The organism is Pseudomonas syringae group sp. J248-6 (assembly GCF_032586995.1).
In the GTDB taxonomy this organism is placed as follows: domain Bacteria; phylum Pseudomonadota; class Gammaproteobacteria; order Pseudomonadales; family Pseudomonadaceae; genus Aquipseudomonas; species Aquipseudomonas amygdali.
Genome location: NZ_JAWHOP010000010.1, coordinates 1 through 111,881, shown reverse-complemented (window position 1 = coordinate 111,881; position 111,881 = coordinate 1). Strand labels below are relative to the sequence as shown.

The window sequence follows — 111,881 nt, the reverse complement described above, 5'->3', positions numbered from 1 at the left end:
CGAGGAAATCTTCACTGCGCTGCGCGGTGTGGGTTATGACGGGCAGGATCGCTCTATCGATGTGCGTATCTCGCGTATCCGCCCGAAAATCGGCGACGACCCCATCCACCCGCGTCTGATCAAGACCGTGCGCAGCAAGGGCTATCTGTTTGTGCCCGAAGCGGCGCAGGACATGAGCGGCCACGTGTTCAGCGGCTGACCTTATGAACTCGATCTTTCTGCGGATCTACGGCGGCATGCTCGGCGTACTGGTGCTGGTCGCGCTACTTGGCGTGTTCGCCCTGCATGTGCTCAATCAGTCGCGCGGCGAGCAATACCGCGAACGTCTGGCCCACGGCACCTTTACGGTGATGGCCGATAACCTTGTGCCGCTCAACGACATCGAGCGCCGCCGCGCTCTGGCGATCTGGGAGCGCTTGCTGGGCATTCCCCTCAGCCTGCAAAGCATCGAGCAGGCTGGACTGGACAGCGGCGCGCGCGGTCGTCTGGCGCGTGGGCAGGTGGTGGTCGAGCAGATCGGCCCGCACGCCGCCAGGGTCTATCGTCAGTTGAGTGACAAGGAACCGCTGCTGCTGAGTGGCGAGGTGCAGCAGATCACCGAGCAACTGGCGCGAGCCACTATTTACCTGCTGATCGACGAGCTGGTGCGTTTTCCGGTCGATGAGCAACCGGCGCGCCTGCAAGCTCTGCGCATCGACAAGGGCTTTGGTTTCGACTTGCATCTGTTGGCGCTGGACCAGGCTGACCTGGACGATGACCAGCGCCGCCGCATCTATGAAGGCGACACGGTGATGGCGCTGGGCAAGGGCGGTGACTCGATCCGCGTGCTGGCCGGAATCGTCGACACCAACTGGGTGCTGGAAATCGGCCCGCTGTATCAGATGAACCCTTATCCGCTGCACTGGCTACTGGTGATCGCCTTGATGGGCCTGTGTTTCATCGGTCTGGTGGTGTACTTGCTGGTGCGGCGTCTGGAGCGGCGCGTGCTGGAACTGGAAGCTGCGGCGACGCAGATTGCTCAAGGCAGCCTGCAAACCCGCGTGCCGACCGAGGGCTCCGACTCGGTGGGGCGTGTGGCGGCGGCGTTCAACAGCATGGCCGAGCATCTGCAGCGCTCGCTGATGATCCAGCGCGAGCTGGTGCGCGCGGTGTCTCACGAACTACGCACGCCGGTTGCACGCTTGCGTTTCGGCCTGGAGATGGTCAGCGACGCCACCACTCCCGAGGCGCGGCGCAAATACATGCGCGGCATGGACAGCGATATTCAGGACCTCGACAAGCTGGTCGATGAAATGCTCACTTACGCGCGCCTTGAGCAGGGCGCGCCGACCCTGAATTTCCAGCGTGTCGATCTGGATGCGCTGATCGATCAGGTGATCGCCGAACTGGCACCCTTGCGCGCCGATGTGCGGGTGTCCCGAGGCGAATGTTTGATCTTTGAAAAGAGCGAGGTCGCCTGGGTCGAGGCAGAGCCGCGTTATCTGCATCGTGCGGTACAGAATCTGGTGAGCAATGCGATGCGCCATGCAGAAAACGAGGTGCGCATCAGTTACCGACTGGAGGCGCAGCAGTGCCGTATCGATGTGGACGATGACGGTCCCGGCGTTCCGGAAGAAGCCTGGGAGCAGATTTTCACGCCGTTCATGCGCATCGATGACAGCCGCACCCGAGCGTCAGGCGGGCATGGGCTGGGCCTGTCTATTGTGCGGCGGATCATCCATTGGCACGAAGGTCGCGCGCTGATTGGCCGTAGTGCGAGCCTGAGTGGCGCGTGTTTCAGCCTGTCCTGGCCACGTACTCAGGTGCCGCGTTGAGTGCTCAGCTGTTCAGTGGTCCGCTTGAGCGCTTCGGGCAGACGTTGCTGGCGGCAGATGATTCGCGCCCTGATTCGCGCCCTGTTGTGGCGTTGCCTGATCTGCTGCGCCCCGAACGGCTTGATCAGTTACTGCTGACTATCTACGGGCCGCAGTTGATGCCCAGCCAATTGCCGGTGCTGGTGTCGCAGTGGGCCAAGTTTTACTTCATGCAGCTTGTTCCGCCGGTGCTGGTTGCCAGTCTGGTGCATGGCTGGCATTGGCCGTTGGCGCTTGAGCAGGTCGCACTGGCACTGGATGAACGTGGCCTGCCGAATGGTGTTCGGTTGGCGGGGGAGGGAGAAGCCTGGCGGGGCATTCCGGCTGATCCGTTTCAACGGTTTGCCGGGTTGCTGGATGACAATCTGCAACCCTTTATTGCCGCATTGAGCGCCTATGGCGGGCTACCCTGCGCGGTGTTGTGGAGCAGCGCCGGGGATTATCTGGAAGGCTGTCTTGTGCAACTGGCCACGTGCAGCAGTGTGTCATTGGCGCCAGGGCTGGCGCTGTTGAGCGAGAGGGAAAGGCCGGATGGGCGGGCCAATCCGCTGTTTCAGGCGGTGCGTTACGTTCCGCAGGCGCAGGGTGGTGAACCGCGCAGGCAACGGCGTGTGTGCTGCCTGAGTCATCGTGTGGAGTGGGTCGGGCGTTGCGAACATTGTCCGCTGCCCGGCTGATCAGCCTTCGACTGCGACCAGACTCAACAGATGATCACCCAGCACACTGAACTGGCCGTCGAGTTCCTTGCCTGCGTGCCACTCGCTGGACAGATCGATGAGCAGGCGCAAGCGGGCGCTGCCGTCGGCGGACCATTCAAGCAGTTGCGCGTCTTCAAAATAGAAGCGCTTTTGCACGATGGGATAGAGCGCCTTGAACAGCGCTTCCTTGATCGAAAAGGTCAGGGTCACGCGCAACGCGATCTGATCCTGCGGGCCTGCTGCCATGTCGGCCAACTCGGCAGCCGTCAGAATTTCCCCGGCCAGTCGCGAGGCACGGTCATGGCTCAGCAGGTTTTCCGTGTCCAGCCCCAGCCCGCGCCATTGCCGCTTGTTCGCCACCACCGCGGCGGCCCAGCCGGTGCTGTGGGTGATCGAGCCACAGACATCAGCGGGCCAGACCGGCGCGCGGTCTTCACCCACAGCAGGAACATGCAGGCGGCCATCCAGTTGGCGCATGGCTTCGCGGGCACAGAGCCGGCCAGCGAGAAATTCGGCCTGACGCTTGGCGACCGAGCGCTGAATGCTCGCAGGCATCTGCACCGCACCGCGCTGAAAGTCGCCGTCGACCAGCTTGAGCGGATCGAACCGCCCACTGACCAGCACCGCGCCCGGCAGCGCATGCGGCAACGGCCAGTGCTGAACGAGTTCGGGACAGCAGACGGGAAGGTCGGGTAATTGAGTCATGGGCGGCATTTTGCCGGGGGAACGGGTTTGAGGGAAGGGCACTGGTAACATCTGCGTCCTTCTTGGCGACGCAGAGCGTCGAGAACTGCATTCCCACGCTGGAGCGTGCGGAACGATAATCTCAACTATCGTGCGTCGCTCTGCGTCGCATGCCTTTCTGGACGCTCCGCGTCCTCTTGACGACGCAGAGCGTCGAGAACTGCATTCCCACGCTGGAGCGTGCGGAACGATAATCTCAACTATCGTGCGACGCTCCGCGTCGCATGCCTTTCCGGACGCTCCGCGTCCTCTTTGTCAGGTAGAGCAAAAAACTGGTCACACTTTCATCATTCCCACCCACTCAGTCGGGATGTACCGTTCGGGCCTCTGATGATTCAAGGATGAACTCATGGGCCGAAGCCGGTACACCATCACCGAACCTGAAAAGCCTCACTTCCTGACCTGCACAGTGGTGGAGTGGTTGCCGCTTTTTACCCGGCCTGTTCTGGTGGACATTCTGTTGAATGCCTGGCGCTATCAACAGGCTCATCAGGGACTGCAGCTCTTCGGGTATGTCGTCCTGGAAAACCATTTGCACTTCGTGGCCCAAGCGCCCGCTCTGGACAAATGTGTGAGTAGTTTCAAGTCGTTTACGGCTCGACAGATAATCGAAGCACTTGAGAACGCCAACGCCGAGAGCACGCTGGAGCGTCTGCGGTTCGTCAAGCGTCTGCACAAGAGTGACAGGGTTTATCAGGTCTGGCAGGAAGGGGCTCATGCGGAGCTGGTGTGGAATGAAGCGGTGATGCGTCAGAAGCTCGATTACATTCACCATAACCCGGTAAAGAGGGGTTATGTGGATGTCGGTGAGCACTGGAGATACTCCAGCGCTCGCGATTATGAGGGGCAGCGCGGTTTGATCGATATTCAGCGCTGGTATTGACGCATAACGTGCGGAACGAGATCTCAACTATCGTGCGCCGCTCCGCGTCGCATGCCTTTCCGGACGCTCCGCGTCCTCTTGACGACGCAGAGCGTCGAGACCTGCATTCCCACGCTGGAGCGTGCGGAACGAGAATCCAACTATCGTGCGACGCTCCGCGTCGCATGCCTTTCTGGACGCTCCGCGTCCTCTTGACGACGCAGAGCGTCGAGACCTGCATTCCCACGCTGGAGCGTGCGGAACGATAATCTCAACTATCGTGCGACGCTCCGCGTCGCATGCCTTTCCGGACGCTCTGCGTCCTCTTACAACCCAGGACGCGATTATCTCTGCTACTCAACCAAATATCTTCTTGAAGAACACCTGCATGTCTGACCAAGAGCGCTCATCGGCAGCCTTGTCGTAGCCGATGTCCGGGCCGCCGTGTTCGCCGTGGCTCAGGCGGTCGGCGTCGGGGTTGGTGAAGCCGTGCTTGGCGCCGTCGATGCTGACGAATTTGTAGTCGGCCTTGGCGTCGTCCATTTCTTTTTTGAACGCAGCAACGTTTTCAGGGGTGACCATGCTGTCCTTGGCACCGTGCTCGACCAGCATCGGCACTTTGATGCCCGGTTTGGCCGGGGTATTGGTGACCAGTGCGCCGTGGAAGCTCACTACGCCCAGCAACGGTTCGCCGCGCCGCGCCGCATCCAGCACGATCTTGCCGCCGAAGCAGTAACCGATTGCCGCAATCTTTTTCGGGTCGGTCTGAGGTTGCTTCTTCAATTGCTCCAGCCCGGCATCAAAGCGCTTGTCGGCCGCATCACTGTCCTTGAGCGCAGCCTGCATGAACGCCATCGCGTCCTTAGGGTGCTCGGTATTCTTGCCTTCGCCGTACATGTCGATAGCCATGGCGCTGTAGCCCAGTGCAGCCAGGTCGCGGGCGCGGCGCTTTGCGTAGTCGTTCAGGCCCCACCACTCGTGAACCACCAGAACACCGGGGCGCGGACCTTTTACCGCGTCGTCGTAAGCGTAGTAACCCACCAGCTTTGTTCCGTCGGCACTCTTGTAATCGATCTGCTCGGTCTTGATAGCTGCCTGAGCGAGTCCGGTCAGGCCCATCATGATCATTGCAATCCACACACGCATGGTCAGCTCCTTTTGATAGTTTGAGGTCGCAAACAACCATAGCCGATTCCGCAGCATCCGGTGTAGATGACTGTTCAGCGCCGGTTCATGGCGTGTTCAGTCGGGGTTCAGCCCGGCGCGATTACTGTTGGGCCGTACCTTGACAGCGTCCCCGAGCGCAAAAGGAGTCGATATGTTGAATCTCAACAAGTTTTTCCTGGCCTTGGCTTTTCTGGGTGGCAGCGCTGCGGCACAGGCGGGCGATGGTCGGCTTGACGTGGCTCGTATCGAGTTCGGCAAGACCAGCGAAAGGCTTGATGACGCCAACAGCTGGGGGCATGCGCTCGGGGAACAGGCACATACCAATGTTTCTGTGGGCACACTTTATTCACCGCCGGTTTACGGCACCCTGACAGGGACTCACAATGGTGTGCCTGTCAGCCGCGAAATCCTGCTGGGCAGCTATGATGTGACACAACACGTGCCCGTCAGCGCCCGCCTGTTGAGTACTGATGCGACGATGTCGTTTCATTCTTTGTCTTGAGGCTGCGATTGTGCCTGGGAGAGCTGCATGAAGTTGTTGGTAGTTGAGGATGAAGCGCTGCTGCGCCACCACCTGCGAACCCGTCTGACCGAAGCGGGACATGTGGTGGAAGCGGTGGCCAACGCTGAGGAAGCGTTGTATCAGGTCACGCAATTCAATCACGACCTGGCCGTGATCGATCTGGGCTTGCCGGGCATCGGTGGGCTGGACCTGATTCGGCAGTTGCGCACGGTGGGCAAGGCGTTTCCGATTCTGATCCTGACCGCGCGCGGCAATTGGCAGGACAAGGTCGAAGGGCTGGCGGCCGGCGCTGACGACTACGTGGTCAAACCCTTCCAGTTCGAAGAACTGGAAGCGCGGCTCAACGCCCTGTTGCGGCGTTCCAGCGGCTTCATTCAGTCCACCATCACGGCTGGCCCGCTGCTGCTGGACCTCAATCGCAAGCACGCCGCGCTGGCTGAACAACCGCTGGCGCTGACCGCCTACGAATACCGCATCCTCGAATACCTGATGCTCCATCACCAGCAAGTAGTGCCCAAAGAGCGCCTGATGGAGCAGCTGTACCCTGATGACGACGAGCGCGACCCAAACGTGATCGAAGTGCTGGTCGGCCGCCTTCGTCGCAAGCTGGACAGCAACGTGGCGTTCAAACCTATCGAAACCGTGCGCGGCATGGGCTATCTGTTCAATGAGCGCTGTACGTGATTCGTTCGCTTCGCCTGCGCCTGATGCTGGGTGCCGCCACTCTGGCGGTGATCTTCATGCTGCTGATGCTGCCTGCTTTGCAGGGGGCGTTCAGCCTGGCGCTGCGCGGGGCGATAGAGCAACGCCTGGCTTCCGACGTGACCACCATGATTTCGGCGGCGCGCGTCGAAGACGGTCATCTATTGATGCCGTCCGTGCTGCCGGGCGAACAGTTCAACCTGCCGGGCAGCCGTCTGCTGGGCTACATCTATAACCGCCAGGGGCAGATGGTCTGGCGCTCACTGTCAACCGAAGGCGAGAACATCGACTACCGCCCGCAATATGACGGGCAGGGCAGCGAGTTCACCAAGATCAAGGAAATCAATGGCGATGAGTATTTCGTCTATGACGTCGAGATCCGGTTACTCGGCGGGCGCAATGCCGCGTTCAGTATCGTTGCCGTGCAGCCCTTGCGCGGCTATCAGGAAACCATCGACGGTTTGCGCCGCAAGCTCTATCTGGGCTTTGGCGCAGCACTCGCGGTGCTGCTCGGGTTGCTGTGGATGGGCCTGACCTGGGGGCTGCGTGCCTTGCGCGGCTTGAGCCAGGAACTGGATCAGGTGGAAGCCGGTGTGCGCGACAGCCTCAGCGAAGAACACCCCAGCGAACTGCTGCGCCTGACCGACTCGCTCAACCGCCTGCTGCGCAGCGAACGTGAGCAGCGGATTCGTTACCGCGATTCGCTGGATGACCTGGCCCACAGCCTGAAAACACCGCTAGCGGTCTTGCAAGGGGTGAGCGAAAACATCGCCAAGCGCCCCGAAGATGTCGAGCAGGCGTGGGTGCTGCAATCGCAGATCGAGCGCATGAGCCAACAGATCGGCTATCAACTGCAACGGGCCAGCCTGCGCAAGAGCGGTCTGGTGCGCCACCACGTAATGCTGCGGCCCGTGGTCGAAAGCCTGTGCAACACGCTCGACAAGGTGTATCGCGACAAACAGGTCAAGGCCACGCTGGACCTGCCGGAGCATTGTCAGGTGCACATGGAAGAGGGCGCGTTGCTGGAAATGCTCGGCAACCTGCTGGAAAACGCCTATCGGCTATGCCTGAGCGAAGTACGCGTGAGCTTTACCCGCTCAGCGGACGGCGATGAACTGTGCGTCGAAGACGACGGCCCCGGCGTTCCGCAGAGCCAGCGCGCGCGCATTCTCGAGCGTGGCGAACGCCTGGACCGCCAGAACCCCGGCCAGGGCATTGGTCTGGCGGTGGTCAAGGACATCATCGAAAGCTACGGCGCACAACTGACGCTGGGCGATTCTCCGCTGGGTGGCGCGGCGTTCAGGATTCATTTTCTGGCGCAGTGAGGGTGTGTTCGTCCAGTTTCAAGAGCGGACGCAGAGCGTCCAGAACGGCATGCCGACGCGGAGCATTGGCACGATAGTGTTATCACACCTGTCGTTCCTCACGCTCCAGCGTGGCAATGCCGTGCGTGACGCTCTGCGTCACACCTCTGCGCGTCACCGAGCACTCCTGTCACCACATAAAGACGGCGGATACCCGCCACTGTGTGCCCATTTTTCCCACCATACGGCGGAAAACCGCCACGTCTTTTTCGGTTTGCGTCTACCGTTACCCGTCTGCGCCTTGTAATGCGGGGTTTTGATGGCTATTTGATTCTATGGCACGTCTATTGCTATCTACATGGCAGAGGCCTGCCTTGCGCAGCTCGACAAAACAAATCCCTCCAGTGCAGGAGGGTTAGCGCTTTATAGGCTCGCGTGCATCAGGTGAAGATGCCGACGACGCCCTTGAGGAAAACTGCAATGACGACTCGTCAGCCCATCTACAAATCCCTCTATTTTCAGGTAATCGTTGCGATTGTCATCGGTATCCTGATCGGTCACTTCTACCCGGACACCGGCAAGGCTCTAAAGCCGCTGGGTGACGGGTTCATCAAACTGATCAAGATGGTTATCGCGCCGATCATCTTCTGTACCGTCGTCAGCGGCATCGCCGGCATGCAGAACATGAAGTCGGTCGGCAAGACCGGCGGTTATGCGCTGCTGTACTTCGAGATCGTTTCGACCATCGCTCTGTTGATCGGTCTGATCGTCGTCAACGTGGTTCAGCCGGGTGCCGGCATGAACATCGACGTCAGCACGCTCGACGCATCCAAGATCGCGGCTTACGTCACTGCCGGTCAGGATCAGAGCATTGTCGGCTTCATCCTCAACGTGATTCCGAACACCATCGTCGGCGCGTTTGCCAACGGCGATATCCTGCAAGTCCTGATGTTCTCGGTGATCTTCGGCTTCGCCCTGCATCGTCTGGGTTCGTACGGCAAGCCGGTTCTGGACTTCATCGATCGCTTCGCCCACGTGATGTTCAACATCATCAACATGATCATGAAGCTGGCGCCCATCGGTGCGTTCGGTGCCATGGCCTTCACCATCGGTGCCTACGGCGTAAGCTCGCTGGTGCAGCTGGGTCAGTTGATGATCTGCTTCTACATCACTTGCGCGCTGTTCGTGGTGCTGGTGCTGGGTGCAATCTGCCGCGCTCACGGTTTCAGCGTCTTCAAGCTGATTCGTTACATCCGTGAAGAGCTGTTGATCGTACTGGGTACTTCCTCGTCGGAATCGGCCCTGCCACGCATGCTGATCAAGATGGAGCGTCTGGGCGCCAAGAAATCTGTCGTGGGTCTGGTTATCCCGACGGGTTACTCGTTCAACCTCGACGGTACGTCTATCTACCTGACCATGGCTGCCGTGTTCATCGCCCAGGCGACCAACACCCACATGGACATCACTCACCAGATCACTCTGTTGCTGGTGTTGCTGCTGTCGTCCAAGGGTGCTGCAGGCGTAACCGGTAGCGGCTTCATCGTTCTGGCTGCAACCCTGTCGGCTGTCGGCCACCTGCCGGTTGCCGGTCTGGCGCTGATTCTGGGTATCGACCGCTTCATGTCCGAAGCCCGCGCCCTGACCAACCTGGTAGGTAACGCTGTTGCTACCGTTGTGGTTGCCAAGTGGGTCGGCGAGCTGGACACCGACAAGCTGCAGTCCGAGCTGACTTCCGGTGGCTCTGCCATCCTGGAAACCCGTCCTGAAGACGACCTCGGCGTTGCCGAAGGCCCGACTCCAGCCGGTGCGGTGAATACCACCAAAACCGTCTGATAACCGTCAGGCGATAAAAAACCCATCTTCGGATGGGTTTTTTTATGCCTGTCGTTTGTCTGGGGAGTTATTCCGTGCGCGTCTCGCCGCTGAACACCAATGGCTCGCGGCAGCGGCGGCACAGGTAGCGCCGGCCCTTGCGAACCATGCTGTGGCGCTGGGCCGTGAACGGAAAGTCGCTGTCCGGGCAAGGGCAGCGGTAGATGTAACGGATCACGCTGCGTCGCTTGACAGCGTAGGTGTGGCAGCGGTTGGGCGGCAGTTCATAAACGCCGCGCATGATCAGCTGCCATTCCTCGCCATGCGGCTGGATGCTGCCGCCAAACAGCTGGTGGGCGATCAGGTGCGCGACTTCATGCGGCACGGTCTGGCGCAGGAAGTCTTCGGCGTTTTCCTTGTAGAGCTGCGGATTGAAGCGCAGCAGGTTTTCGTGCAGGTGAGCGACACCAGCCTTCTGGCCGCGCAACTGGAAACTGACCACCGGGCGTTTGAAGGTGCGCTTGAAGAAGGTTTCTGCTTGTTGGTAACAGGTTTCAACGCGTGAATTGAGTTGGTCGGGCATGCTTTAGGATTCTCCAGTGCGCCAAGTATGCCGCAATGTGGCTACGCTCTGAAAATGCTGGCCGCCCGGTGGTCGTTTTTGATCAAAGGCGATTGCCAGCCTGAACAGCACGCGCGCAGCATATTTAACCAAAGGTCGGTTGTAGGTAAAATGCCCGGCTTTTCTCAAGCTATCGTCAGCGGATATTTCCATAAATGGGCACCCTTTCAGTCAATCAGAACAAACTGCAGAAACGTCTGCGTCGGCTGGCCGGCGAGGCGGTTGCCGACTTCAACATGATCGAAGAGGGTGACAAGGTCATGGTCTGCCTGTCCGGCGGCAAGGACAGTTACACCATGCTCGATGTGCTGATGCACTTGCAGAAAGTCGCGCCGATCAAATTCGACATCGTGGCCGTCAACATGGACCAGAAGCAGCCCGGCTTTCCTGAGCACGTGCTGCCTGCGTATCTGAAAGAGCTGGGTATCGAGTACCACATCGTCGAGAAAGACACCTATTCAGTGGTCAAGGAATTGATTCCTGAAGGCAAGACGACCTGCTCGCTGTGTTCACGGCTGCGTCGTGGCACGCTGTATACCTTCGCTGATGAAATAGGTGCTACCAAGATGGCTCTGGGGCACCATCGCGACGATATCGTCGAGACGTTCTTCCTCAACATGTTTTTCAACGGCTCGCTCAAGGCCATGCCACCCAAGCTGCGGGCCGACGATGGCCGTAACGTGGTGATTCGTCCGTTGGCGTATTGCCATGAAAAGGACATTCAGGCCTATTCGGACCTGAAACAATTTCCGATCATCCCGTGCAACCTCTGCGGCTCTCAGGAGAACCTGCAACGTCAGGTGGTCAAGGACATGCTGACCGACTGGGAGCGCAAGACCCCGGGTCGCACGGAAAGCATCTTCCGCGCCCTGCAGAACGTACAGCCCTCACAACTGGCTGACCGCAACCTGTTCGACTTCAGTAACCTGCGCATCGACGAAACCGCTGCATCGCGGTTCGTCAATGTGGTGAATATCTGACAGCTGTCAGTGGTTGACCGTGAACGCCAGCATGGCTGACAGCTGGCACATCGGCCGACCGCTTTCTGCGTGCCACTGGTTGAAGACGTCCTGCACAATGGCCTGATCGCGTTTGCTGGTGGGCACGCGGTCGACAATATCCTGCGCATTTAGCGCGGCCACCACGTCCCAGGTCGGAATGAAGGTGTCCTTGCCAATCATGCGCAGAAAGCGTGGTGCTGACAGGCCGCCCATCTGGTTGCCGTGTTTGGCCAGGTACTGCCACAAGCCTGTAATGTTATCGACCGGCCACTCGGCGATGAATTTGCCGAAACTGCCGTGCTCCTGTTCGATGTCCAGAACCAGCTGCGCATTGCGCGGCACGCTCTTGAGTTTGCCCAGGTGGCGGATGATGCGCGCATCCTGCATCAGCCGTTCCAGGTGATCAGCACCCATCAGCACGACTTTTTCCGGGTCGAAGCGGAAGAAGACTTCCTCGAACGCCGGCCATTTAGAGTCCACCAGGCTGTGTTTCAGGCCTGCGCGAAAAACGCGCAGGGCCATGGTCGACAGATAGCGGTCGGCGCTGATGGCTTGCAGTTGTTTCGGTGTCTTCGGGGTGGGCAGGTGGGCTTCCAGTGCTTTGGCGGAGCCGAATCGATTCAGGCAATACTCGTTCAGCCATTTGTAGTCTTGCATCGGTTCTCCAAAGAAATTCAACAGGCAGGTCAAGGGTTCAGACCGACCCTTGCGCTGCAAGTTTGCGATTTAACTGAAAGCGTCAGACCACGCCGTGCCGATTCAGCTGCGGGCTGTGTCCAGTTGCAAGGCGGTTTTGGCCAGACGCTGGCCCAGTGCACGGCACAGGTCGGTTTCATGACGGTCCAGCGCGCGCTTGCCGTCGGCTCCGGCGTGATGGCTGGCACCATAAGGCGTGCCACCCCCGGTGGTTTCCAGCAGCGCCGATTCGCTGTAGGGCAGGCCCATGATCAGCATGCCGTGGTGCAGCAGCGGCAGCAGCATCGACATCAACGTGGTTTCTTGGCCACCGTGCAGGCTGGCGGTGGAGGTAAAGACGCCAGCGGGTTTGCCGACCAGTGCGCCGGTCAGCCACAGGTTGCTGGTGCCGTCGAGGAAGTATTTCAGCGGCGCGGCCATGTTGCCGAAGCGCGTCGGGCTGCCCAGCGCCAGACCTGAGCAGTTTTTCAGGTCGTCGAGGGTCGCGTACAGCGCGCCGTTTTCCGGGATCTCGGGGGCGGTCGCTTCGCAGTCGGCGGAAACAGCGGGAACGGTGCGCAGTCGTGCTTCCATGCCGCCCAGTTCGATACCGCGGGCAATCTGCCGGGCCATTTCGCTGGTGGAGCCGTTGCGGCTGTAATAGAGGACCAGAATGTAAGGTGTGCTCACGGCAGCAGCTCCAGGATGTTCTCGGGTGGGCGGCCAATCACAGCCTTGTCGCCAGCGACCAGAATCGGCCGCTCGATCAGTTTGGGGTGCGCGGCCATGGCGGCGATCAGTTGCTCGTCGCTCAGGCTCGGGTCGGCCAGGTTGAGTTGCTTGTAATCATCTTCGCCGGTACGCAGCAGTTGCCGGGCAGTGATGTCCAGCTTGCCGAGCAGGTCACGCAAACGCTCTGCGTCTGGCGGGGTTTCCAGGTACAGGACGATATCGGGCGTCAGGCCGCGGGCCTGAAGCAGTTCCAGCGCGCCGCGGGATTTGCTGCAGCGCGGGTTGTGATACAGCGTCAGATCGGTCATTTGCACGTCGCATCTTGTGTGGGGTGGCGTATTCTAACCAGCGGTGGCACTGTCCGACATATCGAATGGTCAATAGTCGTAGCCTGGATATAAGTGATTGCAGGTTGAACGGGGCGAGGAAGGAAGCAAATGGCAAGGCGATTAACAGCAGCGGTGATACTTTTCGGCAGCTTGCTGCTCAGCGGATGTGGCGTGGACCTGGGCAATGACCAGAACGGCCAGAAGGTGGCCAGTGAGCGAATCAAGGGGCATTGGCTGGTGGTGAACTACTGGGCCGAATGGTGTGGCCCATGCCGTACCGAGGTGCCGGAATTCAACGCATTGTCCGAACAGCTCAAGGACAAGAAGGTCACGGTGCTGGGTGTCAACTTTGACAACCTGCAGGGCGATGAGTTGAAAAGCGCTGCCAACGCACTGGGCATCAAATTCACCGTGCTGGCTCAGGACCCTGCCGAGCAGTACAGCCTGCCGCCCTCCGAGGCGCTGCCGGTGACCTACATCATCGACGACAAGGGCAAGATGCGCGAGCAACTGCTCGGCGAGCAGTCCGCTGCGACCGTGATCCAGAAGCTCAAGACGTTGCGCGGCGAGGGGTGATCGGATCGGTTCTGGACGCTCTGCGCCGCAACGAGGACGCGGAGCGTCCAGAACGGCATGCGACGCGGAGCGCCGCACGATAGTGCAATGCGCGAGCAGTCGGCTGCGGTCCAGGCGTTGCGTAGAACATCGCGCTCTGCGTCGCAAGAGGACGCGGAGCGTCCAGAACGGCATGCGACGCGGAGCGTCGCACGATAGTGCAATGCGCGAGCAGTCGGCTGCGGTCCAGGCGTTGCGCAGAACATCACACGATAGTCGGGATTATCGTTCCCTACGCTCCAGCGTGGGAATGCAGGTCGCGACGCTCTGCGTCGCAAGAGGACGCGGAGCGTCCAGAACGGCATGCGACGCGGAGCGTCGCACGATAGTGAAATGCGAGCAGTCGGCTGCGGTCCAGGCGTTGCGCGGGGCGTCGCAGGATAGTGATCGTTCCCTACGCTCCAGCGTGGGAATGCAGTTCTAGACGCTCTGCGTCGCAAGTTACGCGGAGCTTCGGCACGATAGTTACAATCAGCTATCTTCCAGCCAGAAGCGCAGTGGCTTGCCTTGGGCTGGCCACAGGCGCAGTTGCTCGATGGGCGAGATGTCCCAGCGTTGCACGCTGCTGATGGCTTTGATGAAGCGTTGTTCCTGCTCCATCAGCGCGGGGGCGCACATTTTGCGGGTTTTGCCCACCGGGCCGAAGCTGATGCTGTGGTCGTTCAGCGTATAGGGCGCGAACCAGTGGTTGCAGCCTGCATTGCCATACGCGCGGCCATCGGCACCCAGGGTCATGGTCAGGCGGCTGTTGTCGATCAGCGGACGTTCGCCAATCCATTCCATCACGTAGCTGTGGTCCTGACGGATCGGCAGCGGGTCAGCGGTACAACCGGCCAGCAGCGCGCCGCCGATCAGGCTCAGGAGCGCAAACTGTTTCATGCCGCTTTCTCCTGGCACTTCTTGCAGAGGTGCTTCTCGCCTTCGGTTTTCCAGCCCAGCTCCGCGATGCGCGCGATGGCGGCAGGTTTCTGCGCCTTGACGCCCAGCTTGCTCTCTACCATGAACTCGAAGTTCAGTTCGGCGGCGCAGCTGTCGCAATTCACTTTCCACTGATGAATCGCCAACTCGTCGAACACCGGACCTTTGGCCACTGCAATCCATTGGCCCGGCGGGTTGATCAGGTGCCGGACTTTTTCGACGGTCAGGCGCATGTGCAGGCTTTTGCTGCCTTTGATCGTCACCAGCAACTGGTCGTTGTCATGAATCGAGCCGCCGTTACCGGTGACTTGATAGCGACCGGGTGCCAAAGTGCGGCATTCGGTCAATGTGTGCTGCGGGTTGAGCATGCTGTAGCGAAAATCGTGTTCGACCATGGGTCCTCCAAAATTGCGCGCATCCTATCATGCTCCACGCCTTCAGGATCGGACGCCGGGCACCCGCACCGGCATTGCTGCGCTGGAGTGTGAGGAGCGAGCGGTGCCATCACGCGGTCACCCGTGCCTCGGCTTCCAGACGAATGATGGCTTTGTCCAGATCGTCCAGAGCCGCTTCGGGGTGCGCGGCGTTCTGCTTGAGCAGGGTCTCGGCGCGTTGACAGGCGGTGCGCAGTTGCGGGACGCCGCAGTAGCGCGTTGCGCCGTGCAGACGGTGAATGCGCTCGATCAACGCCTGTACATCCTGGTTGGCCCGCGCCACACGGATGGCCTCGCGATCGGCGGCCAGCGAGGCCAGCAGCATGGCCAGCATGTCGGCGGCGAGGTCCGCCTTGCCCGCAGCCAGGCGCAGCCCTTCCTCATGATCAAGCACCAGCGGCCCGACGTGCCCTTCAGGTGCTTCGTTCTGGCGTTCCGGCGCCGGGTTGCGCAGTGCCAGCCCCGTCCACTTGAGCACCACCTGCGCCAGCTGTCGCTCGCTGATCGGTTTGGTCAGGTAGTCATCCATGCCACTTTGCAGCAGCGAACGTTTTTCATTGGCCATCGCATGGGCGGTAAGCGCCACGATCGGCAGAGAGCTCTGGTTGCGTTCGGCTTCCCAGGCACGAATCGCCTCGGTGGCCTGACGCCCGTCCATACCGGGCATCTGCACGTCCATCAACACCAGATCGAACGCTTCCTGCTGCACCGCATTGACCGCTGCATAGCCGCCCTCGACGGCCACGACTTCTGCGCCCATGTCTTCGAGCAGGGTCTGCACCAGCAGCAGGTTGGCTGGGTTGTCATCCACGCACAGTACCCGCGGCGCGCGGCTCGACAGCGGCGGACCAATGTCGGCGCGGATCGCCCGCGGCGCGATCAGTTCGGACAGCGCTTTTTGCAGTTTTCGGGTGCAGGCGGGTTTGGCTTGTAACTGGGTATAGACATCGTGGACCGCCAACTGGAACAGCGCGTGCTCGGTGGTTGGGCACAGCACCATGACTTTGCAGTTGAGGTTTTCCAGGTCCCAGATGTGCTGGCGCAGCCGTTCCGGGGATATTTCCAGCGCGGTCACGCCGAGTACCGCCAGATCGATAGCCAGCGGGGTCTCGTGCGCCGCCGTCACCCCGTTGAGCAGGTTTTCCAGGTTGTTGAACACGATGGTTTGCAGGCCGCAGTCTTCCAGCTGATGCTCCAGCGCCTGCCGCGCCAGGTCATGGTGTTCAAGCACTGCTGCGCGTAGCCCTCCCAGCGGGATATTGAACGACTCTTCCTTGTCTTCGCGGGCCTTGGGCAGTTTCAGGCTGATCCAGAATTCCGAACCTTCGCCTGGCGTGCTGTCGACACCGATTTCGCCGCCCATCTGTTCGATCAGGCGCTTGGAAATCACCAGGCCCAGACCCGTGCCGCCCGGCTGGCGGGAGAGCGAGTTGTCGGCCTGGCTGAAGGCCTGGAACAGCGCCCGAACATCCTGACTGGACAGGCCGATGCCGGTGTCCTGCACGCTGATGCGCAATTGCGCGTGCTCTTCGGTTTCGTCTTCAAGCATGGCGCGGGCGACGATGGTGCCTTCGCGGGTGAATTTGATCGCGTTGCTGACCAGGTTGGTCAGAATCTGCCGCAGGCGCAGCGGGTCGCCGGACAGCGCCAGTGGCGTATCGCGATACACCAGGCTGACCAGTTCCAGCTGTTTGGCGTGCGCCGCCGGGGCGAGGATGGTCAAGGTGTCCTGCAACAGGTCGCGCAGGTTGAACGGGATGTTATCGAGCACCAGCTTGCCAGCCTCGATTTTCGAAAAGTCGAGAATCTCGTTGATGATGCTCAACAGGTTGTCGGCCGACTTCTCGATGGTGCCCAGGTAGTCGAACTGGCGCGGCGTGAGCTCGCTTTTTTGCAGCAAATGGGTGAAACCCAGAATGCCATTGAGCGGCGTGCGGATTTCGTGGCTCATGTTGGCCAGGAATTCAGACTTGATCCGACTTGCTTCAAGGGCTTCCTTGCGCGCCAGGTCCAGCTCGATGTTCTGGATCTCGATGGTTTCCAGATTCTGCCGTACATCCTCGGTCGCCTGATCGATGCTCAGTTGCAGTTCTTCCTGCGCGTTCTGCAAGGTCGCCGCCATGCGATTGATGCCAGAGGCCAGCTCGTCCAGTTCCCGACTGCCCAGCGGCGGCAGGCGGGTTTCGAGATTGCCGTCTTTGAGCTGCGACACTGCCTGTTTGATCTGGCTCATCGGCCCGTTGATGGTGCGGCTCATGCGTACTGCAAGAGTCGCGGTGCAGGCCAGCCCGGTCAGGATCAGCAGCAGGCTGGCAAACAGGCTTCGATAGCCGCGCAACAGCGTGCCGTTATGGGATATTTCAAGTTCGACCCAGCCCAGCAGGGTGTCGGCTTCGGCCGGAATGATCGGGCTGGTCAGGTGGCGTTGATTGCCGAATACCGGGAGCAAATAACGCGTGGCGTCGGTGCCGGTCGAATTGAGCAACTGCGAGCCGCTGCCGATCGGCGACGGGCTGATCATGGTCGGCCCGGCATGGGCCAGTGGCGTGCGATCGGCATCGAGAAACGACACGGCGCGCACGTCGGTCTGCTCCAGGGTCTGGGTCGCGATGCGGCTCAGCAATATCTTGTCCTTGCGCCCCAATGCGTTGGCGGCCAATGGCGCCAGGTCCTGGGCGATCATTTCGCCGCGTTGCAGCAACTGGCTTTGCAGTTCGCTCAACTGCATCCAGGTGAAATAACCACCGAGCATTGCGGCCATCAGGCTGGCAGGCAAAATAGTCAGTAGCAGCACACGGCCTTTTATACCCAGCTTGGTCAGCACGCTCGTTCTCCGGCAACACGTATCAGTCCGTCGATAACAGGCATCGGCTGCCTGGCTGTATCGGCACAAGGGGTTGAGTTTAGCCATTTACCGTCAGCATGGGCACCTAACTCTCTGTGCAGGACGGGGGCGCAGTGGAAAAATCAGTGTTTATTCTTTTTGGGAATAAGCAGCGCACTTTGCGTGATATGGGCTTTGGCCGTTTGCCGTTATGATAGGCACCCCCCGCAGTCTGGATTGCGAAGACGCCATGACCCTGCAGTATCAAACCATTGCCGATTGCGTCGGCAACACTCCGCTGGTGCGTCTGCAACGCATGGCGGGTAATACCAGCAATACCCTCCTGTTGAAGCTTGAAGGTAATAACCCCGCTGGCTCGGTAAAAGACCGTCCGGCCCTGTCGATGATCACCCGTGCCGAGTTGCGCGGCCAGATCCATCCGGGTGACACGCTGATCGAAGCCACCTCTGGCAATACCGGGATCGCGCTGGCCATGGCCGCAGCGATAAAGGGTTACCGGATGATTCTGATCATGCCGGACAACTCCAGTGCCGAACGCAAGGCCGCAATGACCGCCTACGGTGCCGAGCTGATTTCGGTCAGCAAGGACGAGGGCATGGAAGGTGCCCGTGATCTGGCCGAGCGCATGCAGGCCGAAGGCCGCGGCAAGGTGCTCGATCAATTCGCCAATGGCGACAACCCCGAGGCGCACTATACGTCCACCGGTCCGGAAATCTGGCAGCAGACGGCGGGCACCATCACCCATTTCGTGAGCTCGATGGGCACCACCGGCACCATCATGGGCACCTCGCGCTACCTCAAGGAGCAGAATCCCGAGGTGCAGATCGTCGGTCTGCAACCGATGGAGGGCGCTTCGATCCCCGGCATTCGCCGCTGGCCGCACGAATACCTGCCGAAGATTTACCAGTCGGACCGCGTCGATCGCATTATCGACATGGGCCAGACCGAGGCCGAAGACACCATGCGCCGACTTGCACGTGAAGAAGGCATCTTCTGTGGCGTGTCGTCCGGCGGCTCGGTCGCCGGGGCGTTGCGTATTTCCCAGGAAGTCGAAAACGCCGTGATTGTGGCGATCATCTGTGACCGAGGCGACCGTTACCTGTCGACTGGCGTCTACGATTCGCCCAACTGATGGCCAAGCACGAAAGAGGTTTGCGCTTTCAGCCTGCGGGCGGCGTTAAAACCGTACAGATTCCTGCCGGTAAAAAGCAGCGGCTGACCATCGAGCGGCTGTCCGACGACGGTCGCGGTATCGCTTTTCTCGACGGCAAGACCTGGTTTGTCGCCGGCAGTCTGGCGGGCGAGGAGGTCGAGGCGCGAGTGCTCAATGCGCGCGGCAAGGTCGTCGAGGCGCGCACCGAGCGGGTCTTCACCGCCAGCACCATGCGTCGCGCTCCGGCCTGTGAGTATTTCGGTCGCTGCGGCGGCTGCAGTGTTCAGCATGTGCCCCACGAAGAACAGCTTGCCCTGAAACAGCGCATGCTTGCCGAGCAACTGTTGCGGGTGGCGAACGTGGTGCCGGATGAATGGGCTGCGCCGTTAAGCGGTGCCGAACTGGCCTATCGCCGACGCGCGCGGGTCGCGGTTCGCTGGGATGCCAAGGCCAAAAGGCTAGACGTGGGGTTCCGCGCAGCCGCCAGTCAGGACATCGTCAGCATCGAACACTGTCCGGTGCTGGTACAGGCCTTGCAACCCATCATGAATGAGTTGCCTGGCATGCTGAAAAACTTCAGCAAACCGCAGGCGCTGGGTCACGTCGAGTTGTTCAGTGGGGTTGCGACTGCCGTGTTGTTGCGCCACACCGCGCCGCTTGCCGAGGCCGACCTGACGTTGTTGCAGGCGTTTTGCTCCAAGCACGGCGCGCAGCTGTGGCTGCACGGCGAGGGCGAGCCCCAACCGGCCAGCCCCGGCGATACGCTGGGTTACCGGCTGGAGCCGTGGAACCTGCAACTGGCCTGGCGACCGGGAGATTTCATTCAGGTCAATGCGGCGGTTAACACCGCGATGATCGAGCAGGCTCTGCAATGGCTGGCACCTGCCAAAGATGAACGGGTAATGGACCTGTTTTGCGGTCTGGGCAATTTTGCCTTGCCACTGGCGGGCCTGGCGAAGGAGGTGGTGGCGGTCGAAGGCGTTGCGACCATGGTCGAGCGTGCAGCCGTCAACGCAATGAGTAATGATCTGCACAATGTGCAGTTTTTTCAGGCGGATCTTTCCCAGCCGCTGACACACGCCGACTGGGCGGCGGAAGGGTTTTCTGCGGTACTCTTGGACCCACCGCGTGACGGGGCCTTTGAAGTGGTTCGCCAGATCAGAAAAACGGGTGCCCGGCGACTGCTTTATGTTTCATGCAACCCGGCAACTTTGGCTCGTGACACGGTCGAACTGATCAGTCAGGGCTACCGATTAAAACGTGCCGGAATCCTCGATATGTTTCCACAGACGGCGCATGTCGAGGCGATGGCTTTATTTGAAATGAGTAAGTGAGCAGCGTTCATTGGATCGAGGTCGCTGCTGACAAGGAACCTCATTTAATCCGACTGGCCCGCGAATGCCGGTCCTTGCTTGCCCGGCAAGTGGCATTCGCTCAGAAGGCTGGCGACTGATGGCGCTATTCATCGCGCCGTAGGGAAGGTAAGCAGCATGGTACAGGTGAGAGCGAACCAGCCGATAAACACAGACGGCAGTATCAATCTCGACGCGTGGCTCGATCATATTGTCAGCGTCGACCTGGTCCTGGACCGGGAAGTCATGAAACAGGCCTGTGAATTCGCCCGGCAAGCCGAGCAGAACGACAAGGTCCACAAGAATCACTGGGCAGAGGGCACCTCCAGTTTCCAGACCGGTCTGGAAATCGCGGAGATCCTGGCTGACCTCAAGCTGGATCAGGACTCGCTGGTTGCAGCGGTCATTTACCGCGGCGTGCGCGAAGGCGTCATCCCTTTGCCGGAGGTCGAGCAGCGTTTCGGCGCGACGGTCGCCAAACTGATCGACGGCGTGCTGCGCATGGCCGCGATCAGCGCCAGTCTCAGCCCTCGTCAATCTCTGGTGCTGGGCAGTCAGGCGCAGGTTGAAAACCTGCGCAAGATGCTCGTGGCGATGGTCGACGACGTTCGCGTTGCGCTGATCAAACTGGCCGAGCGTACCTGCGCGATTCGTGCGGTGAAGAACGCCGACGACGAGAAACGCAACCGTGTGGCACGGGAAGTATTCGATATCTACGCGCCGCTGGCCCACCGTCTGGGGATCGGGCACATCAAGTGGGAGCTGGAAGACCTGTCTTTCCGCTACCTGGAGCCTGATCAGTACAAGCAGATCGCCAAGCTGCTGCACGAGCGCCGGCTGGACCGCGAGCGCTTCATCAGCGACGTCATGTCCCAGCTCGACAACGAACTGCAAGCCACCGGCGTGACGGCTGACATCAGTGGCCGAGCCAAACATATCTATTCCATCTGGCGCAAAATGCAGCGCAAAGGCCTGGCATTCAGCCAGATCTATGACGTGCGCGCGTTGCGTGTACTGGTCCCGGAAATGCGCGATTGCTATACCGCTCTGGGCATTGTGCACACCTTGTGGCGACATATTCCCAAAGAGTTCGACGATTACATCGCCAACCCCAAGGAAAACGGCTATCGCTCGCTGCACACCGCCGTGATAGGGCCGGAAGGCAAGGTGCTGGAAGTGCAGATCCGCACCCACGCCATGCATGAAGAGGCCGAACTGGGTGTTTGCGCGCACTGGCGCTATAAGGGCACCGACGTCAAATCCGGCTCCAATCATTACGAAGAGAAGATTTCCTGGCTGCGTCAGGTGCTCGAATGGCATGAAGAGCTGGGTGACATCGGTGGGCTGGCAGACCAGCTGCGGGTTGATATCGAGCCTGACCGCGTCTACGTCTTCACCCCTGACGGCCACGCCATCGACCTGCCCAAGGGCGCGACACCGTTGGACTTTGCCTATCGGGTGCACACCGAAATCGGCCATAACTGCCGTGGTGCGAAGATCAACGGCCGCATCGTACCGCTCAACTACAGCCTGCAGACCGGTGAGCAGGTCGAGATCATCACCAGCAAGCACGGCACGCCGAGCCGCGACTGGCTGAACTCCAACCTGGGTTACATCACTACCTCGCGGGCGCGGGCGAAGATTGTTCACTGGTTCAAATTGCAGGCCCGCGACCAGAACGTTGCTGCCGGTAAAACCCTTATCGAGCGCGAACTGGCGCGTCTGGCATTGCCGCAGGTCGACTTCGACAAGCTGGCGGACAAGGCTAATCACAAGACCGCCGACGACATGTTTGCCGCCCTGGGCGCGGGTGATCTGCGTCTGGCGCAGCTGGTCAACCTGGCTCAGCAGCAGGTTGAACCTGATCGCGTCAATGAACAGCTGGAACTGATCCCGCGCAAGGCTACGGGCTACAAGCCTGGCAAGCGTGGCGATATTCAGATTCAGGGCGTCGGCAACCTGATGACACAGATGGCCGGTTGCTGCCAGCCGCTGCCGGGCGATGCGATCGTCGGTTACATCACCCAGGGCCGTGGCGTCAGCATTCACCGTCAGGATTGCGCTTCGGTGCTGCAACTGGGCGGTCGCGAGCCCGAGCGGATCATTCAGGTCAGTTGGGGGCCGGTGCCGGTGCTCACGTACCCGGTGGACATCATCATCCGCGCGTACGACCGTTCCGGCCTGCTGCGCGACGTCACCCAGGTGCTGCTCAACGAGCGTATCAACGTGCTGGCGGTCAACACCCGTTCGAACAAGGAAGACAACACTGCGCTCATGTCGCTGACCATCGAGATTCCAGGTCTGGACGCGCTGGGGCGGTTGCTGGGGCGTATTTCCCAGTTGCCGAACATCATTGAAACGCGCAGGAACAGGACGCCATAAGCGTTGCCTGCGCTCACAGGGAGCCCCATGCATACAGTTCAAGACCTGCTGAACCTCATGGCCCGGCTGCGTGATCCGCAGTCTGGTTGCCCGTGGGATCTGAAGCAGACCTACGCCAGCATCGTGCCGCATACGCTGGAAGAAGCCTACGAGGTGGCCGATGCCATTGAGCAGGGCGACCTCGACCATCTGAAGGGTGAGCTGGGAGACCTGCTGTTTCAGGTGGTCTTCTATGCTCAGTTGGCCAAGGAAGAAGGCCGGTTTGAATTCGACGACGTCATCGACGGCATTACCCGCAAGTTGTTGCGTCGCCATCCGCACGTGTTTCCGACTGGCGAGCTGTATGCGCCGGCAGAAACGCCGCGCCTGACCGACGAGCAGGTCAACCAGCGTTGGGACGAAATCAAGGCCGAGGAGCGTGCCGAAAAGTCTGGCGCGCCCGAGCAGTTGTCGTTGCTCGATGACGTGCCGGTGGCCTTGCCTGCGTTGAGTCGTGCCGCCAAACTGCAGAAGCGTGCTTCGCAGGTCGGCTTCGACTGGCCTGCAGCGTTGCCGGTGGTCGACAAGGTGCGTGAAGAACTCGATGAAATTCTTGAAGCCATGGTCGACAATGACGCCGAAGGCATTGCCGAGGAAGTCGGCGATTTGCTGTTCAGCGTCGTCAACCTGGCCCGGCACCTTAAAGTCGACCCGGAAACTGCGCTACGCTCGGCTAATAGCAAGTTCGACAGACGCTTCCGATTCATTGAACAGGCATTGCGCCACATCCAGCGTCCTATCGAATCGTGCACGCTCGAAGAAATGGACGCATTGTGGGGCGAAGCCAAACGTCAGGAAAAGAGCACGCCCGGCTGCGGCTGAGTGTGCGGTAACGGTATAAGTGAGTAGACAATGAGCCTTTCCCTTCGCGATCAGTTGCTCAAGGCAGGTCTGGTCAACCAAAAGCAGGCCAAGCAGGTCGGCAAAGAAAAGCAGAAAGAGCAGCGTCTGGTGCACAAGGGTCAGGCTCAGGCCGACGACTCGCAAAAACGTGCGGCTCAGGAAGCCATGGCCGAGAAGGCCAAGCGTGACCAGGAGCTGAACCGCCAGCAGCAGGAGAAGGTCGAGCAGAAGGCCCGCGCCGCTCAGGTCAAACAACTGATCGAAGTGTCGCGCCTGCCCAAGCTGATTACCGAGGATTACTACAACTTCGTTGACGACAAGAAGGTCAAGCGGATCTCGGTCAACGCGCTGGTGCGCAACAAGCTCAGCAGCGGTTCGCTGGCCATTGTTCACCACGGCGGCGGTTACGAGATCATTCCGCGTGAGGCTGCGCTGAAGATCCAGGAGCGCGACCCGCGCCGTATCGTGTTGCTCAACACCCCGACCGAAGCGCCGGATGCTGACGATCCGTACGCTGCGTATCAGGTGCCTGACGACCTGATGTGGTAACTCGCTGACCGGTCAAAACAAAACCCGCATTCAGCGGGTTTTGTCGTTTATTGTTCTGGGGTTTTCTGGTTCAGGGAAGTTGCTTAGTGGTTGCCCTGGCTTTCCAGTGCTTCCAGCTCTTCCTTGTAGCGTAGAGCATCGGACTCTACGTGAAACATGCCTACAAGTTGGTCCTGTTGATGCACGTCCCAGATCTGGATGCCGTCGGCAACGGCTTCGTGAGAGAGGTGGGCGTCGTCGCGTTCAGTAACTCTGACAGTCATAGTAGTAAGCTCCTGACTTTGATGGCCTGAGTGGTTAGGCCTCTGGATACTGCGGCGATGTGTCGCAGGACTCTTTTATAGAATTTGTTAGCTCCCTAAGTAAATAGCCTGTTCAGGTTCCCGAGCGATCAAAAAATGGTCGTTCGCCTACAGCCCTTGCATGGCGAGGCCTGTAGCGTGGAAACGGCAAGGTGAAGGATTTTTCATGTGCCTTTAGCGGTGCAGAAAGTTGACGCGGAGCGTCAAGAACGGCATTCCCACGCGGAGCGTAGGGAACGATAGGTGTCCTTATTGCGCGAGGTTCGGCGTCGGCATTTCCACGCGGAGTGTAGGGCGCGCTAGGTGTCCTGGAGAGCACCGCCACTATCGTGCGACGCTCTGCGTCGGCATGCCGTTCTGGACGCTCTGCGTCCTCTTGTTTGCAGCCAATAAAAAGCCCCGCTAATAAGCGGGGCTCGGTGCTACGGGGCGGTCAGGGCAATCAGCTGCCTTTGACAGCCTTGCCGTTCACGGTGCCGTCGAGCAGCACGATGTTGTATTCCTTGCCGTCGGTTTCGACCTGTTGCAGGCGCACGAGCAGGTAATCCCAGTCCTTGGCAAACCACAGCACGGTGGTGCGCTTGCTTTGTGTCGGGTCACGTACGCGCTCGACCTTGATCGCATCGACCTGGCCAGTCTTGGTGGTAACCTTTTCCGAGCCCAGTACGCGGAAGTCGTAGGTGTCTACTTCATCACCGTCGACCACCTGGTAGCTCATGCTCTTCTTGCCATCAGCGATGTCGTGTTGCAACGCCAGCTGATACGTGGACTTGTCGAGGATGCCACGGTTGAGCGGCAGCTTGATCGCATCGCCACGGTCGGTGCCGGTGACGAACTTGGTATTCCAGTCGAACGCCAGATCAACCTTCTTGGATTTGCCCAGGCCGCTGCGCTCGAAGCTGTAGGTCTGTGGCAGCAAGGTTTCCTTGTCGACCTTCAGTGTGCTGACTTCCGTCAGGCTGGCAATCATCATCGAGGCCTTGAAGCTCAGGGTCCAGGTGCCATTGGCACCGGCTTCCAGGCTGCGTTCAGCCGTGCCGCTCATGGGCAGCTGTTTCCAGTCGGCGGTGTAGCTGGCGGAGAAGGGTTGAAGTTCTGCGGCCTGTACGGCAGGCAATGCGAGCAGAGCGAAAGCGAAGAGCAGAGCGCGACGCATAATATCTCCTAATGTCGAATCAGATGGCCGCTGGCCGGGAGTAACTGGCTATCCAGTAACGCACCTTGTTCACCAAGGCTCAGTCGGCCCTCGGCAAACCAGCGAATGGCCAGTGGGTAAATACGGTGCTCTTGAACATGAACCCGTTGCGCGAGCGTTGTGGGCGTGTCGTGCAACTGTACCGAAATAACTGCCTGTACGACCAGTGGGCCGCCATCGAGTTCCTCGGTGACGAAATGCACGCTGCAGCCATGCTCGGTGTCACCAGCTTCCAGCGCACGCTTGTGCGTGTGCAAGCCTTTATACCGCGGCAGCAGGGAAGGGTGAATATTCAGAAGGCGGCCATGGAAGTGGCGCACGAAGCCTGCGCTGAGAATGCGCATGAATCCGGCCAGTACCACCAACTGTGGCTGGAAAGTGTCGATCAGTTCGATCAGTGCTGCATCGAAGGCTTCACGGCCTTCATAGGCAGTGTGATCCAGCACGCAGGCTTCGATGCCTGCGTCCCTGGCGCGTTGCAGGCCGAACGCATCTGCGCGGTTGGAAATCACCGCGCGGATGCGGACCGGGCTGGCCCCGTCCTTGAAGCTGTCGATCATCGCTTGCAGGTTGCCGCCGGTGCCGGACAGCAGCACCACGACATCGCAGGTGGCTGGCATCAATGCGCCTTGAGGTTTTTCAGCTCGACTTGTGCTGCACCTTCGGCAGCGGTGGCGATCTGACCGATCACCCATGGCTGCTCGCCAGCTTCGCGCAGAACCTTCAGCGCGGCTTCAACGTGTTCCTGAGCAACGCAGATAACCATGCCGACGCCGCAGTTCAGCACGCGGTGCATTTCGTTTTCAGCGACGTTGCCTTGCTGCTGCAGCCAGTCGAACACGGCCGGACGCTGCCAGCTGGCGACGTCGACAACGGCCTGAGCGCCTTGCGGCAGAACACGCGGGATGTTGTCGAGCAGGCCGCCACCGGTGATGTGGGCCATGGCCTTGACCGCGCCGGTTTCCTTGATCAGCTTGAGCAGCGGCTTGACGTAGATGCGGGTGGGCGCCATCAGCAGCTCGGTCAATGGCTTGCCGTCCAGCTGGATGCTTTCGATATCGGCACCGGCCACTTCGATGATCTTGCGGATCAGCGAATAACCGTTGGAGTGCGGGCCGGACGATGGCAGGGCGAGCAGGGCATCACCGGCAGCGACTTTCGAACCGTCGATGATCTCGGCCTTTTCCACGACGCCGACGCAGAAGCCAGCCAGATCGTAGTCTTCGCCTTCGTACATGCCCGGCATTTCAGCGGTTTCGCCGCCGACCAGCGAGCAGCCAGCCAGTTCGCAGCCAGCACCGATGCCGGTGACGACCTGGGCAGCGGTGTCGACGTTCAGCTTGCCGGTGGCGTAGTAATCGAGGAAGAACAGCGGCTCTGCACCGCAGACCACCAGGTCATTGACGCACATGGCGACCAGATCGATGCCGATGGTGTCGTGCTTGTTCAGGTTCAGGGCCAGACGCAGCTTGGTACCCACGCCGTCGGTGCCGGAAACCAGGACCGGTTGCTTGTAGCCGGCCGGGATTTCGCAGAGGGCGCCGAAGCCTCCCAGGCCGCCCATGACTTCCGGACGCTTGGTGCGCTTGGCGACGCTCTTGATGCGTTCGACCAATGCTTCACCGGCGTCGATGTCTACACCGGCGTCTTTATAGCTCAGGGAGGGTTGCTTGCTCATAGAAAATCCAGGCCTTTAGGGGGGATTCGGAGGTATCGACCGCTGCGTTGGGACCCGTTCAGCACCGCGCTGTCATGCGGTGGTAATGTTGGGCCGTGGCGATTGCCGGTCTGCGAAGGCGCGCGATTTTATCAGGCTTGCTCCCCAGGGGCCATCCTTGCGCCGACAACAGGGCGGTGTTGCGCCAAATAAACCTGATCCGGCGCCTCCCGTCAGTGCGAGTGCCGCCGTTTAAGGTGTACTTTATGCGCAAATTGAATGATTGGTGGTTCAAGGCTGTCCCAGACTTGTACACCTCCTGAAACAGCTTCTTTTTACTTTTTTCCGTTCGGGAACTGTCCATGCGTTTTTCCAGAGTTCTTCTAGTCGGCTGTCTGTCCCTGATCAGCCTCCCCAGTCTTGCCGAAACGGTCAGCAACCTTTATCAGGTCCGCGAGCCGGTTGCTGGCCAGTCGCCCGATGAGCGCACACGGGCCACCCAGGCCGCGGTCGAAACGCTGGTGCTGCGCCTGACCGGTGACGCCAAGGCCGCGCAGGGTTCGGCCATCGCCGCGCTGCGCAAAGATCCGCAACAAATCATCAGCCAGTACGGCTATGAGGCCGGTCCGCCGGAAACCCTGCTGGTGGACTTCGATCCGGCGAGCACAGACCGTGCGTTGCGTGATGCCGGCCTGTCGATCTGGGGCAGCAATCGCCCGTCGATCCTCGGCTGGTGGCTGAACGACTCGGTGGAAGGCTCGAATCTGGTCGGTGACGGTCAGGCTGCCGCCGAACCGCTACGCCGCGCTGCGCAACACCGTGGCTTGCCGCTGCGTCTGCCGCTGGCGGATTTGAGCGAGCAGGGCATCGGTAACGCCAAGACACTGGAAGGCACTGATGCCGCGCCGCTCAAGGAAGCTTCCGAGCGTTACGGTGCCGACGCGATACTGGCGGTGCACGCCAAGGAAGACGCAGGCCAGTGGCAGGGCAAATGGCGCTTGTGGCTGGGCGATCAGCGCGAGCAGGGCACCGCGACCGGGGCTAGTTCCGAAGCGTTGGCGGACGCTGTGCTGCTGTCGGTCAGCCAGCGTCTGGCCCCACGTTTTGTCGCCAAGCCCGGTGCCTCGACGGGCCTGTTGGTGCAGGTTCAGGGCATGACACTGGAGCGCTATGCACAACTGCTTCAGTTACTTGATCCGTTCGGCGTGCGTCTGAGTTCTGTCGACGGCGATAAAGTGGTGTTTGAGGTCAGTGGCAGCACCGATCAGCTACGCTCGCAGTTGTCGCTGGCCAAATTGCAGGAAGTGCCCGCAGCCGAGGCAGCCGCTGCCGCAACGCCGCCTGCTGCGCCTGTCGATGCGACTGCGCCGGTTGCGCCAGCCAATGGAGCTGCTGCTGTTCCGGCACCTGCGTCCGCACCGATGATTGTTCCGGCGTCCGCGCCACAGCTTTATTTCCGCTGGTAATCCGGCAAAGCGCTTTTCCATTGGGTTGAGGGATGTTGATGACTGATACACGGCGTTGGTTCTGGATCGGCGGCCTGGCCTTGCTGGTCGCATTCGTGGTGCTGTTGCACACGATCCTCACCCCTTTTCTGGTAGCGCTGCTGCTGGCCTACATGGGCGATCCGCTGGTGGATCGTCTGGAGCGCGCCGGGCTGTCCAGAACCTTGAGCGTGGTGGCGGTGTTCGGTCTGTTCACGCTGGTGCTGATGGCTTTGCTGCTGGTGCTGGTGCCGATGCTGGCCAAGCAGTTGTTTCGTCTCTATGAGCTGGCCCCGCAGATCCTCGACTGGCTGCAACACTCGGCGTTGCCGTGGGTGCAGGCCAAGTTCGGGCTGGCAGACGGGTTCTGGAAGTTCGACAAGATCAAGGCAGCCATCTCCGAACACATGGGGCAGGCCGGGGATATCGTCTCTGTGGTGCTGTCCCAGGCTACGGCGTCGAGCCTGGCGCTGATCGGCTGGCTGACCAATCTGGTGCTGATTCCGGTGGTGTGTTTCTACCTGTTGCGTGACTGGGACATCATGACCGGCAAGATCCGCGGTCTGCTGCCACGTCAGCGTGAAGGTCAAATCGTCAAGCTGGCGGGCGAGTGCCACGAGGTGCTGGGCGCGTTCATACGCGGGCAGTTGCTGGTCATGGTCGGTCTCGGGGTGATCTACGCGGCCGGTCTGATGCTGGTCGGGCTGGAACTGGGCCTGTTGATCGGGGTGATCGCCGGTCTGGCTGCCATCGTGCCTTATATGGGCTTTGTGATCGGCATTGGCTCGGCACTGGTCGCCGGGTTGTTCCAGTTTGGTGGTGACCTGTACCCGATGATGGGCATCGTTGCCGTATTCATGATCGGTCAGGCCCTCGAAGGGATGGTGCTCACGCCATTGCTGGTAGGGGATCGCATCGGTCTGCACCCGGTGGCGGTGATCTTCGCGATTCTGGCGGGTGGCGAGCTGTTCGGCTTTACCGGCATTCTGCTGGCATTGCCGGTCGCTGCGGTGATCATGGTGCTGGTGCGCCACATGCATGACATTTATAAAGACTCGGAAATCTATGCAGGTGCGGAAGATCCCGAGCTGTAAGGGCATCGCACGCCTCTTCACTGCCCGGTGAAGAGGCTTGTACAGGCAATGCATGCATTACGTCAAAACGCCCTTTCTCGACCCGCGCTTTACGCACCCTGACGCAAACCTTTGATTTTGCTTGAGGTCTGTCGCATTGTGCGACCCGCTTCACGGGTATAAACTTTGCGCTCTTTACACAGAGGCCCTTGACGGTTTGCATGAGCCGTTAGTCAGCATGAAACCGATTCAGCTGCCCCTGAGTGTGCGTCTGCGTGATGACGCCACTTTCGTCAATTACTATCCAGGCGCCAATGCCGCTGCACTCGGCTATGTCGAGCGGCTGTGCGAAGCCGACGCTGGCTGGACGGAAAGCCTCATCTATCTATGGGGCAAGGATGGAGTAGGGCGCACGCACCTGCTTCAGGCTGCGTGCCTGCGTTTCGAGCAACTGGGCGAACCTGCGGTGTATCTGCCGCTTGCCGAAGTCATCGATGAAGGTATCGAGCTGTTCGACCATCTTGAACAGTACGAACTGGTATGTCTGGATGACCTGCAAGCCATTGTCGGCAAGCCGGAGTGGGAAGAAGCCCTGTTTCACCTGTTCAACCGTTTGCGTGACAGCGGGCGTCGTCTGCTCATTGCAGCGTCCAAATCGCCCCGCGAACTGCCAGTCAAACTCCCCGATCTGAAATCCCGTCTGACCATGGCCCTGGTATTCCAGATGCGCGGGCTGTCCGACGAAGACAAGCTGCGTGCGCTGCAACTGCGTGCATCACGCCGCGGCCTGCACCTGACCGATGAGGTAGGTCATTTCATTCTGACGCGTGGTACGCGCAGCATGAGCGCGCTGTTCGAATTGCTTGAGCGCCTTGATCAGGCGTCACTCCAGGAAAAGCGCAAGCTTACCATTCCCTTCCTTAAAGAGACGCTGGGGTGGTAGATCAGGCGCTGTTGATGCAAACGGCGGCAGCCTTGCGCCATGCACAACGGATTCTGGTGATCACCGGGGCAGGCCTGTCGGCTGATTCGGGCTTGCCGACCTATCGCGGCGTCGGCGGGCTCTACAACGGCAAGACCGACGACGGCCTGCCTATAGAAATGGCCCTGTCCGGGCCCATGCTGCGCCGTGACCCCGAGCTGTGCTGGAAATACATCGCCGAGCTGGGCAGGGCGTGTCTGGGTGGCGAGCCGAATATCGCGCATTACGCCATCGCCCAGTTGCAGCGCATCAAGCCCGAGTGCTGGGTGCTGACCCAGAACGTCGACGGCTATCATCGCGCCGCCGGCAGCCCGCCGGAGCGCCTGATCGAAATTCACGGGCAACTCTCGCCACTGTTTTGCCAATCCTGTGGTGCTGAAGATCCGCAATTGAGTGAGCACTTGCAGCGTCCTTTGCCCCCTTTATGCCCGGCATGTAGTGGCGTTATGCGACCGCCCGTCGTTCTTTTTCAGGAAATGCTCCCTGAAAGAGCACTGGAAACACTGTATGAGCAACTGGCTAAAGGCTATGACGCAGTCCTGAGTATCGGTACCACGGCAAGCTTCCCCTACATTCATGAACCGGTCATTCGCACCAGAGTTTCCGGGGGTTTTACGGCGGAAATCAATCCGCAGCCGACCGATCACAGCGCGCAGATGGACGTCTTTTTGCAGTGCCGCGCAGCACATGTCATGGCGGAACTCATAAGTCACATCTAGTTCGATTGAATTTGCAAATCACCTTCATAAAAGGCATAGTCTCGCCATCTTAACTAGTCAGCCACGGTTGTGCCCATGCAGGTTGTTCGCTTCGCACCCCTCGTGCCTCTCGCACTCGTTACATTCCTCTTCGGTTGCTCGGCCAATATGCCGGTCGCACAGCAAGAACAGGCTCAGCCCGTTGCGCGTTATCAGAACGCAGCAAACGCTCAGTCCGCAGCCCGTCGCGCCGACGCCGCAGCCTTGCAGGACGAGATTGCCACCGAAGACGAACTCGCTCACTTCGCCGACAACAAGTCCTACCAGCTGCCGGTTCTGGCCGACAGCATCCTGGAACGTGGCAAATCCCTGATCGGCACGCGTTACAAGTTCGGCGGCACGTCGACTTCATCGGGTTTCGATTGCAGCGGCTTCATTGGTTATCTGTTTCGCGAAGAGGCTGGCATGAGCCTGCCGCGCTCCACGCGTGAAATGATCAACGTTGACGCACCGCTGGTATCGCGCAAAAACCTTCAGCCTGGTGATGTACTGTTCTTCAGTACCCGTGGCCGTGGTCGCGTAAGCCATGCAGCGATCTACGCCGGTAATCAGCAGTTCATTCACTCCAGCAGCCGTCGCAGTGGCGGTGTACGCATCGACAGCCTCGATGACGCCTACTGGAGCAAGACGTTTATCGAGGCCAAGCGGCCTCTGGCAATGGCGCCAGGTACGGTCGCGGTAAAGTCGACGCCTGATGCCGCGCAGACAACAGCGATGACTTCGACTACAGTCAAGACCGCGCCAAAGCGGCGTAAATAAATAGAACGCGCAGAACAAGACCTTCGGGTCTTTCTGCGTTTTTGAGCTTCTCGGCAGCGTAAGCCGCATCCGGATAGGTTGTTGTGGTTATGTCGATTGCGTTGCGCCTGATAGTCATCTCTGTTGCTGCGTTGCTGGGTGCTTGCGCCAGCGCGCCGCCACCGCCCAAAGCACCCCGGATCGTTCAGCGTCCGGTGGTCACTGCTCCCCCTCAGATTCTTTCTCCTGCTGCCGAAGACGTGCTGTTTCGTGCGTTGGGGCTGGTTGGCACGCCTTATCGCTGGGGCGGCAACACGCCTGACTCCGGTTTTGATTGCAGCGGTCTTATAGGTTATGTCTATCGCGATGCAGCGGGCATTTCCCTGCCACGTTCCACGCGCGAGATGATCGTGATGGGCGTGCCGAATATCCGTCGCGAGCAATTGCAGTCAGGGGATCTGGTGTTCTTCGCCACCTCGGGCGGCTCGCAGGTGTCCCACGCGGGCATCTACGTCGGCGAAGGCCGCTTCGTGCATGCCCCGGCCAGCGGCGGCACGGTCAAGCTCGACAGCCTCGACAAGCCTTACTGGCAAAAAGCCTACCTCAACGCCAAGCGCGTCATTCAACCAGCAAATCTGGCGCAGATTCGGCCATAGCGCTTCGCCTGCTCGCGGTCTGACCAGAACTTATCGTGCGACGCTCCGCGTCGCATGCCTTTCCGGACGCTCTGCGTCCTCTTGCGACGCAGAGCGTCGAGACCTGCATTCCCACGCTGGAGCGTAGGGAACGATAATCTCAACTGCCGTACGGCGCTCTGCGTCGACATATCGATCCGGACGTGCGGAACGATCATCGCAACTATCGTGCGACGCTCCGCGTCGCATGCCGTTCCGGACGCTCCGCGTCCTCTTGCGACGCAGAGCGTCGAGAACTGCATTTCCACGCTGGAGCGTGCGGAACGATAACTCGACTACCGTACGGCGCTCTGCGTCGACATGCCTTTCCAAGCGTGCGGAACGATCATCGCAACTATCGTGCGACGCTCTGCGTCGCATGCCGTTCCGGACGCTCTGCGTCCTCTTGCGACGCAGAGCGTCGAGACCTGCATTCCCACGCTGGAGCGTAGGGAACGATAATCTCAACTGCCGTACGGCGCTCTGCGTCGACATATCGATCCGGACGTGCGGAACGATCATCGCAACTATCGTGCGACGCTCCGCGTCGCATGCCGTTCCGGACGCTCTGCGTCCTCTTGCGACGCGGAGCGTCGAGAACTGCATTCCCACGCTGGAGCGTAGGGAACGATAATCTCAACTACCGTACGGCGCTCTGCGTCGACATGCCGTTCCGGACGCTCCGCGTCCTCTTGCGACGCGGAGCGTCGAGAACTGCATTACCACGCTGGAGCGTGCGGAACGATAACTCAACTAACGTCCGACGATCCGCGTCAAACCTCTGCGCTCGGCGTTATTGAGCTGCCTTGGCCGAGGTCACGCGCCAGATCTTGTTGCCGACATCATCTGCCACCAGCAAGCCGCCGCGTTGATCATTGACCACGCCAACCGGGCGGCCCATGGCTTTTTCGTCTTTGTTGAGGAAACCGGTCAGCACATCGACCGGAGCGCCGTTGGGCTTGCCGCCGCTGAAAGGCACGAACACGACTTTATAGCCGCTGTGCGGTTTGCGGTTCCATGAGCCGTGCTGGCCGATGAACAGGCCTTCGTTGAACGGCGCCGCCAGCGTCTTGCCATCGGCGAATACCAACCCTAACGAGGCCGTGTGCGGGCCGACTGCGTAATCCGGTGCGATGGCCTTGGCGACCAGTGCCGGGTTCTGCGGTTTGACGCGCTCGTCGACATGCTGGCCGTAGTAGCTGTAGGGCCAGCCGTAGAAAGCGCCATCCTGCACCGAGGTGACGTAGTCAGGCACCAGGTCGCTGCCGATTTCGTCACGCTCGTTGACCGCCGTCCACAGCTTGCCGGTTTTGGGCTCCCAGTCCATGCCGTTGGGGTTGCGCAGGCCAGAGGCGAAAATGCGGTGGTTGCCGGTGGCAGCGTCCACTTCCCAGATGGCTGCACGACCTTCTTCCTTGTCCATGCCGTTCTCGGCCACGTTGCTGTTGGAGCCCACTGTGACGTACAGCTTGCTGCCATCCTTGCTGGCGATGACGTTTTTGGTCCAGTGATGGTTGAGCGTGCCGCCCGGCAGGTCGACCACTTTGGTCGGCTGCGCGCTGATCGAGGTCTGACCCGCTTCATACGGGAAGCTGATCAGGCGGTCGGTGTCGGCGACATACAGCTTGTTGCCCACCAGGGTCATGCCAAACGGCGAATTGAGGTTTTGCAGGAACACGGTGCGGGTCTCCGCGACGCCGTCCTTGTCCACGTCGCGCAGCAGAGTAATGCGGTTGGCGCTTGGCACGCCCGCACCGGCGCGGCCCATGACTTTTTCCATTACCCAGCCACGAATACCCTTGGAATCATCCGGTTTGGCCGGCGAATTGGTTTCCGCCACCAGCACGTCGCCATTGGGCAATACATACAGCCAGCGCGGGTGGTCCAGGTTTTCGGCGAACGCTGCCACCTGTGTGCCCGGCGCGGCGACCGGTTTTGCGCCTTTTTCCCAACCTACGGCGGGGGCGATGTTGACGGTCGGGATCAGCGTCTTGTTGGGCTCCGGCAGTTTGGGCGAGGGGCCTGTTCCATCCGAGACTTGCAGGGTCGAAGACTCGCCGCAGGCAGCAAGGCCACCGGCAACCAGAAGCAACACTGCGTAGTGGGGTCTTAGTCTGAACATGGTGAATCTCCATAAACAAGGGCGTGGTCCGATAATTGATAGAGGCACTGCGAACCGTCTGGGTTCAATCACGTTTCACAGCGTCGGTGTCGATTGACGCTCCCAGCCCAACCCTCTACCCTTCGCGGTTTGTTTCAGGTGCTCTGCAATCCTTGATTGGCAGGGTGAAACAGGGAAGCCGGTGTGGATCAATCGATCCGATCCCGGCGCTGCCCCCGCAACGGTAAATGAGTCAAGGCTGTGCCTGACGCCACTGTGTTTCGACATGGGAAGGCGCGCAGCCGGGGTAACCCGCTCATGAGCCCGGAGACCGGCCTGAACCACTCAATGGCATCACGGAGGGTGATGCTCTGTGCAGGGCGTTGCCGTGCTGTCCAGTGCTGTCCTTCCGTCTGTTGTCGACTGCCACGAGCGGAGAACCCGGATGAACGAATCCCCCGAACGCGACGAACGCCATCTGGCGCGCATGCTGCGCAAGAAAGCCGTGATGGACGAGCGCATTGCCAGCTCACCCAACGAGTGCGGCCTGCTGCTGGTCTTGACCGGCAACGGCAAAGGCAAGAGCAGCTCGGCATTCGGCATGCTTGCCAGGGCCATGGGCCACGACATGCAGTGCGGCGTGGTGCAGTTCATCAAGGGCCGCAACAGCACTGGCGAAGAAATGTTTTTCCGCCGTTTCCCCGAGCAGGTGCGCTATCACGTGATGGGCGAGGGCTTCACCTGGGAAACTCAGGATCGCCAGCGTGACATCGCCGCCGCCGAAGCCGCCTGGGCCGTGTCTCGGGAAATGCTTCGCGATCCGGCCATTGGTCTGGTGGTGCTCGACGAACTGAACATTGCCCTCAAGCATGGCTACCTTGACCTTGAACAGGTGCTGAGTGATCTGCAGGCCCGCCCGCCGATGCAGCATGTGCTGGTGACCGGCCGCGGTGCCAAACCCGAATTGATCGACCTGGCTGATACGGTTTCCGAAATCGGCGTGGTCAAGCACGCGTTCCAGGCCGGTATTCGCGCGCAGAAAGGTATCGAGCTTTGAACCCTTCATCATTGAGCGCACTGCAATGAGAGCTCCGCGCGATTGCCCGGCGGTTTTGATCGCCGCGCCTGCCTCCGGGCAAGGCAAGACCACCGTCACCGCGGCACTGGCACGTTTGCACCGCAATCAGGGCCGCAAGGTTCGGGTGTTCAAGTGCGGGCCGGATTTTCTCGACCCGATGATTCTCGAGCGGGCCAGCGGCGCACCGGTCTACCAGCTGGACATGTGGATGGTCGGTGCCGACGAAAGCCGTCGCCTGTTGTGGGAAGCCGCAGATGAGGCAGACCTGATCCTGATCGAAGGGGTCATGGGGCTGTTCGACGGTACACCGTCCAGCGCCGACCTGGCCCGTCACTTTGGCGTACCGGTGTTGGGGGTGATCGACGGCACGGCGATGGCGCAGACGTTTGGCGCGCTGGCGCTCGGGCTGGCGCGTTATCAGCCGGATCTGCCGTTTGCCGGCGTGCTGGCCAATCGGGTTGGCACGGTACGCCACGCACAGTTGCTGGAGAACAGCCTGACCGAAGGCCTGCGCTGGTATGGCGCACTGTCCCGGGACGTCGGTTTCGAATTGCCCAGCCGCCATCTGGGGCTGGTCCAGGCCAGTGAGCTCAACGATCTGGACGTGCGGCTGGACATGGCTGCCGCCGCGCTGGCCAGCACCTGCGAAGTGGCCTTGCCGCCAGCCGTAACCTTCACCGCGCCTGACCCGGTTCAGGTCGAGCCGTTGCTCCGCGGTGTGCGCATCGCCATTGCCCGCGACGAGGCCTTTGCCTTTCTGTACGGCGCAAGCCTGGAACTGCTGCGAAACATGGGCGCAGAGCTGAGTTTCTTTTCGCCGATTCATGACCGCGAGCTTCCCGACGCCGACAGCCTGTACCTGCCGGGTGGCTATCCGGAGCTGCATCACGTTGCGCTGGCGGAAAACCTGACGATGCAGGCGTCGATCAGGGCGCACCATATTGCTGGCAAGCCGATTCTGGCCGAGTGCGGCGGCATGCTTTATTTACTCGAAGCGCTGACCGATGTGGAGGGTGTGCGCGCCGAACTGGTCGGCTTGCTGTCCGGTGAGGCGGTCATGCAGAAGCGTCTGGCGGCGCTGGCCTTGCAAGCGGTTGAATTGCCCGAGGGCACGCTGCACGGCCACACGTACCACCATTCGCTGACCAGCACCGAGTTGCAGCCGATTGCCCGTGGCGTCAGCCCCAACGGCGGGCGTGGCGCAGAGGCAGTCTATCGCCTGGGTCGTCTGACCGCGTCCTACGTGCATTTCTATTTCCCTTCCTGCCCTCAGGCGATTGCGGCGCTGTTCAAACCATGACCGAACAAGCGTTCAGCCCTGAAGAGCGGGCTGCGGTGTACCGGGCCATCGCCGAGCGTCGCGACATGCGCCACTTCGTCGGCGGCACGGTGGCGCCCGAGTTGCTGGCGCGCTTGCTGGAAGCCGCACACCAGGCACCCAGTGTCGGGCTGATGCAGCCGTGGCGCTTCATTCGCATCAGCGATCCGGCGTTGCGCGGAAAAATGCAGGCGCAGGTAGAAGAAGAGCGTATCCGCACTGCCCAGGCGTTGGGTGAGCGCACCGACGAGTTCATGAAGCTCAAGGTCGAAGGCATCAACGACTGCGCCGAGGTGCTGGTCGCCGCACTGATGGAAGGCCGTGAACAGCACATTTTCGGCCGCCGTACCTTGCCGGAAATGGATATGGCCTCGTTGTCCTGCGCGATCCAGAACCTGTGGCTGGCATCGCGTGCAGAAGGTCTGGGCATGGGCTGGGTGTCGCTGTTCGACCCGGAGGCGCTGGCCGAACTGCTGGGCATGCCCGAAGGGGCCAAGCCGCTGGCGATCATCTGCCTGGGGCCGGTCAAGGAATTTTATCCTGCGCCCATGCTGGTCATGGAAGGTTGGGCGCAGGCGCGTCCGCTGCATGAGTTGCTGTATGAGAATCAATGGGGAGTGAGTCAATGAGTGTGGCGCTGTTGAGCGTCGCCGGGGTCGCGCTGGACGCGCTGCTCGGTGAGCCAAAACGATGGCATCCGCTGGTGGCGTTCGGCAACTTCGCCAGCCGGGTCGAGCAGCGTTTCAACAGCGGTGGCCGTGGCTGGCGCAGTCATGGCGTTACCGCTTGGGTCATCACCGTAGTGCCGTTGACGCTGCTGGCCACGCTACTGAGCTGGTTGCCCGGTATTGGCTGGCTGGTCGAGGTTCTGGCGCTGTATTGCGCGCTGGGCATGCGCAGCCTGGGCGAGCATGTTCAGCCGGTGGCGCAAGCGCTGCGCAGTGACGATCTGGTCGAGGCACGCCAGCGGGTCGGTTATCTGGTCAGTCGCCAGACCAGCGAACTGGATGCCACCGAAGTGGCTCGCGCGGCGACCGAGTCAGTGCTGGAGAACGGCAGTGATGCGGTGTTCGCCGCGCTGTTCTGGTTTGTCGTGGCCGGTGCGCCCGGCGTGGTGCTGTACCGGCTGAGCAACACGCTGGACGCCATGTGGGGCTACCGCAACGAGCGCTTCGAGCGTTTCGGCTGGGCTGCGGCAAGGATCGACGATGTGCTCAACTACCTTCCTGCACGCCTTGTGGCATTGACTTACGCCTTGCTGGGCAAGACCCGGCTGGCGCTGCGCTGCTGGCGTACGCAGGCCCCGACCTGGGACAGTCCGAATGCCGGTCCGGTGATGGCCGCTGGCGCAGGCGCGCTGGGTGTCGAACTGGGTGGCGCGGCGATCTATCACGGTGAGTTGCATCAGCGCCCGCAACTGGGTGAGGGTGCGCCTGCCGACGCGGACTCGATCGATCGCGGCTGGCAACTGGTGCAGCGCGGCGTCTGGTTGTGGTTGCTGGTCATATGCGTGGTAGCTGAATTCTATGCTTGAGCACGGCGGTCGGTTGCGCGCCGCAGCGCAGCATTACGGTATCGAACTGGCTGACTGGCTGGACCTGTCCACGGGCATTGCACCCTGGTCGTGGCCCATCCCGGAGATTCCGACGCGTGCATGGGCGCGTTTGCCCGAGACCGACGATGGCCTGGAAGCAGCGGCCTGCTGCTATTACGGCGTACCTCGCTTATTGCCGGTGTCCGGCTCGCAGGCCGCGATTCAAGCGTTACCGCGGGTACGCAGCGGAGGTCGGGTTGGCGTGCTGTCGCCCTGCTACGCCGAGCATGCACATGCATGGCGCAAGAACGGCTTCGTGGTCCGCGAGGTAGGCGAGCAGGAGGTCGAATACTTTCTCGACTCCCTTGATGTGCTGGTGGTGGTCAATCCGAACAATCCGACCGGCCTGCACCTGAGCGCCGAGCGCCTGCTGGAATGGCATGCACGACTGGCCGAGCGCGGTGGCTGGCTGGTCGTCGATGAAGCGTTTGTGGATAACACGCCGGGCCTGAGCCTGGCTGCCGAAACGTGGCGCACCGGGCTGATTGTGCTGCGCTCGTTCGGCAAGTTTTTTGGCCTGGCCGGTGTCAGGCTCGGTTTTGTCATGGCCGAGCCGGTATTGCTGAGGATGCTGGCGCAGGAAATCGGCCCATGGTCGGTCAGCGGGCCAACACGAATCATCGGTCAGGTGTGCCTCAATGATCAGGAAGGGCAGACGCGTCAACGTGAGCGCTGTGACCAGGCCCGCGACCGGCTGGTGGCGTTGCTCGACCGCTACGCCCTGACCCCGCAAGGCGGCTGTGCGCTGTTCCAATGGCTGGTGACCCCTGAGGCGCAGACGCTCTATGAGTTTTGTGCGCGGCGCGGCGTGCTGCTGCGTCTGTTCAAGGGTGACACCTCCGAGTCGTCCAGTCTGCGTTTCGGTCTGCCCCGCGACGAGGCCGACTGGCTGCGTTTGCACACTGTTCTGCTTGAATACCGCAAGGAATACCCATGACCACGCTGATGGTACAAGGCACCACCTCCGACGCCGGCAAAAGCACTCTGGTGACGGCCCTGTGCCGCTGGCTGACTCGTCAGGGCGTCAAGGTCGTGCCGTTCAAGCCGCAGAACATGGCGCTCAACAGCGCGGTGACTGCAGACGGCGGCGAGATCGGCCGCGCCCAGGCGGTGCAGGCGCAGGCATGCTTTCTGCAGCCGCACACCGACATGAACCCGGTGCTGCTCAAGCCCAACAGTGATACCGGTGCGCAGGTGATCATTCACGGCCGTGCGGTCACCACCATGAACGCGGTGGCGTATCACGGCTATAAAGAGATCGCCATGCAGGCGGTGCTGGAGTCGCATCGGCGGCTGGGGGAAAGCTACCCGGTGATCATGGTAGAAGGCGCGGGCTCTCCGGCCGAGATCAACCTGCGCGCCAACGATATCGCCAACATGGGCTTTGCCGAGGCGGTCGACTGCCCGGTGCTATTGATTGCCGACATCAATCGCGGCGGAGTCTTTGCCCATCTGGTCGGCACGCTAGAGTTGCTGTCGCCCAGCGAACAGGCGCGGGTCAAGGGGTTCATCATCAATCGTTTTCGCGGCGACATCGCCTTGCTGCAGCCAGGCCTGGACTGGCTGGAGGCGCGCACTGGCAAGCCGGTGGTTGGCGTGTTGCCTTACGTGATGGACCTTCACCTGGAGGCCGAAGACGGTCTCGATCAGCGCCAGACCGACAAGGTCGAGCATGTGCTGAACGTGGTGGTCCCGGTGCTGCCTCGCATCAGTAATCACACTGATTTCGACCCGCTGCGCCTGCACCCTCAGGTCAATCTGCAGTTCATCGGTCCCGGCCAGGCGATTCCTCCTGCGGACCTGATCATTCTGCCCGGCTCGAAAAGCGTGCGCAGCGACCTGAAGTACCTGCGCAGCCATGGCTGGGACACCGCCATCGAGCGGCATTTGCGCTACGGCGGCAAGCTGCTGGGGATCTGCGGCGGCCTGCAAATGCTCGGTGAGCAGGTGCACGATCCTCTCGGGCTGGAAGGCGCAGCCGGGTCCAGCGCCGGGTTTGGCCTACTGGCAATGAGCACGGTGCTGGAAGCGGAAAAGCAACTGCGCAATGTGCGCGGTCGTCTGACCCTGGAAGACGCCGAGGTCAGCGGCTACGAAATTCATGCCGGGGTAACGACAGGGCCGGCGCTGGAGCAGGCTGCCGTGCAACTGGACGACGGGCGTTGCGATGGCGCGCAGAGTGTCGACGGGCAGGTGCTCGGGACTTACCTGCACGGCCTGTTCGAATCACCTGCGGCCTGTAGCGCGTTACTGCGCTGGGCGGGGTTGGCGAACGTGCAGTCCGTCGACTATCACGCCCTGCGCGAGCGCGACATCGAACGTCTGGCGGACCTGGTGGAAAAACACCTGGACGGCCCATTGCTTCGCGAACTGTGTGGCCTGGAGGCGAACTGAATGCTGCAATTGATCCTCGGCGGCGCGCGTTCCGGCAAGAGTCGCCTGGCGGAAAAACTGGCCGCCGACAGCACGCTGAAGGTGACCTACATCGCCACCAGTCAGCCTCTGGACGGCGAAATGAATCAGCGCGTGGCCAGCCATCGCGCCCGTCGCCCCGAACACTGGGGGCTGGTCGAAGAACCGATCGAGCTGGCGCGGGTGCTGCACGAAAACGCTGCGCCAGACCGCTGCTTGCTGGTCGATTGCCTGACCCTCTGGCTGACCAATCTGCTGATGCTCGACAACCCCGAGCGCCTGCTTCAAGAACGTGAATCCCTGCTCGACAGCCTTGCCGGGCTGCCGGGTGAAATCATTTTTGTCAGCAACGAAACCGGGCTTGGCGTCGTGCCGCTCGGCGAACTGACCCGTCGCTATGTCGATGAAGCCGGCCTGTTGCATCAGGCGCTGGCCGAGCGTTGCCAGCGTGTCGTGTTGACCGTTGCCGGCTTGCCCCTGACGTTGAAAGGAACCGCGCTATGAGTAATTCCTGGTGGCTCAAGCCCGCACAGGCTATCGATTTACCAATGCGCGAGGCGGCACTGGCCCGTCAGCAACAGTTGACCAAGCCTGCGGGTTCGCTGGCGCAACTGGAGCGGCTGGCGGTGCAGCTCGCCGGCCTGCAAGGGCGCGAGCGTCCGTCTGCCGACAAGCTGTGGATCGCGATCTTTGCCGGCGATCATGGTGTGGTGGCCGAAGGTGTATCGGCCTATCCACAGGAAGTCACCGGCCAGATGCTGCATAACTTCGTCAACGGCGGCGCAGCGATCAGCGTGCTGGCGCGCCAGCTCTCGGCGCAGCTGGACGTGGTGGATCTGGGTACCGTGTCGCCTCTGGATTTGCCGGGCGTGCGTCATTTGCGCATCGGCGCGGGCACCGCCAATTTCGCCCACGGGCCAGCCATGAGCGCCGAACAGGGGCTTGCTGCTCTGCAGGCCGGGCGCGACAGTGTATTGCGCGCCAAGGCGGTCGGCACCGAGCTGTTCATCGGTGGCGAGATGGGCATTGGCAATACCACGGCGGCCAGCGCCGTTGCCTGCTCGGTACTGGAATGTGCTGCGCCGTTGCTGGTTGGTCCCGGTACCGGGCTGAACGCCGAAGGTATCGAGCACAAGACCCGTGTCATCGAACGCGCACTGGCGCTGCATGCCGAGCAGGCGGGCGACCCGCTGCATAGCCTGTTCTGCCTGGGTGGTTTCGAGATTGCCGCGCTGACCGGCGCTTATCTGGCCTGTGCGCAGGAAGGCATCGTGGCGCTGGTCGACGGTTTCATTTGCAGCGTGGCCGCGTTGGTGGCGGTGCGCCTGAATCCTTCTTGCCGCAACTGGCTGTTGTTCGGCCACCGTGGCGCCGAACCGGGCCACCGGCACTTGCTGGAAACGCTACAGGCCGAACCATTGCTCGACCTCGGCTTGCGTCTGGGCGAGGGCAGTGGCGCAGCGCTGGCGGTGCCGCTGGTGCGTCTGGCCTGCGAGCTGCACAACGGCATGGCAACGTTTGCCGAAGCGGCAGTGGCGGATCGCCCCGCATGACCTTGCGTCTGGACTTGCTGCGTCATGGCGAAACAGAGCTGGGCGGTGGTCTGCGCGGCAGCCTCAACGACGCTCTGACTGAACTCGGCTGGCAGCAGATGCGTGCGGCGGTGGTTGATGGCGGTCCCTGGGAACGAATTGTCAGCTCGCCTTTGCAGCGCTGTGCACGTTTTTCCGAAGAGCTGGCGCAGCGCCTGTCGCTGCCTATACACCTGGAGCCGGGTTTGCAGGAGCTGCATTTCGGCGACTGGGAAGGCCACAGCCCTGCGCAGCTTATGGAGACCGATGCCGAAGGCCTTGGCCTGTTCTGGGCTGATCCCTACGCCTTCACGCCGCCCAATGGCGAGCCTGTGATCGATTTTTCGACACGGGTGCTGAATGCTGTAGAGCGTCTGCATCAGGCGTATGCCGGTGAACGCGTGTTGCTGGTCAGTCACGGCGGTGTAATGCGCCTGCTGCTGGCGCAGGCGCGTGGTCTGCCGCGCGAGCAGCTGTTGCAGGTAGTGGTCGGCCATGGCGCACTGCTGTCGATTCAGGTCGCCGCTGATGGCGTACTCACGGAGGTCTGAGATGCTGCCGTTCTGGATCGCCCTGCAATTTCTCGGCAGCCTGCCGATTCGTCTGCCCGGCATGCCGCGCCCGGAAGAGCTTGGGCGTTCGTTATTGTTCTACCCACTGGTAGGGGTGGTATTCGGCACGCTGCTGCTGGGTTTCAGTGCGCTACTCAATGGTACGCCGCTCATGCTGCATGCCGCGCTGGTGCTCAGTGCCTGGGTGCTGCTCAGCGGCGGGCTGCATCTGGACGGTCTGGCCGACAGTGCCGACGCCTGGCTGGGCGGTTTTGGTGATCGCGAACGTACCTTGCAGATCATGAAGGACCCGCGTAGCGGGCCGATTGCCGTGGTCACGCTGGTGCTGGTGCTGCTGCTCAAATTTGCAGCGATTCTGGCGCTGATCGAAAGTCACAGTAGTATCGGGCTGCTGTTGGCACCGCTGATCGGACGCGCGGCCATGCTTGGGCTTTTTCTGGGCACACCTTACGTGCGTTCTGGCGGACTGGGTCAGGCTCTTGCAGATCATCTGCCGCATGGTCCGGCGCGTAAGGTGTTGTTGGCCAGTGCGCTAGCGTGTGTGCTGCTGGCCGGTTGGTCAGGCGTCGCGGCGCTGCTGGCCTGTGCCGCGTGTTTCTTGTGGTTGCGGCACATAATGATGCGCCGTCTGGGCGGTAGCACGGGCGACACCGCCGGGGCGCTGCTCGAACTGTTGGAGCTGGCAGTTCTGCTGACGCTGGCGCTGCTATAACAGCCTTGCCAATGCTTTGTTGACAGCTTTTACCGGCAGCGCGTAGTTTCGCGATTCGCAGGTAAAACCATGTAACAAAGTGCAGGGAGCTTAACCATGACATCGATCTGGCGTACCAGCGGCTGGGTTCTGCTGGGCAGTGCGTTGATCCTTGCGCTTTCGCTGGGCACGCGGCACGGTTTCGGCCTGTTTCTGGCGCCCATGAGCGCGGATTTTGGCTGGGGGCGTGAGGTGTTTGCCTTTGCCATCGCCTTGCAAAACCTGATGTGGGGCCTGGCGCAGCCGTTTGCCGGGGCGCTGGCAGATCGATTTGGCGCGGCCAAGGTCGTCTTCGTCGGCGGTGTGCTGTATGCCGTAGGGCTAATGTGCATGAGTATGGCTGACTCGTCTCTCAGCCTTTCCCTGAGTGCTGGTTTGCTGATCGGTATTGGTCTGTCCGGCACGTCTTTTTCGGTCATTCTGGGTGTCGTCGGGCGTGCGCTGCCTGCGGAAAAACGCAGCATGGGCATGGGTATCGCCAGCGCGGCGGGTTCATTCGGCCAGTTCGCCATGTTGCCCGGCACATTGGGCTTGATCAGCTGGTTGGGCTGGTCCGGTGCGTTGCTGGTGCTGGGCGTGATGGTGGCGTTGATCCTGCCCTTGGTGGGCATGCTCAAGGATACGCCGAGCGTGTCTACCGGTATCGAGCTGACGCTGGGCGAGGCGCTGCGTGAAGCCTGCTCGCATTCGGGGTTCTGGCTGCTGGCACTGGGTTTCTTCGTCTGTGGCTTTCAAGTGGTGTTCATCGGGGTGCACCTGCCAGCCTATCTGGTGGATCAACACTTGCCTGCCAAGGTCGGTACAACGGTGCTGGCCTTGATCGGGTTGTTCAATATCTTCGGCACCTACACCGCTGGCTGGCTGGGCGGGCGCATGTCCAAACCTCGATTGTTGACCGCGCTTTATCTGTTGCGCGCGGTGGTGATCGTGTTGTTTCTGTGGGTCCCGTTGAGCCAGACCACTGCCTATCTGTTCGGCGTAGCAATGGGCCTGCTGTGGCTGTCCACCGTGCCGCTGACCAACGGCACGGTTGCGACACTGTTTGGTGTGCGCAACCTGTCGATGCTGGGCGGTATCGTCTTCCTGTTTCACCAGTTAGGCGCATTCCTCGGCGGCTGGCTGGGCGGGCTGGTGTATGACCGCACCGGTAACTACGACCTCGTCTGGCAAGTTTCGATACTGCTGAGTCTGCTGGCCGCCGCGTTGAACTGGCCGGTGCGTGAGCGCCCTGTGGCCAGGTTGCAGGCGCAGGGCAGTCTGGCATGAGCCGTCGCTGGCCTGTGCTGGCGGCGTTGCTGGCAGGCGCGGTGGTGTTGGGGCTGATCTGGTGGGCCTGGCAGCACGTCGGGTTGGCCGCGTTGCAACTGGGAATGGGCGCTTGCTAGGCAGACAGCCTGGCATGGGGTAGCGTGTCGACAAACGACAACACTATCCAGGGCCGCCATGATGAACATTCGCTTTGTTTCGATTCCTCTTCTGCTGCTGGCCATGAGTGGCGCTGCAATGGCTGCCGACTGTCCGCCGCTGCTGCAGGGCGAGTTGCCCAAGCTGCGCGCCAAGGAAAACATCGACCTGTGCAAACGCTTTGCCGGCAAGCCGCTGGTGGTGGTCAACACCGCCAGTTTCTGTGGCTTTGCCCCGCAGTTCAAAGGGCTTGAAGAGCTGAGTCAGCGCTACAAGGGGCAGGGGCTTGAGGTGTTGGGCGTGCCGTCCAATGACTTCAAACAGGAAGCCAAGGATGGTGAGGAGACCGCCAAGGTCTGCTACGTCAATTACGGCGTGACTTTCACCATGACCGAACCGCAGGCCGTACGCGGCGATGATGCGACCCATTTGTTCAAGGTGCTGGCCGAACAGAGCAGTGCGCCGCGCTGGAACTTCTACAAGTACGTGGTTGATCGCCAGGGTAAGGTCATTGCCAACTTCTCCAGCATGACCAAGCCGGATGATCCTGAGCTGATCGCAGCCATTGAAAAGGCGATTGCGTCGAAGCCTTAGGGGAGGGCTTGAGTCTTGTCTGAATCTGCCTGACATTGCAAGCCTTGTGTGACGCGGAGCGCCACAGAGAGGACGCAGAGCGTCCAGAAATGCATGCCGACGCGGAGCGTCGGCACGATAGTCAGTCAGTGAGGCGGAGCATCAAAAAGCCCGCAACCATTACTGGTTGCGGGCTTTTTTCAGCCTGGCAGTTGCTATCAGAAGCGATAGGTAACCGAAGTGCCCAGGCCGTGAGCGGTGTTGCGGTAGTCGGCGCTGTACGAACCTTTGGTCGCGCTGGAGTCGCGGATCTTGGTTTCGTCTTCACGCAGGTACGAGTACGCCACGTCGATGGTCAGGTCGTCGGTCGGGCTCCAGCCTGCACCGAAGCTGATGATCTTGCGATCGCCAGTCGGGATGCGTGGGGAGCGGTTGACGTTGTTGGTCGGCGACTGATCAACGGAGAAACCGGTGCGCAGTGTCCACTCTTTGTTGACCTTGTACGAAGCACCGATGGCGTGTGCCCAGGTGTCGTGCCAATTCTGTTCTTCGGTGATGGTGCCGATCGGGCCGGCAGAACCGCCCAGCAGGGCAGGGACGCCATCGTTGTTGACGGTGATGTCTTGCAGACGGCTCCAGCGAGTCCAGGTACTGCCTGCGTAAACAGTCCAGTTTTCGTCGAGTTGCTGGGTGATGGAGAAGTCCACCGACTCAGGCGTGGAGATGTCCAGCGAAGCATCGTACTTCTGACCGGAAAATCCGCCGAAACCTGAGCCTTCGATCTTGGTTTTGCCCTTGAGCTTGTAATCGACCTTGGAGTGGTATGTCAGGCCCAGGCGAGTGGTGTCGGTAGCCTGCACCAAAATGCCGGCATTGAAGCCGATTGCGGTGTCATCGCCTTCGATCTTTACCTTGCCGTCGTTAGTGCCTGGGCTTCGGCCGTTCAATGTTGCCGAGGTCAGTTCACCGTCGATGCGGTTGATCGTCGGGCCGAAACCGATGGAAACCTTGTCATTGAATGCATAGCTGACAGTTGGCTGGAAGGTCACGACCTGCACGTGACTCTTGTCGCCCCAGTAGCGGCCGGCGAAGCCTTTTTCGTAATCAGTGACCAGGCCGAACGGTACGTACACGCCCAGACCAAATGCCCAGTGATCATCGATAGGTTTGACGTAATAGCCCATTGGCACGCCGACCACCGGAACCATGTCACCGTCGTTGCTGCCGCCGAATGTGCCGCGACCGTTGTCGATGTCGGTCTTGGCGATCACGGCTGCGGCGCCGACGCTGATTTGTTCGCGTTTGATTCGGGACATACCGGCAGGGTTGCCGAATACGGTGCTTGCATCATCGGCTGACGAGGAGCGACCTGCAAAGCCTGTGCCCATGCCGCTGATGCTTTGTTCATTGAGGGCAAAACCGGCTGCAAGCAGTTGAGAAGAAGCCAGACCCAGGGCGAGTCCAAGTGTTGTCCGGTTCAGTGCTTTTGTCATTATTTTCATTATTAGAACTCCTTGTTGTTCACCGGTCGAAAATTACCAACATTTTCGATGGCGCGCTATAGGCTGAGGAGCCCGATTTAGAGCTATTCTTGTAGGACAATCTTGATAATGCTGTAGGAGTTGCAATTTAGACAAAGTTCCAGTGCCGCACACTGGTCAATATCGTCAATAAATAGCGGGCATAAAAAAGCCCCGCTTTGCAGGGCGGGGCTTTTTGGCGTGCGATGAATCGTTTGCGTCAGGCGATGAGGGCTTGACGGGTACGCTCGATCACGGCTTGCAGCGGTTCGGCGCTTGCGTACTGATCGGGGTACAGGCGTTCGCTGTGACGGGCGATGCCGTGTTCGTTGACGATGGTGAAACTGAAGCAGCCTTTGCGAGCGGCCATGATCAGGCAGTTCATCGGGGCAAAAGCGTTGGTCAATGTGTGAATTGCGTGTTGGGTTTGAGTATTCATATTCAAGGTGTTTCCTGAAACAACACGGAACAATACCGTGCATAAATAAAGATTCCAGTAAACGCGGGCCGACATTTGATACAAAAGCCTGGCTGGGCGGAGAACCTGACTGGAATAGAGACAGGCAGTTGAAGCGCGCTTTATCGTATGGCGCTCTGGCTGACCGGTAGGTACTTAGGAGGGCAGGCAACACAACAGGAGCAAAGGTTCGACGCTCCGGGTGAAGATCCTGATCAATTGCAGGCTGGTTGAAGCAGACCATGAGAGCCATGACTGCACTGTCACCCCAAATGGTGCATCAGCGCGAAAGGTTCATGTCTGGAAACCATCGAGGTGGTCGATCCCTTGTTGCCAACATTCTCGTCGCATGGAGGAGTGTCTGTCGGGGGACTTGTCGACCGGAATTGATTTTCAGCTTGGTACTAACGGCGGCTATGCTACCCGTCATGTCGAAGCATTGCAAGCGGCGCTGAATAAATTTTACCAGTGCCCGACCAGGCGGTAGATCAGCACGGTCACGGACGCGACCATCGAGCAGCCGAGCAGGTAGGCAGCGATGGTCAGGCGCAGAGACTTGCGGCTTTCGATGGCGCGCATGATGTCGCCTGCCTTGTTGATACGTCCATTGCTCAGGTCGCTGCAGATGATCAGCAGCAGTGCAATTGCCGACAACAGCACGCTGTAGGCGAAGACGCCGCCGTCCGGCGGTGGCAGGACAATACTGGCCGCGAGGGCGACGATGCAGACGGCCAACAGCAGCAGGAAGAACTTCACTATCTCCTTCATGGGCCTTCACTGAATCCTTGGTGGCTGATATTTGGTCTTTTTTGGCAGTGGTTGGACCGCGAGATGCACGATTTGTCGCCCGCATTGTTTTCAAGGTGTCTGGTGAGGTGCGGGCTTCGTTGGCGGCAGGCCGATTCCAGCGGCTGAAAGACTGCTGAAAGCCACGTATTCATTGAGAATAAGATGCAATCGAGCAACAATCATATGATGCCCGAAATGGCTGAAAAGGGCCCCGGCAAGGAGTTGTGCACATTAGCTGAACAAGCTGCCACATCACTGTCACAAGCGTTGCTAAGGGTTTGATTTATGGTGGTGAATTATTAAGTCAATGAAAAACATCGTTTTTTTTAGTTGGTGAAAAAATCGTCAGTTTGAGCGCAGGCCGCATCCTGCTTGCGTTTGCGAGAGTTAAAGGGGGGTTGTCCACTGAGTTATCCACAGCTTCTGTGGATTGTCCCGGCTGAAATGTCCCGGAAATGGGGGCTGTGCACGTTGTAGAAAGCGCGTACAATCCGTTCCCCCGATTTAACCCCCGCCTGTTGATCTTGCCTCGCCCAAGACGACGTTTCTGCTGCACTATCACGCGCTTACCCACACTGCCGCTGGCGATGATTCAGCCTGCATGGAGTCTTTATGGCACTGGACCTGAACAGCCTGTTACTGGGGCTCGCTGCAGCTGCTGTGCCATTGCTGGCATTGCTTTGGCAGTTACAGCGTCGTCTGGCGCTTCGTCAGGCCGAGAGCGCGCTGCTGGACGAGCGCCTGAGCATGGCGCAGATGGCGCAGGAAGGCCTCAATGCGCAACTGGATGCCTGCCGCGACGAGGTAAGCGACCTCGGACAGGCCAATGCGGCCAAACAGGCCGACCTTGCAGCGCTGCGGCGCGAGGTCGAGTTGCTGCGTCAGGAAAGTGATAGCGCTCGCGAAACGGCGCATGCCTGGAATCATGAGCGTGCTGGCAGAGAAGCCGAGTTGCGTCGTCTGGATGCGCACTGCGCAGCATTGAACGCCGAGCTGCGTGAACAGCAGGACAGCCATCAGCAGCGCCTGAATGATCTGCAGGGTTCCCGGGATGAGCTGCGTGCGCAGTTCGCCGAGTTGGCAGGCAAGATATTCGATGAGCGTGAGCAGCGTTTTGCCGAAACCAGCCAGCAGCAACTGGGGCAATTGCTCACGCCGCTCAAGGAACGTATCCAGTCGTTCGAAAAGCGCGTCGAGGAAAGTTATCAGAACGAAGCCCGTGAACGCTTTTCGTTGGCCAAGGAGCTGGAACGTCTGCAGCAGTTGAATCAACGCTTGAGCGATGAAGCCACCAACCTGACGCGCGCCCTGAAAGGGCAGAAGACCCAGGGCAACTGGGGGGAACTGATTCTTGAGCGGGTGCTGGAGCATGCCGGGCTTGAAAAGGGCCGTGAATACCAGACGCAAATAAGCCTCAAGGGGCCGGACGGCGAGCGCTTTCAGCCTGATGTACTGATCATGCTGCCTGGTGACAAGCAAGTGGTGGTCGATGCCAAGGTCAGCCTGACGGCGTATCAGCAGTACGTATCTGCTAATGACGACGTTATCGGTCAAGCTGCGCTCAAGCAGCATGTGCTGTCGCTGCGCAATCACGTCAAAGGTCTCTCGGGCAAGGATTACAAGCGCCTTGAAGGGCTGCACAGCCTGGATTTCGTTCTGCTCTTCGTGCCTATCGAAGCGGCTTTTTCTGCAGCCTTGCAGGCGGAGCCGAATCTGTTTCAGGAAGCCTTTGATCGCAATATCGTGATTGTCAGCCCCACAACACTGCTGGCCACCTTGCGGGTTATCGACAGCCTGTGGAAGCAGGAGCGTCAGAGCCAGAATGCGCGGGAGATTGCCGAGCGGGCCGGTTGGCTGTACGACAAGTTTGTGTTGTTCATTCAGGACCTGGATGAGGTAGGCAACCGTCTGCAGCAACTGGACAAGGCCTACTCGGCGGCACGCAACAAGCTGACGGAGGGACGCGGCAACCTGATCAGCCGCAGCGAGCAACTCAAACTGCTGGGCGCGCGTGCCAGCAAGAGTCTGCCGGCGGACTTGCTTGAACGGGCGATGACTGACAATGACGGCCTGATCAGTCCGCCTGAATGATCAGTTTGCTTGGTCGGCGCAACGTTCAGTAACAGGCCGTCCGTCGCAAAGACTAGAAGCGATGCTGCACAACTGTCACATTGGCTCCATCGGGAAAATTGTTTCTCGTTGCACTCGGCTAACAGTTCATTTGCTTCTATGATCTCTAGTGAGTGATGAGTACGGATTGACTGCCGGGTATTTCCCTCAAGGGGGCTCTATGAATAGCAAACTGCAAGAATGGCTCCACGATGTAGGCGTTGCACTGGGTCTGATAGAACGCCCAAAACTGCAACCCATTCCGGTTCGTGCCGACGATGATCGTCGCCGTCAACGCCGGTAAGCCTCTCGCCTGATCCTGGCCACAGGGTAGTGCGCATGTTGAATTTCGTCGGGGCGCACAGGGCGTCCCGATACAAGAGCCGGCGTTAGTGCTGATGCCCGGGCTCGTTCTTCGGCTCTATCGAGCCCTTTTCCGTCTCCTGCAATAAAATCAGTCCTATGATCCTGTGCAACGCAAGCTGTCCTGGGCTGGCGATTACCGCTGTCCTGATGGTTTCCGTGAGTGTGAAGCCGAGGGCTTCCTTCAGTTCGAGGAAAAACAGCTCGATATCATCGTCATCAAGGGCCAGATCGGCGAGCGTGGCGTCATCCTGAATCGCACTCTTGTCCACTAGAATGATGCCTAGGGCGTTGAATACCTTTTGCCTGATCTCTTCGCGATTCATGAAAGCCCCTGATGTGGATCTTGTCAGATACAACAGGCGTACTTCATTTCTCCAGCCCAGACCCATGAGGCTAGCTCAAATCGCCGTTGCGGCTGTGGATTGCCCCGCCGTTATGGTGCCGATTTGTTTAAAATGCAGGGCTGTTCGACAGGCGGTTGGTGGCAACGCTGATTCGTTGTGCTGTGCAGCACCTTTAACCTTGTGAGATTGACCGAGTACTGATCCATGTCCCGCGCCCGTTGTGAGCGTTGTCTGCGTCCTGCCACGCATTGTCTGTGCGCCCTGATTCCGCAACTGGACAGTCGCACGCGAGTGTTGATCCTGCAGCATCCCGATGAAGTCAGCCACGCGCTGAATACGGCGCGACTGGCCGCACTGGGTCTGGTCAATGCGCAGTTGTTGGTGGGCGAAGTGTTCGACGATCTGCAAGAGATTCTGAATCCGCCCGGCTATCAGCCTCGATTGCTGTTTCCGGGTGAGGCTGCGCAGACGCTGACGCCTTATGCGCAGAATTCGCTGCCCATGCTGCTGGTCGTGCCGGATGGCACCTGGCGCAAGGCGCGCAAACTGCTGCACCTCAATCCCTTGCTTGCTGAGCTGCCAAGGGTCACACCAGGCACTGTGCCGGTTTCGCGTTATCGCTTGCGCAAAGCGCCGGGCCCGGACGCCTTATCGACGCTTGAGGCTATCGTTCATACCTTGCAGACGCTGGAAGCGCCACGCTCTTTCGAGGCGCTGCTGAAGCCTTTCGACGCCTTGATCGAAGGTCAGATTCAGGCCATGGGCAGTGAGACGTATCAGCGCAATCACGGCGGTCAGGGGTAAAGAACACAATTGGTGGCGTTAACTGCGCCCAGCTGTAACTGTTGCTTTGCCGATCAGCGCCTAGAATGAGTAGCTTGTTCTATCTCTTGCGGAAGGTTCAATGCACATCTCGTCTGGTCGCTGGGTCTATGGCCTTTGTCTGTCGCTGTTGACTGCGTTGCTCTGGGGCATTCTGCCAATCAAGCTCAAGCAGGTTCTGCAGGTGATGGACCCAGTCACTGTGACCTGGTTTCGCCTGTCTGTTTCCGGCGCGCTGTTGTTCATCTGGCTGGCGTCGGTCAAGCGCCTGCCCAGCTTCAAGGTGCTGGGACGCAAGGGCCAGATACTGGTGGGGCTGGCGGTATTCGGCCTGGTCGGCAACTACGTGCTGTACCTCATCGGCTTGCGGCTGCTGAGCCCCGGTACCACGCAATTACTGGTTCAGGTCGGCCCGATCTTCCTGTTGATCAGCAGTATCTTTTTGTTCAAGGAACGTTTCAGTCTGGGGCAGGGCATTGGTCTGGTCGTCCTGCTGATTGGTTTCGGCTTCTTTTTCAATCAGCGTCTGGTGGAGCTGTTCACCTCCTTGGGCGATTACACCCTTGGTGTGCTGGTGGTGCTCCTGGCCTCGACCATCTGGACGTTCTACGGGCTGAGTCAGAAGCAGCTTCTGACGGTATGGAATTCGCTGCAGGTGATGATGGTGATCTACCTGTTTTGCGCGCTGTTGCTCACGCCTTGGGCGCACCCTGCCGAGGCGCTATTGTTGAGCCCGTTGCAGGGCTGGCTGCTACTCGCCTGCTGTCTGAATACGCTGGTGGCCTATGGTGCTTTCGCTGAAGCGCTGGCGCATTGGGAGGCATCACGGGTTAGCGCGACGCTTGCGTTGACGCCGCTGGTTACGCTGACCGCCGTGGCTGCCGCAGCGTGGCTATGGCCTGATTATGTGCAGGCAGAGGAATTGAACGTGCTGGGTTACGGCGGCGCGATGCTGGTCGTAACGGGGTCGGCGCTGACCGCGCTTGGCCCTTCACTGGTCGCCGGCCTCAGAGCGCGCAAGGCAAGGCTGGCGCAGGCCTGAATTCGCTGCCCGAACAGGTCAGCGCTTGCCCAGTGCCTGTGCATGTAGAATCCATTCCTGGCGTTGCTGTTCGCTGGCGCTATGCACCGGGGCAAATTCGCTAAGGCGTTTGGTCTTTATCCCGCAAAAGCCCAATATCGTCCGCACCATCTGCCGGTGAGCCGGCGCGCCGTAAATCCAGTGAAAGTAGCGTGGCGGCGTGTCCATGGTGACCAGCAGCTCCGCCGTCCGTCCTCGGAGCAGCTCATTGGAGGATTGCTTGCGGCCGTGAGTTTTGAACGCAAAACCGGGCGTCAGTACCCGGTCGAAAAAGCCCGTCAGTAGCGCCGGCAAGCCGCCCCACCAGACCGGATAAACGAATACCAGATGCTCGGCCCAGTGAATCTGGCGCTGGGCTTCGAGCAGGTCCGGTTCAAGTGTCTGGGTCTGATCGTAGCCATTGTGCAGAATGGGGTCGAAATCCAGCTCACCCAGCTTGAGTTCCCGCACCACATGCCCTTCACTGCGCGCAGCCTGTGCATAGGCTTCGCCCAAGGCGTGGCAGAGACTGATGGCTTTCGGCGTACCGTAAACCATCAGAATCCGTTTGCCGTTACCTTCCAGTGGCGTTGCGCCGCTTCTGGCATCAGCCATTACTGCCTGCCTCGAGCATTTTGTCCGGACGCACCCAGGCGTCGAACTCCTCATCGGTCAGATAACGCAGCGCCAACGCGGCTTCGCGCAGGGTCAGCCCCTCGGCGTAGGCTTTCTTGGCAATCTGCGCCGACTTGTCATAGCCGATATGCGGATTAAGTGCAGTAACCAGCATCAGTCCGCGCTCGAGGTGCTCAGCCATTTTTTCAGCATCCGGCTCCATGCCTGCAATGCAGTGCTCGTTGAAATTGCTGCAGCCATCGGCCAGCAGGCGAATCGACTGCAGCACATTGTGAATGATCACCGGTTTGTAGACGTTGAGTTGCAGGTGGCCCTGGCTGGCGGCAAAGCCGACGGTCACGTCGTTGCCCATGACCTGGCAGGCGAGCATCGACAAGGCCTCGCACTGGGTCGGGTTGACCTTGCCGGGCATGATCGAACTGCCGGGCTCGTTGGCGGGCAGTCTGACTTCGGCCAGCCCGGCACGCGGGCCGGAGCCCAGCAGACGCAGGTCGTTGGCGATTTTCATCAGGGTTCCGGCCAGGGTCTTCAATGCGCCGGAAAGCGCTGCAAGCGGCTCGTGACCGGCCAGTGCGGCGAACTTGTTGGGCGCAGTGACGAACGGCAGCCCGGACAGTGCAGCCAGCTCTGCTGCGATTGCCTCGGCGAAGCCTTTCGGCGAGTTGAGCCCGGTACCGACCGCAGTACCGCCCTGGGCCAGCTCATAGACGGCGGGCAGCGCAGCGCGAATGGCCTTTTCTGCGTAATCCAGTTGCGCGACGAACCCCGAAAGCTCCTGGCCAAAGGTGATAGGGGTCGCATCCATCATGTGCGTGCGCCCGGTCTTGACCAGTTTCATGTGCCGCGCGGCCTGTTCGGCCAGCCCGCTGGAAAGCTCGGCGATGGCGGGCAGCAGCTGTGCCTTGACCGCCTGGGCAGTGGCGATGTGCATGGCGGTCGGGAAGCAGTCATTGGAGCTTTGCGAGCGATTGACATGATCGTTGGGGTGGACCGGCGATTTGCCGCCACGGCCCTGGCCAGCCAGTTCGTTGGCGCGGCCTGCGATCACCTCGTTGACGTTCATGTTGCTTTGCGTGCCGCTGCCGGTCTGCCAGACCACCAGCGGGAATTGCGCGTCGTGCTGACCGTCGAGCACCTCATCGGCAGCCTGTTCGATCAGGCGGGCAATGTCGGCGGGCAGGTCGCCGTTACGGTCGTTGACGCGTGCCGCGGCTTTCTTGATCAGGGTCAGCGCGTGCAGAACGGGCAACGGCATTCGCTGGTCGCCAATCGCAAAATTGATCAGTGAGCGTTGGGTCTGCGCGCCCCAGTAGGCATCTTCGGGGACTTCGATCGGGCCAATGCTATCGGTTTCGGTGCGGCTCACTGGTCTTACTCCTTTAAGTGCGTTGCAGGGTTAGGTGTCCATATGCCGACAGGGTTCCCGCGCAGTGCTTTTTAACCGCTGGGTGAACCGGGGGTTGAGCCAAAAGCCCAGATAAGCGCAGAATGGTCGGCCCTGGGGTAATGCCTCGTTTGCTAGATAAGGAAACTCGATGACCCGTCTTCGTGCCATTTGTACCGCGGTAGCCCTGGTCTGTGCCAGCGGCCAGGTCTTCGCCGACACCGCCAGTCACAACGCGAGCGCCGAAACGTTCCTGAAGCTTGCCAACGCCGATCGCCTGGGCGCTCCGGTCTATGCACAGGTTCAGCAGATGTTCGCCCAGCGTTTTGCTGAAACCAAGGCACCTGCATCGAAAAAAGCCCTGCTTGAAACCTATCAGGCCAAAGCCAACACGGCTCTGGACCAGGCCATTGGCTGGAACAAGCTCAAGCCTGAGATGGTCAAGCTGTACACCGCCAATTTCACTGAAAGCGAGCTGAAGGACCTGGTTGCGTTCTACCAGTCTCCGCTGGGCAAGAAAGTGATGACCAAAATGCCTGAGCTGGCTCAGCAATCGGCTCAACTGACCCAGAGCAAACTGGAAAGCGCAGTGCCGGTCGTCAACAAGCTTCTGGCTGACATGACTGCCGAACTGGAACCTGCCAAGGCAGCCGCTCCAGCTCCTGCCAAAAAGCCCTGACAGGCGATTGCTGCCATGACCATGCAACAACGAATCGAGTCGGCGCTTGCGCTGCTGCAACCGCACCATCTGCAAGTGCTCGACGAGAGCCACATGCACAGTCGTGGTCAGCAGACCCATTACAAGGCTGTTCTGGTCAGTGATCAGTTTCAGGGCCTGAATTCGGTCAAGCGGCACCAGAAGGTTTACGCCACGCTGGGTGCCCTGATGGGCGAGTTTCATGCGCTGGCGTTGCACACCTACACGCCCGAAGAATGGTCGAAGGTCGGTGCAGCGCCTGCTTCACCGACTTGCGCTGGCGGTCACTGATCAGGCTTTTTGGCTGATTTGCGCCCTTTTACCGGGGCGATTGATCCGCTGACCTGCCTGCTGCACTCCGGTTTTTGCTAGAATCCGCACCGCGCCGCCTGGCCGGTGCGTTTTTTTGTCCGCACATTTTTACCCGGTAGGCCCTTTGCGAGGGTCGCCACTGGAGATATACATGACTCAAGAGCCGATGACTCAGCCGATCGTCGTAGCTGCGCTATACAAGTTCGTGACCCTCAGCGATTACGTGGCATTGCGCGAGCCGCTGTTACAGGCGATGGTCGACAACGGCATCAAGGGCACGCTGTTGATCGCCGATGAAGGCATCAACGGTACGGTGTCCGGCAGCCGCGAAGGCATTGACGGCCTGATGGCCTGGTTGAAGAGCGATCCGCGTCTGATCGACATCGACCACAAGGAATCCTACTGCGACGAGCAGCCGTTCTATCGCACCAAGGTCAAGCTCAAGAAAGAGATCGTGACCCTGGGCGTAGAGGGTGTCGACCCCAACAAGAGCGTCGGTACGTACGTCGAGCCCAAGGATTGGAACGAGCTGATCACTGATCCTGAAGTGCTGTTGATCGATACCCGCAACGACTACGAAGTCTCGATTGGCACCTTTGAGGGCGCCATCGATCCGAAGACCACGTCCTTTCGCGAGTTTCCGGAGTACATCAAGGCGCATTTCGACCCGGCGGTGCACAAGAAGGTCGCCATGTTCTGCACCGGTGGCATTCGCTGCGAAAAAGCTTCCAGTTACATGCTGGGCGAAGGTTTTGAAGAGGTCTATCACCTCAAGGGCGGGATTCTCAAATACCTGGAAGAAGTCCCTGAGCAGGAAAGTCAGTGGCGCGGCGAGTGTTTCGTGTTCGACAACCGGGTCACGGTGCGCCACGACCTGACCGAAGGCGACTACGACCAGTGCCATGCCTGCCGTACGCCGATCAGTGCCGAGGATCGCGCCAGCGAGCATTACTCACCGGGTGTCAGCTGCCCGCATTGTTGGGATTCGCTGAGCGAGAAGACTCGCCGCAGCGCCATCGACCGGCAAAAACAGATCGAACTGGCCAAGGCACGTAACCAGCCCCATCCGATTGGTCGTAACTATCGTCTACCCTCCGAGGCCTGAGCCATGTCTGCCCGCCTGATCTATGTCATGGACCCTATGTGTTCGTGGTGCTGGGGCTTCGCTCCGGTTGCCGACGCATTGGTGCAACAGGCTCGGGCGGCGGGTGTGCCGCTGCATCTGGTCATGGGCGGTCTGCGCTCTGAGGGTGCAGCGCTGGAACCGGCCAAGCGTCGTTACATTCTTGAGCATTGGCAGGCGGTCGAAGAGGCCACCGGCCAGCCGTTTCTTCGCGACGGTGCGCTGCCGGAAGGGTTTGTCTACGACACCACGCCTGCCTGTCTGGCCGTCACTGCGGCGCGGCAGTTGGACCCGGACCGCGCCTGGGAACTGGTCGGGCTGATTCAGCGGGCTTTCTACGGCGAAGGCCGTGACGTAACCCGCCCTTCATTGCTGGCCGAGCTGGCCGAGCAGACGGGGTTGTCGCGTCAGGCATTTGCCGATGAATTCGAGAGTAAGGAGCGGCAAGCTGCCACGGCCGCTGATTTCGCCTGGGCGCAGGATCTGGGCATCGCCGGCTTTCCGACTCTGCTTGCCGAGCGCAACGGCCAGCTGGCGCTGTTGACCAACGGTTATCAGCCGTTGAGCAGCCTTTCGCCCTTGCTGGGTCGATGGCTGGAGCGTGCAGCCAGTGCGTGATGAATCGCCCGAGGCCGCCCGACAGTCGCACGCCCCGCATGGCGATGCGTTGAGTTGGGCCGAGATCCGTCGTCTTGCATTGCGGCACAAAAAAGCCCTGTGGCTGGCCAATGGTGTCGCGGTTCTGGCGACGCTGTGCAGCGTGCCGATCCCGTTGTTGCTGCCGTTGCTGGTTGACGAAGTGTTGTTGGGGCGCGGCGATGCGGCACTGAAAGTCATGAATCACTTGCTGCCTGGTGGCCTGCAAAAGGCTGCGGGCTACATCGGCCTGATGCTCTTGCTGACCCTGGTGTTGCGTGTCGGGGCGCTGGTGTTCAACGTTCTGCAGGCGCGGCTGTTTGCCGGGCTGGCCAAGGACATCGTCTACCGTATCCGGCTACGTCTGATCGAACGGCTCAAGCGTATTTCCCTGCGTGAATACGAAAGCCTGGGCAGCGGCACGGTGACCACGCATCTGGTGACCGATCTGGACACGCTGGACAAGTTTGTCGGCGAAACCCTCAGTCGGCTGCTGGTAGCCACGCTGACCCTGGCAGGCACGGCGGGCATTCTGATGTGGATGCACTGGAAGCTGGCGCTGTTGATCATGCTGTTCAACCCGCTGGTGATTCTGCTCACGGTGAAGCTGGGCAAGCGCGTCAAGCACCTCAAAAAGCTGGAGAACGACAGCACGTCGCGTTTTACCCAGGCGTTGAGCGAAACGCTCGATGCAATTCAGGAAGTCAGGGCGGGTAATCGACAGGGTTTCTTCCTTGGCCGCCTGGGCGTGCGGGCGCAGGAAGTGCGGGATTACGCCACCAATTCGCAATGGAAAAGCGACGCCTCGGGGCGTGCCAGCGGGCTGCTGTTCCAGTTCGGTATCGATATCTTTCGCGCCGCAGCGATGCTCACGGTGCTGTTCTCGGACCTGTCGATCGGGCAGATGCTCGCAGTGTTCAGCTACCTGTGGTTCATGATGACGCCGGTGGAGCAACTGTTGAATCTGCAATATGCCTACTACGCGGCGGGTGGTGCTCTGACGCGCATCAACGAGCTGCTGGCGCGTGCCGACGAGCCGCAATATGCCGGCGGTACTGATCCATTCGAAGGTAAGGAAACCGTAGGGGTCGAAGTGCGTGGCCTGACTTTCGGCTATGGCGAAGACCTGGTGCTGGACCAGCTGAACCTGAGCATCGCGCCGGGTGAAAAAGTCGCTATCGTCGGGGCCAGTGGTGGTGGCAAGAGCACCTTGGTGCAGTTGCTGCTGGGCCTGTATACGGCCCGCACCGGAGTGATCCGTTTTGGCGGCGTCAGTCAGCAGGATATCGGTCTGGACACGGTGCGTGAGAACGTTGCCGTGGTGCTGCAGCATCCCGCCCTGTTCAACGACACGGTGCGTGCCAACCTGACCATGGGTCGTGACTGCAGCGACGAAGCCTGCTGGCGTGCGCTGGAAGTTGCGCAACTGGAGTCAGCCATTCGCGATCTGCCGCAAGGGCTGGACAGCGTGGTAGGGCGCTCCGGGGTCAGAATGTCGGGGGGGCAGCGTCAGCGCATGGCCATCGCGCGCATGGTGTTGTCCGACCCCAAAGTGGTTATTCTCGATGAAGCGACCTCGGCGCTGGATGCGGCTACCGAGTACAACCTGCATCAGGCCCTCGCCCGTTTTCTGCGTAGCCGCACAACGCTGATCATCGCTCACCGCTTGTCGGCCGTGAAGCAGGCTGACCGGGTTCTGGTGTTTGATGGCGGGCGGATTGTCGAAGACGGTGGACATCAACAGTTGATTGCTGATGGAGGTCTTTACGCAAAGTTGTACGGACACTTGCAACAAATCTGATGTGCGATGCTTCGATCAGCGCACAGGTTGGCTCGATTGCGGGAGAATCACCTGCCATCATTCACGAATCTAGCCTAGTCTCTGCGCTAGACGTTTATTCAGGCATGTGGTGAGGTGAAACCCATGAAACAACCATGGACCTTCTCCAAGCCCCGTCTGTTGGGCATCGTATGGCCATTCATTGCCGTCGCGCTGTTTCAGGCGTTGCTGGGGTGTGTCAGCCTCTACACCATGTCTGCGGTGCGCAGCTATGTGGCGGGCGAGAGTCTCTGGTCCAAGGGCCAGAAAGATGCCATCCATTACCTGAGCCTATACGCCATCACGCATGATGAGCGTGACTATCTGAAGTATCAGAACGCCTTTTCCGTCCCTCAGGGTGGCCACGCCTTGCGCAAGGCGCTCGATCAGCCCATTCCGTCCATGGCAGATGCCAGGGCCGGGATCATCCAGGGCGGCAATCACCCCGATGACGCTAATGGCATCATCTGGATGTACCTGAACTTCCATAACTTCAGTTTCATGAAGCAGGCCATTCACTTTTGGGAGGTGGGTGATGGCTACCTCATGCAACTCAATGAGCTTGCCCGGCATATTCACGACCGGGTCGGTGAGGGCGGCGTATCTGCCGCCGAGGTCAATCAGTGGCGAGTGCAGATCAATGTCATCAATGAAGGGGTAACGCCCGCAGCACGGGCGTTCAGTGATGCGCTGGGCGAGGGGTCCAGGTTTATCCTCAACCTGCTGATTGCGGTCAATCTGGTCACCGCCGTTTTACTGATTCTTCTGGCGCTGCTGCGTGTGCGTCGTCTGATTGTCCAGCGGCGCGTGTTTGCTGATGCCCTGCAACTTGAGAAAGAGCGCGCCCAGACTACCCTGGAGTCCATCGGCGACGGGGTGATCACCATCGACGTGGCCGGGGCCATTGTCTATATGAACCCTGCAGCCGAGGGCCTGACGCACTGGAAAAGCACCCAGGCCAGCGGGCTCCCGCTGACAGCGCTGTTCAATCTGCTGGATGAAAACGATCAGAAGGACACGTCGACGCTGGTCGAGCAGATCGTCACCGGCAAGCTCAAGGGCGGCAGCGCCAACAGCAAGCTTATCCAGCGGCTGGATGGCAGTACGGTCTCGGTAGCGCTGGTCGGTACGCCGATCTACAACGAAGGCGTGGTCAGTGGGGCGGTGCTGGTGCTGCATGACATGACACAGGAGCATCAGTACATCGCCGATCTGTCATGGCAGGCCGCTCATGATCCGCTGACCGGGCTGGTCAATCGCAGTGAATTCGAGCACCGCCTGCAGCGGGTACTGGATACTGTTGACGGTCAGGCAGGCAGCCATTGCCTGATGTTTCTTGACCTTGACCAGTTCAAGCTGGTCAATGACACCGGTGGTCATGCGGCGGGCGATGAGCTGCTGCGCCAGCTTTGCCGGGCACTGCCGCAGGGCTTGCGTGACGGTGACACACTGGCCCGGCTGGGAGGTGACGAGTTTGGCGTGTTGCTGGTCGATTGCCCCGCCGACACGGCCCTCGATATAGCCGAGGCGCTGCGCGAGATCGTGCAGACCCTGCATTTCATGTGGAAAGGTCGGCCATTCATGACTACCGTAAGTATTGGTCTGGTGCAGCTTGGCGATACACCCGCCACGCTTGAGGGGTCGTTGTCTGCTGCCGACATGGCCTGTTATATGGCCAAGGAGAGAGGTCGCAACCGGGTTCAGGTCTACAGTGTTGATGACCTGACCCTGTCGATGCGTTTCGGCGAGATGGCCTGGATACAGCGTCTGCACATGGCAATGGATGAAAATCGCTTTTGCCTTTATGCGCAGGAAATCGCTTCGATCAAAGGTGAAGGCGACGAGGTGCGGCACATTGAAATTCTTCTGCGCCTGCGTGACGAGTCCGGACGAATGGTGGTTCCGGACAACTTTATCCCGGCTGCCGAGCGCTACGGCCTTATGACTACGCTGGATCGCTGGGTGGTGCACAATGTCTTCAAAGTGATCGCCCAATGCCAGAGTGATGATCGGCATCAGGTGCCACAGGCGCTATGTGCTATAAATTTATCCGGTTCAAGTATCGGAGATGATACGTTCCTCGAATACCTGAAGCAGCAGTTCAAGGCGTTTGCCGTATCGCCTGGAATGATCTGTTTCGAGATCACTGAAACCAGTGCCATTGCAGACCTGGACAGCGCAATTCGCTTTATCAACGAGTTGAAAGGGCTGGGCTGTCAGTTTTCCCTTGATGACTTCTGTTCGGGCATGTCGTCCTTTGCCTATCTCAAACACTTGCCTGTGGATTATCTGAAGATCGATGGCAGTTTTGTAAAGGACATGCTCGACAATCCGATCAACAAGGCTATGGTCGAGGTCATCAACAATATTGGTCATGTGATGGGCAAGCGCACCATTGCCGAGTACGTAGAAACGCCGCAGATAGAGTTTGCGTTGCAGGAAATGGGCGTGGATTTTGCACAAGGGTATCTGATAGCACGCCCTGAATTGTTCACTTGCGAGAGTCTTTACATTCAGCCCGTACGGCCTGACCCCCTGATGTTCGGCGCGCCAGGAACGCTACGTTAATCAGTTGAAACCCTATAAGGAGATACCCAGTGATCGACACTTTCGAGAGAACCGGTCCGCTCATGGAAGCCAGCAGTTATCCGGCCTGGGCGCAGCAGTTGATCAAGGATTGCAGCGCTGCAAAGGCACGGGTGGTCGAGCACGAGTTGTACCAGCAGATGCGTGATGCAAAGCTGAGCCCGCAGATCATGCGCCATTACCTGATCGGCGGTTGGCCGGTTGTCGAGCAGTTCGCGGTGTACATGGCCAAGAACCTCACCAAGACCCGCTTTGGTCGTCATCCCGGCGAAGACATGGCGCGCCGCTGGCTGATGCGCAATATTCGCGTCGAACTCAATCATGCCGACTACTGGGTGAACTGGTGTGCGGCGCACGACGTGACGCTTGAAGATCTCCACGATCAACGAGTTGCGCCTGAGCTGCATGCACTGAGCCACTGGTGCTGGCAGACCAGCTCTTCGGATTCACTGGCTGTTGCGATGGCGGCCACCAACTATGCCATTGAAGGGGCGACGGGCGAGTGGTCGGCAGTGGTCTGCTCCAATGGGGTCTACGCCGAAGCATTCCCTGAAGAAACCCGCAAGAAAGCCATGAAGTGGCTCAAGATGCATGCACAGTACGACGACGCGCACCCTTGGGAGGCGCTCGAGATCATTTGCACACTGGTGGGTAACAAGCCGAGCCTGCAGCTGCAGGCCGAGCTGCGTCAGGCTGTTACCAAGAGCTACGATTACATGCATTTGTTCCTTGAACGCTGCATGCAGCTGGACAAGGTCAAGCCTGCGCGTGGGCGTGTTGCCGCGCTGGAAGTGTAGAGGCAGGGCGAGAGAGACAGAAAAAGTGCTAGCTGGCCATGGCGAGTCGGTTGCGACCTTCGCGCTTGGCGACATACAGAGCGTTGTCTGCCCTGCGCAGCAGGCTGTCGGCGGTTTCTGCCGGCAGCAGTGTCGAGCATCCCAGGCTGACAGTCATGGTCAGTGCCGGGTCTAGCTCGCGAAACTCGAGGTTCCGCACGGCCTGGCGCAGGCGTTCGCCGATCAGTTCAGCCGAGCTGGCTCCGGTGTTGGAAAGAATCACCACGAACTCTTCGCCGCCGTAGCGGAACACGCGATCAATATTGCGCAGTTGCGCTTTCAGGCTTTGCGCAACGGTTTTCAGTACATCATCGCCAGTATGATGGCCGTACTCGTCGTTCACTTTCTTGAAATGATCGATATCCAGCATCAGCAATGAAAGCGGTTGCTTGTGACGACGCGATATCTCTATCTCGCGAGCCAGGCCCTGATCCATTGCGATACGGTTACCGGTACTGGTCAAAGGGTCGCGCAACGCCGTCTGTGTAGCGATGCGATAGAGCAGTGCATTCAGTAGCGGATAGACCAGACAGACCAGCAGCGATTCAAGGTCGCTCAGCTGCCGGGTATCAAATGGCTTGGCGCCTTGAAACTCCAGCTCACCGATGCACTTGCCCTCGTGACGCAGGTGAAAAGTGGCGCTGTCGGATGACATCTCGCCCAGACGCAGATTCAGGTCACTTTCGATATGTCGATAGGCCAGACCACTCAATGGCAGGAACCGTTGCACACCCTGAAAAAACAGGGTCAGTATCCGCTCGGCTTCCAGGCTGGTCTGCAATTGTCGCCCAAGCTGATAAACCAGCTCGGGCAGTGACGGGGGTGGAAGTATGGCGTCGGGTCGATTTCGAAAACCCAGGCGTTGCAGTTCAGCCGTATCGAAATCGATTGCATGGGTCTGGGTAGGAAAATTCATCTCTTCGCTCCTCAGCACATATTGCTGGCTTGGCTGGGTTAGAGGGGATGTCGTGCCATTCGGTTCATTTTTGCCCGGACTTATTAAAATCAGTGGTTTAGCTGACGCCATCTCTCTGACAGTGAGGGCGAGTCGGCAATTCCTTGACTTAAAATGCCGCTAAAAACGCCTGCCGTGACAGTTTTCCGTCACGGCAATGTCTGGTTATTTTTGCTCACTGAGCATTCAGCGCCTGCCCGTTTATGCCCTTACTGTCCGGCCCCATCAAGTACAGGTAGACCGGCATGATGTCTTCGGGCGCGGGATTATTCTGCGGGTTTTCGTCAGGGTAGGCCTGCGCACGCATGCCGGTGCGGGTAGCACCCGGGTTGATGCTGTTGGCTCGCACGCTGGTAACGCCTTCAAGCTCGTCGGCGAGGGTTTGCATCAGGCCTTCGGTAGCAAATTTCGACACCCCGTACGCGCCCCATTGTGCGCGACCCTTGCGGCCCACGCTGCTGGAGGTGAAGGCTATCGATGCATCCGTTGAACGCTGAAGCAGCGGCAGTAGTGCCTGGGTGAGCATGAAGGTGGCATTGACGTTGACGTGCATGACCTGCATGAAGTCTTCGCCTGGCAGGTGTTCCACGGAAGTGCGCGGGCCGATGATCGAGGCGTTGTGCAGCAGCCCGTCAAGACGGCCGACTTTGCGCTCGATCATGGTCGCCAGGTCGTGATACTGCGCGGGGTCGGTGCTTTCCAGGTCGAAGGGTATGACCAACGGCAGCAGATGACCTGCTGCCTGTATCTCGTCATGGACCTGAGCCAGGCTGGCTTCAGTCCTGCCCAGCAGCAGAACAGTCGCGCCGTGGGCAGCGTAGGTTTTTGCGGCTGCAGCACCGATGCCGCGAGCGGCACCGGTGACTAGAATGATCCGGCCCTTGAGCAGTTCCGGGTGCGCGGAGTAGTCAAACATGTAAAAACCTCGTTCAGCAGCTGCACAGTGCGTTATCCAGCACCTTGCGCAGTTCCAGCGGATGATCGACCACCACGTCGGCACCCCAGTGATCGGGGTTGTCGTCGGGGTGGATATAGCCGTAGCGCACGGCAGCGGTCTTGGTGCCTGCGTCGCGACCGGACTCTATGTCGCGCAGATCGTCGCCTACGAACAGGACGCTGGCCGGGTCGAGGTCGAGCATCTTGCAGGCCAGAATCATCGGCTCGGGGTGCGGCTTGCTGTGCGTGACATGGTCAGGGCAGATCAGTACGGCGGAGCGTTCGGCCAGGCCGAGTTGTTCCATGATCGGCTGAGCAAAGCGCACCGGCTTGTTTGTCACCACACCCCAAATCAGGCCGGCCTTCTCGATGTCGGCCAGCAACTCGGCCATGCCATCGAACAGCTTGCTGTGGACGGCGCAGTCACGCTGATAGCGCTCCAGAAACTCGAGGCGCAATGCTTCGAATTGCGGCGCTTGCGGCGACATTGCGAAGGCCGCTGCCACCATGGCCCTGGCACCCCCTGAAACTTCATCGCGGATCAGTTTTTCCGGTACCGGGGGAAGGCCGCGGTCAGCCAGCATCGCCTGAGCAATGGCGATGAAGTCCGGTGCGGTGTCGAGCAGGGTGCCGTCCATGTCGAATAAAACCGCTCTCAAACGCATCTCTCACGCCTCCCGCAGGGTCTGGATCATGTAGTTGACGTCGACGTCGGAGGCCAGCTTGTAATGCTTGGTCAGCGGGTTGTAGGTCAGGCCGATGATGTCCTTGACCTGCAAGCCTGCATCGCGGCTCCAGGCACCCAGCTCGGAAGGGCGGATGAATTTTTTGAAGTCGTGAGTCCCGCGCGGCAGCAGGTTGAGGATGTACTCGGCACCGACCACGGCGAACAGATAAGCCTTCGGGTTGCGGTTGATGGTCGAGAAAAACACCTGACCGCCCGGCTTGACCATGCGGTAGCAGGCACGGATCACCGACGATGGGTCCGGTACGTGCTCAAGCATTTCCAGGCACGTCACCACATCGAACTGCTCGGGCATCTCTTCGGCCATGTCCTCGGCGGTAATCTGCCGATACTCGACGCTGACGCCTGATTCAAGCTGATGCAGCTGTGCAACGGCCAGCGGCGCTTCGCCCATGTCGATGCCGGTCACCGTTGCGCCGCGCAGGGCCATCGCCTCACTCAGAATGCCGCCGCCGCAGCCGACGTCCAGTACTTTCTTGCCTGCCAGACCGACACGCTCGTCGATCCAGTTGACGCGCAGCGGGTTGATGTCATGCAGCGGCTTGAATTCGCTTTCGCGGTCCCACCAGCGATGGGCCAGGGCCTCGAATTTGGCGATTTCTGCGCGGTCGACGTTGCTCATGGGTGTCCCTCTTGAACTCAAAATTCTTTTTCATCAGTCAGGCTTATAGATAAGCCTGACTGGCATGTGTTCGGTCCGAATCGAATTATTCGGCTTTGCCGGAAATACGCTGGCCCCAGGCAATCGCGGTGTCGCGCAGTGCCTGTTCATCCATACGGGTCAGCCGGCGATTGTCGAGCAATTGCTTGCCGGCCACCCAGACATGGCTTACGCAGTCGCGGCCAGTGGCATATATAAGCTGCGATACCGGGTCGTAAATCGGTTGCTGGGCAAGGCCCGACAGGTCGAAAGCGACCATGTCCGCAGCCTTGCCAATCTCCAGCGAGCCGGTCTCGGCCTGAATGCCCAGTGCGCGGGCACCGTTGAGGGTCGCCATGCGTAGCGCGCGGTGGGCATCCAGCGCCGTGGCCGAGCCAGCGACAGCCTTGGCCAGCAAGGCCGCGGTGCGGGTTTCGCCGAGCAGGTCCAGGTCATTGTTGCTGGCCGCGCCATCGGTACCCACTGCAACGTTCACACCGGCCTGCCACAATCGCTCGACCGGGCAGAAACCGCTGGCCAGCTTGAGGTTGGATTCGGGGCAATGAATGACGTTGGTATTGCTTTCCACCAGCAATGCCAGATCCTCATCGTTGATCTGCGTCATGTGCACGGCCTGGAAACGCGGGCCGAGCATGCCCAGGCGATTCAAGCGGGCGAGAGGGCGCTCCTGGCGCTGTTCGACAGCCTGATCGACTTCAAATGCGGTCTCGTGGACGTGCATCTGGATCATGGCGTCCAGTTCATCGGCGATAACCCGGACCTTTTCGAGGTTTTCATCACCCACGGTATAAGGCGCATGCGGGCCAAAGGCGATCTTGATGCGTGGATGATGAGCGAGGTCGTTGAACAGCTCGATACCGTTGTGCAGTGCTTCATCGGTGGTGTGAGCCCCCGGAATCGGGAAATCCAGCACCGGAACGGTGATCTGTGCGCGCATGCCGCTGGCGTGGACGCGCTCGGCAGCTACCTTGGGGTAGAAATACATGTCGGAGAAGCAGGTGATGCCGCCCTTGAGCTGCTCGGCGATGGCCAGGTCGGTGCCATCGTGGACGAAGTCTTCGTTGACCCATTTGCCTTCGGCAGGCCAGATATGGTCCTGCAGCCAGGTCATCAGTGGCAGGTCATCGGCCAGTCCGCGAAACAGCGTCATGGCTGCATGACCGTGGGCGTTGATCAGGCCGGGGCTGAGCAGCATGCCGGGAAGCTCCTGCACCTGCACCGCATTCTGCCTCAATGCCTCGGCCCGTGGGCCTATATAGACGATACAGCCATCGCGCACGCCGATGCCGTGGTCCTTGAGCACCACGCCTGCGGGCTCGACCGGCACCAGCCAGGCGGGCAGGAGCAAAAGGTCGAGCGGTGCTGTAGCGTTCGGCATGAGAAGGTTTCCATCGTTTATTACGTTGATGGCGAAGTATACCCGAGCGTCTTCGCAGGCGGCTCGCTATAATCAGCGGCTTTTGATGCTGGGTTTCGGATGTTCAAGATGGAGTTGGCGATGCGCGATCGACTGTTGGCTGCAGAGAAAGTTAAGGCCATCGATTGGCGAGACGACGCTCTGTACCTGCTGGACCAGCGGGTACTGCCGTTCGAGGAAGTCTGGCACCGCTATACCACCGCCGAGGGAGTCGCCGAGGCGATTCGCACGATGGTCGTGCGCGGGGCACCGGCTATCGGTATCAGTGCCGCCTACGGCGCGGTGCTGGGCGCACGTGCGCGCATTGCCGAAGGCGAAGACTGGTATCCGGCGCTGGAAGAAGACATGCAGTTGCTGGCCGACTCACGCCCGACTGCCGTGAATCTGTTCTGGGCATTGAACCGGATGCGTGATCGTCTGATGCGTGTCAAGGACGGCGACGATCCGCTCGTGGCCCTTGAGGCAGAAGCCGTGGCGATTCACCTGAGTGATCGCGAGGCCAACCTGACCATGGCGCAACTGGGCGCCGACCTGATCCGCAGGCATCAGGGCAATCTGCAGACGGTGCTCACCCACTGCAATACCGGAGCGCTGGCCACCGGTGGTTTCGGGACTGCGCTGGGCGTGATCCGCGCGGCGCATCTGGAAGGCATGATCGAGCGGGTCTATGCCGATGAAACCCGGCCCTGGCTGCAGGGTTCGCGGCTTACCGCCTGGGAGCTGGCCAACGAAGGCATTCCGGTCACCTTGAATGCAGACTCTGCCGCTGCGCACCTGATGCGTACCAAGGGCATTACCTGGGTCATCGTCGGGGCCGACCGCATCACCGCCAATGGTGACGTGGCGAACAAGATCGGCACCTATCAGCTTGCCGTAGCCGCGATGCACCACGGGGTGCGCTTCATGGTGGTGGCACCGAGTTCGACCATCGACATGGAAATGGCCAGCGGCGACGACATCATCATTGAAGAGCGCGACGGTCGTGAGCTGCTTGAAGTGGGCGGTCAGCGGGTCGGCGCGGATGTCGAGGCCTTCAATCCGGTGTTCGATGTGACACCGGCAGACCTGATCGATGCCATTGTGACCGAGAAGGGCATTGTCGAGCGTCCCGATACCGCGCGCATGGCGCAATTGATGAGTCGTAAACACCTTCACTGATGCGCACAGGCTCGAGCCGTTGCCGCTGTGCAATGCGGCTGGGCGGGCCTGTAAGCGTTTCTCAGGCGTCTTGCACGCCGGTGGCTCGTTTTCAGCGCCTGCAAAGGATGTGAGCACCTCGGCGATTGTGGTAATATCCGGCGGTTATCGGGGACACTGATTGTAGTCGCCCACGCTGCGTAGATTCATGGCATAACTCGTTGATTTGTCGTAAGTCGCTGCCCTGCACATGCTGGCAGCGGCGAGCTTCGTATACCCCGAATGGGTTTGCGAGGTTTCACCAGAAAAAGGAATCAGGCTTCTCATGGGCGAACTGGCCAAAGAAATCCTCCCGGTCAATATCGAAGACGAGCTGAAGCAGTCCTACCTCGACTACGCGATGAGCGTAATCGTCGGTCGGGCACTGCCCGATGCACGCGACGGCTTGAAGCCCGTGCACCGGCGCGTGTTGTTCGCAATGAGCGAGCTGGGTAACGACTGGAACAAGCCGTACAAGAAATCCGCCCGTGTGGTTGGTGACGTGATCGGTAAGTATCACCCGCACGGCGATACAGCCGTGTACGACACCATCGTTCGTATGGCTCAGCCATTCTCGCTGCGCTATCTGCTGGTAGACGGTCAGGGCAACTTCGGTTCGGTCGACGGCGATAACGCTGCGGCCATGCGATACACCGAAGTGCGCATGACCAAGCTGGCGCACGAGCTGCTGGCCGACCTGCACAAGGAAACCGTGGACTGGGTGCCGAACTACGACGGCACCGAAATGATCCCCGCGGTCATGCCGACCCGTATTCCCAACCTGCTGGTCAACGGCTCCAGCGGTATTGCTGTGGGCATGGCGACCAACATTCCGCCGCACAACCTCGGTGAAGTCATCGACGGTTGCCTGGCACTGATCGACAACCCAGAGTTGACGGTCGACGAACTGATGCAGTACATCCCCGGCCCGGATTTCCCGACAGCGGCGATCATCAACGGCCGTGCGGGCATCATCGAAGCCTATCGCACGGGTCGTGGACGCATTTACATGCGTGCCCGCTCCATCGTCGAAGACATCGACAAGGTTGGCGGTCGTCAGCAGATCGTCATCACCGAGCTGCCTTACCAGCTGAACAAGGCACGTCTGATCGAGAAGATCGCCGAGCTGGTCAAGGAAAAGAAACTCGAAGGCATTACCGAGCTGCGCGACGAGTCCGACAAGGACGGTATGCGCGTGGTTATCGAGCTGCGTCGTGGCGAAGTGCCGGAGGTTGTTCTCAACAATCTTTATGCCCAGACCCAGCTGCAAAGCGTTTTCGGTATCAACATCGTTGCCCTGATTGACGGCCGTCCACGCATCCTGAACCTCAAGGACCTGCTGGAAGCCTTTGTTCGTCACCGTCGCGAAGTGGTTACCCGCCGTACCGTATTCGAACTGCGCAAGGCCCGCGAGCGTGGCCATATCCTTGAAGGCCAGGCTGTTGCGCTGTCCAACATCGACCCGGTCATCGCCCTCATCAAGGCCTCTCCGACACCTGCAGAAGCCAAGGAAGCGCTGATCAAGACGCCTTGGGAATCGAGCGCAGTGGTCGAAATGGTCGAGCGTGCCGGTGCCGATTCGTGCCGCCCCGAGAACCTCGATCCGCAATACGGCCTGCGTGAAGGCAAGTATTTCCTGTCGCCGGAACAGGCTCAGGCCATTCTGGAGCTGCGTCTGCATCGCCTGACCGGCCTGGAACACGAGAAGCTGCTGGGCGAGTACCAGGAAATCCTCAACCAGATCGGCGAGCTGATCCGCATCCTCAACAGCGCAACGCGCCTGATGGAAGTGATCCGCGAAGAGCTGGAAGTGATCCGCTCCGAGTACGGCGACGCCCGTCGTACCGAAATTCTCGATGCACGTCTGGACCTGACCCTGGGTGACCTGATCACCGAAGAAGAGCGCGTGGTCACCATCTCCCATGGCGGCTATGCCAAGACCCAGCCATTGGCGGTCTATCAGGCTCAGCGTCGTGGCGGCAAGGGCAAGTCGGCCACCGGCATCAAGGATGAGGACTACATTGCTCACCTGCTGGTCGCCAACAGCCACACCACGCTGCTGATGTTCTCCAGCAAGGGCAAGGTGTACTGGCTCAAGACCTACGAGATCCCGGAGGCCTCCCGCGCTGCCCGTGGTCGTCCGTTGGTCAACCTGTTGCCGCTGAGCGACGGCGAATACATCACCACCATGCTGCCGGTCGACCTCGAAGCGATGCGCAAGCGTGCCGACGAAGAAGGCGAAGCCCTTGAAGGCGAGCTGGACGACGCGGAAAACAGCAGCGAGACCGAAGAAGAGCGCAAGGCCCGTATCAAGGCTGCCGACAAGAAGAAGGCTCCGTTCATCTTCATGTCCACCGCCAACGGTACTGTCAAGAAGACCCCGCTGGTTGCATTCAGCCGTCAGCGCAGCTCGGGCCTTATCGCCCTTGAGCTGGACGAGGGCGACATCCTGATCTCTGCGGCCATTACCGATGGCGAGCAGGAAATCATGCTGTTCTCCGACGGTGGCAAGGTGACCCGTTTCAAGGAATCCGACGTGCGCGCCATGGGCCGTACCGCTCGCGGTGTTCGTGGCATGCGTCTGCCAGAAGGGCAAAAGCTGATTTCGATGCTGATCCCGGAAGAAGGCAGCCAGATTCTGACTGCTTCCGAGCGCGGCTACGGCAAGCGTACGGCCATTTCCGAGTTCCCTGAGTACAAGCGTGGCGGTCAGGGCGTCATCGCCATGGTCAGCAACGAGCGTAACGGCCGTCTGGTCGGCGCGGTTCAGGTGCTTGATGGCGAAGAAATCATGCTGATTTCCGATCAGGGCACGCTGGTGCGTACCCGGGTCGGCGAAGTGTCCAGTCTGGGCCGTAACACCCAGGGCGTTACCCTGATCAAGCTGGCCAGCGACGAGAAGCTGGTCGGTCTGGAGCGTGTTCAGGAGCCGTCGGAAGTCGAAGGCGAAGAGCTTGAAGGCGAAGAGGTTATCGACGGCGTGATCGTCGATGCCGCTGAAGCTGAAGTGGACGATGCCGGTGAAGACCTGCAGGCGGACGCTGCGCCAGATGAAGACGAACCGCAGAACTGAGCTGTAACGTAAATCAGGTAAGGGCTGGCTCGTCTGTGAGTGCATGTGCATTCCAGGCAAGTCCAGCCCTTGCAACATTCGGCCAGCCCTGCAGCCGGATCAGAATTTCAGCAAGGAGCTGCCAGTCGCTGCGGCGTCTGTCTGCTCGTGGCAAGCAACCAGAAACAAGCGCGTACAGACCCAACGTATTTGACGAGAGTGGATATGAGCAAGCGAGCCTTTAACTTCTGCGCAGGTCCTGCTGCGCTTCCTGAAGCTGTTCTGCTGCGTGCCCAGGCGGAACTCCTCGACTGGCACGGCAAAGGCCTTTCCGTCATGGAAATGAGCCACCGCAGTGACGAGTTCGTCTCCATTGCCACCAAGGCCGAGCAGGATCTGCGCGATCTGCTGTCCATCCCCTCCAATTACAAAGTGCTGTTCCTGCAAGGCGGCGCGAGCCAGCAGTTCGCCCAGATTGCGCTGAACCTGCTGCCGGAAAACGGCAAGGCCGACTACATCGATACCGGCATCTGGTCGCAGAAGGCTATCGACGAGGCATCGCGCTATGGCACGGTCAACGTCGCCGCCAGCGCCAAGCCTTACGATTACTTTGCCATTCCCGGTCAGAACGAGTGGAAGCTGTCCAAGGATGCTGCCTACGTTCACTACGCGCCAAACGAAACCATTGGTGGTCTGGAATTCAACTGGATTCCCGAAACCGGCGACGTGCCGCTGGTTGCCGACATGTCTTCGGACATCCTCTCGCGCCCGGTGGACATCTCGCGTTTCGGCATGATCTACGCTGGCGCCCAGAAGAACATCGGCCCCAGCGGCATCGTGGTGGTGATCATTCGCGAAGACCTGCTGGGTCGCGCGCGCTCGCTGTGCCCGACCATGCTCGACTACAAGGTCGCTGCCGACAACGGCTCGATGTACAACACGCCGCCGACTCTCGCCTGGTACCTGTCGGGGCTGGTCTTCGAATGGCTCAAGGAGCAGGGCGGTGTCGAGGCAATCGGCAAGCGCAACGAAATCAAACAGCGCACGCTCTATGACTTCATCGACGCCAGCGAGCTGTACAGCAACCCGATCAACAAGCCCGATCGCTCGTGGATGAACGTGCCGTTCCGTCTGGCTGACGATCGTCTCGACAAGCCGTTCCTGGCCGGTGCCGATGCAAACGGTCTGCTCAACCTCAAGGGCCATCGCTCGGTGGGCGGCATGCGTGCATCCATCTACAACGCAATCGATATCAACGCCATCAACGCGTTGGTGGCCTACATGAAAGACTTCGAGAAGGAGCACGGCTGATGTCCGAGCAAGAACTCAAGGCGCTTCGCGTCCGTATCGACAGCCTCGATGAAAAGGTTCTGGAACTGATCAGCGAGCGTGCCCGCTGTGCCCAGGAAGTGGCCAGGGTCAAGATGTCCTCGCTGGCGGAAGGCGAAGTGCCTGTGTTCTACCGTCCGGAGCGCGAAGCTGCGGTGCTCAGGCGAGTCATGGACCGCAATCGTGGTCCGTTGAGCAACGAAGAGATGGCGCGTCTGTTCCGCGAAATCATGTCTTCCTGCCTCGCATTGGAGCAGCCGCTCAAGGTCGCCTATCTCGGGCCTGAGGGGACGTTCACCCAGGCCGCGGCGATGAAGCATTTCGGTCACGCCGTCATCAGTCTGCCGATGGCTGCAATTGACGAAGTGTTCCGCGAAGTGGTCGCTGGTGCCGTGAATTTCGGTGTGGTTCCGGTGGAAAACTCCACCGAAGGCGCGGTCAATCACACCCTCGACAGCTTTCTCGAACACGACATGGTGATCTGCGGCGAAGTCGAACTGCGCATTCACCACCATCTGCTGGTGGGCGAAAGCACCAAGACGCAAAGCATCACGCGCATTTATTCCCATGCCCAGTCACTGGCCCAGTGCCGTAAATGGCTGGATGCCCATTACCCGAATGTCGAGCGCGTCGCCGTTGCCAGCAACGCCGAAGCCGCCAAGCGGGTCAAGGGCGAGTGGAACTCGGCGGCCATCGCTGGCGATATGGCAGCAGGTCTGTATGGTCTGACGCGTCTTGCAGAAAAGATCGAAGATCGCCCGGACAACTCCACGCGCTTCCTCATCATCGGCAATCAGGAAGTACCGCCGACCGGCGATGACAAGACCTCGATCATTGTGTCGATGAGCAACAAGCCGGGTGCGCTGCACGAGCTGCTGGTGCCGTTTCACGAGAGCGGTCTGGACCTGACACGCATCGAAACCCGCCCGTCGCGCAGTGGCAAGTGGACCTACGTGTTTTTCATCGACTTCGTCGGCCATCACCAGGACCCGCTGGTCAAGGCCGTGCTGGAAAAAATCAGCAGTGAAGCCGTTGCCTTGAAGGTGCTGGGTTCCTACCCGAAAGCGGTTCTTTGAGGGCGTTGTACATGATCCGTTTGTTTGTTGTCTTGTCGGGCTGTCAGGTGTGTTCGCGTGGTTGATGTAATTTCGGAACAAGCGGCCCGGCCGTTGATCGGTCGTCTGGTGGTCGTGGGGCTTGGGCTGATCGGCGGCTCCTTCGCCAAGGGCGTGCGCGAAAGCGGCCTGTGCCGCGAAGTCGTCGGCGTCGATCTTGATCCGCAGTCGCGAAAGCTGGCAGTCGAATTGGGCGTTGTGGATCGCTGTGAAGCCGATCTTGCCGTGGCCTGTCGTGGCGCCGACGTGATTCAGTTGGCGGTGCCGATTCTGGCTATGGAAAAGCTCCTGGCGCTGCTTGCACCGCTGGATCTGGGTGACGCAATTCTCACCGATGTTGGCAGCGCCAAAGGCAATGTGGTCAGCGCTGCACGCCAGGCATTCGGCCATATGCCGTCACGTTTTGTGCCTGGGCATCCGATTGCCGGGTCCGAGCAGAGTGGCGTTGAAGCGTCCAATGCGGCGCTGTTCAGGCGTCATAAGGTTATTCTGACCCCGCTGGCTGAGACCGATCCTAAAGCGGTGACGATTGTCGACCGGTTGTGGTCTGCCTTGGGTGCCGATGTCGAGCACATGCAGGTCGAGCGTCACGATGAGGTGTTGGCTGCAACCAGCCACCTGCCACATTTGCTGGCATTCGGTCTGGTCGACTCACTGGCCAAGCGTAATGAAAACCTCGACATATTCAGGTATGCCGCTGGCGGCTTCCGTGATTTCACGCGTATCGCAGGCAGCGATCCGACCATGTGGCACGATATCTTCATGGCCAATCGGCAAGCAGTACTGCGCACGCTGGACAGCTTTCGTACGGATCTCGATGCCTTGCGCGACGCGGTAGATGCAGGCGACGGCGCACAACTGATGGACGTGTTCACACGCGCTCGCGCAGCCAGGGAGCACTTCGGCAGAATTCTGGCCAGTCGTGCCCGGGTCGATACAGCGTCTGGCGACCATCGTGAGGTTCGCGGCGGGCCTGCGGATGGCGTGAGCCACCACATCAAAGGGCCGGTGGATGTCATGTCTGCGGTGCTGTTCATGGTGGCGACGTCGATCAGCGAAGGGTGCGACTTGCTGCTCGAGGACGTTCCGGTCAGTTCCCCTTGTGAGGGGGCGATCGATATCCTGCGCCTGATGGGCGGCGATATCGTGCTGCAAAATGTCCGCAAACTGGCGAGCGGGACGCTCGCAGACCTGCATGTCCGCTCCGCCCGGCTGAAAGGGGCTGATATTCCTGAAGCGCTGGTGCCGTTGGCGATCAATACATTTCCGGTGCTGCTTGTTGCCGCAGCGTGTGCAGAAGGGCGTACCATTCTGCGCGGCGCACAGGCGCTGCAAGCCGACGAGTCAGAGTGCGTCAGGCTGATGGCCGATGGTCTGCTGGCTCTGGGTATCGAGGCCGAGCCAGTGCTGGATGGCATTATTATCGAAGGCGGTGTGCCGGGTGGCGGCGAGGTTGATGCTCGCAGCGATCAGCGTATCGTCATGGCGTTTCGCGTTGCATCGTTGAGGGCTTCGGCGCCCATCCGTATTCAAGCGTGCGCGGATGCCGCCGCATCGTTTCCCCATTTTCTGGCGCTGTGCGCTCAAGTTGGCATGCGTGTAGCGCAAGAGGACAAAAAGTGAAAATCAAAGCTCCCGTTATCACCATCGACGGACCCAGCGGTTCCGGAAAGGGCACTGTAGCCGGATTGCTGGCCAGAAAACTCGGCTGGTGCCTGCTTGATTCCGGTGCCTTGTATCGCCTGCTGGCTTTTGCCGCGCGCAATCATGGCGTCGACCTGACCAATGAAGAAGCGCTCAAGCTTCTGGCCGCTCATCTGGATGTCCAGTTCGAAGCGACTGCGGCCGGGCAGGGGCAGCGCATCATTCTGGAAGGCGAGGATGTCACCCACGCCATTCGCAACGAGCAGGTAGGCAGCGGCGCGTCGCAGGTAGCTTCGCTGCCGGCGGTGCGCGACGCCTTGCTGTTGCGCCAGCGCGCTTTTCAGGAGGAGCCGGGGCTTGTTGCGGATGGTCGCGACATGGGCACCGTGGTGTTCCCGGATGCGCCACTGAAGATTTTCCTCACTGCCAGTGCCGAGGAGCGTGCGCGTCGACGTTACTTGCAGTTGAAGGCCAAGGGCGATGATGTTAGTCTGTCGAGTCTGCTAGATGAGATATGTGCACGCGACGAGCGTGACACCCAGCGAGCGGTAGCACCGCTGAAGCCGGCGCACGACGCCATACAGCTGGATTCCACTGAATTGTCCATCGAGCAGGTGCTGGAACGCATTCTGAGCGAAATCGCACTTCGCGGTATCGCCGGATGACGAAGAAGCGTGTGGGAGACCAGTCATAGTCCCGCAGGCTTTCTTTTACTTGAACGAAACCCACGTTGTCTGGAGCGTGGCAGATGGGCGTATTCTTCGCCCTTGATCAACAGGAATTAAAATGAGCGAAAGCTTTGCAGAACTTTTTGAAGAAAGCCTAAAGACCCTCAACCTTCAGGCTGGTTCGATCATCACCGCTATCATCGTTGATATCGACTACCAGGCAGGTTGGGTTACGGTTCACGCCGGTCTGAAATCTGAAGGCCTCATCCCGCTGGAACAGTTCCACAACGACGCTGGCGAGCTGACCATCAAGATCGGCGATGAAGTTCACGTTGCGCTGGACGCGGTCGAAGATGGCTTTGGCGAAACCAAGCTGTCCCGCGAAAAAGCCAAGCGTGCCGAGTGCTGGATCGTTCTGGAAGCGGCTTTCGCAGCTGAAGAAGTGGTCAAGGGCGTTATCAACGGTAAGGTTAAAGGCGGCTTCACTGTCGACGTTAACGGCATCCGTGCGTTCCTGCCTGGTTCTCTGGTTGACGTCCGCCCTGTGCGTGACACGACTCACCTGGAAGGCAAAGAGCTCGAGTTCAAGGTCATCAAGCTGGACCAGAAGCGCAACAACGTTGTCGTTTCCCGTCGCAGTGTCCTGGAAGCCGAGAACAGTGCCGAGCGCGAAGCTCTGCTCGAGTCCCTGCAGGAAGGTCAACAGGTCAAGGGTATCGTCAAGAACCTCACCGATTACGGCGCATTCGTCGATCTGGGTGGCGTCGATGGCCTGCTGCACATCACCGACATGGCCTGGAAGCGCATCAAGCATCCATCGGAAATCGTCAACGTTGGCGATGAGATCGATGTAAAGGTCCTGAAGTACGATCGCGAGCGCAATCGTGTTTCCCTGGGTCTGAAGCAACTGGGTGAAGATCCATGGGTTGCTATCAAGGCTCGCTACCCGGAAAGCACCCGCGTTACCGCGCGTGTTACCAACCTGACCGACTACGGCTGCTTCGCAGAGCTGGAAGAAGGCGTGGAAGGCCTGGTACACGTTTCCGAAATGGACTGGACCAACAAGAACATCCACCCTTCGAAAGTCGTTCAGGTTGGCGACGAAGTGGAAGTCATGGTTCTGGACATCGACGAAGAGCGTCGTCGTATCTCCCTCGGCATCAAACAGTGCAAATCCAACCCATGGGAAGATTTCTCTGGCCAGTTCAACAAGGGCGATAAAATCTCCGGCACCATCAAGTCGATCACCGATTTCGGTATCTTCATTGGTCTGGACGGCGGCATCGACGGCCTGGTTCACCTGTCCGACATCTCCTGGAACGAAGTGGGCGAAGAAGCCGTACGTCGCTTCAAGAAGGGCGACGAGCTCGACACCGTGATCCTGTCTGTTGATCCTGAGCGTGAGCGCATCTCGCTGGGTATCAAGCAGCTGGAAAGCGATCCGTTCTCCGAGTACGTCACTGTCAATGACAAGGGCGCTATCGTTCGCGGTATCGTTAAAGAAGTTGACGCCAAAGGCGCCATCATCACCCTGGCCGACGACATCGAAGCGACCCTCAAAGCCTCCGAAATCAGCCGTGACCGCGTTGAAGACGCGCGTAACGTTCTGAAAGAAGGCGAAGAGATCGAAGCCAAGATCATCAGCGTTGACCGCAAGAGCCGCGTAATCAGCTTGTCCATCAAGTCGAAAGATGTTGAAGACGAGAAAGAAGCCATTCAGAGCCTGCGTAGCAAGCCTGAAGTCGCTGAAAGCACTGGTCCTACCACCATTGGTGACCTGCTGCGCGCGCAAATGGAAAAACAGAACTAAGTTCTGCTTGACCACAAAAAGGACGACTTCGGTCGTCCTTTTTTATTTCTGCTGCTAAGGCCTTACAGGCTCTTGTTTCAGGAATGTCTGCACAGGCACTGCCCAGGCTGCCAAATGTCCTCAGTGGCCTCTCAGGCCGTCTCTATTCTTCGAATGCTTCAGCTCCCTTCCGATACGTCTCGCCTGTAATGTGGGTGTAATCTTTTCATGCCTGGTAGACAGTATTGAACATAAGTCAATAGATGGGCTGTTCAAATTCATCCGGTCATGCTAAAACCTTCCAAGCGCTGATCTAGCTGCTTGAAAAAGAAGGGAAAAATATGACGAAGTCGGAGTTGATCGAACGAATTGTCACCCATCAAGGGCTGCTCTCATCCAAGGATGTCGAGCTGGCCATCAAGACCATGCTTGAACAAATGTCCCAGTGCCTGGCGACCGGTGACCGAATCGAAATTCGGGGTTTTGGCAGCTTTTCACTGCATTACCGTGCACCGCGAGTAGGGCGCAACCCGAAGACCGGCCAGTCGGTTAGTCTCGACGGCAAGTTTGTCCCGCATTTCAAACCAGGCAAAGAGCTGCGGGATCGGGTCAATGAGGATGAAGAAGAGGGCTTTTGAAGCCATTTACCACAGGATCACCAGATGCGTATCTTCAAACGAGTCATTTTGATCGTCGCCGTGTTGCTTGCTGTTTTGGCAACAACCGTGTTCGTGCTTGAAAACAGGCAATCTGTCGCGGTAACTTTTTTCGGCTGGTCAGCGCCTCAGCTTCCGTTGGCATTGCCAGTTGTCCTGGCTCTGCTGCTGGGCATGGTTATCGGTCCGGTGCTGACATGGATATCCAGTCTTCGCAAAAAACGTACGCCTTCCCCTCGCTCCGTTTGAGCAGCGCTGATCAGGCTTCGCCGAATGCATTTCTGGCGACGTAATATGCGTATTCTCCACGCCCTTGCACCCCATCGAATGGCATGCGGCGTTTCGAGGCTGGCGTTTGCTTCACGCTTATCGTCGGTATTCTTCAAAAAATCGGGCTTATAATTCTGTCAGTTTATTCTTCTGTTGTACGAAGAGTAGTTACTTTAGTGTGTAGGATTAATCTCTTTTTTAATTCAGGTGCCCATTCTAAAGGGGTAGCCGGTTATCTTCTTTAGCAGCGCCGATTGCTGCTGTCCTGACAGCTTTGTGTCAAGTCTTGAAAATAAGCCTTTCACGTGCAGAATGCGCCGAAACTTACTGTTCAGATCCGATGCCGGATGTTGCAAACATCAAGTACAGGCTGGCAAGAAAAGGTAACTGCATGTCTTATCCGGAAATCATTCATCACGGTGCTGTCGATACGGTAACCGGTTCCTGTCATCAATTGTGTATGGACGCCTCGAGCAACCTGTTGATCGACTGCGGCTCGGTGCAGGAGCGCGGTGAGCGTGCCGCCTCATTCGGGTTCGACCCAGAGACTATCAGGGCGCTGCTGGTCACCCATGTGCACAATGACCATGTCGGGCGTATCCCCGAGTTGCTGGCCTCTGGCTACAAGGGACCCATACTGTGCAGCGAGCCCAGCGCCCATCTGCTGCCACTGGTCATGGAAGATATCCTGAAGATCGAGTTTGCGCATGACCCCGAACAAATACAGCGTTACCTGGAGCTCATCAACAAGAGAATCATCGCGCTGCCATTCGATAACTGGTTCAGTCTGGTCGAACACGAAACATTGCACTGCCGGGTTCGTCTGCAGCGTGCCGGACATATACTCGGTTCTGCCTATATCGAGTGCGATCTGCACTACCCTGCGCAAGGGCGTTCCCTGCGTGTAGTGTTCTCCGGTGATCTCGGCGCAAGTCACACACCGTTTCTGCCAGCCCCCAAGCCCCCGGAACGCGCGGATGTTCTGATTCTGGAAAGCACTTACGGTGATCGCCTTCACGAGGATCGCAGCATTCGCCAGCAGGCACTTGAGCAGATCATAGACAAGGCACTCGAAGATAACGGCACGGTTCTGATACCGGCGTTCAGCATCGGTCGTACTCAGGAATTGCTCTACGAGCTGGAGGATATTCTGCGGCGCAAAATGCCGTCGAATCATTCTGCTGAAAACAGTGTGCTCCCGTCTGGAGGTGAAATACCGCCTGCCGATTGGTCGAGGTTGCCGATCATTCTTGACTCGCCTCTGGCGAGCCGGTTCACGAAGGTCTATCAGGCATTCGAAGACTATTGGGATGAGGATGCCCGGCTAAGACTCGATGTCGGCAGAAAACCGCTGGGCTTCGAGCAACTGATCACTGTCGATACGCATGAGGAGCACCTGCGTACCGTCAACTACCTGACCAGCACTGCGCGTCCGGCCATCGTGATTGCCGGCAACGGCATGTGCGTCGGAGGCAGAATTGTCAATTACCTGAAAGCCATGTTGGGCGACGCCAGGCATAACGTGGTGTTTGTGGGCTATCAGGGCAAGGGCACACCTGGTGCAGCCATTCAGTTGCACGGTCCGTTGGGCGGCTATGTCGAACTGGATCGTGAACGCTTTGATATTCACGCAGGGGTTCATACCGCCAAAGGCTATTCTGCTCATGCTGATCAGGCCGGACTCGTCGGTTTCGTCACGGGCATGAAAGAGTGGCCTGTGCAGATTCGATTGGTGCACGGCGAGGCAACTGCGAAAAAGGTGCTGGGGAATATTCTGGGTCGTAAATACGCGCTTGAAAAAAGAACGGTAGAGCTGCTTATTCCTTGATAGGCGAGCGCGCTAGTTATCGGTTGAAGGCGTAATTGAATTTTCAAGGTGTGCACCTGGCCCTGGTTAATGTAAATCACCTACGTCCCATACGGGAGGCCCGAGCGTCACTGATGCAGGCATTTATACAGTTGATTCAGGTGCACTGCCGAAAAGGGTTTTTTACGCCGACGGGAAAGTTATAAAATGGATTGAAGATATTTTCAGTTGTCAAAAAGCGTCGCATACGGAATATTTGGCCAATTTTGAAGGGCGTTCTTGCATGAGCGGTGATGTTGCATTGGTTGCAATAACAGGTGCGACAGGTTTCGTGGGCAGTGCTGTTGTGCGCCGATTGATCGAGCGCACCGGTCATTCTGTTCGGGTTGCGGTGCGGGGTGCCTATGCCTGCTCTTCAGAACGCATCAAGGTTGTCAGCGCACAGTCGCTGGCTTCGGATAACCAGTGGTCTGATCTTGTAACCGGGGCGCATGTGGTTATTCATTGTGCTGCCCGGGTCCATGTACTCAACGAGACCGCTGATGAGCCGGATCAGGAATACTTTCGCGCCAATGTCACTGCGACGCTGAATCTTGCCGAGCAAGCCGCAGCGGCGGGGGTCAGGCGCTTTATCTTCCTCAGCTCCATCAAGGCCAACGGCGAGTTTACCCATCCCGGTGCGCCGTTCAGAGCCGACGATCCATGTAATCCACTGGATGCTTATGGCGTTTCCAAGCAGAAAGCCGAGGAGGGGTTACGCGAGCTGTCTGCCCGAACCGGTATGCAGGTTGTGATCATTCGCCCGGTTCTGGTCTACGGCCCGGGAGTCAAGGCCAACTTCAAGAGCATGATGCGCTGGCTCGACAAAGGGCTGCCGCTTCCGCTCGGGTCCATCAATAATCGTCGAAGCCTGGTGGCGGTGGATAATCTGGCTGATCTGGTCATGGTCTGCATCGATCATCCTGCAGCAGCTGACCAGACATTTCTGGTCAGTGACGCGGATGACCTGTCCACAGCCCGGCTTTTGCGTGAAATGGGCAAGGCCCTTGGAAAACCGGCCCGCTTGCTGCCGGTGCCTGAAGCGCTGTTGAAAAGCGCTGCAGCATTGCTTGGCAAGAAAGCCTTCTCACAACGGTTATGCAGCTCGCTGCAGGTCGACATCAGTAAAACCTGTACGATGCTGGACTGGCATCCACCTGTGAGTATTGAACACGCCATGCAGGATACTGCTCGATATTATCTGGAACACGACAAGCATGATTGAGTGGCTGTCAGTAATTGCTATTGCCTTTGTGTCTCTGCTTTTAACGGCGTTGCTGCGCAAGTATGCCCTCGCCAGAAGTTTGATCGATATTCCAAATGCCCGCAGCTCACATTCCATACCTACACCCAGGGGCGGCGGCGTTTCCATCGTCGTTGCCTTTGTCATTGCGATGGCAATTCTGGCCTGGGTGGGGCATCTGTCTGCATCGGTTTTTTTCGCAGTTGTTGGCTCGGGGGGACTGGTCGCCGTGATCGGTTTCATGGACGATCATGGGCATATCGCTGCACGATGGCGCCTGCTGGGGCATTTTCTTGCCGCTGCCTGGGCCTTGTTCTGGCTCGACGGGCTCGCTCCGGTTGACATCCTGGGGTGGACATTCACCCCCGGTGCTGTCGGCCAGGTACTCGCAGCGTTCTACCTGGTATGGATGTTGAATCTTTATAACTTCATGGACGGCATCGACGGTATCGCCGGTATCGAGGCAGTTACGGTGTGTCTGGGCATGAGCATCATTTATGCGCTGGGTGATTATGTCGGGCTGTCGTGGGAGGTGCTTCTGCTTGCCGCTGCCGTTGCCGGTTTCCTTTACTGGAATTTTCCGCCGGCGAAGATATTCATGGGCGATGCAGGCAGCGGATTTCTCGGAATTGTGCTCGGTGTGCTATCCATTCAGGGTTCCTGGGCCTCGCCTCAGTTACTCTGGTGCTGGCTGATTCTGCTGGGTGTGTTTATTGTCGACGCCACGGTAACGCTTGTCCGGCGTCTGTTGCGCAGAGAAAAGCTCTACGAGGCCCATCGCAGCCATGCGTATCAGTTCGCGTCACGTCATTACGGCAGGCATTCGCCGGTGACGCTGACTGTGGGGCTGGTCAATCTGGTCTGGCTGCTACCTATAGCGATGTGGGTGGCGTTGGGCGATGGCGAAGGGCTGATATGGACGGTAATTGCTTACGTCCCCCTTGTATTACTGGCGCTCAGGTTCCGCGCCGGTGAGGCGGAAATCGGGTAACGAAGCGGTTTTCTGGTTGTCTCAGACTCGTGGTTGTTTCACAAATACCGGTTTGAGGTGATATTTCAACCGGTAGCATAACGGAGCATTAAACAATTGATGAGCAGGTTGCGGGCCAGTTTGCTGGCCCTACCACGCCGCAAAAAGCGAATAATTCAGGTAGCTGCTGACGTTGTTCTTGTCTGGCTCGCCCTGTGGATGTCGTTTCTCGTGCGGTTGGGAATTGATGAGTTGATCAATCCTCTGGAGAAACATACCTGGCTGTTCATCAGTGCGCCGCTTGCAGCTATTCCACTGTTCATTCGTTTTGGCATGTACCGAGCGGTGATGCGCTATTTCGGCAACGACGCCCTGATTGCGATCATCAAGGCCGTCACGATGTCTTCGTTGATCCTCGGTTGCATGGTCTACGTTTACAGCAATCACCAGCAATTGGTCCCGCGCTCGGTCATCTTCAACTACTGGTGGCTGAGCATGGTGATGATCGGCGGCCTGCGGCTGGCCATGCGCCAGTATTTTCTCGGCGACTGGTTCGCGGCAGCGCAACACGTCCCCTTTGCCAAGAGCGACAATGGTCTGCAGAAAGTCGCCATTTACGGCGCGGGCGCGGCAGGAAACCAGTTGGTTGCTGCCTTGCGCATGGGACGCCTGATGCATCCGGTGGCGTTCATTGATGATGACGAATCGATTTCCAATCGGGTGATTTCCGGCCTGCAGGTCTACAAACCCCGAAATATCCAGCGAATGATAGATTCCACCGGTGCTCAGGAAATCCTGTTGGCGATCCCGTCTTCATCGCGCGGGCGTCGCCGGGAAATTCTGGGCTTTCTGGAAGGCTTTCCGTTGCACGTACGAAGCGTTCCCGGCTTCATGGACCTTGCCGCCGGCAGGGTCAAGGTAGACGACCTTCAGGAAGTCGATATCGCTGACCTTCTGGGGCGCGATGCGGTCCCGGCCCGAGACAACCTGCTAGAGCACTGCATCAAGGGCAAAACAGTGCTGGTAACCGGGGCAGGTGGCTCGATCGGCTCGGAACTGTGCCGACAGATATTACTGTTGCAGCCCACCCAGTTGCTGTTGCTCGACCACAGCGAGTTCAACCTCTACAGCATTCTTACCGAACTTGAGCAGCGAGCGGCTCGCGAGTCTCTTTCGGTCAAGTTACTGCCCATACTCGGTTCGGTACGCAATCATCCCAAACTGCTGTCGATCATGAAAACCTGGAAGGTCGACACGGTCTATCACGCTGCAGCCTACAAGCACGTCCCGATGGTCGAGCACAATATTGCCGAGGGGGTCATCAATAACGTTGTCGGTACGCTCAACACCGCACAGGCGGCGTTGCAGGCGGGTGTTTCCAACTTCGTTCTGATCTCTACCGACAAGGCCGTGCGCCCGACCAACGTGATGGGCAGCACCAAGCGCCTTGCCGAACTGATACTGCAGGCGCTGAGCCGCGAGACCGCGCCGGTGATCTTCGGTGACAAGGCCAACGTTTATCAGGTCAACAAGACGCGTTTCACGATGGTTCGTTTCGGTAATGTGCTCGGGTCGTCCGGTTCGGTCATTCCGCTGTTTCACAAACAGATCCAGTCAGGCGGACCGTTGACGGTGACGCATCCCAAGATCACCCGTTACTTCATGACCATCCCCGAGGCCGCGCAATTGGTCATCCAGGCGGGTTCCATGGGGCATGGCGGGGATGTATTCGTTCTGGACATGGGCGAGCCGGTCAAGATTGTCGAACTGGCCGAGAAAATGATCCACCTGTCCGGTCTGTCCATTCGCTCCGAAAAAAACCCGCAGGGCGATATCTCCATCGAGTTCACCGGGTTGCGTCCCGGTGAAAAACTCTATGAAGAGCTATTGATCGGTGACAACGTCGTCGCCACCGAGCACCCGATGATCATGAGTGCGAATGAGGATTTCCTGCAGTGGGATGTCTTGAAGGGCCGTCTTGTAAAACTGCTGGATGCGGTAGACCGCGACGATTACAACAGCGTGCGTCAATTGCTGCGAGAAACCGTAAACGGGTATACGCCGGAAGGTGAAATCGTTGACTGGATGTATCAGGAACGCAGCGGCGAACCGTGATTTGATCAACGATTACCGAGGGCCTGGCAACGGCAGACATACGTTGATTGATCTGGACATAGACAGCAACGCTCGACTTCTTTTCCAGGCGGCGGCAGTGCTCTAAGTTTCAGGCACAGCATGTGAAATGCTGCCTCGAACTGCTATGGAGCCTTATCTATGCGAACCCGTATCTTCAGTGCTTTGATCTTTGCCTTGCTCACCAGTACCTCGGTTGCGGTCAACGCCACTGCGGCACCGTCTTCCTCCGCCGTGTCGCCCGCCACCATGGAAAACGCAGCGCCCGCGGCCGTTCACGAGCAACGTAACGATAAGGTCAATCTCAATACCGCCGATGCGCAAATGCTTCAGAAAGAACTGGCAGGTATCGGAAAAAACAAGGCCGATGCCATCGTTGCTTACCGGGACGCCAATGGCGAGTTTACCTCCATCGATGAATTGATCGAAGTAAAGGGCATTGGCAAGGCTATTCTGGAGAGGAATCGCGAGAAGCTGGCAATTGATTAAGCCTCGCTCTATCCATTAAAAAAAACAGGCCGATCAATGATCGGCCTGTCTGTTTATGCACGCTTTATCGAGAACGGATCTTGATAACGTTCTGTTTTCGATAAGTCAGTTAGCGCTCTTCTTTATCTCCTGTTTGAGATAGCCCCGGGTCGTGTCCAGAATGCGCTGCGACAATTCTTCGTTAAAAGCACTGCGGGCGAGTACCAGGCCGCCTACCAAGGTAGACAGTACCGGCAGGCTCTTGGATTCAGTACCCGTCTGCGCCAGAGACTGATCGAACAGTTCCAGCAAGTGAAGAATGATTTTATCCGTCGTCGCGCTGGGCTGGTCGCGCTGACCCAGTTCCAGGCACATGGTCGGTAGTGGACAACCGCCGTCTGGCGAATCGCGACTGTCTATAGAGAGGTAGAGATCAATGAATTCACTGAGCGAGTCCTGTCTGGCGAAAACGTCGCTGGTGATTCCTTTTACATTGTCGAGGGCGTGACTCAATGCCTGTTCAACAAGATCATCCTTGGATTTGAAATGCGCGTAGAAACCGCCATGGGTCAAGCCCAGTGCCTTCATCAAAGGTTGTAGGCCCGTAGCACCAATGCCATCGCGACGAAAGCGCATGGACGCTTCCTTGACGATACGTTGATGGGTTTGGGCCTTATGATCGAGCGCGTAACGCATGCGCTGAGTCTCCAGAGATGGGCCAATGTGTAACCGCATTTATACATGGATAGATGAATCGATGCAGCAGGCTTTCAATCGTGATGAGAACTTGTGCCGGAATCAAGTGAAAGAACGCCTGTCTGCTTATCCAGCTAATGAGTGAAGCTGGCTGAAAAACGCAAACTGTTCCCGCGCAGAATGCAGGCCCTCGTTGCTTGAAAGAGCGCGCTGCCCTGTAAAACCACGACGTCGTCGACAAGAGGTCGATCATTCTCCAGCCCTTTGTGCAGAAGGCGTGCACGGGATTGCCTGCCTACAGTCCGGAAATTGTTGTCCTACAAGCCTTTGACTTCTGGCGTCAATCCCGGAGAATCTCGCCCGCTGTTTTCGAGGGGAGCGCTGAACTGCCGGCTTTTTCGACGCGCTGCCCTTTTTGATAAACCGGCCACGGAGAGTCGACCGGATGAATGATCAGGCTAACGGCGTCGTAGAACGCCTGGATGTAGCTCCCGAGAGCATCGCCTCTTGGAACCGTAATGACACCACCTGGATGCTCGGATTGTTCGGTACTGCCATTGGCGCAGGTACGCTGTTCCTGCCCATTAATGCAGGCATCGGTGGTTTCTGGCCACTGATGGCGCTGGCGCTGCTGGCGTTTCCCATGACGTTCTATGCCCACCGCGGGCTGACCCGTTTCGTACTGTCCGGGCGTGAAGGGGCCGATATCACTGAAGTGGTCGAGCAGCATTTCGGCAAAAGCGCCGGCGCGATGATCACCTTGCTGTATTTTTTTGCGATCTTTCCGATCCTGCTGATCTACAGCGTGGCCCTCACCAATACCGTGGGCAGTTTTCTTGAGCATCAGTTGCACATAGCGCCGCCGCCACGCGCAGCGCTGGCGTTCGTGCTGATCATGGGCCTGCTGGCCGTGGTGCGTTGTGGCGAGCGGATCATCGTCAAGGCCATGAGCCTGATGGTTTACCCGTTCATCGTCGCACTGCTGTTTCTGGCGGTATTCCTGATTCCGCACTGGACCGGTGGCATCCTGAGTACCGCGACCACCTTTCCCGAGCCTTCAGCGTTCCTGCCTACCCTGTGGCTGGCCATTCCGGTAATGGTATTTTCGTTCAACCACACGCCGATCATCTCGGCGTTTGCCGTTGATCAGAAACGTCAGTACGGCGAAAACGCCGAGGTACGCAGTTCGCAGATACTGGCCCGCGCTCACGGCTTGATGGTCGTGATGGTGCTGTTCTTCGTGTTCAGTTGCGTATTGACGCTGTCGCCAGCCCAATTGGCCGAGGCCAAGGCACAGAACATTTCGATCCTCTCCTACCTGGCCAACCACTTCAACAACCCGACAATCGCCTTCGTGGCGCCGCTGATTGCGTTTGTGGCTATTTCCAAGTCGTTTCTCGGTCACTACATCGGTGCAAGCGAGGGCCTGAAAGGGCTGATTCTGAAAACCGGGCGGCGTCCTGCACCGAAGGCGCTGGATCGTCTGACAGCAGCATTCATGCTGGTGGTGTGCTGGCTGGTAGCAACGCTGAACCCGAGCATTCTGGGCATGATCGAGACCTTGGGCGGGCCGGTGATTTCGGCGCTGCTGTTCCTTATGCCGATGTATGCCGTCTACAAAGTACCCGCCATGCGTAAATATGCAGGTGCATGGTCGAACTACTTTGTGGTGGCCGCCGGTGTGGTGGCGATCTCTGCACTGATCTTTTCGCTGACACGCTGAACCCCGCAGACATGACCCTGGAAGCTGCGCTGATATAACAGCGCAGCCTTTGGCCGGGCTCTGCAATCAGGGTCAATCCACAGGTTCGGGATATAACGGCCTGGACAAATGCATGATGCTGGCATAGTCGTAGACGTACTGGCGTCCCGCATGGCTGGTCGAACGCAGTTGGTCGATCAGCTGTCGCTCTTTCTTGTTCAGGTATCTCAACGCCGGATCTTGACTGGACTTCAGGCGATCACGTTCATGGGCGTCAGGGAAAGCGATGACGTTCGTCATGAAAAATCTCCTTGGGTTTTAGTCCTTGTTTGCTTTGATGTTGCCCCGGTTGCGGTGGTGATGGCGACGCTTCACCTTACCCACAAAAACTTGGTGCGATCAACCCTGCAGATGCCGGGTGTGTCACATCGTTTGTATGATCTCGTAGGATTGTCCGCTGCCGTTGATGACAATCTGTACGGCATCGTCTTCGAATTTGCCCAGCAGGCTCTGCCCCAGCGGGGCCCTGGCAGTGATGACTGTGACCAGTTGCTCACCTGCGCTGACCTTCAGACCAGCAGCATCAGGGCCGAGAAACAGGTATTGCGTTTGACCGCTCAGGGCTTCGACAGCGATCAGATCACCGGTCTGAATGCCGCGTGATTCATCGAATGGCTTGAGCGACCATTTCCGATACGCCGCCAGCGACTGGCGAATCTCCTCGACACGCCGTGCCTGGCCTGCTGCCAGATACGATGCTTCCAGTCCCAGCGTGTCGTATTTGTTCTCGGCAATGTTCTCTTCGTGGGTTGCCGTTTCGTAGGCGGTCTGTGCCGCCCGTTGCGCGATGTCCAGATCGATTTCCAGCTTGTCGATGATCGATTGCAGCACGTCCTGCTTGTTCATGGTTTATCCGCAGTACTGATTGATGCTGGCGCGACTTTTTTCGCTCGGCGCAGTGCGGTCCTGCTGAATCCAGAAATCACACTTGGAACGGTTGAAGGTACGCTGTTGTTGTTCCTGAGCCTGTTCACGGGCCTGACGGGCCTCGCTTTCACGCAGGCTTTGCTCGTATTTGCGGAACATTTCAGTCTCCGGGGCGGACGGCGCGGCATTTTTTTGTGCAGGCGGGGCGGTGAGCTGGGCGGCGGCGTTTTCCAACGCCTGGGTTTGCGCCGGGGGCAGGCTTTTGTAATACAGCAGAGCGGTCAGGAACACCGCCATTGCGCCCAGCCAGATACCCAGCGCAATGCAGACAATCAATTTCAACGACACATACAGGTCGCGACGGCGGGTAGTGGATGACATGGCTGAACTCCTTGCAGGGCAACAGATGCGATTGTGCCATGCCTGATGGCCGGGCACGAAAACTGTGCTGTCCAGTGGCATCAGGCTGGTGGCAACGGGGCGTTCTGAACGACAATCAACGTTTTTTGCCATCCAGCCTCAGGGAGCCACGATGAAAGTCTCGTGGGACATTTTTTGCAGCGTAGTCGACAACTACGGTGATGCCGGCGTGACCTGGCGTCTGGCACGCCAGCTGGTTGCCGAGCAGGGTCTGCATGTGCGTTTATGGATCGACGACCTGTCGGCTTTCGTTCGCTTGTGTCCCGACGCTGATCTTAAGGCTCAGCAGCAATGGCAAGAGGGCGTGAGGGTGTGCCAGTGGCCCGCTGAATGGGTAAACAGCGATATTCCTGACGTGGTCATCGAGGCCTTTGCCTGCCGCCTGCCGACGCCCTATACCGAATCGATGCTGCAGCGTTCGCCAAGGCCGCTGTGGTTGAACCTTGAGTACCTCAGCGCCGAAGACTGGGTCTCGGGTTGCCACGGTTTGCCTTCGCCACAGTTGAACGGTTTGAAGAAGTTCTTTTTCTTTCCCGGATTTTCCGACGCCACGGGCGGCCTGCTGCGCGAAAGAAACCTGATCGAACAGCGCCAGCGATTTCAGCAAGACAAGGCCGCGAGGCAAGGTTTCCTGCAGGGGTTGGGTGTCGAGCCGTTGCCTGATGCCCGCTTGATCTCGGTATTTGCCTATGAAAATCCCGGGCTGGGCAGCTGGCTTGACGCGCTGGCCAGCGACACTCGGCCCAATCACATGCTGGTGCCGGAGGGACGCATCCTCACCGATCTGCAGCGCTGGCTGGGTGTCGGCGATGAGTTACACGCAGGTTTCATGCAGGTAAGGGGAGGGCTGACCGTGCAGGTGTTACCGTTCATCCGCCAGGAACGCTACGACCAACTGCTGTGGAGCTGCGATTTCAACGTCGTGCGCGGCGAAGACTCATTCGTCCGTGCGCAATGGGCGGGGCGGCCGATGCTCTGGCACATCTATCAGCAGGAAGACGACGCGCACCTGCCCAAGCTTGATGCGTTTTTAGCGCTCTACCTGGCGGGTCTTGAGCCTGAGGCGGCGCATGCTGTGAATCAGTTCTGGCAGAAGTGGAATATCGGCAGCGACCTGAGCGAAAGCTGGCTGGCACTCACCGAACACTGGGCTGAACTCGAAAAGCACGCCGGGCACTGGTGCCAGCAACAAGCCGCACAGACTGATCTTGCCACGGCGCTGGTGCAGTTTTATGGAAATTCGCTATGATACGCGGCCTTGATACAAGGCTCTGTACGAAAAAGGCCTGCGCAGGTTGTTTCTCGTACAGAGCCTTTGGTTAATTTCATCCAAATTCGGATATATGCAATGAAAACTGGTAAAGAGCTGAAACCCGGTACTGTGATCCGTCTCGAAAACGATCCTTGGCTGGTTCAGAAAGCTGAATTCACCAAATCCGGTCGTAACAGCGCGATCATGAAAACCAAGCTGAAAAACCTGCTGACCGGTTACAAGACCGAGATCGTTTACAGCGCCGACGACAAGCTGGACGACGTGATCCTTGATCGCAAGGAAGCCACCCTGTCTTTCATCAGCGGTGACACCTACACGTTCATGGACACCACTGACTACACCATGTACGAGCTGAACGCTGAAGACATCGAAAGCGTTCTGCCTTTCGTCGAAGAAGGCATGACCGACGTTTGTGAAGCCGTATTCTTCGAAGACCGTCTGGTTTCCGTAGAACTGCCGACTACTATCGTGCGTCAGGTCGACTACACCGAAGGCTCTGCTCGTGGCGACACGTCGGGCAAGGTCATGAAGCCTGCCAAACTGAAAAACGGTACCGAGCTGAGCGTTGCTGACTTCATCGAAATCGGCGACATGATCGAGATCGATACCCGTGAAGGCGGTTCCTACAAAGGCCGTGCGAAGTAAGCATGGTTTTGTAACCCCGTTACGCAAAAAACCCGCATCGCTGCGGGTTTTTTTACGGCTGAAGTTTGAGCCCCTGCCGTTATTTCGGGCGCTATTTCAGGTGTTCTTTCAACTCCTGAGACGCCTGCAGGATGGCAGAGCGGACAGCCGGGACCTGGCTTACCACGTTGAGCAGACCGTAGTCATGGATCATGCCGTTGTAACGTACCGCCGTGACCGGCACGCCCGCCTGATCCAGCTTGCGCGCATAGGCTTCGCCTTCATCACGCAGCACGTCGGCACTGGCGGTCTGAATCAGCGCCGGTGGCAGACCTTTCAGTTGTTCGGTGGTGGCGCGCAGCGGCGAGGCATAGATCTCGTTACGTTGTGCGGCATCGGTGGTGTAGTTGTCCCAGAACCACTTCATCATGTTACGGGTCAGGAAGTGGCCTTCGGCGTATTGGTTGTATGAACCGTTATCAAAGTTGGCGTCAGTCACCGGCCACAGCAGCACCTGATACCTGAGCGCCGGAGTGCCTTTGTCTTTGGCCATCAGTGCAACGACCGCTGCCATGTTGCCACCCACGCTGTTACCCGCCACAGCCAGGCGCTTGCCGTCGACGTTGATTTCCTTGCCGTGCTCAGCTACCCATCTGGTCGCTGCGTAGGCCTGGTTGATTGCCGTCGGGTAATGTGCTTCGGGTGAAGGCGTGTAATTGACGAACACCGCTACCGCGCCCGAGCCCACGACCAGGTCGCGGACCAGTCGCTCGTGGGTCTGGAAATCACCCAGTACCCAGCCGCCGCCGTGGAAGAACATGAAAACCGGCAAGGTTCCTTTTACGCCAGCAGGGCGCACGATATTCAGGCTGATCGGCTGGCCATCGACATTGATGGTCTTTTCGCTGACATCGGCTTTGGGCAGCGTCAGTTTGACCCCCGCCTGTGCTCCGACCAGCACGGCCCTGGCATCTTTGGGCGACAACTGCTCGATGGGTTTGCCAGTGCCCGAATTCAAGGCATCGAGAAAGGCCTGAGTGTTGTGCTCGATGGCAGGATCGCCTGCGGCAAACGCGCTGCCGATCGACAGTGCGAGAAGCGTACCGGTCATGACTTTGCTGAAGTTCTTCATGTTCGTTCCCTTGCTCATGTTCGTATCTGTGGCCGGTGAGTTAGACGGTTACATGCAGGCGCACATCGACGTTGCCGCGCGTGGCGTTTGAGTAAGGGCAAACCACGTGAGCGGCATCGACCAGTTGCTGAGCGTCGGCTTGTTCAAGGCCAGGCAGGCTGACGTGCAGGTCGATGTCCAGACCGAAACCACCGGGAATCTGGCCGATCCCTACGTGGGCGGTAATCGAGGCGTCTGCCGGAATGCTGCGTTTGCTCTGACCAGCGACGAATTTCAGGGCACCGATGAAGCAGGCCGAATAACCGGCAGCGAACAGTTGCTCAGGGTTGGTGGCTGCGCCGCCAGCACCGCCGAGTTCTTTCGGAGTGGCCAGTTTGACGTCGAGAATCTTGTCGCTGGAAACGGCACGACCATCACGGCCGCCGGTGGCGGTTGCAACTGCGGTGTAAAGAGTGTCCATGATTTTTCCTCGTTTGATAGGGATTGTTGCGCAAAATACTTGCGCGCTAACTAATTGCAAGGCAAAGGTAGTTCACGGATAGTTAGCGCGCAAGCTAAATTTTGCGAAAAGTCGAAAGAGGTCGTTTTCGGGAGGAAGAAAGCTACCAGGGCGGGTAGCTGGAAATCTTGCCAGCCCCGTGGTGCACGGGGCTCTGGCGCAACGAACGGCAGGTCAGTCCGGTCCGGCGTGAGCCTTTTTCTTAAAGGCTCTGGTGCAGATGGTCACGCAAGTCCAACAGCTGTGTCTGCAGGTCACGAAGCCTTTCCATGTTCAGGCCGCTCGCCGACAGAATACAGCCGGGTATGCTCAGTGCCTGGTGTTGCAGTGCACGACCTTGTTCAGTCAGGTGCAGCAATACCACGCGTTCGTCCTCTTTGCTGCGGGTGCGGCTGATAAAGCCCTCGCCCTCAAGACGCTTGAGCAAAGGTGTCAGAGAACCCGGATCGGTGAGCAGGCGCGTGCTGACATCACCGACGGTAAGCCCGTCTTTTTCCCACAGCACCATCATTGCCAGGTACTGCGGATAGGTGAGCCCCAGTGCCTGCAGCAGCGGCTTGTAAACCTTGGTCATCATCAATGAGGTGGAGTACAAGGCAAAACACAATTGGTTATCCAGCAGCAGCGAATCGCAATCGGCAGGTGCAGCGTGGGCAGGGTTTTCTTCGGCACTCATATCAGGTCCTCAAACTCAGTCGAATGAGTTTAACTTAGTGTTGCATTCTTTAATGTGCCAGATAATTTCGAGCGTGCAGGCTCAAAGCGCTGACAGCTTGCGCCGCGCGCAAAAAAACAGGTAACACCGGGTGTTGGTTGCGCGCAGGACTGCGTAGCATTTGGCCATTGACTGGGCGGGGACGTAGTGTGATTGAAATTGTGATGTTTGTGTTACTGGGTGCAGCGATGGGCACCCTGGGGGGGCTGTTCGGAATCGGTGGTGGTCTTGTGGCAATTCCTGCGCTGGGGGTGCTGTTCGGTCTGGATCAGCAACTGGCGCAAGGGACTGCGTTGCTGATGGTGCTGCCTAACGTGTTACTCGCCTTGTGGCGCTATAACCAGCGCAACCGGATTTTGCTGCGTAATGCGTTGATGTTGATCATTCCCAGTTTTATTTTTGCCTGGCTGACGTCGCTGCTGGCGGTGCGCGTGGATCCGCAAAGCATGCGCCTGGGCTTTGTCGGCTTTCTGGTGGTGCTGACCGTGTTCAACGTGGCGCAGATGTATTGGCGCAGCCATCAGGTCGGCAGCGGGTTACGCCACGAAAAGTGGCTTTGGCTGCTGGGTGTCGGGTCGGGCATGACCGGTGGTCTGTTTGGCGTTGGCGGGGGAGTGGTGGCCACGCCGATCCTGACCAGCGTGTTTGGCACGACACAGGTTGTGGCGCAAGGGTTGGCGCTGTCCCTCGCGGCCCCGAGCACCGGTATCACGCTGGTCACCTACGCGCTGCACGATCACGTCAACTGGTCGATGGGCATTCCATTGGCCATTGGTGGTCTGGCCAGCATCAGTTGGGGTGTCAAGCTGGCGCACTCGCTGCCGGAGCGAACGCTGCGCCTGATGTTCTGCGTGTTTCTGGTGCTCTGTGCAGTGATTCTCGCGCTCAAGGTTTGAAGCCGTCGATGATGTAATCGGCCATGCATTCGGTGATGGGCGAGGGGTTTTTCGGATTGCGCAGCAGTACGATGCTGGCCGTAGGCAGCTCGGGCAATTGTTCGGCCGCGCCGATGATGCGCAAATCTGCAGTGATCAGGCTTTGAAACTGTGCAGTGACTGCCAGGCCCGCGCTGACCACTGCTGTGATTGCTGCCATGCTGGAGCTGCTGTAGGCGATGCGGTAATCACGCTCCACGCTGTCCAGGGCGTTGCACGCCCAGTCGCGACAGAAGCAGTGTGTATTGAACATCGCCAGCGGAATGGGGTTTTGCTCATGCGGAGCAAAACCGCTGGCTTCCATCCAGACCAGGCGCTCGTGACGCAACAGCGTACCGATCTCGGTGCCGGGCTTGCGCGTGACGATGGTCAGGTCCAGGTCATTGCGTTGCAGCAGCAGGTCGGAGGGTTCGCAATGCACCTCTACCTGAACCAGCGGGTAGGCCTGTGCGAACTGCGAAAGTATGCCGGGCAGAAAGCGCATCACGTAGTCGTCGGGCGAGCCGATTTTTACCACGCCAATCATGTGTGGCTCGCGCAGCGTATTGAACACCTCACTGTGCAGCTTGAGGATGCGCCGCGCATAGCCAAGTAACACCTGGCCCTCTGCCGTCAGGTTCAGGGTCCGGCCTTCACGCTGGAACAGTTGACGCTGTACGACATCCTCTTCGAGGCGTTTCATCTGCATGCTGACCGCCGATTGCGTGCGGTTGACCACCTCGCCTGCGCGAGTGAAACCGCCGTGATCGGCAATAGCCACAAAGGTGCGCAGCAGCTCGGTGTCTATGCCTGGGTAACGGGTGCCCGAATAGCTGGCCAATACATCAACCTCCCAGATGCACTGCATAAGAAACATTCGTTGGATTGATCTTATGTCAGGCGCGAGACTTTAGTCATCTCACACGGAGGGCAAGATGATGAATGGTCAAAAAGAGTCTGTATTGATCGCAAGACCTGCCGGGCATGCTCAGCCTGGCAAGGCGTTGGTGTGGTTGAAGCATCACTTGCAGCGCTGGCTGGAGCTGTACCGTCAACGCCGCTATCTGGCGCGGATGAGTGATGACACGCTGAAGGACCTGGGGCTGAGTCGGGCCGACATTCAGCAGGAAGCCGAGCGTCCGTTTTGGGATGACCCGCTCAAGCGCTGAGCGGGCGGCTTGCTCTGCTTAGCGCCGGACCTGCTTCAGGGTTTCGGCAATCAGGAACGCCAGCTCCAGCGACTGATCGGCGTTCATGCGCGGGTCGCAGTGGGTGTGGTAGCGATCCGAAAGACCATCTTCAGTGATGGGGCGGGCGCCGCCGATGCATTCGGTGACGTTTTGCCCGGTCATTTCGATATGGATGCCTCCGGCATAAGTGCCTTCAGCCTGATGTACTTGAAAGAACTGCTTCACTTCGCCGAGGATCTGCGCAAAGTCGCGGGTTTTGTAGCCGCTGCTGGCCTTGATGGTGTTGCCGTGCATCGGGTCGGAGCTCCACAGCACTTTGCGGCCTTCGCGCTCGACCGCACGAATCAGCTGTGGCAGGTGATCGCCGACCTTGTTTGCACCCATCCGCGCGATCAGGTTGAGACGGCCCGGATCGTTGTCAGGGTTGAGGATGTCGATCAGACGAATCAGGTCGTCGGTGTTCATGCTCGGGCCGACCTTGACGCCGATCGGGTTGTTCACCCCGCGCAGGAATTCGACATGCGCGCCGTCCAGTTGCCGGGTACGGTCGCCGATCCATAGCATGTGTGCCGAGCAATCGTAGTAATCATTGGTCAGGCTGTCGCGCCGCACGAAGGCTTCTTCGTAATTGAGCAGCAATGCCTCGTGGGCGGTGAAAAAGCTGGTTTCACGCAGTTGCGGCGAGCTGTCCATGCCGCAGGCGCGCATGAACGCAAGCGTTTCATCGATGCGTCCGGCCAGCTGGCTGTATTTTTCGGCCAGCGCCGAGTTGGCGATGAAGTCCAGATTCCACTTGTGCACCTGATGCAGGTCGGCAAACCCGCCCTGGGCGAAAGCGCGCAACAGGTTCAGGGTGGCGGTGGACTGGTTATAGGCTTGCAGCAGGCGTTCGGGGTCCGGCACACGGCTTTTCTCATCGAAACCGATACCGTTGACGATGTCACCGCGATACGCCGGGAGCGTTACGCCGTCGATGATTTCGTCGTTGGCCGAGCGAGGTTTGGCAAATTGTCCGGCCATGCGTCCGACTTTCACCACCGGGCAACCGGCGGCGAAGGTCATAACGATGGCCATCTGCAGCAGCACCTTGAACGTGTCGCGAATCTTGGCTGCGGAAAACTCCATGAAGCTTTCCGCGCAGTCGCCGCCCTGTAGCAGGAACGCGCGACCCTGGGTCACTTCGGCAAACTGGCGGCGCAACTCTCGGGCTTCGCCGGCAAACACCAGCGGCGGATAGCTGGCCAGGGTCTGTTCGACCTTCAGCAGGTGCGCGGCGTCAGGGTAGTGAGGTTGCTGCTGAATCGGCAGTGCCCGCCAGCTGTCGGGGCTCCAGGGTTGGCTCATTATTGGCTCTAGGGTTATGCAATCGGGCCAGCATGTTAGCAGTTCGCCGTTGCTCTGCCAGCGTAGGGCAGACCACCGGGATGGCATAGCGCCCGGCAATGTGTGACAAAGCCGCGCGCTTGCCGGACAATTCGCGTTTTGCGCTCGGCGCAGCGATGACCAGGAACGGTAATGACGGAAGAGCGTGAGCGCGTAGAACGAATTCTGGCCGAGGTCCACGACGACTTCGGCATGATCCGCGTGCTGGAAGTGGAGGATTACCGCTTTCTGGAGTTTGGCGAGGCCATCGAGCAGAGCTGCACGTTTACGGCTGACCCGAGCTGGCTGGAATACGACTATACCCGCGCGATGCTGATCGGCGCACTGTGTCACGATGCGCCGGACAGCGCGCTGTTTCTGGGGCTGGGTGCGGGTACGCTGACCCAGGCCTGCATGAAGTTCCTGCCGCTTGAAGACGTTGAAGTCATCGAGCTTCGCCCTGATGTGCCGCGCCTGGCCATGGAGTTCATGGGGCTCGATGACGATCCGCGTCTGTATATCCGCATCGGCGATGCGCTGGAGTTGCTGGACAGCGCAGAGCCTGCCGACCTGATCTTTGTCGACCTTTACACCGATGTCGGGCCGGGCGTCGGGCATTTGGCCTGGAATTTTTTGCAGGGCTGCCAGCAACGCCTCAATCCCGGTGGCTGGCTGATCATCAACCAGTGGGCCACCGACGACGGCAAACCGCTGGGTGCGGCCTTGCTGCGGGGTTTGTACCACCGTCATTACTGGGAGCTGCCGGTAAAGGAGGGCAACGTCATTCTGATCGTGCCTGCCGACCTCGATCAGACGCTGGATATCGAGGCACTGAGTTCGCGTGCCGAGGCACTTGCGCCGCATTTGGGGTACTCGCTGGAGTCGTTGATCAGAGCGGTCCGTTCCGCGACCTGAAAGGGCGAAGCATGTGCTGACTGTTCTGAAATCAGGGGTGAGACAATTCGCCACACCCCGCAGGTCGGGATGCCGGCCATCCGCAAGAGCAGATTAAACGTTTAAGCGGCAACGCCCGCAATCTCGGGCCCGCGCCCTTGTCGGCCAGCCCTCTGCCCGGACCAAGGGCCTTGGGTTGCTCAAGGATGGCGCAATGTTTCGCAAAAAAAGACTCACTAAGGTGCGTATTTCCGGTATAGTGCGCGCCGGCCTTAACAGGGCCCTCGTCAAGGTATTGCAGTACCCCGAAGCCAGCTTCGGTTGCTTGTTCGCACAACGGACTAGCCTGGACGATCCATTCATCAAACGTTTTCGCAAATCCCCGCCGACAAAGCAGCCAGGGTGACCTCAAGGTCGTACACGGCACGCGCAGCTTTGAAGCATGGGTCTTTGCGGATGCACTAGAGGCAGACCCATGACCCAGGAAATCGGCGGCTTCGCCGCTCTCGAACTTCATCCAAATATCGTTGCAGCAGTCGTCGCCACTGGCTACGAAGAGCCTTCGGCCATTCAGCAGCAATCGATCCCGATTATTCTCGCCGGTCACGACATGATTGGTCAGGCGCAAACCGGTACGGGTAAAACCGCCGCGTTCGCACTGCCTATCCTGCATCGCATCGACCCGAGCAAGCGCGAGCCGCAAGCACTGATCCTGGCCCCGACCCGCGAACTGGCACTTCAGGTTGCCACCGCGTTCGAGACCTACGCAAAACAAATGCCGGGCGTGACCGTTGTAGCGGTCTACGGCGGCGCGCCAATGGGCCCGCAGCTCAAGGCTATCCGCAACGGCGCACAAATTGTTGTCGCCACCCCTGGCCGTCTCTGCGACCACCTGCGTCGTGACGAGAAAGTCCTGGCAACCGTGAACCATCTGGTTCTCGATGAAGCAGACGAAATGCTCAAGCTGGGCTTCATGGACGACCTCGAAGTCATCTTCAAGGCCATGCCTGAAACCCGCCAGACCGTACTGTTCTCGGCAACGCTGCCACAGTCGATCCGTGCCATCGCCGAGCGCCATCTGCGTGATCCGAAGCACGTCAAGATCCAGACCAAGACCCAGACCGTTACCGCGATCGAGCAGGCTCATCTGCTGGTTCACGCTGACCAGAAGACCTCGGCTGTATTGAGCCTGCTGGAAGTCGAAGACTTCGACGCCCTGATCATGTTCGTCCGCACCAAGCAGGCGACCCTGGACCTGGCAAGCGCCCTTGAAGCCAAAGGCTACAAGGCTGCTGCACTGAACGGTGACATCGCTCAGAACCAGCGCGAGCGCGTTATCGATTCCCTCAAGGATGGCCGTCTGGACATCGTTGTAGCGACCGACGTTGCTGCCCGTGGTCTTGACGTTCCGCGTATCACCCACGTATTCAACGTGGACATGCCTTACGATCCAGAGTCCTACGTTCACCGTATCGGCCGTACCGGTCGTGCCGGTCGCGAAGGTCGTGCACTGCTGCTGGTAACTCCTCGCGAGCGCCGCATGCTGCAGGTGATCGAGCGTGTTACCGGTCAGAAGGTTGCGGAAGTCCGCCTGCCGGATGCCCAGGCCGTTCTGGATGCACGCATCAAGAAGCTGACCAACAGCCTGTCGCCACTGGTCGCTGATGCCGAATCGACTCACGGTGATCTGCTCGATCGTCTGACTGCCGACATCGGCTGCAGCCCGCGTGCCCTTGCTGCTGCACTGCTGCGCAAGGCTACCAACGGTCAGGCACTGACCCTGGCAGCCATCGAGCGCGAGCGTCCACTGGTTCCGAACAACGCCCCGCGCGGTGATCGTCCAGAGCGCAGCAGCGACCGTGGTGATCGTCCTGAGCGTGAGCGTCGTGCGCCGGTTCCATTGGCCGAAGGCCGTGCTCGTTGCCGTACCGCGCTGGGTGCGCGTGATGGTATCGCTGCCAAGAACCTGCTGGGTGCCATCCTCAACGAAGGCGGCCTGGCCCGCGAAGCTATCGGCCGCATCCAGGTGCGTGACAGCTTCAGCCTGGTCGAGCTGCCGGAAGATGGTCTTGAGCGTCTGCTGACCAAGCTCAAGGACACCCGTGTTGCTGGCAAGCAGCTCAAGCTGCGTCGCTATCGCGAAGACTGATCGGCTTCTGAGCTGATAGGTCAATAAAAAATCCCCGACTGGTTCGGGGATTTTTTTGCGCTGAATTCAGGCGACTCGGCGTTTTCGGATTCAGCCGAACCGATAGATATCCATTCCGAGCGCCCCCATAGTGAAGCCTTGATGGGCAACACTGAATGCTCCGCCTGCGCCCCGTGCGAAATACAGCGGCAGCAAATGCTCGTCACTCGGGTGCGCTCGCATCGCATGGGGGGCGAGACTGCGGTAGTGGTGCAGGGCGGCTTCATCTTCTTTTTGCAGCTTGTCGATCATCCAGTCACGAAACGTCACAGCCCATGGCTCTGCGCTTCCGGGGCCGGCGTTCCAGTCCAGATCGCGCAGGTTATGCGTGATGCTGCCAGAGCCGATAATCAATACACCCTGTTCGCGCAGGCTGGCCAGCGCGCGGCCTACCCGTGTCTGGAGCTCGGGCCCCTGAAGGCTAGGCAGTGAGATCTGCACCACCGGAATATCGGCGTTCGGGTACATCAACGACAAGGGCACCCAGACGCCGTGGTCGAACGGTCGTCTGCTGTCGATGCGTGCGGGCAGATCGCTGGCGGCCAGCAGCTCGACTATTGTGCGGCTCAGTTCAGGCAGACCTTTCGCCGGGTATTGCACCGCAAACAATTCAGCTGCAAAACCGCCGAAATCATGCCAGGTCTCGGGTTGTGGGTTGCCGTTGACGATCAGTTCGTGGCTTTCCCAGTGTGCAGACACCACTACGATGGCGCGAGGCCTGGGCAAGCTGGCGGCCAATCGCGTCAGGGCGGGGCCACTCTCGCCGGGCTCCAGCGCGAGCATGGGGGAGCCATGGGAAATAAACAGGCTTGGGAACATTTAACGCTCCAGAATATGAGAATGCCCCATAGTCGTTCATTCTCATGATCTAAATCTAATATAAGTTATGGCGCTTTTTGATCGAATTTTCAGGAGGTTTCATGCAGGCGGATTTTTGGCTGCAGCGCTGGCAGGCAGGACAGATTGGCTTTCATCAGGCGCAGGTCAATCAGGACCTGCGACAGCATTGGCCTCATTTGAGACTTGAGCCTGGGGCTCGGGTTCTGGTGCCGTTGTGCGGCAAAAGCCTGGATATGAACTGGTTGATAGAGCAAGGTTGCTACGTAGTCGGCGCAGAGCTTTCCGAGGCAGCGGTAGCAGGCTATTTCAATGAGCGCGGTGTGCAACCGCAAATCACGCGCAAGGGCGACTTCAGCGTCTATGCAGCGCCGGGCATCGAAATCTGGTGCGGCGATTTTTTCGCCCTGACGGCGCACGATATTGGCCACTGCACAGCCTTTTATGACCGTGCCGCCTTGATTGCCTTGCCCTCGGGCATGCGCGAGCACTATGTGCAGCAGCTTGAAGCGTTGATGCCTCAGGCATGCAGTGGCCTGCTGGTCACCCTTGAATACGACCAAAACCTGCTCGAAGGCCCGCCATTCTCCGTGCCGCACACGTGGCTGCAGGCGTTTGTATCCGGAAGCTGGGAAATCACGAAGGTCAGCGAGCAAGATGCGCTACACAGCAGTCCCAAGGCGTTGAGGGCCGGATTGGAGCGCATGGATGAGCACGTTTATAGGTTGGAGCGTCAATCGCGCTGAGTTGGGCCTGAATTCTTCTCCGATCGCAGAACCGTGTGACGCAGAGCGTCACGAACTGCATTCCCATGCGGAGCGTGTGCAACGAGAGGTGTCCGGTAGAACACCTCTCATTGCTGTGCGCGGGGCGAAAGCTATCGCGTTGGTAGGATCAACCGCGGCGGCGCAGGGCCTCGATGCGTTGCTCCAGCGGCGGGTGGCTCATGAACAACCCTGCCAGGCCTTTCTTCAGACCGGCGTTGATACCGAACGCCGTCAGGCTGTCAGGCATGTTCACCGGTACGCCCTGTTCTGAACGCAGGCGTTGCAGCGCACCGATCATCGCGTCCGTACCGGCCAGTCGGGCACCTGCGTCGTCAGCGCGGAATTCGCGTTTGCGCGAGAACCACATGACGATGGCGCTGGCCAGAAAGCCCAATACCAGCTCGGCGAAAATCGTCGTGATGTAGTAGGCAATACCCTGACCGTTCTCGGTCTTGAAGATCACCTTGTCGACGAAGTTGCCGATGATGCGGGCAAAGAACATCACAAACGTGTTCACCACACCCTGCACCAGCGCCAGTGTGACCATGTCGCCGTTGGCAACGTGGCCGATTTCGTGCGCCAGTACGGCTTTCACCTCATCCGGCGAGAACCGCTCGAGCAGGCCCTGGCTTACCGCAACCAGTGCATCGTTCTTGTTCCAGCCCGTGGCGAATGCGTTGGCTTCATACGCCGGGAAAATACCGACTTCCGGCATCTTGATGCCCGCATCGCGGGACAGTTGTTCAACGGTCTGCAGCAACCATTGCTCATGGCGGGTGCGAGGCTGACTGATGATCTGAGTGCCGGTACTCATTTTCGCCATCCACTTGGAGATGAACAGCGAGAACAACGAGCCCGCGAAACCGAACACAGCGCAGAAAACCAGCAGCTGATTGAGGTTCAGATCAACCCCGTTGGCCGCCATGAACCCATTGAAGCCAAAAAGGCTCAGGGTGATGCTGGCAATCAGCACGACCGCAAGGTTAGTGGCCAAAAACAGCAAAATGCGCATCATGGTCGAAACGTTCTCCTCAGGTAAATATGTAACTCGATGCCGGGTATATAAGGTGATGCCCGCTGCTATTCAACAGAGGGACTATTTCAAACTGTGTCCTCTTCACGCAATCGATGGTAATCCCGCAAAGCTGAACGGCGCCTGAGCCAGAGTGGTCGATGCCTGAGGGGGTGAGGGCAGGGCGGTGATGCTGTTTTGGCAGGGCACAAATAAACTGCCCCGAACAGGTCGGGGCAGGGATGCGTTGCGAGAGGGGCGGTGTCTGTTTACTGACGATAACCCTTCAGGAAGTTACCGATGCGGCCAATGGCCTGCTCCAGCTCATCAACGCGCGGCAAGGTCACGACGCGGAAGTGATCAGGGTAGGGCCAGTTGAACGCCGTGCCCTGAACCACCAGCAGTTTTTCCGAGAGCAGCAGGTCGAGGACGAATTTTTCGTCGTTGAAGATCGGGCACACCTTCGGGTCGATGCGCGGGAATGCATACAGCGCGCCCATCGGCTTGACGCAGCTGACGCCGGGAATATCGTTGAGCAGCTCCCAGGTGCGGTTGCGTTGCTCCAACAGACGGCCTGGCGGCAGGATCAGGTCGTTGATGCTCTGATAGCCGCCCAGCGCAGTCTGGATGGCGTGCTGGCTCGGCACGTTGGCACACAGGCGCATGTTGGCCAGGATGTCGATGCCTTCGATGTAGCTCTGTGCGTTGTGTTTCGGTCCGGAAATGGCAATCCAGCCGGAGCGGAAGCCTGCGACCCGATACGACTTGGACAGACCGTTGAAGGTCAGGCACAGCAGGTCCGGTGCCAGCGAGGCAGTACAGATGTGCACGGCGTCGTCGTAGAGGATCTTGTCGTAGATTTCGTCGGAGAACACCACCAGATTATGCTGGCGAGCCAGCTCCAGCATGCCCAGCAATACCTCGCGGGAATACACTGCGCCGGTCGGGTTGTTCGGGTTGATGATCACCATGGCCTTGGTGTTCGGCGTGATTTTGGCCTTGATGTCTTCAAGGTCCGGCCACCAGTTGGCCTGCTCGTCGCACAGATAGTGCACCGGGCTGCCGCCGGACAGCGCCACTGCTGCGGTCCACAAGGGATAATCGGGTGCCGGAACCAGCACTTCGTCGCCGTTGTTGAGCAACGCCTGCATCGACATCACGATCAGCTCGGACACGCCGTTGCCCAGATAGATGTCTTCGATGCCGACGCCTTCGACCTGCTTCTGCTGGTAATACTGCATCACAGCCTTGCGGGCGCTGAACAGGCCCTTGGAGTCGCTGTAGCCCTGGGCAGTCGGCAGGTTGCGGATCACGTCCTGCAGGATTTCGTCCGGCGCCTCGAAACCAAACGGTGCCGGGTTGCCGATGTTCAGCTTGAGGATGCGATGGCCTTCCTCTTCCAGGCGTTTGGCGTGCTTGAGCACCGGCCCGCGAATGTCGTAGCAGACGTTTGCGAGCTTGTTCGATTTGTTGAACTGCATGGTGATGATCCCGAAAATGGACGAGCTGTTGCCGGCTTGCAATGAAGGTCGCAGCACGTTCGCCATGAAAATGGGTTTGTATGCGACAAACGCGGGTGCCAGACTGACGTCTGACCTGGCGCAATCATACGTGCCACCTGATCTGTGGAAAAGGTACAGATCGGGGTTTTTCGAATTCGGAGGTGTACCTGTGGACAAGTTGCAGAAAACGCTTGAAGAGTGGAAAGAGATGCTCGACCCGGCGCAGTATCAGGTTTGCCGCCTGAAAGGCACCGAGCGGCCGTTTTCCGGTAAGTACAACGAGACAAAGACAGAAGGCGTCTACCACTGCATCTGCTGCAATGAGCCGCTGTTCGATTCCACCACCAAGTTCGATTCGGGCTGCGGCTGGCCCAGCTTTTATGCGCCGCTGGAAGGTAGCGCGGTGGTCGAAGTGCGCGATGTCAGCCACGGCATGATTCGTACCGAAGTGGTCTGTGCCAAATGCGACGCTCACCTGGGTCATGTGTTTCCCGATGGTCCGCCACCGACCGGGTTGCGTTACTGCATCAACTCGGTGTGCCTGGACCTGGTCCCGCGCCAGTAGCCGGGCGATTGCTGTGCCGCTGCGCGCAGCGGCTCCGGGCTTATCGACCTGTATCAATACCGAAAATTGGCGTGCGCCGCACGCCGTTGCAGGCTAACGTCAGTGCTCACATTCCGATCCAGCCACCGCCTGGTCTTGAGGCCTCTTTTGATGAGCGAAAACCTGCTGAGTATCCCGGTCACTACGATCAAGGGAGAACAGAAAACCCTCGCCGACTACGCTGGCAAGGCGGTGCTGGTGGTCAATACAGCCAGCAAATGCGGCTTTACCCCGCAATATAAAGGCCTGGAAAAACTCTGGCTGGACTACAAGGATAAAGGGCTGGTAGTGCTGGGCTTCCCTTGCAATCAGTTCGGCAAGCAGGAACCGGGTGACGAGGGCGCGATTTCCGGGTTTTGCGAACTGAACTACGGGGTCAGCTTCCCGCTGTTCAAGAAGATCGACGTGAACGGCGCTCAGGCCCATCCCTTGTTCGTTCAGCTCAAGCAGCAGGCACCGGGGTTGCTGGGGACCGAGCGAATCAAGTGGAATTTCACCAAGTTCCTGATTGGCAGGGATGGCGCGCTGGTCAAGCGTTTCGCGCCGTTGACCAAACCCGAGGAACTGACCGGTGAAATCGAAGCGCTGCTGCGCTAAGCCGTTTCAGCGGATGTCAGCGATGGGAATCCACTGGTCCAGAATGCCCGCCAGTTCGGCGCGCCGGAACGGCTTGGCGAGGTAGTCGTTCATGCCTGCCGCCTTGCAGCGCTCTCGCTCATCGGGCATGGCGTTGGCGGTAAGCGCCACGATCGGCAGGTTTGGCCAGCGGCCGCTGCTGCGGATCTGGCGGCTGGCTTCATAGCCGTCCATGACCGGCATGTTGCAGTCCATCAACACCAGGTCAAAGTGGCCCTGCTCCAGTTGTTCCAGGGCCTCGCCGCCGTGACTGCTGATGATCACTTCGCACCCCAGCTTGCCGAGGATGCCCTTGGCCACCAGTTGATTGACCGGGTTGTCTTCCACCAACAGTACTCTGGCCATGCGCTGAGCCCTTTGCTCTGGCGCTTTTGTGTCCCTGACGCCTGTCTCTTCCTGACCGAGTACGCGCCGTAGCGTGTGGTAAAGCGCGTTGCGCGCCAGCGGTCGAGCCTGCTGTTGCAGCGGGGCAAGGGCCGTAACCTGTTCGCCGGGCATGAAATTGCCATAGGCAGTGACCAGCAGGATCGGCACGGGTGTAGTGGGGCGGATCGCAAACAGGCACTCGGGGCAGTCGGTAATGACCAGGTCCGGGCTGCTGTCGAGGTCCACGTCTTCCGGGCGATCATCAATGCTGCGTCGTTTGAGATCGACCCCCCAGGTTGGCAGCAGGTTGCCCAGCAGTTCCACCAGGCCGCTGCCGGCCGAGCTGACCACGGTGACCCGGCCCCTGAGCGCGGTCTGAGTGACTGCAGATACATGCACCGGCAACGGCAGTTCGGCGCAGAACTGACTGCCGAAGCCGGACTGCGACTGGATACTCAGCGTGCCATTCATGGCCTCACAGAGATTGTTGGTCAGCGCCAGACCCAGCCCGGTGCCGCCATACTGCCGAGTGATGGCGGTTTCTGCCTGAGTGAACGGCTGGAATATTTTCGCCTGGGCGTCCTGCGCAATGCCGATGCCGGTATCACGGACTTCGATGCGCACCCGGTTTTCTCCGCTGACATCCTTATGGTGAGTCAGACGTACATCCACGCGCCCGAAACGGGTGAACTTGAGTGCGTTGGACAGCAGGTTGCTGACGATCTGCCGCACACGGGTCGGGTCGCCGGTAACCATGGCCGGAAAGTCCGGCGCAATCAGGCAGGTCAGCTCTACGCTGGGCGCCGCGTTTTGTGACAGCAGGTTGGCGGTGTCTTCGATCAACACCCCCAGGTCGAAGGGAATGCGCTCGATCTCCAGATGACCGGCATCGAACTTGGACATGTCGAGAATATCGTTGAGCAGTTCGACCAGCACCTTGCCGGAGTCGTGGGCGATCATCAGTTGCTGGCGCTGCTCGGCGCTGAGCGGGCTGTCCAGTGACAGCGCGAGCATGCCCAGCAGGCCGTTGAGCGGCGTACGGATTTCGTGGCTCATGTGCGCCAGAAACGCCGAGCGCGCATGGGCCATGTCCAGCGCCGTACTGCGTGCTATCTGCAGTTCCTCGTTGGATTCGCGCAGGCGTATGTTGCTGGCCTTGAGCTCATTGGTGCGTGCCGAAACAATGTTTTCCAGCTCGTTGAGATGTTCGGTCAGCCGATCTTCGGCCGCGCGCCGTCTGGAGAACTCGCTGCTCATGGTTTCGAACTGACGATTGAAGGTCGCCACCAATACGCCGATTTCATCCTGCTCATGGTGAGGCGGGCAGGTTATTTTCCCTTGGTCGGGGTTGCGCGGGTCGCGACTGCTCAGTTCGCGGATCACCCTTACCAGCGGTTTGGTCAGGGTGGCATAGAACAGAATGGTCAGAATGCCGGCCAGCGCCAGGCTGCGCACGAAGCCGTTGAGCAGAGTGATCTCGGCGCGCTGCAGAAAGTGGCTGCCGAAAGCGAAGGTGTCCACGGTCAGGTACAGTGTGCCGATGGTTTCATCCGGCAAATGGTTGAGGTGCAGTTTTTCCTGAAACTGGCGGCTTTCGCCGAACAGCCAGTCGCTGAACACCCGATAACGACCTGTCGCCATGGGGCGTTCGACGCTTGCGAGCACGGCGTCATTGTTATCGGTCAGTCTGGCGCTGACCACGGCAGGCGAGCGCAGCAGCCCGAGTGTCAGCTCCTGAGCCAGCTCCGAGTCGATGTTGTAGGCAATGCGCGATGCCGGGTTCTGGATGATTTCCAGCAGTGATTTGATTTCGCGATTGATGGACGCGTCTTCGCTGGCATAATCGATTGCAATCTGGAACAGGCTCAGCAAGGTCCCCAGCGCGAAGCCGATCAATACAGCCAGGCGCGCCTGCTTGAACGAAAGCCTGTTTTTGAGCGATATATCCATGAGTACTTACTGCCACTTCTGGTTGGCCAAGCATAGCTGATAGGCACTGCTGACCAATCAGTTAAATATAAGGAGATCCCGTGGATTCTCGGTTGGATGCTTTTCTGCAACGCGCCGATGCCGTGCTGGCCCGGCTGGAACCGCTGTTGCCAGCCGTGCGCGAGCCGGTCGACTGGTCACAGACGCTGGCCGCGCGCTGGGTGCAAGAGGGGCGTAGCGGCTACCTGATGCCGTTGCAGGTGAGCCTGGATACGCGCCTGACCGATCTGATCGGCGTCGACCTGCAGCGCGATCAGTTGGGGCGCAATACACGTCAGTTCATCGATGGCCTGCCTGCCAACCATGCCTTGCTCTGGGGTTCGCGCGGCACCGGCAAGTCGTCCCTGATCCGCGCTCTGCTGGCCGAGCACGCTTCGGCCGGTTTGCGCCTGATCGAGATCGAGCGCAATCACCTGGGCGACTTGCCCCGCGTGGTCGAGCAATTGCACAAGCTGACGCAGCGTTTCGTACTGTTTTGCGATGACCTGTCGTTCGAGTCGGGTGAAGGTGACTATCGCGTGCTGAAAAGCGTGCTTGACGGCTCGCTGGAGCAGGCGCCGGATAACGTATTGCTGTATGCCACCTCCAATCGCCGCCACCTGGTGCCCGAGAAGGAAAGCGACAACGTTGACTGGAAGCACGTCGACGGCGAGCTGCACCCCAGCGAAGCCGTGGAAGACAAGATCGCATTGTCTGACCGCTTCGGCCTGTGGCTGTCGTTTTATCCGTTTACCCAGGAACATTACCTGAACGTGGTCGAGCACTGGATCACGCAACTGGCAGACAAGGCCGGCTTGCAATGGCAGCGCGACGAAAGCCTGGAAAAGGCCGCGATTCGCTGGGCGACCGCGCGTGGCAATCGCAATGGCCGCTGCGCGTATCAATTTGCACGTTACTGGGTAGGACTTGAATTGTTGGAGCAACACACATGATCGATTTGCAAAACACCGGTGCCGGCCTCAATGGTTACGGTCTGCTGGCCGCCCAGCTTGAGGCATTGCTGGCCGACGAGCGCGACTTCATCGCCAATGCGGCGCAGTTCTCGGCATTCCTCTATACGCAGATCGACGATCTGAACTGGGCGGGTTTTTACCTCAATCGCAACGAAGAACTGGTGCTGGGTCCGTTTCAGGGGCAGATTGCGTGCGTACGCATTCCCTTTGGTCGCGGCGTTTGCGGGGCGGCGGCGCAGAGTCGGCAAACCCAGCGTGTTCAGGACGTTCACGAGTTTCCCGGGCACATCGCCTGCGACAGCGCATCGAACAGCGAGCTTGTGGTGCCGTTGATCAAGGACGGGCGTCTGATCGGCGTGCTGGACCTGGACAGTCCGAGTGTGGGGCGTTTCAACGAGGTGGATCAGGCGGGGATCGAACGTCTGGCGGCTATCTTTCTGGCATCGACCGACTGCTGAGCCGCTCGACCTGCCGCTGTCCGGAGCATAGGTCCGGCAGCGGCGGGGCAGTCATCAATCGTAGATGACTTTCTTCTTCCATTCGGATTCGGTTTCGTCTGCCTTCAGGCCTTCGGTCAGCGCGTTGTCGTCGTCTTCGGATGGCGCGGTATTGGTCAGTACCATCGAGTTGGCGCGGGCCAGTTGTTTTTCCATCGCCAGCAACTGCTGTTGGTACGTCACCGGGTCCGGCTGGTTGCGCAAATACTGCACGCCGCGTTCGAACGCCAGACGAGCCTGGCCCGGCTGATCCTGGCTGAGGGCCATCTGACCGAGGTTATTGAAGAACTCGATGTGCAGCGTGACCAGAATCGTGCGGATTTCGCGGATCCAGTGTTTGGCTTCGCTGGTTTGCAGAAAGCCGTCATGCGCAGCGCGGGTCACCTGACCATGCAGGGCTTCCAGAAGGAAACGCACGTCCTTGGCCTTGGCTTCGGTCTGGATCGGCGTGACCGGGTTGGGGATGTCGATGCGTTCGCCCTTGCCGATCTGCTCTTCCAGCTCGCCGATGCGGTGCTTGAGTTGAGCGTTACCCTTGTCCAGGCTGAGCATGCGCTGCACGACGTTCAGTTCCAGACGCGTAAGCAGCAGCTTCAAGGCTGGCGACATCAACTGGCCGGGGAATACTTCGGTGATTTCGCTGCAGCGACGCAAGCGATCACTGAGTTCGACCTTGGTGCGGGCCTTCTCCAGTTTGCCGTTTTCAGCGACGTGATTCAGGTAGCCGATCGCGATGAGCAGAGCGATACCTGCTACTACCATCAGCGTGATCATGAGTGGAGTCACTGTGCAAACCTCATTTGTTCAATTAGTTTTAGTGCGAGTGTAGTGGCTAAGCACTACTGCGCATAGATGTCCCTCCTGGAGTTTGTCGGCATCTCTTCTATATAGATTAGGCAGCTGAATGATTGGCGACAGTCGGTCAGCGTCCGAACGGCATCGAAGTTATTGATTTCAATAAATTTTCACATGGGGGTTGACGACCCCTCAATCCATCCATAGAATGCGCGCCACTTACAGCGTAAAGCACACAGCGTAGCGCAAATAAGTAGTGAATGTTGTACGTGTGTCCCCTTCGTCTAGTGGCCTAGGACACCGCCCTTTCACGGCGGTAACAGGGGTTCGAGTCCCCTAGGGGACGCCATTGCGGGAATAGCTCAGTTGGTAGAGCACGACCTTGCCAAGGTCGGGGTCGCGAGTTCGAGTCTCGTTTCCCGCTCCA

General features: G+C 59.3%; 111 protein-coding genes, 2 tRNA genes and 1 riboswitch (1 of these 114 running past the window's edge). Of the genes, 73 read left to right on the top strand and 40 right to left on the bottom strand.

Annotated elements, in window-relative coordinates; all coding sequences use genetic code 11:
* The 3 genes in view from RYC17_RS15045 to fhuF are tightly spaced (at most 4 nt apart) and all read left to right on the top strand, a layout consistent with a single transcriptional unit that may run on beyond the window.
* A protein-coding gene (locus RYC17_RS15045) for a response regulator transcription factor (protein ID WP_161796206.1) crosses the window boundary here: on the top strand, positions 1 to 199 show its end. It extends 569 nt beyond the left edge of the window; 199 of the gene's 768 nt are visible here — the last part of the coding sequence; its start codon lies off the left edge, out of view; it ends in the stop codon at positions 197 to 199.
* Positions 200 to 203: 4 nt separating this feature from the next.
* A complete protein-coding gene (locus tag RYC17_RS15040) occupies positions 204 to 1,814 on the top strand; it encodes an ATP-binding protein (RefSeq protein WP_316903627.1) in 1,611 nt (536 codons plus the stop codon).
* Positions 1,772 to 2,530 (top strand): siderophore-iron reductase FhuF, encoded by a 759-nt coding sequence (fhuF, locus tag RYC17_RS15035; protein ID WP_316903625.1) that lies wholly within the window; start codon positions 1,772 to 1,774, stop codon positions 2,528 to 2,530. Before RYC17_RS15040 ends, fhuF begins: the two co-directional genes overlap by 43 nt.
* Here the strand turns inward: fhuF and RYC17_RS15030 are convergent, their stop codons facing one another.
* A complete protein-coding gene (locus tag RYC17_RS15030; protein WP_230016628.1) occupies positions 2,531 to 3,256 on the bottom strand; it encodes a 4'-phosphopantetheinyl transferase in 726 nt (241 codons plus the stop codon). It lies immediately after the preceding gene.
* Positions 3,257 to 3,644: 388 nt separating this feature from the next.
* Here RYC17_RS15030 and RYC17_RS15025 point away from each other — a divergent pair, with 388 nt between their 5' ends.
* The gene (locus RYC17_RS15025) at positions 3,645 to 4,178 is read left to right on the top strand and encodes an REP-associated tyrosine transposase (RefSeq protein WP_057430614.1); all 534 of its coding nucleotides are present in this window, start codon (positions 3,645 to 3,647) and stop codon (positions 4,176 to 4,178) included.
* A gap of 336 nt (positions 4,179 to 4,514) precedes the next feature.
* On the opposite strand, the gene RYC17_RS15020 is transcribed toward RYC17_RS15025, so the two are convergent.
* The gene (locus RYC17_RS15020; RefSeq protein WP_058408796.1) at positions 4,515 to 5,303 is read right to left on the bottom strand and encodes a dienelactone hydrolase family protein; all 789 of its coding nucleotides are present in this window, start codon (positions 5,301 to 5,303) and stop codon (positions 4,515 to 4,517) included.
* A 172-nt stretch (positions 5,304 to 5,475) separates the two neighbouring features.
* Here RYC17_RS15020 and RYC17_RS15015 point away from each other — a divergent pair, with 172 nt between their 5' ends.
* The 4 genes from RYC17_RS15015 (at position 5,476) to RYC17_RS15000 (ending at position 9,686) form a co-directional block, all read left to right on the top strand.
* A complete protein-coding gene (locus RYC17_RS15015) occupies positions 5,476 to 5,826 on the top strand; it encodes a hypothetical protein (RefSeq protein ID WP_002554630.1) in 351 nt (116 codons plus the stop codon).
* Positions 5,827 to 5,853: 27 nt separating this feature from the next.
* A complete protein-coding gene (locus tag RYC17_RS15010) occupies positions 5,854 to 6,531 on the top strand; it encodes a response regulator (RefSeq protein ID WP_002554629.1) in 678 nt (225 codons plus the stop codon).
* The gene (locus RYC17_RS15005) at positions 6,528 to 7,874 is read left to right on the top strand and encodes an ATP-binding protein (protein ID WP_004665996.1); all 1,347 of its coding nucleotides are present in this window, start codon (positions 6,528 to 6,530) and stop codon (positions 7,872 to 7,874) included. The genes RYC17_RS15010 and RYC17_RS15005 overlap by 4 nt, the downstream gene beginning before the upstream one ends.
* A 459-nt stretch (positions 7,875 to 8,333) precedes the next feature.
* Entirely contained in the window at positions 8,334 to 9,686 is a 1,353-nt protein-coding gene (locus RYC17_RS15000) for a dicarboxylate/amino acid:cation symporter (protein ID WP_002554627.1), read from the top strand.
* 67 nt (positions 9,687 to 9,753) lie between these two features.
* On the opposite strand, the gene RYC17_RS14995 is transcribed toward RYC17_RS15000, so the two are convergent.
* Together RYC17_RS14995 and RYC17_RS14990 are read right to left on the bottom strand one after the other, a co-directional pair.
* Positions 9,754 to 10,248, bottom strand: coding sequence for a SprT family zinc-dependent metalloprotease (locus RYC17_RS14995; protein ID WP_002554626.1), 495 nt, complete (start codon positions 10,246 to 10,248; stop codon positions 9,754 to 9,756).
* Positions 10,249 to 10,251: 3 nt separating this feature from the next.
* Positions 10,252 to 10,440, bottom strand: coding sequence for a hypothetical protein (locus RYC17_RS14990; protein WP_147468565.1), 189 nt, complete (start codon positions 10,438 to 10,440; stop codon positions 10,252 to 10,254).
* Positions 10,441 to 10,442: 2 nt separating this feature from the next.
* Between RYC17_RS14990 and ttcA the strand changes: the two genes are divergently transcribed.
* Complete coding sequence (gene ttcA / locus RYC17_RS14985; protein ID WP_316903623.1) at positions 10,443 to 11,267, top strand: tRNA 2-thiocytidine(32) synthetase TtcA; 825 nt, start codon at positions 10,443 to 10,445, stop codon at positions 11,265 to 11,267.
* 6 nt (positions 11,268 to 11,273) lie between these two features.
* Here the strand turns inward: ttcA and RYC17_RS14980 are convergent, their stop codons facing one another.
* From RYC17_RS14980 to arsC, 3 genes are all read right to left on the bottom strand, one after another.
* Positions 11,274 to 11,945, bottom strand: coding sequence for a DNA-3-methyladenine glycosylase I (locus RYC17_RS14980; protein WP_044343368.1), 672 nt, complete (start codon positions 11,943 to 11,945; stop codon positions 11,274 to 11,276).
* A gap of 102 nt (positions 11,946 to 12,047) precedes the next feature.
* Positions 12,048 to 12,653, bottom strand: a complete 606-nt coding sequence (gene wrbA / locus RYC17_RS14975) for an NAD(P)H:quinone oxidoreductase (protein WP_122281092.1) — start codon at positions 12,651 to 12,653, stop codon at positions 12,048 to 12,050.
* Positions 12,650 to 13,003, bottom strand: coding sequence for an arsenate reductase (glutaredoxin) (arsC, locus tag RYC17_RS14970; RefSeq protein WP_316903654.1), 354 nt, complete (start codon positions 13,001 to 13,003; stop codon positions 12,650 to 12,652). Before arsC ends, wrbA begins: the two co-directional genes overlap by 4 nt.
* A 129-nt stretch (positions 13,004 to 13,132) precedes the next feature.
* Between arsC and RYC17_RS14965 the strand changes: the two genes are divergently transcribed.
* A complete protein-coding gene (locus tag RYC17_RS14965) occupies positions 13,133 to 13,600 on the top strand; it encodes a TlpA disulfide reductase family protein (RefSeq protein WP_122258344.1) in 468 nt (155 codons plus the stop codon).
* Between the two features lie 510 nt (positions 13,601 to 14,110).
* On the opposite strand, the gene RYC17_RS14960 is transcribed toward RYC17_RS14965, so the two are convergent.
* The 3 genes from RYC17_RS14960 to RYC17_RS14950 all read right to left on the bottom strand — a co-directional run bounded on the left by RYC17_RS14960 (position 14,111) and on the right by RYC17_RS14950 (position 17,815).
* Entirely contained in the window at positions 14,111 to 14,518 is a 408-nt protein-coding gene (locus RYC17_RS14960; RefSeq protein ID WP_044319347.1) for an META domain-containing protein, read from the bottom strand.
* Complete coding sequence (locus RYC17_RS14955) at positions 14,515 to 14,952, bottom strand: hypothetical protein (RefSeq protein ID WP_002554619.1); 438 nt, start codon at positions 14,950 to 14,952, stop codon at positions 14,515 to 14,517. The genes RYC17_RS14960 and RYC17_RS14955 overlap by 4 nt, the downstream gene beginning before the upstream one ends.
* Positions 14,953 to 15,061: 109 nt before the next feature.
* Positions 15,062 to 17,815, bottom strand: coding sequence for a response regulator (locus RYC17_RS14950; RefSeq protein ID WP_058400179.1), 2,754 nt, complete (start codon positions 17,813 to 17,815; stop codon positions 15,062 to 15,064).
* Between the two features lie 250 nt (positions 17,816 to 18,065).
* On the opposite strand from RYC17_RS14950, the gene cysM reads away from it, so the two are divergent.
* The 5 genes from cysM to RYC17_RS14925 all read left to right on the top strand — a co-directional run bounded on the left by cysM (position 18,066) and on the right by RYC17_RS14925 (position 24,154).
* The gene (gene cysM / locus RYC17_RS14945) at positions 18,066 to 18,968 is read left to right on the top strand and encodes a cysteine synthase CysM (protein ID WP_057404435.1); all 903 of its coding nucleotides are present in this window, start codon (positions 18,066 to 18,068) and stop codon (positions 18,966 to 18,968) included.
* Positions 18,968 to 20,323 carry a 23S rRNA (uracil(1939)-C(5))-methyltransferase RlmD gene (gene rlmD, locus RYC17_RS14940; protein WP_316903619.1) on the top strand — a complete coding sequence of 452 codons (1,356 nt, stop codon included), beginning with the start codon at positions 18,968 to 18,970 and terminating at the stop codon, positions 20,321 to 20,323. The genes cysM and rlmD overlap by 1 nt, the downstream gene beginning before the upstream one ends.
* Positions 20,324 to 20,479: 156 nt before the next feature.
* Positions 20,480 to 22,723, top strand: a complete 2,244-nt coding sequence (gene relA, locus RYC17_RS14935) for a GTP diphosphokinase (protein WP_058400182.1) — start codon at positions 20,480 to 20,482, stop codon at positions 22,721 to 22,723.
* A 27-nt stretch (positions 22,724 to 22,750) separates the two neighbouring features.
* The gene (gene mazG / locus RYC17_RS14930) at positions 22,751 to 23,584 is read left to right on the top strand and encodes a nucleoside triphosphate pyrophosphohydrolase (RefSeq protein ID WP_058408416.1); all 834 of its coding nucleotides are present in this window, start codon (positions 22,751 to 22,753) and stop codon (positions 23,582 to 23,584) included.
* 30 nt (positions 23,585 to 23,614) lie between these two features.
* Complete coding sequence (locus tag RYC17_RS14925; protein WP_005755227.1) at positions 23,615 to 24,154, top strand: DUF2058 domain-containing protein; 540 nt, start codon at positions 23,615 to 23,617, stop codon at positions 24,152 to 24,154.
* Between the two features lie 83 nt (positions 24,155 to 24,237).
* Here the strand turns inward: RYC17_RS14925 and RYC17_RS14920 are convergent, their stop codons facing one another.
* From RYC17_RS14920 to purM, 4 genes are all read right to left on the bottom strand, one after another.
* Entirely contained in the window at positions 24,238 to 24,417 is a 180-nt protein-coding gene (locus RYC17_RS14920) for a hypothetical protein (RefSeq protein WP_002554613.1), read from the bottom strand.
* 481 nt (positions 24,418 to 24,898) lie between these two features.
* Positions 24,899 to 25,612: a DUF3108 domain-containing protein gene (locus tag RYC17_RS14915; protein ID WP_002554612.1), complete on the bottom strand. Its 714-nt coding sequence runs from the start codon at positions 25,610 to 25,612 to the stop codon at positions 24,899 to 24,901.
* Between the two features lie 8 nt (positions 25,613 to 25,620).
* Positions 25,621 to 26,271, bottom strand: a complete 651-nt coding sequence (gene purN / locus RYC17_RS14910) for a phosphoribosylglycinamide formyltransferase (protein WP_122281096.1) — start codon at positions 26,269 to 26,271, stop codon at positions 25,621 to 25,623.
* Entirely contained in the window at positions 26,271 to 27,329 is a 1,059-nt protein-coding gene (gene purM, locus RYC17_RS14905) for a phosphoribosylformylglycinamidine cyclo-ligase (RefSeq protein ID WP_002554610.1), read from the bottom strand. Before purM ends, purN begins: the two co-directional genes overlap by 1 nt.
* Positions 27,330 to 27,670: 341 nt before the next feature.
* Here purM and RYC17_RS14900 point away from each other — a divergent pair, with 341 nt between their 5' ends.
* The 6 genes from RYC17_RS14900 (at position 27,671) to RYC17_RS14875 (ending at position 32,999) form a co-directional block, all read left to right on the top strand.
* On the top strand, positions 27,671 to 28,774 hold the full coding sequence (locus RYC17_RS14900) for a DUF2066 domain-containing protein (protein WP_316903616.1): 1,104 nt from the start codon (positions 27,671 to 27,673) through the stop codon (positions 28,772 to 28,774).
* A gap of 38 nt (positions 28,775 to 28,812) precedes the next feature.
* Positions 28,813 to 29,886, top strand: a complete 1,074-nt coding sequence (locus RYC17_RS14895; RefSeq protein ID WP_316903614.1) for an AI-2E family transporter — start codon at positions 28,813 to 28,815, stop codon at positions 29,884 to 29,886.
* A gap of 217 nt (positions 29,887 to 30,103) precedes the next feature.
* Positions 30,104 to 30,808 carry a DnaA regulatory inactivator Hda gene (hda, locus tag RYC17_RS14890; protein ID WP_002554607.1) on the top strand — a complete coding sequence of 235 codons (705 nt, stop codon included), beginning with the start codon at positions 30,104 to 30,106 and terminating at the stop codon, positions 30,806 to 30,808.
* A complete protein-coding gene (locus tag RYC17_RS14885) occupies positions 30,802 to 31,566 on the top strand; it encodes an NAD-dependent deacylase (protein WP_058400187.1) in 765 nt (254 codons plus the stop codon). Before hda ends, RYC17_RS14885 begins: the two co-directional genes overlap by 7 nt.
* Before the next feature lie 75 nt (positions 31,567 to 31,641).
* Positions 31,642 to 32,364 carry a C40 family peptidase gene (locus tag RYC17_RS14880; RefSeq protein ID WP_058400188.1) on the top strand — a complete coding sequence of 241 codons (723 nt, stop codon included), beginning with the start codon at positions 31,642 to 31,644 and terminating at the stop codon, positions 32,362 to 32,364.
* A gap of 89 nt (positions 32,365 to 32,453) precedes the next feature.
* Positions 32,454 to 32,999 (top strand): C40 family peptidase, encoded by a 546-nt coding sequence (locus tag RYC17_RS14875; protein ID WP_058400189.1) that lies wholly within the window; start codon positions 32,454 to 32,456, stop codon positions 32,997 to 32,999.
* 811 nt (positions 33,000 to 33,810) lie between these two features.
* Here RYC17_RS14875 and RYC17_RS14870 read toward each other — a convergent pair.
* Positions 33,811 to 35,139, bottom strand: a complete 1,329-nt coding sequence (locus RYC17_RS14870; RefSeq protein WP_005782621.1) for a PQQ-dependent sugar dehydrogenase — start codon at positions 35,137 to 35,139, stop codon at positions 33,811 to 33,813.
* 119 nt (positions 35,140 to 35,258) lie between these two features.
* A riboswitch (cobalamin riboswitch) is annotated at positions 35,259 to 35,473 on the top strand.
* A 90-nt stretch (positions 35,474 to 35,563) separates the two neighbouring features.
* Between RYC17_RS14870 and cobO the strand changes: the two genes are divergently transcribed.
* The 13 genes from cobO (at position 35,564) to RYC17_RS14805 (ending at position 46,412) form a co-directional block, all read left to right on the top strand.
* Complete coding sequence (gene cobO, locus RYC17_RS14865; protein WP_010433526.1) at positions 35,564 to 36,175, top strand: cob(I)yrinic acid a,c-diamide adenosyltransferase; 612 nt, start codon at positions 35,564 to 35,566, stop codon at positions 36,173 to 36,175.
* Positions 36,176 to 36,200: 25 nt separating this feature from the next.
* Positions 36,201 to 37,496 (top strand): cobyrinate a,c-diamide synthase, encoded by a 1,296-nt coding sequence (locus RYC17_RS14860; RefSeq protein ID WP_316903611.1) that lies wholly within the window; start codon positions 36,201 to 36,203, stop codon positions 37,494 to 37,496.
* Complete coding sequence (gene bluB, locus RYC17_RS14855) at positions 37,493 to 38,143, top strand: 5,6-dimethylbenzimidazole synthase (RefSeq protein ID WP_316903610.1); 651 nt, start codon at positions 37,493 to 37,495, stop codon at positions 38,141 to 38,143. The genes RYC17_RS14860 and bluB overlap by 4 nt, the downstream gene beginning before the upstream one ends.
* Positions 38,140 to 39,048, top strand: a complete 909-nt coding sequence (gene cbiB, locus RYC17_RS14850) for an adenosylcobinamide-phosphate synthase CbiB (RefSeq protein ID WP_316903607.1) — start codon at positions 38,140 to 38,142, stop codon at positions 39,046 to 39,048. Before bluB ends, cbiB begins: the two co-directional genes overlap by 4 nt.
* Positions 39,041 to 40,045 (top strand): threonine-phosphate decarboxylase CobD, encoded by a 1,005-nt coding sequence (gene cobD / locus RYC17_RS14845; RefSeq protein WP_316903605.1) that lies wholly within the window; start codon positions 39,041 to 39,043, stop codon positions 40,043 to 40,045. Before cbiB ends, cobD begins: the two co-directional genes overlap by 8 nt.
* Entirely contained in the window at positions 40,042 to 41,502 is a 1,461-nt protein-coding gene (locus RYC17_RS14840; protein WP_316903604.1) for a cobyric acid synthase, read from the top strand. The genes cobD and RYC17_RS14840 overlap by 4 nt, the downstream gene beginning before the upstream one ends.
* Positions 41,503 to 42,024: a bifunctional adenosylcobinamide kinase/adenosylcobinamide-phosphate guanylyltransferase gene (cobU, locus tag RYC17_RS14835; protein WP_057405670.1), complete on the top strand. Its 522-nt coding sequence runs from the start codon at positions 41,503 to 41,505 to the stop codon at positions 42,022 to 42,024. It begins immediately after the preceding gene.
* Entirely contained in the window at positions 42,021 to 43,073 is a 1,053-nt protein-coding gene (gene cobT / locus RYC17_RS14830; RefSeq protein WP_316903602.1) for a nicotinate-nucleotide--dimethylbenzimidazole phosphoribosyltransferase, read from the top strand. Before cobU ends, cobT begins: the two co-directional genes overlap by 4 nt.
* On the top strand, positions 43,070 to 43,642 hold the full coding sequence (gene cobC / locus RYC17_RS14825; RefSeq protein WP_316903600.1) for an alpha-ribazole phosphatase family protein: 573 nt from the start codon (positions 43,070 to 43,072) through the stop codon (positions 43,640 to 43,642). Before cobT ends, cobC begins: the two co-directional genes overlap by 4 nt.
* A gap of 1 nt (position 43,643) precedes the next feature.
* A complete protein-coding gene (locus RYC17_RS14820; RefSeq protein ID WP_122258046.1) occupies positions 43,644 to 44,375 on the top strand; it encodes an adenosylcobinamide-GDP ribazoletransferase in 732 nt (243 codons plus the stop codon).
* A 96-nt stretch (positions 44,376 to 44,471) separates the two neighbouring features.
* Complete coding sequence (locus RYC17_RS14815; protein WP_057403447.1) at positions 44,472 to 45,680, top strand: MFS transporter; 1,209 nt, start codon at positions 44,472 to 44,474, stop codon at positions 45,678 to 45,680.
* Complete coding sequence (locus RYC17_RS14810; RefSeq protein ID WP_316903597.1) at positions 45,677 to 45,799, top strand: hypothetical protein; 123 nt, start codon at positions 45,677 to 45,679, stop codon at positions 45,797 to 45,799. The genes RYC17_RS14815 and RYC17_RS14810 overlap by 4 nt, the downstream gene beginning before the upstream one ends.
* A gap of 61 nt (positions 45,800 to 45,860) precedes the next feature.
* On the top strand, positions 45,861 to 46,412 hold the full coding sequence (locus RYC17_RS14805) for a glutathione peroxidase (protein WP_002554590.1): 552 nt from the start codon (positions 45,861 to 45,863) through the stop codon (positions 46,410 to 46,412).
* 197 nt (positions 46,413 to 46,609) lie between these two features.
* Here the strand turns inward: RYC17_RS14805 and RYC17_RS14800 are convergent, their stop codons facing one another.
* The 3 genes from RYC17_RS14800 to RYC17_RS14790 form a co-directional block, all read right to left on the bottom strand.
* Positions 46,610 to 47,893 carry an OmpP1/FadL family transporter gene (locus RYC17_RS14800; RefSeq protein WP_080394843.1) on the bottom strand — a complete coding sequence of 428 codons (1,284 nt, stop codon included), beginning with the start codon at positions 47,891 to 47,893 and terminating at the stop codon, positions 46,610 to 46,612.
* 238 nt (positions 47,894 to 48,131) lie between these two features.
* Positions 48,132 to 48,350 carry a hypothetical protein gene (locus RYC17_RS14795; RefSeq protein ID WP_002554588.1) on the bottom strand — a complete coding sequence of 73 codons (219 nt, stop codon included), beginning with the start codon at positions 48,348 to 48,350 and terminating at the stop codon, positions 48,132 to 48,134.
* A 480-nt stretch (positions 48,351 to 48,830) separates the two neighbouring features.
* Positions 48,831 to 49,136, bottom strand: a complete 306-nt coding sequence (locus tag RYC17_RS14790; protein WP_058401259.1) for a hypothetical protein — start codon at positions 49,134 to 49,136, stop codon at positions 48,831 to 48,833.
* Between the two features lie 747 nt (positions 49,137 to 49,883).
* Between RYC17_RS14790 and rmuC the strand changes: the two genes are divergently transcribed.
* Both rmuC and RYC17_RS14780 read left to right on the top strand, forming a co-directional pair.
* Entirely contained in the window at positions 49,884 to 51,248 is a 1,365-nt protein-coding gene (gene rmuC / locus RYC17_RS14785; RefSeq protein ID WP_316903652.1) for a DNA recombination protein RmuC, read from the top strand.
* A 199-nt stretch (positions 51,249 to 51,447) separates the two neighbouring features.
* Entirely contained in the window at positions 51,448 to 51,570 is a 123-nt protein-coding gene (locus RYC17_RS14780) for a PA1414 family protein (RefSeq protein WP_003418154.1), read from the top strand.
* A gap of 85 nt (positions 51,571 to 51,655) precedes the next feature.
* Here RYC17_RS14780 and RYC17_RS14775 read toward each other — a convergent pair whose 3' ends face one another.
* Positions 51,656 to 51,955 (bottom strand): hypothetical protein, encoded by a 300-nt coding sequence (locus RYC17_RS14775; protein ID WP_057403442.1) that lies wholly within the window; start codon positions 51,953 to 51,955, stop codon positions 51,656 to 51,658.
* A gap of 225 nt (positions 51,956 to 52,180) precedes the next feature.
* Here RYC17_RS14775 and RYC17_RS14770 point away from each other — a divergent pair, with 225 nt between their 5' ends.
* Both RYC17_RS14770 and RYC17_RS14765 read left to right on the top strand, forming a co-directional pair.
* Complete coding sequence (locus RYC17_RS14770) at positions 52,181 to 52,780, top strand: tRNA-uridine aminocarboxypropyltransferase (protein WP_058408404.1); 600 nt, start codon at positions 52,181 to 52,183, stop codon at positions 52,778 to 52,780.
* Between the two features lie 100 nt (positions 52,781 to 52,880).
* Complete coding sequence (locus RYC17_RS14765; protein ID WP_122281667.1) at positions 52,881 to 53,840, top strand: DMT family transporter; 960 nt, start codon at positions 52,881 to 52,883, stop codon at positions 53,838 to 53,840.
* A gap of 18 nt (positions 53,841 to 53,858) precedes the next feature.
* Here RYC17_RS14765 and RYC17_RS14760 read toward each other — a convergent pair whose 3' ends face one another.
* Both RYC17_RS14760 and RYC17_RS14755 read right to left on the bottom strand, forming a co-directional pair.
* Positions 53,859 to 54,473, bottom strand: coding sequence for an NAD(P)H-dependent oxidoreductase (locus RYC17_RS14760; protein WP_316903593.1), 615 nt, complete (start codon positions 54,471 to 54,473; stop codon positions 53,859 to 53,861).
* Positions 54,466 to 55,860, bottom strand: coding sequence for a class II fumarate hydratase (locus tag RYC17_RS14755; RefSeq protein ID WP_316903591.1), 1,395 nt, complete (start codon positions 55,858 to 55,860; stop codon positions 54,466 to 54,468). Before RYC17_RS14755 ends, RYC17_RS14760 begins: the two co-directional genes overlap by 8 nt.
* A 169-nt stretch (positions 55,861 to 56,029) precedes the next feature.
* Here RYC17_RS14755 and RYC17_RS14750 point away from each other — a divergent pair, with 169 nt between their 5' ends.
* The 7 genes from RYC17_RS14750 (at position 56,030) to RYC17_RS14720 (ending at position 63,848) form a co-directional block, all read left to right on the top strand.
* Positions 56,030 to 56,557 (top strand): DUF2059 domain-containing protein, encoded by a 528-nt coding sequence (locus RYC17_RS14750; RefSeq protein ID WP_003314637.1) that lies wholly within the window; start codon positions 56,030 to 56,032, stop codon positions 56,555 to 56,557.
* 15 nt (positions 56,558 to 56,572) lie between these two features.
* Positions 56,573 to 56,866 carry a BolA family protein gene (locus RYC17_RS14745; protein ID WP_002554579.1) on the top strand — a complete coding sequence of 98 codons (294 nt, stop codon included), beginning with the start codon at positions 56,573 to 56,575 and terminating at the stop codon, positions 56,864 to 56,866.
* A 187-nt stretch (positions 56,867 to 57,053) separates the two neighbouring features.
* Positions 57,054 to 57,992, top strand: coding sequence for a rhodanese-related sulfurtransferase (locus RYC17_RS14740; RefSeq protein WP_032701549.1), 939 nt, complete (start codon positions 57,054 to 57,056; stop codon positions 57,990 to 57,992).
* 3 nt (positions 57,993 to 57,995) lie between these two features.
* Positions 57,996 to 58,628 carry a DsbA family protein gene (locus RYC17_RS14735; protein ID WP_057403438.1) on the top strand — a complete coding sequence of 211 codons (633 nt, stop codon included), beginning with the start codon at positions 57,996 to 57,998 and terminating at the stop codon, positions 58,626 to 58,628.
* Positions 58,621 to 60,447, top strand: a complete 1,827-nt coding sequence (locus RYC17_RS14730) for an ABC transporter ATP-binding protein (RefSeq protein ID WP_316903589.1) — start codon at positions 58,621 to 58,623, stop codon at positions 60,445 to 60,447. The genes RYC17_RS14735 and RYC17_RS14730 overlap by 8 nt, the downstream gene beginning before the upstream one ends.
* Positions 60,448 to 60,570: 123 nt before the next feature.
* Positions 60,571 to 63,033: an EAL domain-containing protein gene (locus tag RYC17_RS14725; protein ID WP_316903587.1), complete on the top strand. Its 2,463-nt coding sequence runs from the start codon at positions 60,571 to 60,573 to the stop codon at positions 63,031 to 63,033.
* A 29-nt stretch (positions 63,034 to 63,062) separates the two neighbouring features.
* Positions 63,063 to 63,848: a TenA family transcriptional regulator gene (locus RYC17_RS14720; RefSeq protein WP_058401266.1), complete on the top strand. Its 786-nt coding sequence runs from the start codon at positions 63,063 to 63,065 to the stop codon at positions 63,846 to 63,848.
* Between the two features lie 28 nt (positions 63,849 to 63,876).
* Here RYC17_RS14720 and RYC17_RS14715 read toward each other — a convergent pair whose 3' ends face one another.
* The 5 genes from RYC17_RS14715 to RYC17_RS14695 form a co-directional block, all read right to left on the bottom strand.
* Positions 63,877 to 64,803, bottom strand: coding sequence for a GGDEF domain-containing protein (locus RYC17_RS14715; RefSeq protein WP_002554573.1), 927 nt, complete (start codon positions 64,801 to 64,803; stop codon positions 63,877 to 63,879).
* 214 nt (positions 64,804 to 65,017) lie between these two features.
* Positions 65,018 to 65,758 carry a YciK family oxidoreductase gene (locus RYC17_RS14710; RefSeq protein WP_058408399.1) on the bottom strand — a complete coding sequence of 247 codons (741 nt, stop codon included), beginning with the start codon at positions 65,756 to 65,758 and terminating at the stop codon, positions 65,018 to 65,020.
* Between the two features lie 13 nt (positions 65,759 to 65,771).
* Positions 65,772 to 66,443, bottom strand: coding sequence for an N-acetylmuramic acid 6-phosphate phosphatase MupP (gene mupP, locus RYC17_RS14705; RefSeq protein ID WP_058401268.1), 672 nt, complete (start codon positions 66,441 to 66,443; stop codon positions 65,772 to 65,774).
* A gap of 3 nt (positions 66,444 to 66,446) precedes the next feature.
* Entirely contained in the window at positions 66,447 to 67,145 is a 699-nt protein-coding gene (ubiG, locus tag RYC17_RS14700) for a bifunctional 2-polyprenyl-6-hydroxyphenol methylase/3-demethylubiquinol 3-O-methyltransferase UbiG (RefSeq protein ID WP_002554570.1), read from the bottom strand.
* Positions 67,146 to 67,230: 85 nt separating this feature from the next.
* Entirely contained in the window at positions 67,231 to 68,562 is a 1,332-nt protein-coding gene (locus RYC17_RS14695; RefSeq protein ID WP_316903584.1) for a TRZ/ATZ family hydrolase, read from the bottom strand.
* Positions 68,563 to 68,682: 120 nt separating this feature from the next.
* Here RYC17_RS14695 and mtnA point away from each other — a divergent pair, with 120 nt between their 5' ends.
* The 14 genes from mtnA to RYC17_RS14625 all read left to right on the top strand — a co-directional run bounded on the left by mtnA (position 68,683) and on the right by RYC17_RS14625 (position 86,981).
* A complete protein-coding gene (gene mtnA, locus RYC17_RS14690) occupies positions 68,683 to 69,759 on the top strand; it encodes an S-methyl-5-thioribose-1-phosphate isomerase (RefSeq protein WP_058401270.1) in 1,077 nt (358 codons plus the stop codon).
* A gap of 304 nt (positions 69,760 to 70,063) precedes the next feature.
* A complete protein-coding gene (gene gyrA / locus RYC17_RS14685; RefSeq protein ID WP_058401271.1) occupies positions 70,064 to 72,850 on the top strand; it encodes a DNA gyrase subunit A in 2,787 nt (928 codons plus the stop codon).
* Positions 72,851 to 73,054: 204 nt separating this feature from the next.
* Positions 73,055 to 74,140, top strand: coding sequence for a 3-phosphoserine/phosphohydroxythreonine transaminase (serC, locus tag RYC17_RS14680; protein ID WP_002554566.1), 1,086 nt, complete (start codon positions 73,055 to 73,057; stop codon positions 74,138 to 74,140).
* Positions 74,140 to 75,234 carry a prephenate dehydratase gene (pheA, locus tag RYC17_RS14675; RefSeq protein ID WP_316889490.1) on the top strand — a complete coding sequence of 365 codons (1,095 nt, stop codon included), beginning with the start codon at positions 74,140 to 74,142 and terminating at the stop codon, positions 75,232 to 75,234. Before serC ends, pheA begins: the two co-directional genes overlap by 1 nt.
* Positions 75,235 to 75,291: 57 nt before the next feature.
* On the top strand, positions 75,292 to 76,896 hold the full coding sequence (locus RYC17_RS14670; protein WP_316903582.1) for a prephenate dehydrogenase/arogenate dehydrogenase family protein: 1,605 nt from the start codon (positions 75,292 to 75,294) through the stop codon (positions 76,894 to 76,896).
* Positions 76,893 to 77,582, top strand: coding sequence for a (d)CMP kinase (cmk, locus tag RYC17_RS14665; RefSeq protein ID WP_002554563.1), 690 nt, complete (start codon positions 76,893 to 76,895; stop codon positions 77,580 to 77,582). The genes RYC17_RS14670 and cmk overlap by 4 nt, the downstream gene beginning before the upstream one ends.
* A gap of 121 nt (positions 77,583 to 77,703) precedes the next feature.
* On the top strand, positions 77,704 to 79,395 hold the full coding sequence (rpsA, locus tag RYC17_RS14660; RefSeq protein ID WP_002554562.1) for a 30S ribosomal protein S1: 1,692 nt from the start codon (positions 77,704 to 77,706) through the stop codon (positions 79,393 to 79,395).
* A gap of 320 nt (positions 79,396 to 79,715) precedes the next feature.
* Entirely contained in the window at positions 79,716 to 80,012 is a 297-nt protein-coding gene (gene ihfB, locus RYC17_RS14655; protein WP_002554561.1) for an integration host factor subunit beta, read from the top strand.
* Positions 80,013 to 80,036: 24 nt separating this feature from the next.
* Positions 80,037 to 80,279 (top strand): lipopolysaccharide assembly protein LapA domain-containing protein, encoded by a 243-nt coding sequence (locus RYC17_RS14650; protein ID WP_002554560.1) that lies wholly within the window; start codon positions 80,037 to 80,039, stop codon positions 80,277 to 80,279.
* 412 nt (positions 80,280 to 80,691) lie between these two features.
* Positions 80,692 to 82,128, top strand: coding sequence for an MBL fold metallo-hydrolase (locus RYC17_RS14645; protein ID WP_316903580.1), 1,437 nt, complete (start codon positions 80,692 to 80,694; stop codon positions 82,126 to 82,128).
* 262 nt (positions 82,129 to 82,390) lie between these two features.
* Complete coding sequence (locus tag RYC17_RS14640; protein WP_316903579.1) at positions 82,391 to 83,371, top strand: SDR family oxidoreductase; 981 nt, start codon at positions 82,391 to 82,393, stop codon at positions 83,369 to 83,371.
* Positions 83,364 to 84,380: an MraY family glycosyltransferase gene (locus RYC17_RS14635; RefSeq protein WP_122258058.1), complete on the top strand. Its 1,017-nt coding sequence runs from the start codon at positions 83,364 to 83,366 to the stop codon at positions 84,378 to 84,380. Before RYC17_RS14640 ends, RYC17_RS14635 begins: the two co-directional genes overlap by 8 nt.
* A 99-nt stretch (positions 84,381 to 84,479) precedes the next feature.
* Positions 84,480 to 86,474 carry a polysaccharide biosynthesis protein gene (locus tag RYC17_RS14630; RefSeq protein WP_122258059.1) on the top strand — a complete coding sequence of 665 codons (1,995 nt, stop codon included), beginning with the start codon at positions 84,480 to 84,482 and terminating at the stop codon, positions 86,472 to 86,474.
* Between the two features lie 159 nt (positions 86,475 to 86,633).
* Positions 86,634 to 86,981: a ComEA family DNA-binding protein gene (locus RYC17_RS14625; protein WP_122258060.1), complete on the top strand. Its 348-nt coding sequence runs from the start codon at positions 86,634 to 86,636 to the stop codon at positions 86,979 to 86,981.
* A 105-nt stretch (positions 86,982 to 87,086) separates the two neighbouring features.
* On the opposite strand, the gene RYC17_RS14620 is transcribed toward RYC17_RS14625, so the two are convergent.
* Positions 87,087 to 87,656, bottom strand: coding sequence for a TetR/AcrR family transcriptional regulator (locus RYC17_RS14620; protein WP_122258061.1), 570 nt, complete (start codon positions 87,654 to 87,656; stop codon positions 87,087 to 87,089).
* Positions 87,657 to 88,101: 445 nt separating this feature from the next.
* On the opposite strand from RYC17_RS14620, the gene RYC17_RS14615 reads away from it, so the two are divergent.
* Positions 88,102 to 89,379: an aromatic amino acid transport family protein gene (locus RYC17_RS14615; protein WP_122258062.1), complete on the top strand. Its 1,278-nt coding sequence runs from the start codon at positions 88,102 to 88,104 to the stop codon at positions 89,377 to 89,379.
* 72 nt (positions 89,380 to 89,451) lie between these two features.
* Here RYC17_RS14615 and RYC17_RS14610 read toward each other — a convergent pair whose 3' ends face one another.
* The 3 genes from RYC17_RS14610 to RYC17_RS14600 form a co-directional block, all read right to left on the bottom strand.
* Positions 89,452 to 89,658 (bottom strand): hypothetical protein, encoded by a 207-nt coding sequence (locus RYC17_RS14610; RefSeq protein ID WP_002554553.1) that lies wholly within the window; start codon positions 89,656 to 89,658, stop codon positions 89,452 to 89,454.
* A 123-nt stretch (positions 89,659 to 89,781) separates the two neighbouring features.
* On the bottom strand, positions 89,782 to 90,264 hold the full coding sequence (locus RYC17_RS14605) for a transcription elongation factor GreAB (protein WP_057413385.1): 483 nt from the start codon (positions 90,262 to 90,264) through the stop codon (positions 89,782 to 89,784).
* 3 nt (positions 90,265 to 90,267) lie between these two features.
* A complete protein-coding gene (locus tag RYC17_RS14600) occupies positions 90,268 to 90,666 on the bottom strand; it encodes a hypothetical protein (protein WP_058401280.1) in 399 nt (132 codons plus the stop codon).
* Between the two features lie 151 nt (positions 90,667 to 90,817).
* On the opposite strand from RYC17_RS14600, the gene earP reads away from it, so the two are divergent.
* Both earP and RYC17_RS14590 read left to right on the top strand, forming a co-directional pair.
* Complete coding sequence (earP, locus tag RYC17_RS14595) at positions 90,818 to 91,954, top strand: elongation factor P maturation arginine rhamnosyltransferase EarP (protein ID WP_122258063.1); 1,137 nt, start codon at positions 90,818 to 90,820, stop codon at positions 91,952 to 91,954.
* Positions 91,955 to 92,053: 99 nt separating this feature from the next.
* Positions 92,054 to 92,623: an elongation factor P gene (locus tag RYC17_RS14590; protein ID WP_002554550.1), complete on the top strand. Its 570-nt coding sequence runs from the start codon at positions 92,054 to 92,056 to the stop codon at positions 92,621 to 92,623.
* Positions 92,624 to 92,714: 91 nt separating this feature from the next.
* Here RYC17_RS14590 and RYC17_RS14585 read toward each other — a convergent pair whose 3' ends face one another.
* From RYC17_RS14585 to RYC17_RS14575, 3 genes are all read right to left on the bottom strand, one after another.
* Positions 92,715 to 93,734, bottom strand: coding sequence for an alpha/beta hydrolase (locus RYC17_RS14585; protein ID WP_058401282.1), 1,020 nt, complete (start codon positions 93,732 to 93,734; stop codon positions 92,715 to 92,717).
* Between the two features lie 40 nt (positions 93,735 to 93,774).
* On the bottom strand, positions 93,775 to 94,194 hold the full coding sequence (locus RYC17_RS14580) for an organic hydroperoxide resistance protein (RefSeq protein WP_003373293.1): 420 nt from the start codon (positions 94,192 to 94,194) through the stop codon (positions 93,775 to 93,777).
* Positions 94,195 to 94,435: 241 nt separating this feature from the next.
* A complete protein-coding gene (locus tag RYC17_RS14575) occupies positions 94,436 to 94,909 on the bottom strand; it encodes a MarR family winged helix-turn-helix transcriptional regulator (protein ID WP_002554546.1) in 474 nt (157 codons plus the stop codon).
* A 188-nt stretch (positions 94,910 to 95,097) separates the two neighbouring features.
* Between RYC17_RS14575 and RYC17_RS14570 the strand changes: the two genes are divergently transcribed.
* Complete coding sequence (locus RYC17_RS14570; RefSeq protein WP_193601364.1) at positions 95,098 to 95,844, top strand: sulfite exporter TauE/SafE family protein; 747 nt, start codon at positions 95,098 to 95,100, stop codon at positions 95,842 to 95,844.
* On the opposite strand, the gene RYC17_RS14565 is transcribed toward RYC17_RS14570, so the two are convergent.
* Positions 95,834 to 96,730: a LysR substrate-binding domain-containing protein gene (locus RYC17_RS14565; protein WP_058401284.1), complete on the bottom strand. Its 897-nt coding sequence runs from the start codon at positions 96,728 to 96,730 to the stop codon at positions 95,834 to 95,836. The genes RYC17_RS14570 and RYC17_RS14565 overlap by 11 nt on opposite strands.
* Positions 96,731 to 96,797: 67 nt before the next feature.
* Here RYC17_RS14565 and RYC17_RS14560 point away from each other — a divergent pair, with 67 nt between their 5' ends.
* Entirely contained in the window at positions 96,798 to 97,031 is a 234-nt protein-coding gene (locus RYC17_RS14560; RefSeq protein ID WP_058401285.1) for a DUF1127 domain-containing protein, read from the top strand.
* A gap of 18 nt (positions 97,032 to 97,049) precedes the next feature.
* Here the strand turns inward: RYC17_RS14560 and RYC17_RS14555 are convergent, their stop codons facing one another.
* Positions 97,050 to 98,396: a class II 3-deoxy-7-phosphoheptulonate synthase gene (locus RYC17_RS14555; protein ID WP_002554540.1), complete on the bottom strand. Its 1,347-nt coding sequence runs from the start codon at positions 98,394 to 98,396 to the stop codon at positions 97,050 to 97,052.
* A 171-nt stretch (positions 98,397 to 98,567) separates the two neighbouring features.
* Between RYC17_RS14555 and RYC17_RS14550 the strand changes: the two genes are divergently transcribed.
* Together RYC17_RS14550 and RYC17_RS14545 are read left to right on the top strand one after the other, a co-directional pair.
* Positions 98,568 to 99,329 carry a spermidine synthase gene (locus tag RYC17_RS14550; RefSeq protein ID WP_002554539.1) on the top strand — a complete coding sequence of 254 codons (762 nt, stop codon included), beginning with the start codon at positions 98,568 to 98,570 and terminating at the stop codon, positions 99,327 to 99,329.
* 421 nt (positions 99,330 to 99,750) lie between these two features.
* Positions 99,751 to 101,457: a DEAD/DEAH box helicase gene (locus RYC17_RS14545; RefSeq protein ID WP_177342374.1), complete on the top strand. Its 1,707-nt coding sequence runs from the start codon at positions 99,751 to 99,753 to the stop codon at positions 101,455 to 101,457.
* A 90-nt stretch (positions 101,458 to 101,547) separates the two neighbouring features.
* On the opposite strand, the gene RYC17_RS14540 is transcribed toward RYC17_RS14545, so the two are convergent.
* Positions 101,548 to 102,315, bottom strand: a complete 768-nt coding sequence (locus tag RYC17_RS14540; RefSeq protein WP_230016605.1) for a DODA-type extradiol aromatic ring-opening family dioxygenase — start codon at positions 102,313 to 102,315, stop codon at positions 101,548 to 101,550.
* A gap of 101 nt (positions 102,316 to 102,416) precedes the next feature.
* On the opposite strand from RYC17_RS14540, the gene RYC17_RS14535 reads away from it, so the two are divergent.
* Complete coding sequence (locus tag RYC17_RS14535) at positions 102,417 to 103,079, top strand: thiopurine S-methyltransferase (protein ID WP_122281651.1); 663 nt, start codon at positions 102,417 to 102,419, stop codon at positions 103,077 to 103,079.
* Between the two features lie 148 nt (positions 103,080 to 103,227).
* On the opposite strand, the gene htpX is transcribed toward RYC17_RS14535, so the two are convergent.
* Entirely contained in the window at positions 103,228 to 104,115 is an 888-nt protein-coding gene (gene htpX / locus RYC17_RS14530) for a protease HtpX (protein ID WP_003418061.1), read from the bottom strand.
* Positions 104,116 to 104,381: 266 nt separating this feature from the next.
* Positions 104,382 to 105,593, bottom strand: a complete 1,212-nt coding sequence (locus RYC17_RS14525) for a pyridoxal phosphate-dependent aminotransferase (RefSeq protein WP_004657364.1) — start codon at positions 105,591 to 105,593, stop codon at positions 104,382 to 104,384.
* A gap of 190 nt (positions 105,594 to 105,783) precedes the next feature.
* On the opposite strand from RYC17_RS14525, the gene msrB reads away from it, so the two are divergent.
* Both msrB and RYC17_RS14515 read left to right on the top strand, forming a co-directional pair.
* Positions 105,784 to 106,179, top strand: a complete 396-nt coding sequence (gene msrB, locus RYC17_RS14520) for a peptide-methionine (R)-S-oxide reductase MsrB (RefSeq protein WP_002554534.1) — start codon at positions 105,784 to 105,786, stop codon at positions 106,177 to 106,179.
* Positions 106,180 to 106,329: 150 nt separating this feature from the next.
* Positions 106,330 to 106,815 carry a glutathione peroxidase gene (locus RYC17_RS14515; protein WP_122258067.1) on the top strand — a complete coding sequence of 162 codons (486 nt, stop codon included), beginning with the start codon at positions 106,330 to 106,332 and terminating at the stop codon, positions 106,813 to 106,815.
* A gap of 6 nt (positions 106,816 to 106,821) precedes the next feature.
* Here RYC17_RS14515 and RYC17_RS14510 read toward each other — a convergent pair whose 3' ends face one another.
* Positions 106,822 to 109,170 carry an ATP-binding protein gene (locus RYC17_RS14510; protein ID WP_058401289.1) on the bottom strand — a complete coding sequence of 783 codons (2,349 nt, stop codon included), beginning with the start codon at positions 109,168 to 109,170 and terminating at the stop codon, positions 106,822 to 106,824.
* 80 nt (positions 109,171 to 109,250) lie between these two features.
* Between RYC17_RS14510 and RYC17_RS14505 the strand changes: the two genes are divergently transcribed.
* Together RYC17_RS14505 and RYC17_RS14500 are read left to right on the top strand one after the other, a co-directional pair.
* Positions 109,251 to 110,141 (top strand): ATP-binding protein, encoded by an 891-nt coding sequence (locus tag RYC17_RS14505; RefSeq protein WP_058401290.1) that lies wholly within the window; start codon positions 109,251 to 109,253, stop codon positions 110,139 to 110,141.
* Entirely contained in the window at positions 110,138 to 110,620 is a 483-nt protein-coding gene (locus RYC17_RS14500; protein WP_004657375.1) for a GAF domain-containing protein, read from the top strand. The genes RYC17_RS14505 and RYC17_RS14500 overlap by 4 nt, the downstream gene beginning before the upstream one ends.
* Before the next feature lie 54 nt (positions 110,621 to 110,674).
* On the opposite strand, the gene RYC17_RS14495 is transcribed toward RYC17_RS14500, so the two are convergent.
* Entirely contained in the window at positions 110,675 to 111,433 is a 759-nt protein-coding gene (locus RYC17_RS14495) for a hypothetical protein (RefSeq protein ID WP_058401291.1), read from the bottom strand.
* A gap of 294 nt (positions 111,434 to 111,727) precedes the next feature.
* Between RYC17_RS14495 and RYC17_RS14490 the strand changes: the two genes are divergently transcribed.
* Positions 111,728 to 111,803 (top strand) — tRNA-Glu (locus tag RYC17_RS14490).
* Positions 111,804 to 111,805: 2 nt separating this feature from the next.
* Positions 111,806 to 111,881 (top strand) — tRNA-Gly (locus tag RYC17_RS14485).

Bases quoted from the DNA above. Each gene is read 5' to 3' on its own strand.
- RYC17_RS15040 (WP_316903627.1), top strand. From the start codon at position 204: ATGAACTCGATCTTTCTGCGGATCTACGGCGGCATGCTCGGCGTACTG.
- RYC17_RS15030 (WP_230016628.1), bottom strand. From the start codon at position 3,256: ATGACTCAATTACCCGACCTTCCCGTCTGCTGTCCCGAACTCGTTCAG.
- RYC17_RS15025 (WP_057430614.1), top strand. From the start codon at position 3,645: ATGGGCCGAAGCCGGTACACCATCACCGAACCTGAAAAGCCTCACTTC.
- RYC17_RS15020 (WP_058408796.1), bottom strand. From the start codon at position 5,303: ATGCGTGTGTGGATTGCAATGATCATGATGGGCCTGACCGGACTCGCT.
- RYC17_RS15015 (WP_002554630.1), top strand. From the start codon at position 5,476: ATGTTGAATCTCAACAAGTTTTTCCTGGCCTTGGCTTTTCTGGGTGGC.
- RYC17_RS15010 (WP_002554629.1), top strand. From the start codon at position 5,854: ATGAAGTTGTTGGTAGTTGAGGATGAAGCGCTGCTGCGCCACCACCTG.
- RYC17_RS15000 (WP_002554627.1), top strand. From the start codon at position 8,334: ATGACGACTCGTCAGCCCATCTACAAATCCCTCTATTTTCAGGTAATC.
- RYC17_RS14995 (WP_002554626.1), bottom strand. From the start codon at position 10,248: ATGCCCGACCAACTCAATTCACGCGTTGAAACCTGTTACCAACAAGCA.
- RYC17_RS14990 (WP_147468565.1), bottom strand. From the start codon at position 10,440: ATGGAAATATCCGCTGACGATAGCTTGAGAAAAGCCGGGCATTTTACC.
- ttcA (WP_316903623.1), top strand. From the start codon at position 10,443: ATGGGCACCCTTTCAGTCAATCAGAACAAACTGCAGAAACGTCTGCGT.
- RYC17_RS14980 (WP_044343368.1), bottom strand. From the start codon at position 11,945: ATGCAAGACTACAAATGGCTGAACGAGTATTGCCTGAATCGATTCGGC.
- arsC (WP_316903654.1), bottom strand. From the start codon at position 13,003: ATGACCGATCTGACGCTGTATCACAACCCGCGCTGCAGCAAATCCCGC.
- RYC17_RS14965 (WP_122258344.1), top strand. From the start codon at position 13,133: ATGGCAAGGCGATTAACAGCAGCGGTGATACTTTTCGGCAGCTTGCTG.
- RYC17_RS14960 (WP_044319347.1), bottom strand. From the start codon at position 14,518: ATGAAACAGTTTGCGCTCCTGAGCCTGATCGGCGGCGCGCTGCTGGCC.
- RYC17_RS14955 (WP_002554619.1), bottom strand. From the start codon at position 14,952: ATGGTCGAACACGATTTTCGCTACAGCATGCTCAACCCGCAGCACACA.
- cysM (WP_057404435.1), top strand. From the start codon at position 18,066: ATGACCCTGCAGTATCAAACCATTGCCGATTGCGTCGGCAACACTCCG.
- rlmD (WP_316903619.1), top strand. From the start codon at position 18,968: ATGGCCAAGCACGAAAGAGGTTTGCGCTTTCAGCCTGCGGGCGGCGTT.
- relA (WP_058400182.1), top strand. From the start codon at position 20,480: ATGGTACAGGTGAGAGCGAACCAGCCGATAAACACAGACGGCAGTATC.
- mazG (WP_058408416.1), top strand. From the start codon at position 22,751: ATGCATACAGTTCAAGACCTGCTGAACCTCATGGCCCGGCTGCGTGAT.
- RYC17_RS14925 (WP_005755227.1), top strand. From the start codon at position 23,615: ATGAGCCTTTCCCTTCGCGATCAGTTGCTCAAGGCAGGTCTGGTCAAC.
- RYC17_RS14920 (WP_002554613.1), bottom strand. From the start codon at position 24,417: ATGACTGTCAGAGTTACTGAACGCGACGACGCCCACCTCTCTCACGAA.
- RYC17_RS14915 (WP_002554612.1), bottom strand. From the start codon at position 25,612: ATGCGTCGCGCTCTGCTCTTCGCTTTCGCTCTGCTCGCATTGCCTGCC.
- purN (WP_122281096.1), bottom strand. From the start codon at position 26,271: ATGCCAGCCACCTGCGATGTCGTGGTGCTGCTGTCCGGCACCGGCGGC.
- purM (WP_002554610.1), bottom strand. From the start codon at position 27,329: ATGAGCAAGCAACCCTCCCTGAGCTATAAAGACGCCGGTGTAGACATC.
- RYC17_RS14900 (WP_316903616.1), top strand. From the start codon at position 27,671: ATGCGTTTTTCCAGAGTTCTTCTAGTCGGCTGTCTGTCCCTGATCAGC.
- RYC17_RS14895 (WP_316903614.1), top strand. From the start codon at position 28,813: ATGACTGATACACGGCGTTGGTTCTGGATCGGCGGCCTGGCCTTGCTG.
- hda (WP_002554607.1), top strand. From the start codon at position 30,104: ATGAAACCGATTCAGCTGCCCCTGAGTGTGCGTCTGCGTGATGACGCC.
- RYC17_RS14880 (WP_058400188.1), top strand. From the start codon at position 31,642: ATGCAGGTTGTTCGCTTCGCACCCCTCGTGCCTCTCGCACTCGTTACA.
- RYC17_RS14875 (WP_058400189.1), top strand. From the start codon at position 32,454: ATGTCGATTGCGTTGCGCCTGATAGTCATCTCTGTTGCTGCGTTGCTG.
- RYC17_RS14870 (WP_005782621.1), bottom strand. From the start codon at position 35,139: ATGTTCAGACTAAGACCCCACTACGCAGTGTTGCTTCTGGTTGCCGGT.
- cobO (WP_010433526.1), top strand. From the start codon at position 35,564: ATGAACGAATCCCCCGAACGCGACGAACGCCATCTGGCGCGCATGCTG.
- RYC17_RS14860 (WP_316903611.1), top strand. From the start codon at position 36,201: ATGAGAGCTCCGCGCGATTGCCCGGCGGTTTTGATCGCCGCGCCTGCC.
- bluB (WP_316903610.1), top strand. From the start codon at position 37,493: ATGACCGAACAAGCGTTCAGCCCTGAAGAGCGGGCTGCGGTGTACCGG.
- cbiB (WP_316903607.1), top strand. From the start codon at position 38,140: ATGAGTGTGGCGCTGTTGAGCGTCGCCGGGGTCGCGCTGGACGCGCTG.
- cobD (WP_316903605.1), top strand. From the start codon at position 39,041: ATGCTTGAGCACGGCGGTCGGTTGCGCGCCGCAGCGCAGCATTACGGT.
- RYC17_RS14840 (WP_316903604.1), top strand. From the start codon at position 40,042: ATGACCACGCTGATGGTACAAGGCACCACCTCCGACGCCGGCAAAAGC.
- cobU (WP_057405670.1), top strand. From the start codon at position 41,503: ATGCTGCAATTGATCCTCGGCGGCGCGCGTTCCGGCAAGAGTCGCCTG.
- cobT (WP_316903602.1), top strand. From the start codon at position 42,021: ATGAGTAATTCCTGGTGGCTCAAGCCCGCACAGGCTATCGATTTACCA.
- cobC (WP_316903600.1), top strand. From the start codon at position 43,070: ATGACCTTGCGTCTGGACTTGCTGCGTCATGGCGAAACAGAGCTGGGC.
- RYC17_RS14820 (WP_122258046.1), top strand. From the start codon at position 43,644: ATGCTGCCGTTCTGGATCGCCCTGCAATTTCTCGGCAGCCTGCCGATT.
- RYC17_RS14815 (WP_057403447.1), top strand. From the start codon at position 44,472: ATGACATCGATCTGGCGTACCAGCGGCTGGGTTCTGCTGGGCAGTGCG.
- RYC17_RS14810 (WP_316903597.1), top strand. From the start codon at position 45,677: ATGAGCCGTCGCTGGCCTGTGCTGGCGGCGTTGCTGGCAGGCGCGGTG.
- RYC17_RS14805 (WP_002554590.1), top strand. From the start codon at position 45,861: ATGAACATTCGCTTTGTTTCGATTCCTCTTCTGCTGCTGGCCATGAGT.
- RYC17_RS14800 (WP_080394843.1), bottom strand. From the start codon at position 47,893: ATGAAAATAATGACAAAAGCACTGAACCGGACAACACTTGGACTCGCC.
- RYC17_RS14795 (WP_002554588.1), bottom strand. From the start codon at position 48,350: ATGAATACTCAAACCCAACACGCAATTCACACATTGACCAACGCTTTT.
- RYC17_RS14790 (WP_058401259.1), bottom strand. From the start codon at position 49,136: ATGAAGGAGATAGTGAAGTTCTTCCTGCTGCTGTTGGCCGTCTGCATC.
- RYC17_RS14780 (WP_003418154.1), top strand. From the start codon at position 51,448: ATGAATAGCAAACTGCAAGAATGGCTCCACGATGTAGGCGTTGCACTG.
- RYC17_RS14775 (WP_057403442.1), bottom strand. From the start codon at position 51,955: ATGAATCGCGAAGAGATCAGGCAAAAGGTATTCAACGCCCTAGGCATC.
- RYC17_RS14770 (WP_058408404.1), top strand. From the start codon at position 52,181: ATGTCCCGCGCCCGTTGTGAGCGTTGTCTGCGTCCTGCCACGCATTGT.
- RYC17_RS14765 (WP_122281667.1), top strand. From the start codon at position 52,881: ATGCACATCTCGTCTGGTCGCTGGGTCTATGGCCTTTGTCTGTCGCTG.
- RYC17_RS14760 (WP_316903593.1), bottom strand. From the start codon at position 54,473: ATGGCTGATGCCAGAAGCGGCGCAACGCCACTGGAAGGTAACGGCAAA.
- RYC17_RS14750 (WP_003314637.1), top strand. From the start codon at position 56,030: ATGACCCGTCTTCGTGCCATTTGTACCGCGGTAGCCCTGGTCTGTGCC.
- RYC17_RS14745 (WP_002554579.1), top strand. From the start codon at position 56,573: ATGACCATGCAACAACGAATCGAGTCGGCGCTTGCGCTGCTGCAACCG.
- RYC17_RS14740 (WP_032701549.1), top strand. From the start codon at position 57,054: ATGACTCAGCCGATCGTCGTAGCTGCGCTATACAAGTTCGTGACCCTC.
- RYC17_RS14735 (WP_057403438.1), top strand. From the start codon at position 57,996: ATGTCTGCCCGCCTGATCTATGTCATGGACCCTATGTGTTCGTGGTGC.
- RYC17_RS14725 (WP_316903587.1), top strand. From the start codon at position 60,571: ATGAAACAACCATGGACCTTCTCCAAGCCCCGTCTGTTGGGCATCGTA.
- RYC17_RS14715 (WP_002554573.1), bottom strand. From the start codon at position 64,803: ATGAATTTTCCTACCCAGACCCATGCAATCGATTTCGATACGGCTGAA.
- RYC17_RS14710 (WP_058408399.1), bottom strand. From the start codon at position 65,758: ATGTTTGACTACTCCGCGCACCCGGAACTGCTCAAGGGCCGGATCATT.
- mupP (WP_058401268.1), bottom strand. From the start codon at position 66,443: ATGCGTTTGAGAGCGGTTTTATTCGACATGGACGGCACCCTGCTCGAC.
- ubiG (WP_002554570.1), bottom strand. From the start codon at position 67,145: ATGAGCAACGTCGACCGCGCAGAAATCGCCAAATTCGAGGCCCTGGCC.
- RYC17_RS14695 (WP_316903584.1), bottom strand. From the start codon at position 68,562: ATGCCGAACGCTACAGCACCGCTCGACCTTTTGCTCCTGCCCGCCTGG.
- mtnA (WP_058401270.1), top strand. From the start codon at position 68,683: ATGCGCGATCGACTGTTGGCTGCAGAGAAAGTTAAGGCCATCGATTGG.
- gyrA (WP_058401271.1), top strand. From the start codon at position 70,064: ATGGGCGAACTGGCCAAAGAAATCCTCCCGGTCAATATCGAAGACGAG.
- serC (WP_002554566.1), top strand. From the start codon at position 73,055: ATGAGCAAGCGAGCCTTTAACTTCTGCGCAGGTCCTGCTGCGCTTCCT.
- pheA (WP_316889490.1), top strand. From the start codon at position 74,140: ATGTCCGAGCAAGAACTCAAGGCGCTTCGCGTCCGTATCGACAGCCTC.
- rpsA (WP_002554562.1), top strand. From the start codon at position 77,704: ATGAGCGAAAGCTTTGCAGAACTTTTTGAAGAAAGCCTAAAGACCCTC.
- ihfB (WP_002554561.1), top strand. From the start codon at position 79,716: ATGACGAAGTCGGAGTTGATCGAACGAATTGTCACCCATCAAGGGCTG.
- RYC17_RS14650 (WP_002554560.1), top strand. From the start codon at position 80,037: ATGCGTATCTTCAAACGAGTCATTTTGATCGTCGCCGTGTTGCTTGCT.
- RYC17_RS14645 (WP_316903580.1), top strand. From the start codon at position 80,692: ATGTCTTATCCGGAAATCATTCATCACGGTGCTGTCGATACGGTAACC.
- RYC17_RS14640 (WP_316903579.1), top strand. From the start codon at position 82,391: ATGAGCGGTGATGTTGCATTGGTTGCAATAACAGGTGCGACAGGTTTC.
- RYC17_RS14635 (WP_122258058.1), top strand. From the start codon at position 83,364: ATGATTGAGTGGCTGTCAGTAATTGCTATTGCCTTTGTGTCTCTGCTT.
- RYC17_RS14630 (WP_122258059.1), top strand. From the start codon at position 84,480: ATGAGCAGGTTGCGGGCCAGTTTGCTGGCCCTACCACGCCGCAAAAAG.
- RYC17_RS14625 (WP_122258060.1), top strand. From the start codon at position 86,634: ATGCGAACCCGTATCTTCAGTGCTTTGATCTTTGCCTTGCTCACCAGT.
- RYC17_RS14620 (WP_122258061.1), bottom strand. From the start codon at position 87,656: ATGCGTTACGCGCTCGATCATAAGGCCCAAACCCATCAACGTATCGTC.
- RYC17_RS14615 (WP_122258062.1), top strand. From the start codon at position 88,102: ATGAATGATCAGGCTAACGGCGTCGTAGAACGCCTGGATGTAGCTCCC.
- RYC17_RS14610 (WP_002554553.1), bottom strand. From the start codon at position 89,658: ATGACGAACGTCATCGCTTTCCCTGACGCCCATGAACGTGATCGCCTG.
- RYC17_RS14605 (WP_057413385.1), bottom strand. From the start codon at position 90,264: ATGAACAAGCAGGACGTGCTGCAATCGATCATCGACAAGCTGGAAATC.
- RYC17_RS14600 (WP_058401280.1), bottom strand. From the start codon at position 90,666: ATGTCATCCACTACCCGCCGTCGCGACCTGTATGTGTCGTTGAAATTG.
- earP (WP_122258063.1), top strand. From the start codon at position 90,818: ATGAAAGTCTCGTGGGACATTTTTTGCAGCGTAGTCGACAACTACGGT.
- RYC17_RS14590 (WP_002554550.1), top strand. From the start codon at position 92,054: ATGAAAACTGGTAAAGAGCTGAAACCCGGTACTGTGATCCGTCTCGAA.
- RYC17_RS14585 (WP_058401282.1), bottom strand. From the start codon at position 93,734: ATGAAGAACTTCAGCAAAGTCATGACCGGTACGCTTCTCGCACTGTCG.
- RYC17_RS14580 (WP_003373293.1), bottom strand. From the start codon at position 94,194: ATGGACACTCTTTACACCGCAGTTGCAACCGCCACCGGCGGCCGTGAT.
- RYC17_RS14575 (WP_002554546.1), bottom strand. From the start codon at position 94,909: ATGAGTGCCGAAGAAAACCCTGCCCACGCTGCACCTGCCGATTGCGAT.
- RYC17_RS14565 (WP_058401284.1), bottom strand. From the start codon at position 96,730: ATGCAGTGCATCTGGGAGGTTGATGTATTGGCCAGCTATTCGGGCACC.
- RYC17_RS14560 (WP_058401285.1), top strand. From the start codon at position 96,798: ATGATGAATGGTCAAAAAGAGTCTGTATTGATCGCAAGACCTGCCGGG.
- RYC17_RS14555 (WP_002554540.1), bottom strand. From the start codon at position 98,396: ATGAGCCAACCCTGGAGCCCCGACAGCTGGCGGGCACTGCCGATTCAG.
- RYC17_RS14550 (WP_002554539.1), top strand. From the start codon at position 98,568: ATGACGGAAGAGCGTGAGCGCGTAGAACGAATTCTGGCCGAGGTCCAC.
- RYC17_RS14545 (WP_177342374.1), top strand. From the start codon at position 99,751: ATGGGTCTTTGCGGATGCACTAGAGGCAGACCCATGACCCAGGAAATC.
- RYC17_RS14540 (WP_230016605.1), bottom strand. From the start codon at position 102,315: ATGTTCCCAAGCCTGTTTATTTCCCATGGCTCCCCCATGCTCGCGCTG.
- RYC17_RS14535 (WP_122281651.1), top strand. From the start codon at position 102,417: ATGCAGGCGGATTTTTGGCTGCAGCGCTGGCAGGCAGGACAGATTGGC.
- htpX (WP_003418061.1), bottom strand. From the start codon at position 104,115: ATGATGCGCATTTTGCTGTTTTTGGCCACTAACCTTGCGGTCGTGCTG.
- RYC17_RS14525 (WP_004657364.1), bottom strand. From the start codon at position 105,593: ATGCAGTTCAACAAATCGAACAAGCTCGCAAACGTCTGCTACGACATT.
- RYC17_RS14515 (WP_122258067.1), top strand. From the start codon at position 106,330: ATGAGCGAAAACCTGCTGAGTATCCCGGTCACTACGATCAAGGGAGAA.
- RYC17_RS14510 (WP_058401289.1), bottom strand. From the start codon at position 109,170: ATGGATATATCGCTCAAAAACAGGCTTTCGTTCAAGCAGGCGCGCCTG.
- RYC17_RS14500 (WP_004657375.1), top strand. From the start codon at position 110,138: ATGATCGATTTGCAAAACACCGGTGCCGGCCTCAATGGTTACGGTCTG.
- RYC17_RS14495 (WP_058401291.1), bottom strand. From the start codon at position 111,433: ATGATCACGCTGATGGTAGTAGCAGGTATCGCTCTGCTCATCGCGATC.